The 115,343-nt window shown below is 53.2% G+C and carries 102 protein-coding genes and 1 pseudogene (1 of these 103 running past the window's edge); 41 read left to right on the top strand and 62 right to left on the bottom strand.

The features are described from left to right. Positions 1 to 67 precede the first annotated feature (67 nt). On the bottom strand, positions 68 to 634 hold the full coding sequence (gmhB, locus tag QNN86_RS12620) for a D-glycero-beta-D-manno-heptose 1,7-bisphosphate 7-phosphatase (RefSeq protein ID WP_115259377.1): 567 nt from the start codon (positions 632 to 634) through the stop codon (positions 68 to 70). Positions 635 to 823: 189 nt separating this feature from the next. Between gmhB and metN the strand changes: the two genes are divergently transcribed. The 6 genes from metN (at position 824) to proS (ending at position 6,415) form a co-directional block, all read left to right on the top strand. Continuing rightward, positions 824 to 1,855 carry a methionine ABC transporter ATP-binding protein MetN gene (gene metN / locus QNN86_RS12625; RefSeq protein WP_182270408.1) on the top strand — a complete coding sequence of 344 codons (1,032 nt, stop codon included), beginning with the start codon at positions 824 to 826 and terminating at the stop codon, positions 1,853 to 1,855. Further along, complete coding sequence (locus tag QNN86_RS12630; protein WP_003018471.1) at positions 1,848 to 2,501, top strand: methionine ABC transporter permease MetI; 654 nt, start codon at positions 1,848 to 1,850, stop codon at positions 2,499 to 2,501. Before metN ends, QNN86_RS12630 begins: the two co-directional genes overlap by 8 nt. A 45-nt stretch (positions 2,502 to 2,546) precedes the next feature. Then, complete coding sequence (gene metQ / locus QNN86_RS12635) at positions 2,547 to 3,362, top strand: methionine ABC transporter substrate-binding lipoprotein MetQ (RefSeq protein WP_096758215.1); 816 nt, start codon at positions 2,547 to 2,549, stop codon at positions 3,360 to 3,362. 116 nt (positions 3,363 to 3,478) lie between these two features. After that, positions 3,479 to 3,883, top strand: coding sequence for an Rcs stress response system protein RcsF (rcsF, locus tag QNN86_RS12640; RefSeq protein WP_096758216.1), 405 nt, complete (start codon positions 3,479 to 3,481; stop codon positions 3,881 to 3,883). Continuing rightward, on the top strand, positions 3,880 to 4,587 hold the full coding sequence (gene tsaA / locus QNN86_RS12645; RefSeq protein WP_181618693.1) for a tRNA (N6-threonylcarbamoyladenosine(37)-N6)-methyltransferase TrmO: 708 nt from the start codon (positions 3,880 to 3,882) through the stop codon (positions 4,585 to 4,587). Before rcsF ends, tsaA begins: the two co-directional genes overlap by 4 nt. Positions 4,588 to 4,696: 109 nt before the next feature. Beyond that, the gene (gene proS / locus QNN86_RS12650) at positions 4,697 to 6,415 is read left to right on the top strand and encodes a proline--tRNA ligase (protein ID WP_137399687.1); all 1,719 of its coding nucleotides are present in this window, start codon (positions 4,697 to 4,699) and stop codon (positions 6,413 to 6,415) included. 42 nt (positions 6,416 to 6,457) lie between these two features. Here proS and nlpE read toward each other — a convergent pair whose 3' ends face one another. The 3 genes from nlpE to QNN86_RS12665 are packed head-to-tail and all read right to left on the bottom strand — an operon-like array spanning position 6,458 to position 8,152. After that, entirely contained in the window at positions 6,458 to 7,156 is a 699-nt protein-coding gene (gene nlpE, locus QNN86_RS12655) for an envelope stress response activation lipoprotein NlpE (protein WP_115259383.1), read from the bottom strand. Between the two features lie 31 nt (positions 7,157 to 7,187). Further along, a complete protein-coding gene (gene arfB, locus QNN86_RS12660; RefSeq protein ID WP_182270411.1) occupies positions 7,188 to 7,610 on the bottom strand; it encodes an alternative ribosome rescue aminoacyl-tRNA hydrolase ArfB in 423 nt (140 codons plus the stop codon). After that, complete coding sequence (locus tag QNN86_RS12665; protein WP_115259385.1) at positions 7,610 to 8,152, bottom strand: YaeQ family protein; 543 nt, start codon at positions 8,150 to 8,152, stop codon at positions 7,610 to 7,612. Before QNN86_RS12665 ends, arfB begins: the two co-directional genes overlap by 1 nt. Before the next feature lie 188 nt (positions 8,153 to 8,340). On the opposite strand from QNN86_RS12665, the gene QNN86_RS12670 reads away from it, so the two are divergent. Then, on the top strand, positions 8,341 to 8,541 hold the full coding sequence (locus QNN86_RS12670; RefSeq protein WP_096758222.1) for a YaeP family protein: 201 nt from the start codon (positions 8,341 to 8,343) through the stop codon (positions 8,539 to 8,541). After that, a complete protein-coding gene (gene rof / locus QNN86_RS12675) occupies positions 8,528 to 8,788 on the top strand; it encodes a Rho-binding antiterminator (RefSeq protein ID WP_096758223.1) in 261 nt (86 codons plus the stop codon). The genes QNN86_RS12670 and rof overlap by 14 nt, the downstream gene beginning before the upstream one ends. A gap of 83 nt (positions 8,789 to 8,871) precedes the next feature. On the opposite strand, the gene tilS is transcribed toward rof, so the two are convergent. The 20 genes from tilS to rpsB all read right to left on the bottom strand — a co-directional run bounded on the left by tilS (position 8,872) and on the right by rpsB (position 32,350). Further along, entirely contained in the window at positions 8,872 to 10,164 is a 1,293-nt protein-coding gene (gene tilS, locus QNN86_RS12680) for a tRNA lysidine(34) synthetase TilS (protein WP_414211208.1), read from the bottom strand. Positions 10,165 to 10,225: 61 nt separating this feature from the next. Then, positions 10,226 to 10,615 (bottom strand): VOC family protein, encoded by a 390-nt coding sequence (locus QNN86_RS12685; protein ID WP_182270412.1) that lies wholly within the window; start codon positions 10,613 to 10,615, stop codon positions 10,226 to 10,228. 53 nt (positions 10,616 to 10,668) lie between these two features. After that, positions 10,669 to 12,819 (bottom strand): lysine decarboxylase LdcC, encoded by a 2,151-nt coding sequence (ldcC, locus tag QNN86_RS12690; RefSeq protein ID WP_137361973.1) that lies wholly within the window; start codon positions 12,817 to 12,819, stop codon positions 10,669 to 10,671. 99 nt (positions 12,820 to 12,918) lie between these two features. Further along, on the bottom strand, positions 12,919 to 13,878 hold the full coding sequence (accA, locus tag QNN86_RS12695) for an acetyl-CoA carboxylase carboxyl transferase subunit alpha (protein WP_096758227.1): 960 nt from the start codon (positions 13,876 to 13,878) through the stop codon (positions 12,919 to 12,921). 12 nt (positions 13,879 to 13,890) lie between these two features. After that, positions 13,891 to 17,373, bottom strand: a complete 3,483-nt coding sequence (dnaE, locus tag QNN86_RS12700) for a DNA polymerase III subunit alpha (RefSeq protein WP_096758228.1) — start codon at positions 17,371 to 17,373, stop codon at positions 13,891 to 13,893. Between the two features lie 36 nt (positions 17,374 to 17,409). After that, entirely contained in the window at positions 17,410 to 18,006 is a 597-nt protein-coding gene (gene rnhB / locus QNN86_RS12705) for a ribonuclease HII (protein WP_115259391.1), read from the bottom strand. After that, entirely contained in the window at positions 18,003 to 19,151 is a 1,149-nt protein-coding gene (gene lpxB / locus QNN86_RS12710; RefSeq protein WP_096758230.1) for a lipid-A-disaccharide synthase, read from the bottom strand. The genes rnhB and lpxB overlap by 4 nt, the downstream gene beginning before the upstream one ends. Next, positions 19,151 to 19,939 (bottom strand): acyl-ACP--UDP-N-acetylglucosamine O-acyltransferase, encoded by a 789-nt coding sequence (lpxA, locus tag QNN86_RS12715; protein ID WP_181618690.1) that lies wholly within the window; start codon positions 19,937 to 19,939, stop codon positions 19,151 to 19,153. Before lpxA ends, lpxB begins: the two co-directional genes overlap by 1 nt. Before the next feature lie 3 nt (positions 19,940 to 19,942). Beyond that, positions 19,943 to 20,398, bottom strand: a complete 456-nt coding sequence (gene fabZ, locus QNN86_RS12720) for a 3-hydroxyacyl-ACP dehydratase FabZ (protein WP_000210739.1) — start codon at positions 20,396 to 20,398, stop codon at positions 19,943 to 19,945. 102 nt (positions 20,399 to 20,500) lie between these two features. Continuing rightward, entirely contained in the window at positions 20,501 to 21,526 is a 1,026-nt protein-coding gene (gene lpxD, locus QNN86_RS12725) for a UDP-3-O-(3-hydroxymyristoyl)glucosamine N-acyltransferase (RefSeq protein WP_115259393.1), read from the bottom strand. 3 nt (positions 21,527 to 21,529) lie between these two features. Further along, complete coding sequence (gene skp, locus QNN86_RS12730) at positions 21,530 to 22,015, bottom strand: molecular chaperone Skp (protein WP_115259395.1); 486 nt, start codon at positions 22,013 to 22,015, stop codon at positions 21,530 to 21,532. Between the two features lie 122 nt (positions 22,016 to 22,137). After that, a complete protein-coding gene (gene bamA / locus QNN86_RS12735) occupies positions 22,138 to 24,552 on the bottom strand; it encodes an outer membrane protein assembly factor BamA (protein ID WP_181618689.1) in 2,415 nt (804 codons plus the stop codon). 29 nt (positions 24,553 to 24,581) lie between these two features. Next, the gene (gene rseP, locus QNN86_RS12740) at positions 24,582 to 25,934 is read right to left on the bottom strand and encodes a sigma E protease regulator RseP (RefSeq protein WP_096758235.1); all 1,353 of its coding nucleotides are present in this window, start codon (positions 25,932 to 25,934) and stop codon (positions 24,582 to 24,584) included. Between the two features lie 11 nt (positions 25,935 to 25,945). Next, positions 25,946 to 26,803: a phosphatidate cytidylyltransferase gene (gene cdsA / locus QNN86_RS12745; protein ID WP_096758236.1), complete on the bottom strand. Its 858-nt coding sequence runs from the start codon at positions 26,801 to 26,803 to the stop codon at positions 25,946 to 25,948. Positions 26,804 to 26,815: 12 nt separating this feature from the next. Beyond that, positions 26,816 to 27,574 (bottom strand): (2E,6E)-farnesyl-diphosphate-specific ditrans,polycis-undecaprenyl-diphosphate synthase, encoded by a 759-nt coding sequence (ispU, locus tag QNN86_RS12750; protein ID WP_096758237.1) that lies wholly within the window; start codon positions 27,572 to 27,574, stop codon positions 26,816 to 26,818. A gap of 185 nt (positions 27,575 to 27,759) precedes the next feature. Then, complete coding sequence (gene ispC / locus QNN86_RS12755; protein WP_096758238.1) at positions 27,760 to 28,959, bottom strand: 1-deoxy-D-xylulose-5-phosphate reductoisomerase; 1,200 nt, start codon at positions 28,957 to 28,959, stop codon at positions 27,760 to 27,762. A 108-nt stretch (positions 28,960 to 29,067) separates the two neighbouring features. Then, the gene (frr, locus tag QNN86_RS12760) at positions 29,068 to 29,625 is read right to left on the bottom strand and encodes a ribosome recycling factor (RefSeq protein WP_181618688.1); all 558 of its coding nucleotides are present in this window, start codon (positions 29,623 to 29,625) and stop codon (positions 29,068 to 29,070) included. Positions 29,626 to 29,764: 139 nt separating this feature from the next. Next, positions 29,765 to 30,490 carry a UMP kinase gene (pyrH, locus tag QNN86_RS12765; protein WP_135323084.1) on the bottom strand — a complete coding sequence of 242 codons (726 nt, stop codon included), beginning with the start codon at positions 30,488 to 30,490 and terminating at the stop codon, positions 29,765 to 29,767. Between the two features lie 146 nt (positions 30,491 to 30,636). After that, complete coding sequence (tsf, locus tag QNN86_RS12770) at positions 30,637 to 31,488, bottom strand: translation elongation factor Ts (protein WP_096758241.1); 852 nt, start codon at positions 31,486 to 31,488, stop codon at positions 30,637 to 30,639. A 136-nt stretch (positions 31,489 to 31,624) separates the two neighbouring features. Beyond that, complete coding sequence (gene rpsB, locus QNN86_RS12775) at positions 31,625 to 32,350, bottom strand: 30S ribosomal protein S2 (protein WP_016151758.1); 726 nt, start codon at positions 32,348 to 32,350, stop codon at positions 31,625 to 31,627. 324 nt (positions 32,351 to 32,674) lie between these two features. Here rpsB and map point away from each other — a divergent pair, with 324 nt between their 5' ends. The 4 genes from map (at position 32,675) to QNN86_RS12795 (ending at position 37,597) form a co-directional block, all read left to right on the top strand. After that, positions 32,675 to 33,469, top strand: a complete 795-nt coding sequence (gene map / locus QNN86_RS12780) for a type I methionyl aminopeptidase (RefSeq protein ID WP_181618687.1) — start codon at positions 32,675 to 32,677, stop codon at positions 33,467 to 33,469. A 103-nt stretch (positions 33,470 to 33,572) separates the two neighbouring features. After that, positions 33,573 to 36,245 (top strand): bifunctional uridylyltransferase/uridylyl-removing protein GlnD, encoded by a 2,673-nt coding sequence (glnD, locus tag QNN86_RS12785; RefSeq protein ID WP_414211211.1) that lies wholly within the window; start codon positions 33,573 to 33,575, stop codon positions 36,243 to 36,245. 31 nt (positions 36,246 to 36,276) lie between these two features. After that, on the top strand, positions 36,277 to 37,101 hold the full coding sequence (gene dapD / locus QNN86_RS12790; protein ID WP_181618685.1) for a 2,3,4,5-tetrahydropyridine-2,6-dicarboxylate N-succinyltransferase: 825 nt from the start codon (positions 36,277 to 36,279) through the stop codon (positions 37,099 to 37,101). A gap of 109 nt (positions 37,102 to 37,210) precedes the next feature. Further along, positions 37,211 to 37,597, top strand: coding sequence for a DUF3461 family protein (locus QNN86_RS12795; protein WP_096758245.1), 387 nt, complete (start codon positions 37,211 to 37,213; stop codon positions 37,595 to 37,597). An 83-nt stretch (positions 37,598 to 37,680) separates the two neighbouring features. Here QNN86_RS12795 and cdaR read toward each other — a convergent pair whose 3' ends face one another. The 3 genes from cdaR to dgt all read right to left on the bottom strand — a co-directional run bounded on the left by cdaR (position 37,681) and on the right by dgt (position 42,069). Next, entirely contained in the window at positions 37,681 to 38,838 is a 1,158-nt protein-coding gene (cdaR, locus tag QNN86_RS12800; RefSeq protein ID WP_414211212.1) for a DNA-binding transcriptional regulator CdaR, read from the bottom strand. A gap of 150 nt (positions 38,839 to 38,988) precedes the next feature. Continuing rightward, the gene (degP, locus tag QNN86_RS12805; protein WP_181618684.1) at positions 38,989 to 40,422 is read right to left on the bottom strand and encodes a serine endoprotease DegP; all 1,434 of its coding nucleotides are present in this window, start codon (positions 40,420 to 40,422) and stop codon (positions 38,989 to 38,991) included. Between the two features lie 129 nt (positions 40,423 to 40,551). After that, positions 40,552 to 42,069: a dGTPase gene (gene dgt / locus QNN86_RS12810; RefSeq protein WP_414211213.1), complete on the bottom strand. Its 1,518-nt coding sequence runs from the start codon at positions 42,067 to 42,069 to the stop codon at positions 40,552 to 40,554. Positions 42,070 to 42,152: 83 nt separating this feature from the next. On the opposite strand from dgt, the gene mtnN reads away from it, so the two are divergent. The 3 genes from mtnN to QNN86_RS12825 are packed head-to-tail and all read left to right on the top strand — an operon-like array spanning position 42,153 to position 44,305. Continuing rightward, positions 42,153 to 42,851: a 5'-methylthioadenosine/S-adenosylhomocysteine nucleosidase gene (mtnN, locus tag QNN86_RS12815; RefSeq protein ID WP_181618682.1), complete on the top strand. Its 699-nt coding sequence runs from the start codon at positions 42,153 to 42,155 to the stop codon at positions 42,849 to 42,851. Further along, positions 42,844 to 43,644, top strand: coding sequence for a vitamin B12 ABC transporter substrate-binding protein BtuF (gene btuF, locus QNN86_RS12820; RefSeq protein WP_414211214.1), 801 nt, complete (start codon positions 42,844 to 42,846; stop codon positions 43,642 to 43,644). Before mtnN ends, btuF begins: the two co-directional genes overlap by 8 nt. Before the next feature lie 37 nt (positions 43,645 to 43,681). After that, positions 43,682 to 44,305 (top strand): TRIC cation channel family protein, encoded by a 624-nt coding sequence (locus QNN86_RS12825; protein ID WP_135912565.1) that lies wholly within the window; start codon positions 43,682 to 43,684, stop codon positions 44,303 to 44,305. 67 nt (positions 44,306 to 44,372) lie between these two features. Here the strand turns inward: QNN86_RS12825 and erpA are convergent, their stop codons facing one another. The 3 genes and pseudogenes from erpA to clcA form a co-directional block, all read right to left on the bottom strand. Further along, the gene (erpA, locus tag QNN86_RS12830; protein ID WP_003018581.1) at positions 44,373 to 44,717 is read right to left on the bottom strand and encodes an iron-sulfur cluster insertion protein ErpA; all 345 of its coding nucleotides are present in this window, start codon (positions 44,715 to 44,717) and stop codon (positions 44,373 to 44,375) included. After that, positions 44,710 to 44,775 (bottom strand): annotated as a pseudogene (yadW, locus tag QNN86_RS12835) (small protein YadW). The gene erpA and the pseudogene yadW overlap by 8 nt, the downstream one beginning before the upstream one ends. Positions 44,776 to 44,798: 23 nt before the next feature. Further along, positions 44,799 to 46,220 (bottom strand): H(+)/Cl(-) exchange transporter ClcA, encoded by a 1,422-nt coding sequence (clcA, locus tag QNN86_RS12840; protein WP_414211216.1) that lies wholly within the window; start codon positions 46,218 to 46,220, stop codon positions 44,799 to 44,801. A gap of 168 nt (positions 46,221 to 46,388) precedes the next feature. On the opposite strand from clcA, the gene hemL reads away from it, so the two are divergent. After that, on the top strand, positions 46,389 to 47,669 hold the full coding sequence (gene hemL, locus QNN86_RS12845) for a glutamate-1-semialdehyde 2,1-aminomutase (RefSeq protein WP_182270418.1): 1,281 nt from the start codon (positions 46,389 to 46,391) through the stop codon (positions 47,667 to 47,669). Positions 47,670 to 47,805: 136 nt separating this feature from the next. On the opposite strand, the gene fhuB is transcribed toward hemL, so the two are convergent. From fhuB to hrpB, 6 genes are all read right to left on the bottom strand, one after another. After that, positions 47,806 to 49,845 (bottom strand): Fe(3+)-hydroxamate ABC transporter permease FhuB, encoded by a 2,040-nt coding sequence (gene fhuB / locus QNN86_RS12850; RefSeq protein ID WP_181619447.1) that lies wholly within the window; start codon positions 49,843 to 49,845, stop codon positions 47,806 to 47,808. Positions 49,846 to 49,859: 14 nt separating this feature from the next. Next, positions 49,860 to 50,750: a Fe(3+)-hydroxamate ABC transporter substrate-binding protein FhuD gene (gene fhuD, locus QNN86_RS12855; protein WP_414211217.1), complete on the bottom strand. Its 891-nt coding sequence runs from the start codon at positions 50,748 to 50,750 to the stop codon at positions 49,860 to 49,862. Further along, the gene (gene fhuC / locus QNN86_RS12860) at positions 50,750 to 51,547 is read right to left on the bottom strand and encodes a Fe3+-hydroxamate ABC transporter ATP-binding protein FhuC (RefSeq protein WP_096758256.1); all 798 of its coding nucleotides are present in this window, start codon (positions 51,545 to 51,547) and stop codon (positions 50,750 to 50,752) included. Before fhuC ends, fhuD begins: the two co-directional genes overlap by 1 nt. A 47-nt stretch (positions 51,548 to 51,594) precedes the next feature. Beyond that, positions 51,595 to 53,784, bottom strand: coding sequence for a ferrichrome porin FhuA (fhuA, locus tag QNN86_RS12865; protein ID WP_279277248.1), 2,190 nt, complete (start codon positions 53,782 to 53,784; stop codon positions 51,595 to 51,597). A gap of 232 nt (positions 53,785 to 54,016) precedes the next feature. Continuing rightward, positions 54,017 to 56,569 carry a bifunctional glycosyl transferase/transpeptidase gene (mrcB, locus tag QNN86_RS12870; RefSeq protein ID WP_181618675.1) on the bottom strand — a complete coding sequence of 851 codons (2,553 nt, stop codon included), beginning with the start codon at positions 56,567 to 56,569 and terminating at the stop codon, positions 54,017 to 54,019. A gap of 125 nt (positions 56,570 to 56,694) precedes the next feature. Beyond that, positions 56,695 to 59,124 carry an ATP-dependent helicase HrpB gene (hrpB, locus tag QNN86_RS12875; protein ID WP_414211218.1) on the bottom strand — a complete coding sequence of 810 codons (2,430 nt, stop codon included), beginning with the start codon at positions 59,122 to 59,124 and terminating at the stop codon, positions 56,695 to 56,697. A 73-nt stretch (positions 59,125 to 59,197) separates the two neighbouring features. Between hrpB and thpR the strand changes: the two genes are divergently transcribed. The 9 genes from thpR to panD all read left to right on the top strand — a co-directional run bounded on the left by thpR (position 59,198) and on the right by panD (position 66,315). Next, a complete protein-coding gene (gene thpR, locus QNN86_RS12880) occupies positions 59,198 to 59,731 on the top strand; it encodes an RNA 2',3'-cyclic phosphodiesterase (protein WP_279277251.1) in 534 nt (177 codons plus the stop codon). Between the two features lie 10 nt (positions 59,732 to 59,741). Continuing rightward, positions 59,742 to 60,446: a DNA/RNA nuclease SfsA gene (sfsA, locus tag QNN86_RS12885; protein WP_181618673.1), complete on the top strand. Its 705-nt coding sequence runs from the start codon at positions 59,742 to 59,744 to the stop codon at positions 60,444 to 60,446. A gap of 178 nt (positions 60,447 to 60,624) precedes the next feature. Beyond that, a complete protein-coding gene (gene dksA / locus QNN86_RS12890) occupies positions 60,625 to 61,080 on the top strand; it encodes an RNA polymerase-binding protein DksA (protein WP_003829221.1) in 456 nt (151 codons plus the stop codon). Between the two features lie 72 nt (positions 61,081 to 61,152). Continuing rightward, the gene (gene gluQRS, locus QNN86_RS12895; protein ID WP_181618672.1) at positions 61,153 to 62,049 is read left to right on the top strand and encodes a tRNA glutamyl-Q(34) synthetase GluQRS; all 897 of its coding nucleotides are present in this window, start codon (positions 61,153 to 61,155) and stop codon (positions 62,047 to 62,049) included. 71 nt (positions 62,050 to 62,120) lie between these two features. After that, entirely contained in the window at positions 62,121 to 63,518 is a 1,398-nt protein-coding gene (gene pcnB / locus QNN86_RS12900; protein ID WP_212734308.1) for a polynucleotide adenylyltransferase PcnB, read from the top strand. A gap of 51 nt (positions 63,519 to 63,569) precedes the next feature. After that, positions 63,570 to 64,061 (top strand): 2-amino-4-hydroxy-6-hydroxymethyldihydropteridine diphosphokinase, encoded by a 492-nt coding sequence (gene folK / locus QNN86_RS12905; RefSeq protein ID WP_414211219.1) that lies wholly within the window; start codon positions 63,570 to 63,572, stop codon positions 64,059 to 64,061. 120 nt (positions 64,062 to 64,181) lie between these two features. Continuing rightward, positions 64,182 to 64,973, top strand: coding sequence for a 3-methyl-2-oxobutanoate hydroxymethyltransferase (gene panB, locus QNN86_RS12910; protein WP_117342296.1), 792 nt, complete (start codon positions 64,182 to 64,184; stop codon positions 64,971 to 64,973). Positions 64,974 to 64,984: 11 nt separating this feature from the next. Beyond that, positions 64,985 to 65,839, top strand: a complete 855-nt coding sequence (gene panC, locus QNN86_RS12915) for a pantoate--beta-alanine ligase (RefSeq protein ID WP_414211220.1) — start codon at positions 64,985 to 64,987, stop codon at positions 65,837 to 65,839. A gap of 95 nt (positions 65,840 to 65,934) precedes the next feature. Continuing rightward, a complete protein-coding gene (panD, locus tag QNN86_RS12920) occupies positions 65,935 to 66,315 on the top strand; it encodes an aspartate 1-decarboxylase (RefSeq protein ID WP_023178331.1) in 381 nt (126 codons plus the stop codon). Between the two features lie 6 nt (positions 66,316 to 66,321). Here the strand turns inward: panD and QNN86_RS12925 are convergent, their stop codons facing one another. From QNN86_RS12925 to QNN86_RS12940, 4 genes are all read right to left on the bottom strand, one after another. Continuing rightward, positions 66,322 to 67,551 carry a polysaccharide deacetylase family protein gene (locus QNN86_RS12925; protein ID WP_414211221.1) on the bottom strand — a complete coding sequence of 410 codons (1,230 nt, stop codon included), beginning with the start codon at positions 67,549 to 67,551 and terminating at the stop codon, positions 66,322 to 66,324. A 61-nt stretch (positions 67,552 to 67,612) separates the two neighbouring features. Further along, positions 67,613 to 68,053 (bottom strand): PTS sugar transporter subunit IIA, encoded by a 441-nt coding sequence (locus QNN86_RS12930; protein WP_096758267.1) that lies wholly within the window; start codon positions 68,051 to 68,053, stop codon positions 67,613 to 67,615. Positions 68,054 to 68,156: 103 nt separating this feature from the next. Beyond that, positions 68,157 to 68,927 (bottom strand): ABC transporter permease, encoded by a 771-nt coding sequence (locus QNN86_RS12935; RefSeq protein ID WP_096758268.1) that lies wholly within the window; start codon positions 68,925 to 68,927, stop codon positions 68,157 to 68,159. Then, positions 68,924 to 69,850 (bottom strand): ABC transporter ATP-binding protein, encoded by a 927-nt coding sequence (locus tag QNN86_RS12940; RefSeq protein WP_096758269.1) that lies wholly within the window; start codon positions 69,848 to 69,850, stop codon positions 68,924 to 68,926. Before QNN86_RS12940 ends, QNN86_RS12935 begins: the two co-directional genes overlap by 4 nt. A 101-nt stretch (positions 69,851 to 69,951) precedes the next feature. On the opposite strand from QNN86_RS12940, the gene can reads away from it, so the two are divergent. Further along, entirely contained in the window at positions 69,952 to 70,614 is a 663-nt protein-coding gene (can, locus tag QNN86_RS12945; RefSeq protein ID WP_096758270.1) for a carbonate dehydratase, read from the top strand. A 72-nt stretch (positions 70,615 to 70,686) separates the two neighbouring features. Here can and hpt read toward each other — a convergent pair whose 3' ends face one another. From hpt to cueO, 3 genes are all read right to left on the bottom strand, one after another. After that, positions 70,687 to 71,223 (bottom strand): hypoxanthine phosphoribosyltransferase, encoded by a 537-nt coding sequence (gene hpt, locus QNN86_RS12950; protein ID WP_003018658.1) that lies wholly within the window; start codon positions 71,221 to 71,223, stop codon positions 70,687 to 70,689. A gap of 247 nt (positions 71,224 to 71,470) precedes the next feature. Further along, positions 71,471 to 71,995 (bottom strand): hypothetical protein, encoded by a 525-nt coding sequence (locus QNN86_RS12955; RefSeq protein ID WP_414211222.1) that lies wholly within the window; start codon positions 71,993 to 71,995, stop codon positions 71,471 to 71,473. Between the two features lie 125 nt (positions 71,996 to 72,120). Then, entirely contained in the window at positions 72,121 to 73,731 is a 1,611-nt protein-coding gene (gene cueO, locus QNN86_RS12960; RefSeq protein WP_414211223.1) for a multicopper oxidase CueO, read from the bottom strand. Between the two features lie 153 nt (positions 73,732 to 73,884). On the opposite strand from cueO, the gene QNN86_RS12965 reads away from it, so the two are divergent. Continuing rightward, positions 73,885 to 74,232: a YacC family pilotin-like protein gene (locus QNN86_RS12965; protein WP_096758273.1), complete on the top strand. Its 348-nt coding sequence runs from the start codon at positions 73,885 to 73,887 to the stop codon at positions 74,230 to 74,232. On the opposite strand, the gene QNN86_RS12970 is transcribed toward QNN86_RS12965, so the two are convergent. Next, the gene (locus QNN86_RS12970; RefSeq protein ID WP_181540035.1) at positions 74,225 to 75,238 is read right to left on the bottom strand and encodes a LacI family DNA-binding transcriptional regulator; all 1,014 of its coding nucleotides are present in this window, start codon (positions 75,236 to 75,238) and stop codon (positions 74,225 to 74,227) included. The two genes, QNN86_RS12965 and QNN86_RS12970, sit on opposite strands and share 8 nt — an antisense overlap. Positions 75,239 to 75,592: 354 nt before the next feature. Between QNN86_RS12970 and QNN86_RS12975 the strand changes: the two genes are divergently transcribed. Together QNN86_RS12975 and QNN86_RS12980 are read left to right on the top strand one after the other, a co-directional pair. Continuing rightward, positions 75,593 to 76,996 carry a sugar porter family MFS transporter gene (locus tag QNN86_RS12975; protein WP_414211224.1) on the top strand — a complete coding sequence of 468 codons (1,404 nt, stop codon included), beginning with the start codon at positions 75,593 to 75,595 and terminating at the stop codon, positions 76,994 to 76,996. An 18-nt stretch (positions 76,997 to 77,014) separates the two neighbouring features. Continuing rightward, positions 77,015 to 79,066 (top strand): glycoside hydrolase family 36 protein, encoded by a 2,052-nt coding sequence (locus QNN86_RS12980; RefSeq protein WP_414211225.1) that lies wholly within the window; start codon positions 77,015 to 77,017, stop codon positions 79,064 to 79,066. A 32-nt stretch (positions 79,067 to 79,098) separates the two neighbouring features. On the opposite strand, the gene yacL is transcribed toward QNN86_RS12980, so the two are convergent. Continuing rightward, positions 79,099 to 79,461 (bottom strand): protein YacL, encoded by a 363-nt coding sequence (gene yacL / locus QNN86_RS12985; RefSeq protein ID WP_096758276.1) that lies wholly within the window; start codon positions 79,459 to 79,461, stop codon positions 79,099 to 79,101. 174 nt (positions 79,462 to 79,635) lie between these two features. Further along, on the bottom strand, positions 79,636 to 82,233 hold the full coding sequence (acnB, locus tag QNN86_RS12990; protein ID WP_414211226.1) for a bifunctional aconitate hydratase 2/2-methylisocitrate dehydratase: 2,598 nt from the start codon (positions 82,231 to 82,233) through the stop codon (positions 79,636 to 79,638). 433 nt (positions 82,234 to 82,666) lie between these two features. On the opposite strand from acnB, the gene QNN86_RS12995 reads away from it, so the two are divergent. Next, positions 82,667 to 84,271, top strand: coding sequence for a DUF3300 domain-containing protein (locus tag QNN86_RS12995; protein WP_414211227.1), 1,605 nt, complete (start codon positions 82,667 to 82,669; stop codon positions 84,269 to 84,271). A 10-nt stretch (positions 84,272 to 84,281) separates the two neighbouring features. Beyond that, positions 84,282 to 85,076: a DUF2950 family protein gene (locus QNN86_RS13000; protein ID WP_096758279.1), complete on the top strand. Its 795-nt coding sequence runs from the start codon at positions 84,282 to 84,284 to the stop codon at positions 85,074 to 85,076. 120 nt (positions 85,077 to 85,196) lie between these two features. Here the strand turns inward: QNN86_RS13000 and lpdA are convergent, their stop codons facing one another. From lpdA to pdhR, 4 genes are all read right to left on the bottom strand, one after another. Then, positions 85,197 to 86,621 (bottom strand): dihydrolipoyl dehydrogenase, encoded by a 1,425-nt coding sequence (gene lpdA, locus QNN86_RS13005; RefSeq protein WP_096758280.1) that lies wholly within the window; start codon positions 86,619 to 86,621, stop codon positions 85,197 to 85,199. A gap of 175 nt (positions 86,622 to 86,796) precedes the next feature. After that, positions 86,797 to 88,686, bottom strand: a complete 1,890-nt coding sequence (gene aceF, locus QNN86_RS13010) for a pyruvate dehydrogenase complex dihydrolipoyllysine-residue acetyltransferase (protein ID WP_414211228.1) — start codon at positions 88,684 to 88,686, stop codon at positions 86,797 to 86,799. A gap of 14 nt (positions 88,687 to 88,700) precedes the next feature. Then, complete coding sequence (gene aceE / locus QNN86_RS13015; protein ID WP_414211229.1) at positions 88,701 to 91,364, bottom strand: pyruvate dehydrogenase (acetyl-transferring), homodimeric type; 2,664 nt, start codon at positions 91,362 to 91,364, stop codon at positions 88,701 to 88,703. 162 nt (positions 91,365 to 91,526) lie between these two features. Further along, positions 91,527 to 92,291, bottom strand: coding sequence for a pyruvate dehydrogenase complex transcriptional repressor PdhR (gene pdhR, locus QNN86_RS13020; protein ID WP_096758283.1), 765 nt, complete (start codon positions 92,289 to 92,291; stop codon positions 91,527 to 91,529). A gap of 564 nt (positions 92,292 to 92,855) precedes the next feature. On the opposite strand from pdhR, the gene aroP reads away from it, so the two are divergent. The 3 genes from aroP to QNN86_RS13035 all read left to right on the top strand — a co-directional run bounded on the left by aroP (position 92,856) and on the right by QNN86_RS13035 (position 96,741). Beyond that, positions 92,856 to 94,229, top strand: a complete 1,374-nt coding sequence (gene aroP, locus QNN86_RS13025) for an aromatic amino acid transporter AroP (RefSeq protein ID WP_182270432.1) — start codon at positions 92,856 to 92,858, stop codon at positions 94,227 to 94,229. Positions 94,230 to 94,384: 155 nt separating this feature from the next. Beyond that, positions 94,385 to 95,791, top strand: coding sequence for a glycoside-pentoside-hexuronide (GPH):cation symporter (locus QNN86_RS13030; RefSeq protein WP_181618660.1), 1,407 nt, complete (start codon positions 94,385 to 94,387; stop codon positions 95,789 to 95,791). Further along, positions 95,791 to 96,741 carry a family 43 glycosylhydrolase gene (locus QNN86_RS13035; protein ID WP_182270434.1) on the top strand — a complete coding sequence of 317 codons (951 nt, stop codon included), beginning with the start codon at positions 95,791 to 95,793 and terminating at the stop codon, positions 96,739 to 96,741. Before QNN86_RS13030 ends, QNN86_RS13035 begins: the two co-directional genes overlap by 1 nt. An 84-nt stretch (positions 96,742 to 96,825) precedes the next feature. Here the strand turns inward: QNN86_RS13035 and ampE are convergent, their stop codons facing one another. Both ampE and ampD read right to left on the bottom strand, forming a co-directional pair. After that, on the bottom strand, positions 96,826 to 97,680 hold the full coding sequence (ampE, locus tag QNN86_RS13040; RefSeq protein ID WP_181618658.1) for a beta-lactamase regulator AmpE: 855 nt from the start codon (positions 97,678 to 97,680) through the stop codon (positions 96,826 to 96,828). After that, positions 97,677 to 98,240, bottom strand: coding sequence for a 1,6-anhydro-N-acetylmuramyl-L-alanine amidase AmpD (gene ampD / locus QNN86_RS13045; RefSeq protein ID WP_181618657.1), 564 nt, complete (start codon positions 98,238 to 98,240; stop codon positions 97,677 to 97,679). Before ampD ends, ampE begins: the two co-directional genes overlap by 4 nt. Before the next feature lie 87 nt (positions 98,241 to 98,327). Between ampD and nadC the strand changes: the two genes are divergently transcribed. From nadC to hofC, 4 genes are all read left to right on the top strand, one after another. Further along, the gene (gene nadC / locus QNN86_RS13050) at positions 98,328 to 99,221 is read left to right on the top strand and encodes a carboxylating nicotinate-nucleotide diphosphorylase (protein ID WP_115259996.1); all 894 of its coding nucleotides are present in this window, start codon (positions 98,328 to 98,330) and stop codon (positions 99,219 to 99,221) included. A gap of 230 nt (positions 99,222 to 99,451) precedes the next feature. Further along, the gene (ppdD, locus tag QNN86_RS13055; RefSeq protein WP_414211230.1) at positions 99,452 to 99,889 is read left to right on the top strand and encodes a prepilin peptidase-dependent pilin; all 438 of its coding nucleotides are present in this window, start codon (positions 99,452 to 99,454) and stop codon (positions 99,887 to 99,889) included. Between the two features lie 9 nt (positions 99,890 to 99,898). Beyond that, positions 99,899 to 101,284: a type II secretion system protein GspE gene (gspE, locus tag QNN86_RS13060; protein ID WP_414211231.1), complete on the top strand. Its 1,386-nt coding sequence runs from the start codon at positions 99,899 to 99,901 to the stop codon at positions 101,282 to 101,284. Further along, entirely contained in the window at positions 101,274 to 102,476 is a 1,203-nt protein-coding gene (gene hofC, locus QNN86_RS13065) for a protein transport protein HofC (RefSeq protein ID WP_414211232.1), read from the top strand. Before gspE ends, hofC begins: the two co-directional genes overlap by 11 nt. A gap of 109 nt (positions 102,477 to 102,585) precedes the next feature. Here the strand turns inward: hofC and QNN86_RS13070 are convergent, their stop codons facing one another. Beyond that, complete coding sequence (locus QNN86_RS13070) at positions 102,586 to 103,629, bottom strand: GMP reductase (RefSeq protein ID WP_181618652.1); 1,044 nt, start codon at positions 103,627 to 103,629, stop codon at positions 102,586 to 102,588. A 225-nt stretch (positions 103,630 to 103,854) separates the two neighbouring features. Here QNN86_RS13070 and coaE point away from each other — a divergent pair, with 225 nt between their 5' ends. The 3 genes from coaE to yacG are packed head-to-tail and all read left to right on the top strand — an operon-like array spanning position 103,855 to position 105,422. After that, a complete protein-coding gene (coaE, locus tag QNN86_RS13075; RefSeq protein WP_181618651.1) occupies positions 103,855 to 104,475 on the top strand; it encodes a dephospho-CoA kinase in 621 nt (206 codons plus the stop codon). Further along, positions 104,475 to 105,218, top strand: a complete 744-nt coding sequence (gene zapD, locus QNN86_RS13080) for a cell division protein ZapD (protein ID WP_096758294.1) — start codon at positions 104,475 to 104,477, stop codon at positions 105,216 to 105,218. Before coaE ends, zapD begins: the two co-directional genes overlap by 1 nt. A gap of 9 nt (positions 105,219 to 105,227) precedes the next feature. Then, on the top strand, positions 105,228 to 105,422 hold the full coding sequence (gene yacG, locus QNN86_RS13085; protein WP_115259452.1) for a DNA gyrase inhibitor YacG: 195 nt from the start codon (positions 105,228 to 105,230) through the stop codon (positions 105,420 to 105,422). Positions 105,423 to 105,523: 101 nt separating this feature from the next. Here yacG and mutT read toward each other — a convergent pair whose 3' ends face one another. The 9 genes from mutT to murC form a co-directional block, all read right to left on the bottom strand. Continuing rightward, a complete protein-coding gene (gene mutT / locus QNN86_RS13090) occupies positions 105,524 to 105,913 on the bottom strand; it encodes an 8-oxo-dGTP diphosphatase MutT (RefSeq protein ID WP_181618650.1) in 390 nt (129 codons plus the stop codon). A gap of 56 nt (positions 105,914 to 105,969) precedes the next feature. After that, positions 105,970 to 108,675, bottom strand: a complete 2,706-nt coding sequence (secA, locus tag QNN86_RS13095; protein ID WP_181618649.1) for a preprotein translocase subunit SecA — start codon at positions 108,673 to 108,675, stop codon at positions 105,970 to 105,972. Between the two features lie 59 nt (positions 108,676 to 108,734). Beyond that, on the bottom strand, positions 108,735 to 109,241 hold the full coding sequence (gene secM, locus QNN86_RS13100; protein ID WP_115259455.1) for a secA translation cis-regulator SecM: 507 nt from the start codon (positions 109,239 to 109,241) through the stop codon (positions 108,735 to 108,737). A gap of 281 nt (positions 109,242 to 109,522) precedes the next feature. Further along, positions 109,523 to 110,440, bottom strand: coding sequence for a UDP-3-O-acyl-N-acetylglucosamine deacetylase (gene lpxC / locus QNN86_RS13105; RefSeq protein ID WP_045439825.1), 918 nt, complete (start codon positions 110,438 to 110,440; stop codon positions 109,523 to 109,525). Between the two features lie 100 nt (positions 110,441 to 110,540). After that, entirely contained in the window at positions 110,541 to 111,692 is a 1,152-nt protein-coding gene (gene ftsZ, locus QNN86_RS13110) for a cell division protein FtsZ (protein ID WP_003018753.1), read from the bottom strand. Positions 111,693 to 111,876: 184 nt separating this feature from the next. Then, complete coding sequence (ftsA, locus tag QNN86_RS13115) at positions 111,877 to 113,139, bottom strand: cell division protein FtsA (RefSeq protein WP_003018755.1); 1,263 nt, start codon at positions 113,137 to 113,139, stop codon at positions 111,877 to 111,879. Then, complete coding sequence (gene ftsQ, locus QNN86_RS13120; protein WP_181618648.1) at positions 113,136 to 113,972, bottom strand: cell division protein FtsQ; 837 nt, start codon at positions 113,970 to 113,972, stop codon at positions 113,136 to 113,138. Before ftsQ ends, ftsA begins: the two co-directional genes overlap by 4 nt. Before the next feature lies 1 nt (position 113,973). After that, positions 113,974 to 114,894, bottom strand: a complete 921-nt coding sequence (locus tag QNN86_RS13125) for a D-alanine--D-alanine ligase (protein WP_117342314.1) — start codon at positions 114,892 to 114,894, stop codon at positions 113,974 to 113,976. Then, on the bottom strand, positions 114,887 to 115,343 hold the end of the coding sequence (gene murC / locus QNN86_RS13130) for a UDP-N-acetylmuramate--L-alanine ligase (protein ID WP_115259457.1). It continues 1,019 nt past the right edge of the window; 457 of the gene's 1,476 nt are visible here — the last part of the coding sequence; the start codon falls outside the window, past its right edge; its stop codon occupies positions 114,887 to 114,889. The genes QNN86_RS13125 and murC overlap by 8 nt, the downstream gene beginning before the upstream one ends.

Below are 115,343 nucleotides of genomic sequence, written 5' to 3' on the forward strand. Positions count from 1 at the left end.
GTCGACTCAGGAAGACAAGCGGAAAAATGCATTTTTGTTTCAACCGCTCACCTTTTATCCATAACGCTTACTTTTGCTGCTTTTTTATCGCCAATGGCAGGTCAGCCAGGCTATTTATCACTAAATCAGCCGCATTTTCTGCTTCTGGCGTGACAGGCTTACCCGTGCGCACCAATACTTTGGTCCCAACGTTAGCGGCTGCTGCCGCCTGCATATCTTCTATTTTGTCGCCCACCATATAGGAAGCCGCCATATCGATGTGCAGGAACTCTTGCGCAGAGAGAAGCATTCCTGGATGCGGTTTACGACAGTCGCAAACCTGGCGGTACTCTTCTACTGTTCCCTGCGGGTGGTGAGGACAATAGTAGATGCCATCCAGATCAACATCACGATCGGCCAGCGACCAGTCCATCCACTCCGTCAGCGTTTCAAACTGCGCTTCAGTAAATTTACCGCGGGCAATACCCGACTGGTTAGTCACGACGATAAGTGCATAGCCCATCTGTTTAAGTTCACGCATGGCATCAATAACGCCGTCGATAAACTCGAACTCGTCGATCTCATGTACGTAACCGTGGTCCACATTAATGGTGCCGTCACGGTCGAGAAAAATTGCAGGTACAGACTTTGCCACCTTTTATAGCTCCTGAATAAGGCATGTTGCTCTAGTATCGCATGTTTCGGCAGGCAAGAAAGTGCTCATCGTGCAAAGCCAGATTGATTTAGACGTCTGGATGCCTTAACATCCATCTTATTAACGACGTCGACCGTACCAGACAGACGAAAATGCCACGGCTAACTTAATTACGATAATAAATAACCCATGATTAAACTTTCGAATATCACCAAAGTGTTCCAGCAGGGGACGCGCACCATTCAGGCACTGAACAATGTCAGCCTGCATGTTCCTGCCGGACAGATTTATGGCGTTATTGGCGCCTCAGGTGCCGGTAAAAGTACGCTCATCCGCTGCGTTAACTTACTTGAACGCCCAACGGAGGGCAGTGTACAGGTCGGCGGTCAGGAGCTCACTACGCTTTCTGAATCCGAGCTGACCAAAGCTCGCCGTCAAATCGGCATGATTTTCCAGCACTTTAACCTGCTGTCTTCCCGCACGGTATTTGGTAACGTCGCGCTTCCACTGGAGCTGGACAACACCCCAAAAGAAGAGATCAAACGTCGCGTTACCGAGCTGCTGGATTTAGTGGGCCTTGGCGATAAGCACGACAGCTATGCCGCCAACCTTTCAGGCGGCCAGAAACAGCGTGTCGCAATTGCCCGTGCTCTGGCAAGCCAACCGAAGGTATTGCTGTGCGATGAGGCCACCAGCGCACTCGATCCGGCAACGACCCGTTCGATTCTGGAATTACTGAAAGACATTAACCGCCGTCTTGGGTTAACCATCCTGCTGATTACCCATGAGATGGACGTCGTAAAACGTATTTGTGACTGCGTGGCGGTTATCAGTAACGGTGAATTGATCGAGCAGGACACGGTGAGCGAAGTGTTTTCACATCCGAAAACGCCGCTGGCGCAGAAATTTATTCAATCCACACTGCATCTGGATATTCCGGAAGATTATCTGCAGCGTTTAAAAGCAGAACCAGAAGCCGATAGCGTCCCGATGCTGCGTATGGAGTTTACCGGCCACTCTGTCGATGCCCCACTGCTTTCCGAAATTGCTCGCCGCTTTAATGTGAACAACAACATTATCAGTGCGCAGATGGATTACGCCGGTGGCGTCAAGTTCGGCATCATGCTGACTGAAATGCACGGCGCACAAGAAGATACACAAGCGGCCATCAACTGGCTGCAGGAACACCATGTAAAAGTAGAGGTACTGGGTTATGTCTGAGCCAATGATGTGGCTGCTAGTTCGCGGCGTATGGGAAACGCTGGCAATGACCTTTGTGTCCGGTTTTTTTGGCTTTGTGATTGGCCTGCCCGTAGGCGTACTACTGTACGTCACGCGTCCGGGGCAAATCATCGAGAACGCGAAGCTCTATCGTACGCTGTCAGCGCTGGTCAATATTTTCCGCTCCATCCCATTCATTATACTGCTGGTATGGATGATTCCATTTACCCGCATGATAGTCGGCACCTCGATCGGTTTACAGGCCGCTATCGTCCCGCTGACCGTGGGTGCCGCACCGTTTATTGCCCGAATGGTAGAAAACGCCCTGCTGGAAATCCCGACCGGGCTGATTGAAGCCTCAAGAGCGATGGGCGCTACGCCGTTACAGATCGTGCGTAAAGTGTTACTACCAGAAGCGTTGCCAGGCCTGGTGAATGCGGCAACGATCACGCTGATTACCTTGGTCGGTTACTCAGCAATGGGCGGGGCCGTCGGTGCGGGCGGTCTTGGGCAGATTGGCTATCAATACGGTTACATTGGATACAACGCTACCGTGATGAATACAGTACTGGTATTACTTGTCGTTCTGGTTTATTTAATTCAGTTATCCGGCGATCGCATCGTCCGGGCGGTCACGCACAAGTAACGTTACACACAACACAGAAAAACTCATTAAGAAAAGGAAATAAGCATGGCGTTCAAATTCAAAACCTTTGCGGCAGTTGGAGCCCTGATCGGTTCTCTGGCACTTGTGGGTTGCGGTCAGGATGAAAAAGATCCAAACCACATCAAAGTGGGCGTTATTGTTGGCGCAGAGCAGCAGGTTGCCGAAGTCGCACAGAAAGTGGCGAAAGAAAAATACGGTCTGGACGTTGAACTGGTCACGTTCAACGATTACGTCCTGCCTAACGAAGCGCTGAGCAAAGGCGATATCGATGCCAATGCCTTCCAGCACAAACCATACCTGGATCAGCAGATCAAAGATCGCGGTTACAAACTGGTTGCTGCAGGCAATACGTTCGTCTACCCAATTGCTGGCTATTCCAAAAAAATCAAATCACTGGATGAACTGCAGGACGGTTCTCAGGTAGCGATTCCAAACGACCCGACTAACCTCGGTCGTTCCCTGCTGCTGCTGCAGAAAGTGGGCCTGATCAAACTGAAAGACGGCGTTGGCCTGCTGCCAACCGCGCTGGATGTGGTTGAAAACCCGAAAAACCTGAAGCTGGTAGAGCTGGAAGCACCACAGCTGCCGCGTTCACTGGACGACGCACAGATCGCGCTGGCGGTTATCAATACCACCTACGCCAGCCAGATCGGCCTGACCCCGGCAAAAGACGGTATCTTTGTTGAAGATAAAGACTCCCCGTACGTAAACCTGATCGTAACTCGCGAAGACAATAAAGATGCTGAGAACGTGAAGAAATTCGTTGAAGCGTATCAGTCCGACGAAGTTTACGAAGCGGCAAACAAAGTCTTCAATGGCGGCGCTGTTAAGGGCTGGTAATTTTAGGCTGTTTCCAGAATCTGTAATATCATCAGGACGGGCGCTTGCCCGTCTTGTCATTTATGCAAGCACCTGATTCAATATCTGACGTTTAGATCATTCATTGAGGAAATATTATGCGTGCTTTACCGATCTGTTTAGTAGCACTCATGTTGAGCGGCTGTTCTATGTTAAGCAGATCCCCTGTTGAACCCGTTCAAAGCACTACGACCCCGCCGAAAGTGGAGCCAGAAAAACCAAAAGCACCGCGTGCCACACCGGTAAGAATTATCACCAACGCTGAAGATCTGGTCGGTAAACCATTCCGCGATCTGGGTGAAGTCAGCGGTGAATCCTGCCAGGCATCAAACCAGGATTCTCCTCCAAGTATTCCAACCGCACGCAAACGCATGCAGATAAATGCCTCTAAAATGAAAGCGAATGCGGTATTGCTGCACAGCTGCGAAGTGACCAGCGGAACACCGGGTTGCTACCGTCAGGCGGTTTGCATTGGTTCTGCACTGAATATTTCGACGAAATGAGCCACTTTCAGTTCGAGCAAATAGGCGTTATCCGCTCTCCCTATAAAGAAAAATTCGCCGTTCCACGCCAGCCTGGTCTGGTGAAAAGTGCCAACGGCGAACTGCATTTGCTCGCACCGTATAACCAGGCCGATGCCGTTCGCGGCCTGGAAGCGTTTAGCCATTTGTGGGTGATATTTGTTTTTCACCAGACAATGGAAGGTGGATGGCGGCCAACCGTACGCCCGCCCCGACTTGGCGGCAACGCCAGAATGGGCGTATTTGCCACACGTTCGACCTTTCGCCCTAACCCTGTCGGCATGTCGCTGGTCGAACTAAAAGGCATTGTCTGCCAGAAAGATAACGTTGTCCTACAACTGGGCAGTCTGGATCTGGTCGACGGAACTCCGGTGGTCGATATCAAGCCCTACCTGCCGTTTGCTGAAGCATTACCCGATGCCACCGCCAGCTATGCACAGCATGCGCCAGTCGCGGAAATGGCGGTCGGTTTCACCCCTGAGGTTGAGCAACAACTTCTGATGCTGGAAAAACGTTATCCGCTGCTAAAAACATTTATTGGTGAAGTGCTGGCACAGGACCCGCGTCCTGCGTATCGTAAGGGTGAAGAGACAGGCAAAACGTACGCCGTCTGGCTACACGATTTCAACGTGCGCTGGCGCGTGACGGCACAGGGTTTCGAAGTCTTTGCGCTCGAACCCCGGTAATTTCGCGGCCTTCTCTTTTGACATCCCTTTCTCGCTGGTAAACTAAACCACTTTTTTTGTGTCAGGCTCGCGTGAGCCTGTTCGATCGTTCAACTGGAACCGTAACAACATGCGTACTAGCCAATATCTGCTCTCCACTCTGAAGGAGACACCTGCCGACGCCGAGGTTATCAGCCACCAGCTGATGCTGCGCGCCGGGATGATTCGCAAGCTGGCCTCCGGGTTATACACCTGGCTGCCGACCGGCGTGCGCGTCCTGAAAAAAGTCGAAAACATCGTGCGTGAAGAGATGAACAACGCCGGTGCTATCGAGGTGTTAATGCCGGTAGTTCAGCCTTCTGAACTGTGGGAAGAGAGCGGCCGTTGGGAACAGTACGGCCCGGAACTGCTGCGTATTGCTGACCGCGGCGATCGTCCATTCGTACTCGGCCCAACGCATGAAGAAGTGATCACCGACCTGATCCGTAACGAGCTCAGCTCCTACAAACAGCTGCCGCTGAACTTCTACCAGATCCAGACTAAATTCCGTGACGAAGTGCGTCCGCGTTTCGGCGTCATGCGCTCCCGTGAATTCCTGATGAAAGATGCGTACTCTTTCCATACGACTCAGGAATCACTGCAGGAAACCTACGACGCGATGTATGCCGCGTACAGCAAGATCTTCAGCCGTATGGGTCTGGATTTCCGTGCGGTACAGGCTGACACCGGTTCTATCGGCGGTAGCGCTTCTCACGAATTCCAGGTTCTGGCGCAGAGCGGCGAAGATGACGTGGTGTTCTCTGACAGCTCCGACTTTGCTGCCAACATCGAATTTGCAGAAGCCGTAGCACCAAAAGAACCGCGCGGCGCCGCCACGCAGGAAATGACGCTGGTCGATACGCCAAACGCGAAAACCATCGCTGAGCTGGTTGAGCAGTTCAATCTGCCGATCGAAAAAACCGTTAAAACGCTGCTAGTGAAAGCGGTCGAAGGCAGCAGCTACCCGCTGGTTGCGCTGCTGGTTCGTGGCGATCACGAACTGAACGAAGTCAAAGCAGAAAAACTGCCGCAGGTTGCCAGCCCACTGACCTTCGCCACCGAAGAAGAAATTCGTGCCGTAGTCAAAGCCGGTCCGGGTTCGCTCGGTCCAGTGAACATGCCGATCCCGGTAGTTATCGATCGTACCGTTGCGGTCATGAGCGACTTCGCAGCAGGTGCTAACATCGACGGTAAACACTATTTCGGTATTAACTGGGATCGTGATGTCGCCACGCCAGAAGTGGCTGACATCCGTAACGTGGTCGCTGGCGACCCAAGCCCGGACGGTAAAGGCACCTTGCTGATTAAACGTGGTATCGAAGTCGGCCACATTTTCCAGCTGGGCACCAAGTACTCTGAAGCGATGAAAGCATCCGTACAGGGTGAAGATGGTCGCAACCAGATTCTGACCATGGGCTGCTACGGTATCGGGGTCACTCGCGTTGTTGCTGCGGCGATTGAACAGAACTTTGACGATCGTGGCATTGTATGGCCAGACGCTATCGCCCCGTTCCAAGTAGCGATTCTGCCAATGAACATGCACAAATCCTACCGCGTGCAGGAACTGGCTGAGAAGCTTTACGCTGAGCTGCGTGCGCAGGGTATCGAAGTGCTGATGGACGATCGTAAAGAGCGTCCAGGCGTGATGTTTGCCGATATGGAACTGATCGGTATTCCGCATACCATCGTGCTGGGTGACCGTAACCTCGACAACGATGATATCGAATACAAATACCGTCGTCACGGCGAGAAACAGCTGATTAAAACCGGCGACATCGTCGACTATCTGATTAAAGCCATTAAAGGCTGATACAGCAAAAGGCCCTGATCATCAGGGCCTTTTTTTCAGAGATTAATTACACCCTTTACCGGGTATAAACTTCGCGTCTTTATCCGCCATCAGCGTTTTCACCTTCTCGCCCGTATCCGGGTTCGCCTCCTGCGTGAAATGCCCTTCAAGGGTCAACAAGACCGATTGGCCAGTTTCCGTGCGAGCAGCTAAATAGCCGCGTTCAAGCTGGGCATTATTTGCTACCGGCATGCGCTTGCCCGTCGCACAGTCGGTAAAGACAGCCGCATCCGCCATGTAGAAATACATCCCACGCATCGGCATTGGCGTGACGGGCAAACTGGCTGACACCGGCTCAAGGGTATAGTTGAACTGCGATTCGATCGGATTACCTTCACGATCGAGCATTTCCAGCGCCTCGCCTTTTGCCCGGTAGTAAGACTTCTCACCTTTGCTGTCGGTCAACACCAGCTTATCCGCCGTGCGTGCCCAGGTGCCATAGGAGGCAAAGGAAGACGGTTCATCCCGTACGCCCTGATACCGTTCGTTCATCACCCAGGTCCCGTCTTTTTCCAGGAACAGCGAGGTTTCAATCCCTTCGCAGTCGGCGCAGGGCAAGATGCCACGCCAACTTTGCTGCATCGGTTTTAATTCTGCCGCCCGCGTCGACTGCAATGCTTCGACGTCAGTACGATTATTACAGCCGATCAAGGAAAAGAGCGTGCATACAGCGACCACTGACAATATTGCTGTTTTCACTATAAAATCCTTATGATTTTTTTATTCCTGTTCGTCAGTCCTGCGAACGACGAACTTTCCCGCGCAGCGCCTTCACGGTGGATTTTTGCGCCTTCGATGACAACCGGCGCTCTTTCGAGGCGCGCGTAGGACGCGTTGCCTGGCGGCTTTTTTGCACTGCGGTTAATTCTTTAATCAACGCCAACAGCCTGGCCAGAGCCGCTTCCCGGTTGAGTTCCTGACTGCGATATTCCTGCGCCTTAATGATGATGACGCCATCGGCAGTGATCAGATGATGACTGGCCGCCAGCAAGCGTTCCTTGTAATACTCTGGCAGGCCAGAGGCCCGAATGTCAAAGCGCAAATGGATGGCCGTCGAGGTCTTATTAACGTGCTGCCCACCCGCACCCTGTGCCCGGATAGCCGTGATTTCCAGCTCATTATCAGGGATAGAGACGTTTCGGGAGAGAACGATCATCAACGCTGCTGCCACGCGGTCAGATGAATTTCCAGATTGTTCTGAGAGTCTGACAACCAGATAGCCCCATCCTGGATGGTCGCCTGCAACGTCATAGTACGCCCGGCAAAGTCGCTCAGCTGCGCCAGCTGTTCGTCATCCAGATACCAGACAGTCAAATTTTTAAACTGTGCGCACTTATTCTGGTTTTGCTGCCACCAGATTTGCGCCGCCCGACTGTTATAGGTAAACAGAGCAACTTCCCCAGACTGAGTACAGGCCTTCTTAATCCGACGCTCATCCGGCAGGCCGAGTTCAATCCATAAATCAATGCCCAGATGATCGTTACGCAGCCATGCTTCTGGCTCATCTTCTGCACTCAAGCCCCGCGTAAACTGTAACCGCTCATTGGCATATTTAATCCATGCTAACAGGCGCAACATCATGCGCTCCTGGGTTTCAGAAGGGTGACGCGCCAGCGTCAATGCCGCGTCAAGAAACTGGTTGCGGTCAAGATCCGCCACGTTGACAACGGCTTTATAAATTGTCGCTTTAAGCGCCATGAGAGAACTCCTTTCGAATCAGGCGCACATTGTAGCGAAAACTACGCCAAAAGGCTGCTAGCAGCTCTTCTATCAAGGCGCTGATATTGCTTGAATGAGTATGGTATAGTCACCTTGCTAAACAGAGTTTATCTTCGTAGGCTTAGACTTGCATCCACGGTTAAGTCAGAGTACTGACAGGAGGGCATGTGGAAAAATATTGTGAGTTAATACGCAAGCGGTACGCGGAAATCGCCAGCGGAGACTTAGGGTATGTCCCGGATGCGCTGGGTTGCGTATTGAAAGTGCTGAATGAAGTGGCGGAAGACAGCGCCCTTTCAGAGTCGGTCAGAGAAAAAGCGGCCTATGCTGCCGCGAACTTACTGGTGAGCGATTATGTCAATGAATGAAACGTATCAACCCATTAACTGTGATGATTACGACAATCTTGAGCTCGCCTGCCAGCACCATTTATTACTGACGCTGGCGCTGAAAGATGGCGAAGTGCTGCAGGCGAAAGCCAATGACCTGGTTTCACGCAAAAATGTGGAATATCTGGTTGCAGACGTCTCTGGAGAATCACGTGAGCTTCGTCTCGACAAGATTGCCAGCTTCAGCCACCCGGAAATCGGTACCGTGGTGGTTAGCGAATCCTGATTATTTTGTTGCCGGATGGCGGTGCAAGCACCTTATCCGGCCTACTTTCCATGCGATACGTAGGCCTGATAAGCGCAGCGCCATCAGGCATGCCATACCAGATTCACGCCTTCTTCCCCTTCCGCCAGTCCTTCCCGCGTAACAAAGACACCGGCTGCCGCAATCAGCGTTTCGCCGTAAAACAGTAACGGCGTGGTATCGCGTCGCCAGGGCGGAATTCCCTGCTCCTGCCATATTTTTTTGAGCTTACGCCCACCGTTACGCCCGACAATGTGTAATAACCCGGGCGCTTTAAAGCGAATACTGACCGGTTCACCCACGTGCGGCATACGTAATTTTCCCGTTGGGAGTAACTGTACGTCTCCCAGCCCGGCAGGCAGCGTCAGCGGTGTTTGCCAGCATGACCACGGGATGACAGTTTCACTTTGCCCGGTAACGGATTTCACCCACCACAGCTGTGACTGATAGCGGCGGATTTCATATTCGCCTACGCACAAGCACGGCGCAGCATCTTCCCGCGCCAGCACCACTTCCTGCCAGATTCGCGCCAGCGCATCCCGGGATGGCATCGGTGCATTCAGCCCTGCCAGCCAGCGACGAAGCAGCGCTGCACGTCGTACATCACTCATCGTCATTAATGGCTCAACTAAAAGGGTGTCCTGCTCGGTGACACACTCCGCTAAATCATTGGCAAGTAACTCATCCAACAAACGTTCCTGCTCGGCACACAGCACCGCACTGCGGGCCGCCGCGTCAGCAAAGTGCGGCCAGCGCTGTTGCAGTTGCGGGATTATACGTAGCCGCAGAAAATTGCGATCGTAGGCATCATCCTGATTACTTTCATCTTCAATCCAGCGTAGTCCATGCTCCAACGCCCAGCGTTCAAGCGCGTCACGCGTTTGCGCCAATAGCGGGCGAATAAGCTGGGTCCCAGCAAACGGTGAACTTTCCCCCATTGCAGAAAGCCCGGCCGGGCCGCTGCCGCGTTTGAGCGCCAGCAAAAAGGTTTCACACTGGTCATCAAGATGCTGGGCGGTCATCAGCACTTCACCCGGCAGCAGCGTCCGGGCAAAAGCCTGATAGCGCGCCCGCCGGGCCTGCGCCTCTATCCCCAGCCCGTCATCCTGAAGATGCACCCGTTCAACCACCAGCGGCACCTGCCATTGTTCACAAACCGATTCGCAGTGCGTCACCCATTCGTCTGCGTGCGGACTCAATCCATGGTGGATGTGGATAGCGCGTAGCACTACGTCGGGGTGTTGTTTTCGCCACAGCACCAACTGGTGCAACAGCACGGTCGAGTCGAGGCCACCGCTAAAGGCCACCAGAATATGGGGGGATGTCAGAAGTGAAGTGTTAAGTGTGAGTGTCGTCATGATGAATACTTACCAGGGTATTGCCCGGCACGTTACCGGGCTACCGTTACAATAACAAGCCTTACTGCTCGTATAATTCAAGCGGCAATCCATCCGGATCGTTGAAAAAAGTAAAGCGTTTGCCGGTAAAGGGGTCGACACGTACTGCCTCACATTTCACATGATGATTTTCCAGATGGGCTATCGCCTTTTCCACATCATCCACGCTGAACGCCAGATGGCGTAACCCGCAGGCTTCCGGTCGGCTGGGACGGCAAGGTGGAAATGGAAAAGAAAAAAGCTCAATCACGTACTGCCCGTTCAGCGCCAGATCGCCTTTCCAGGAGTCACGCTCTTCCCGGTAGACCTCGCTCATCAGCGTAAAGCCCAGCACGTCGCAGTAAAATGCCTTACTCACCGCGTAGTCCGTCGCAATAATGGCAATATGGTGAACCTGTTTTAATCCCAGCATAGCGTCTTAGCCTCTTTAGTTTTCTTTTCGCACGTTACTCGTCCGCGGTCGGTTCAGGCAAGCTGCGATGCCATTTTTAGGACTCTCACACGGTACACGCCGTCCTCACCCAGTTTAGCGCCATGAATATCCGTGTCGAATCCGGGATAATGATGGCCGACAGAACACAGCATCAACAGGAAATCGAGCACCGCCCGGCTGTCTTCGGTGATCATTTCCCCCGGCATCAGCAACGGTACGCCGGGAGGATAAGGCAGGATCATATTTGCAGAAATGCGCCCCACCAGTTGGTCAAGCGTCACCGTCTCCACCTCGCCTTTGATCTGCCGCTGCCAGGCCTGATGTGGCGTCATTTTCATTTCCGGTAGGGTGTCAAATGCCCGTAGCATTAGCCCGGAGAGATCGTGTTGGCGGATCAGATTATGGATCCCCTGTGCCAGATCCTGAATACGCATATTGCGATAGAAATCCGGATCTTCAGCATACAAATCTGGCAGCATATTCTTCACACGCAAATTCAGATCGTACGATCGTTTGAACTCTGTCAGCCCGCGCAGCAACCCCATCGCCCGGGTTTTATCAATGCCAATGCTGAACAAAAATAACAGATTATACGGACCCGTTTTCTCCACCACGACACCGCGTTCGTCGAGGAATTTCGCCACCAGCGCCGCCGGGATCCCTTCGTCACTCATGTTTCCCTGTTCATCCATCCCCGGTGTCAGAATAGTCACTTTCACCGGGTCGAGGAACATGTGGTCGGCGTCGGCATCGGTAAACCCATGCCAGTCTTCACCCGGCGCTACGGGCCAGCATTCCGCTTCATCCACCTTTTCCGGCTGCCAGATATCAAAGAACCAGCCGTCCGATTCTTCCCGCAGTCGCTGTACTTCTTTGCGAAAATGCAGCGCACGCTCAACGGAGCGATTGATTAAGCGCTTGCCTGAGTTGCCGCGCAGCATTGCCGCCGCCGTTTCTATTGACGCGACAATCGGGTAGCTCGGCGACGTCGAGGTATGCATCATAAAGGCTTCATTAAAGGTCTCTTCATCGTAGTCACCTTTAATGTGGATCAGAGAGGCCTGCGACAGCGCCGCCAGCATCTTGTGGGTCGACTGGGTTTCAAAGATAACCTTACCAGGTACTCGTTCGCCGCTCATGCCGCTTTTCCCCTGATAGATCGGGTGAAAATGAGTGTATGGCACCCAGGCCGAGTCAAAATGAATAGACGGCACGTCCAACGTCTGTTTGATCCAGTTGGTGTTATACAGCAGACCGTCGTAGGTAGAGTTGGTGATCACCGCATGTACTGGCCACTGGGCCTGGGCGGTCTCTCCGACTTTGCGCTCAATACTCTCACGGGTAAATTCACGCTTAGGGATACCGCCAAGAATACCCAGCGCATTACGCGTGGGCTTCAGCCAGATGGGTACCACGTCGCTCATCATCAGCAAATGCGCCAGTGATTTATGACAGTTACGATCGATCAGTAGCGTACTTCCGGTCGGGGCTGCATACATACCGACAATTTTATTCGACGTCGAGGTGCCATTCGTCACCATATAGCTCTGCTCTGCCCCAAAGGTGCGGGCGATATATTCTTCGGCCTCCAGGTGCGGGCCAGTATGGTCCAGCAGCGACCCCAGTTCGGTCACGGAAATGGAGACGTCGGCCTTGAGCGTATTGCCGCCAAAAAAGTCATAGAACAGGCAGCCCACTGGACTCTTTTGGTATGCCGTCCCCGCCATGTGCCCCGGCGTACAGAAGGTATACTTCCCTTCTTTCACGTAGGTGAACAACGCCTTGGTAAACGGCGGAGTGATGTTATCGAGGTATTCATTGGTGTACTGGCGAATACGGGTGGCAATATCGTCAGACTGGCCTAGAGCATACTCGAAAAACCACAGCGCCATGCGCAGGTCGTGTGCGCTGACATCCATCGTCGAATGGGTATTGATAAAGGCGTAAAGCGGCAGATATTCGTTAAGCTGGTTGATATCGCTACACAGCTCCAGGCTGTACTCATCCCAGTCAAAAATGACGCCGCAAATTCGCGGGTTGTGCTCAATAAATTTCAGCAGGTCGACGCTATTCTGCGGCCAGATAATCTGGAATCCCTGCTGCAGTAGTGCACGTTCAAGTTCCTTGATGGGCTCATCTTTATAAAAGACGCCATGCGGTCCCATGATGGCAATGATATTCATGCGTTCCTCCTGGAAAAACCTTAGTTAATCATAGCCTGGTCAAACCGCAGGTAAAAAAAAGGGCCACAGCGTTGTGGCCCTTTTCAGAATATATGCAGTTTACGCGTAACCGTAGCTCATCAGTCGCTGGTAACGGCGATTTTTCAGCTCTTCCGTACTTAACACATCGAGATCGGCCAGATCGGCTAGCAGCTGTGCTTTCAGCGACGCAGCCATGACTTCTGGATTACGATGCGCCCCGCCCAGCGGTTCCGGTACGATAGAATCGATCAGCTTCAGCTCTTTCAGACGCGGGGCAATAATGCCCATCGCTTCCGCCGCCAGCGGCGCTTTGTCTGCGCTTTTCCACAGAATGGATGCACAGCCTTCCGGGGAGATAACGGAATAGGTGCTGTATTGCAGCATATTCACTTTATCGCCCACGCCGATAGCCAGCGCGCCACCGGAGCCACCTTCACCGATAACGGTGCAGATAACCGGTACGCTCAGACGAGACATTTCACGCAGGTTGCGTGCAATCGCTTCAGACTGGCCACGTTCTTCCGCGCCGACGCCCGGGTAAGCCCCAGGGGTGTCGATGAAGGTAATGATCGGCATCTTGAAACGTTCGGCCATTTCCATCAGGCGCAGCGCTTTGCGATAGCCTTCCGGTGCTGGCATGCCAAAGTTACGACGAATTTTTTCTTTGGTCTCGCGGCCTTTCTGATGACCAATGATCATCACTGGACGACCATCAAGACGCGCGATGCCGCCGACGATAGCTTTATCATCCGCATAGGCACGATCGCCCGCCAGCTCATCAAATTCATCAAACGCCAGGCGGACGTAATCCAGGGTGTACGGACGCTGTGGATGACGAGCCAGCTGGGCTACCTGCCATGCGCCAAGATCGGCAAAGATTTTGCGCGTCAGTTCTACGCTTTTTTCACGCAGGCGATGCACTTCTTCATCGATGTTAATATCCAGTTTCTCATCCTGACGGCTCACCGCAGTCAGAGAATCGATTTTTGCTTCCAGCTCTGCAATCGGCTGTTCAAAATCAAGGAAATTCAGACTCATAGTATTCCTGTATTAGTCAAACTCCAGTTCCACCTGCTCCGAACCAATAAGGCCACGGAGATCGTTCAGTAAACGATCGCTCGGAGAGACACGCCACGTTGCGCCAAAACGCAACCGTGCACGTGCATCCGCCCTCTGATAGTAGAGATGTACTGGAATTGTCCCCGAGCGGTGGGGTTCCAGAGACTGACGGAGTCGGTTTAAAAGCTGGTCATCAATTTGCCTGTCCGTCAGCGAGATAGCAAGCCCGCGAGCGTATTTTTCCCGGGCTTCGTCAATATCCATGACTTCACGGGCCATCATTTTAAGCCCACCGCTGAAGTCATCAAAGCTGACCTGTCCGCTGACGATAAGTATGCGGTCTTTTTCCAGCAAATGCTGGTATTTATCCAGGGCATCGGTAAATAACATCACTTCCAGACGCCCGGAACGGTCATCCAGCGTGCAGATGCCGATACGATTGCCGCGCTTGGTGACCATTACCCGCGCAGCAATGACGAGCCCCGCAGCCGTGGTAACTTTACCACGTTCTGTCGGATGCATGTCTTTCAGCCTGTGGCCTCCGACATAGCGCTCAATTTCTTTTAAATACTGGTTGATGGGGTGTCCCGTCAGGTAAAGCCCTAACGTTTCACGCTCACCATCTAATACCACCTGCTCCGGCCACGGCGTGCAGTTGGCATAGGATTGTTCAATTTGTTCCGGCTCTTCGGCCAGAACGCCAAACATATCGGCCTGACCGATGGCTTCGGCTTTTGCGTGCTGATCGGCGGCTTTAAGCGCGTCGTTCAGCGAATTCATCAGTGCGGCGCGATGCGGGCCAAGGCGGTCAAACGCCCCGGACATGATCAGTTTTTCCAGCACCCGGCGGTTTAGCTTTTTGATATCCGTACGGGCACAGAGATCGAACAGCTCGCGGAAATAGCCACCTTTGTTACGCGCTTCAATAATAGCTTCAATGGGGCCTTCACCCACGCCTTTTATCGCGCCGATGCCATACACAATCTCGCCATCATCATTTACGTGGAAATGATACAGCCCGGAGTTGATATCCGGCGGCAGGATTTTCAGTCCCATACGCCAGCATTCATCCACCAGCCCGACCACTTTCTCAGTGTTATCCATATCGGCGGTCATTACCGCGGCCATAAACTCGGCGGGGTAATGCGTTTTCAACCATAGCGTCTGGTAAGACACCAGCGCATAGGCTGCGGAGTGCGATTTGTTAAACCCGTACCCGGCGAATTTCTCCACCAGGTCAAAGATTTTGATCGCCAGCTCACCGTCTACGCCGCGCTTTCTCGCCCCTTCTTCAAAGGTGCCGCGCTGCTTGGCCATTTCTTCCGGCTTTTTCTTACCCATCGCACGGCGCAGCATATCCGCGCCGCCAAGAGTATAACCAGACAGCTCCTGGGCAATCTGCATGACCTGTTCCTGATACAGGATAATGCCGTAGGTCGGCTCCAGAACAGGTTTCAGGCACTCATGCTGCCATTGTACATCCGGGTAGGATATTTCTTCTCGCCCGTGCTTACGGTCGATAAAGTTATCTACCATTCCCGACTGCAGTGGGCCTGGGCGGAACAACGCCACCAGGGCTATCATATCTTCGAAGCAGTCAGGCTGCAGGCGTTTGATCAGATCCTTCATGCCGCGAGATTCAAGCTGGAAGACGGCGGTTGTCTCCGAGCGCTGCAGCATATCAAAACATTTTTTATCGTCGAGCGGGATGGCGGCGATGTCAATCGGCTCCAGTCCCTGCTTTGCCCGACGCGGGTTGATCATTTTCAGCGCCCAGTCAATGATCGTCAGCGTACGCAGACCCAGGAAGTCAAACTTAACCAACCCGGCGTATTCCACGTCGTTTTTATCAAACTGAGTGACCGGATGAAGACCTTCTTCATCACAATAGAGCGGAGCAAAGTCGGTAATTTTAGTGGGAGCAATAACCACGCCGCCCGCATGCTTACCGGCATTACGCGTGACGCCTTCCAGCTTACGCGCCATGTCGATCAGCGCCCTGACCTCTTCGTCCGCCTCGTAGATTTCTGGCAGTTGCGGCTCTGCCTCAAAGGCTTTTGCCAGCGTCATCCCCGGATCGGGTGGCACCAGTTTAGAAATCCTGTCGACAAACCCGTACGGATGCCCCAGTACGCGGCCCACGTCGCGGATAACCGCTTTTGCGGCCATCGTACCAAAGGTAATAATCTGTGATACCGCGTCACGACCATACATTTCCGCCACATGTTCAATCACCTGGTCGCGTTTCTCCATACAGAAGTCAACGTCGAAGTCAGGCATCGAGACACGTTCCGGGTTAAGGAAACGTTCGAACAGCAGGTCAAATTCCAGCGGATCGAGATCGGTAATTTTTAGCGCATAGGCCACCAGTGAGCCGGCACCGGAACCACGGCCAGGTCCGACCGGCACGCCGTTGTCTTTCGACCACTGGATAAACTCCATGACGATCAGGAAGTAGCCCGGGAACCCCATCTGGTTGATAACCTGAAGTTCAATGTCCAGGCGTTCGTCGTAAGGTGGGCGCTTCTCTTTGCGTTCGGCTTCATCCGGGAACAAAAACGCCAGACGCTCTTCCAGACCTTCTTTCGATTTTTTAACCAGATAGTCTTCGGTGGTCATATCTCCGGTCGGGAACTGCGGCAGGAAGTATTCACCCAGACGCACCGTCACGTTACAGCGCTTGGCTATCTCGACGGTATTTTGCAGCGCTTCCGGAATGTCGGAAAACAGCTCGCACATCTCTTCTTCGCTGCGCATATACTGCTGCGGCGAATAGTTGCGCGGACGTTTCGGATCATCGAGTGTGAAACCATCATGGATCGCCACGCGGATCTCATGCGCGTCAAAATCTCCGGTTTCAAGGAAGCGAACATCGTTGGTCGCCACCACCGGCAGACCCCGCGTTTCGGCCAGCGCCACTGCGGCATGCAAATAATTCTCTTCGTCCTGCCTGCCGGTACGGATCAGTTCCAGAAAATAACAATCGGGGAAATGTTCTTCATAAAACGTGACGCACTCATCAACCAGCGCGCTGTTACCGCGTAGCAAGCTCCGTCCGACGTCGCCCATGCGACCACCGGAAAGTAAAATTAAGCCTTCTTTTAAATCAAGCAACCAGTCTCTGTCGATGACCGGTCCTTCGGATCCATAGCCACGTTGATAGGCTTTTGATATCAACAACGTCAGATTCTGATAGCCCGTATTATTAGCCGCCAGCACCGTTAGTTGCGTCAACTCGTCGCCAAACTGCTCGCTACGGACATGAAAATCAGCACCAACAATCGGTTTAATGCCCGCACCGTGACCCGCTCCGTAAAACTTCACCAGACCACACAAGTTGGTAAAATCGGTGATCGCCAGTGCAGGCATGCCCAACGCGGCCGCCTTTTTCACCAGCGGCCCCGTTTTTGCCAACCCATCAATCATGGAGTAGTCGCTGTGCACCCGCAGGTGGACGAAACGTGGTTCAGACATCTTCAGATTCCGGTTTACTTATTCTTGCCACAAGAATCAGGACGTGAGTCCCAGTGCGCGTTTAACAGGGCCAAAGCTGCGACGGTGGTGTTCTGTCGCGCCATGCTCTATAAGCGCCGCCAGATGAAAAGCAGTTGGGTAGCCTTTGTGCTGCGCAAAGCCGTACTGCGGGAAAACCGTATCCAGCGTCGCCATCTCCGCATCGCGGGTGACTTTCGCCAAAATAGACGCTGCGCTGATTTCCGCCACGCGACTGTCCCCTTTCACCACCGCCATCGACGGCATCGGCAATACCGGGCAACGATTACCGTCAATCAGCACGTATTCAGGCGTAATGTGCAAACCGGCCACCGCGCGCTGCATGGCCAGCATGGTGGCATGTAGAATATTCAGCTCGTCGATTTCATGCGGTTCCGCCCGTCCCAGGCTCCAGCTTAACGCTTTTTCTTTGATTTCATCGTAAAGCGCCAGACGACGCTTTTCAGAGAGTTTTTTGGAGTCGTTCAGACCGACTATCGGACGCGCTGGATCAAGAATAACAGCAGCTGTCACCACAGCACCGACCAAAGGGCCTCGTCCTACTTCATCCACACCCGCCACTAAATGCGTATGTGGATAAACAAATTCAATCATTGTGCTAACTCCAGGACTGCATCCGCCGCCTGCTCATCGGCATTACAACGGATCTGCTGGTGCAGGTCGCGGAACGTATCGTGCATCGCATGGCTGGTTTTGCCATTCGCCAGCAACGGCTGCAGCGCTTTCGCCAACGCCTGCGGTTCGCATTCATCCTGCAACAGCTCTTTGACTAATTCTCTTCCCGCCAGCAGGTTCGGCAACGAAACATAATCGGTTTTCACCAGACGTTTCGCCAGCCAGAAAGTGAAGGGTTTCATACGGTAGCCGACAACCATCGGGCACTTCGCCAACATACACTCCAGCGCTGCCGTGCCTGAAGCCAGCAGCGCTGCATCGCTGGCAACCATCGCTTCGCGTCCCATCCCATCAAGCAGATGTACGGAAAGTTCCGGTGCTACCTCAGCTTTAATGCGCTCAAACTGTTCTCGTCGTTTGGCATTCACCAGCGGCACGACCACTTCGAGATCGGGATACTGCTGGCGTAACAACTGTGCTGTTTTCAGAAAATCAGCGCTAAGCATCTCCACTTCAGCGCCCCGGCTTCCTGGCAATAGTGCCAGGCAGTGCGCATCATGGGGAATACCCAGCACGTCGCGAGCCGCGTTTTTATCCGGATCCAACGGCATGGCGTCCGCCATGGTGTGGCCGATAAAGCGGCACGGGACATTAAATTTGTCATAAAACGCTTTTTCGAAAGGCAGAAAGGCCAGCACCATATTGGTGGATCTGCCTATTTTGAAAACACGTTTCTGTCGCCATGCCCACACGGAAGGGCTGACGTAATGAATGGTTTTAATGCCCTGTTTTTTCAAGTTCCCTTCAAGGGTAATATTAAAATCAGGTGCATCAATGCCAACGAAAACGTCCGGCTTGAGATCGGTAAAACGACGAGTCAGATCGGCGCGAATATGCAGCAAACGGCGCAGGCGTCCGAGCACTTCAACAATACCCATCACCGCCAACTCTTCCATTTCGTACCAGGCTTCACAGCCTTCGGCCTGCATCAGCGGACCTGCCACGCCAACAAAACGGGCATTGGGTACACGCGCCTTGAGTGCGCGAATTAATCCTGCACCAAGAATATCGCCGGAGGTTTCTCCGGCGACGAGGGCAATCGTTAATGGACGCTGCTCAGTCATTAACGAATCAGGCCACGCGTTGAGCGTTCAAAGAAATCACTGAAAGCCTGAACATCCGGGTACTGCTTCGCCAGCTCGGCGATTTCCGGCTTCGCTTCTTCCAGCGTTTTTCCGTTGCGGTACAACGCTTTATAGGCGTTACGGATCGCGGTAATCGCTTCACGGGTGAACCCGCGACGCTTCAGACCTTCGATGTTGACGCCAAACGGCGTGGCATGATTGCCTTGGGCGATAACGTACGGCGGAACGTCCTGAGCAACACCAGAACAACCACCAACCATCACATGTGCGCCGATGATGCAGAACTGATGCACCGCCGTCATCCCGCCGATGATAACGAAATCATCCAACGAAACGTGTCCGGCAAGCGTGGCGTTATTTGCCAGAATACAGCGGTTACCAATCGTACAATCATGCGCAACGTGCGCGTTGATCATCAGTAAGTTATCGCTGCCCACCTTCGTCAACCCACCGCCTTGCACTGTGCCACGATGAATGGTGACGCTTTCGCGGATGCGGTTGCGATCGCCAATTTCCACGCGGGTCGGTTCGCCAGCATACTTCAGATCCTGGTTTACTTCGCCGATGGAGGCAAACTGATAGATCTCGTTATCGCGACCAATTTTAGTATGGCCATTCACGACAACGTGAGACTTCAGTACGGTACCCTCACCAATTTCAACATGGGGTCCAACAATACAAAAAGGTCCAATGTGGGCATTGGCACCAATACTGGCGCCCTCTTCCACAATGGCGGTCGGGTGAATAAAGGCGGATTTATCAATCACGTATTAGGCCTCCCGGCTACGGGCACACATCATCGTTGCTTCGCACACAACTTTACCGTCAACCAGTGCAACCCCTTTAAAACGGGTCAGGCCACGGCGCGTTTTCTCGAAAGTGACTTCCATGATCATCTGATCGCCAGGTACGACAGGACGCTTGAAGCGTGCTTCATCGATACCAGCGAAATAATACAGCTCGCCTGGCTCCAGTTTTCCGACGCTTTTAAACGCCAGAATACCCGTTGCCTGGGCCATTGCTTCCAGAATCAGCACGCCAGGGAAAATCGGTTTACCCGGGAAGTGGCCCTGGAAGAAAGGCTCGTTAACGGATACATTTTTCACTGCGCGCAGAAAACGACCTTCTTCAAAATCCAGCACACGATCAACCAGTAAAAACGGAAAACGGTGCGGCAGAAGTTCTAAAATCTCTTCAATTTGCAGAGTATGAGTGTTAGTAGTCAAAATACTCTTCCTGTCAAAATATGCTAAAAGGCAATAATAACACGGCCTGTCGCAATCGTATGAATGGGACAGGCCGAAAAGTCAGACGTGCAAAAAAGTGCTTTAGTCTTGTTGATTAACCTTGCGCTCAATCGCTTTGAGGCGCTTGCTCATATCATCAATATTCATCACCAGTGCAGCTGTTTTACGCCATACCTTGTTGGGTTGTAGCGGAATACCTGAGGAATAGACTCCTGGTTCGGTGATAGGACGCATCACCATACCCATACCAGTGACCGTGACTTTGTCGCATATTTCCATATGCCCATTGATCACACTGGCGCCGCCAATCATGCAGTAACGGCCAATCTTCAGGCTGCCCGCCATAATGACACCACCGGCTACCGCCGTATTGTCGCCAATCACAACGTTATGCGCAATCTGGCACTGGTTATCAATGATAACACCATTGCCGATCACGGTATCGTCCAGAGCGCCACGATCGATGGTCGTGCAAGCGCCGATCTCAACACGATCGCCAATAATTACGCGACCAAGCTGTGGGATCTTCACCCAATTACCACGATCGTTCGCATAGCCAAAGCCGTCAGATCCGACAACGGTACTGGACTGGATCAGGCAATGTTCACCGATCTGGATATCGTGATAAATCGTCACATTCGCCCACAAGCGTGAACCTGCGCCGATTTTTGTGTTTTTTCCGACGAAACAGCCTGCGCCGATAACCACGTTATCGCCCAGTTCTACGCCAGACTCGATGACCGCATTTGCGCCAACAGAGACATTGCTACCCAGCTTTGCCGTCGCATCAATCACTGCACTGGGTGCAATGTTCTGTGCCGGCTGAGGCGTGGTATCTAAAATTTGCGCCATTCGTGCATAAGTCAGGTAGGGGTTCTTCACTACCAGCGCTGCACTCTTAGCAAAAGGAAGATCGTCCTGCGTCATCACAACGGCAGAAGCCTGGCACAGGCTTAAATGCTCACGGTACTTAGGATTCACCATGAACGTAATATTGCCAGTTTGCGCAGATTGCATGGACGCTACGCCGGTGATGACGATATCGCCATCACCGTGTAATTCTGCATCCAACTGCTCTGCTAAATCAGCCAGTCGAATTGAAGGCATTACTTATTTAACCTGTTTCAGTACGTCAGCGGTGATGTCTTTAACATCGCTGCTGTTGTAAGCAACGGTGTTTGCGTCAACGACCAGATCAATGCTCTGGCTGCTAGCGACAGATTTCACGGCTGTCTGGATACGCGTAACCAGTTTGCCACGTTCTTCGTTGGAACGACGTGCACGATCCTGCTCAAAAGCTTGCGCTTTCTGAGAGAAAGTCTGGCGCTGAGCCATAACGTCTTTTTCCAGCTTAGTACGATCGCTACCTGCTTTCATGGATTGCAGACGCTGCATTTTAGATTGCAGATCGGATTCCATGCGCTGCAGTTCGCTGGCGCGGCCTTTGAACTCGTTTTCCAGTGTATTAGAAACACCAGTCTTCTGTGCAACCTGTTGGAACAGGCTACCCATATTGACGATTGCAATTTTGTCAGCAGCCTGTGCGGACGTTGCCATCGCTAAGCCAAGACCTGCAGCTAATAACCACTTTTTCACAATAAACTCCTTACCATCCCATTTGCACCCGAAGGTACAGTTCTTTGCGTGGCCAGGCGACCCCATTCAGGATCGCCTAAAGTCATCGCTACACTACCACTACATTCCTTTGCGCAGAACAATTACCAGGTTTTACCAATGTTAAACTGGAACTGCTCTGCTTTGTCTCCATCGTACTTTTTGAACGGCTGGGCGTAGGAGAAGACCAACGGCCCCAATGGGGACATCCATTGTAATGCGATACCCGCAGACATACGGATATTGCTCGGATCGCTGTAGTCTGGATAGCCAGAATACTTCGCAGAATCCCAATTGGTATCCCAGACGGTACCCATATCCCAGAAGAAAGAGGTACGGACCGAGTTAGCATACTTGTCGCTAATAAACGGCGTTGGGGTAATAAACTCCAGGCTAGCGACAGCCATGGCGTTACCGCCCACTGCATCGTCCGATTTACACGGTGACGTATTGGTGGTGTCACATTCGTTGTCATAATCGTCATCATCATTATAACGATTTGCCGGTAAATAGACGGCCTTTGGACCAATGGTGTTGGACTGGAAGCCACGCACGGTGCTGGAACCACCGGCATAGAAGTTCTCATAGAACGGCATTTCTTTGCCGCTTAATCCATCACCATAGCCCCACTTGGTACGACCCAGAACAACCCACTTATGGTCGTCATCGATCGGTACGTAGGTCGCGGTATCCAACGTTGCTTTGTAGTATTCGTTATCAGAACCCGGAACGGTGACTTTTCCGTTCAGGTTGACACGCGTACCTTCCGTTGGGAAATAGCCCCGGTCCAGCTTGTTATACGTCCAACCGTAGTTGAAGGTGAAATCGTCTGATTTGAAGCTATCCGCATCAGGATCCTCACCCATGGAAACCAGATAACGTTGCATTGCAACTTGTGGATCCATGTTAGACAAGGAGTTATGCACGTAACCCAAGCCCGCACGCAACGTGTTGTATTCGTTGATCGGGAAGCCCAGCGTGACGTCTGTACCATAACTTTTGTTGGTGTAGTCAGACAGGTCTGCATCATCCGCTTCAAAGTCGTTATAGAAGACGCGGCCGCCAAGGCTCACACCATCCACGGTGAAGTACGGGTTGGTTACAGACAATTCAGTATAGGTCTGGTAATCGTTTTTGGTGCCGTTAATGCCGACAGAATACCCGGTACCTAACCAGTTATCCTGTTGAACGCCCGCCTGGAAGCTTACGCCGCTCTCGGTACCGTACCCGACGCCGAAGTTAAAGCTGCCGGTGTTACGCTCTTTCACCTTGTAGACCACATCAACCTGATCAGGACTGCCCGGAATACGCTGAGTATCTGTGTCGACGGTTTCGAAATAGCCCAGACGGTTCAGACGCTCTTTACCCTGATCGACCAGATCGCTACCCAACCAGGCACCTTCCATCTGGCGCATTTCACGACGCAGGACGGAATCTTTAGAGGTATCGTTACCTTCAAAGCGGATCTTACGCACGTAGAAACGGTTACCCGCATCCACGTTTACACGCAATTTAACCGTCTTGTCAGCATCGTTGATTTCAGGCTGCGACTGTACGCGCGGGTAGGCATAACCATAGCGCCCCAGAAGCTTCTTGATATCATCTTCCATTTTGGTCACTTTGGTGCCGTTATAGAGTTCACCCGGTTCTATTTTCGTCAGGGTCTCAATTTCGGCAGAGTGTCCGGCCAGGTTACCACTCACCTGTACCCCAGAAAGCTTGTACTGCTCGCCTTCTGTGATGTTGACGGTGATATAGATACCTTTCTTATCCGGCGTCAGGCTGACCTGCGTAGAGTCGATATTGAAACGAGCATAGCCGCGATCCAGATAGTAACTACGCAGGGTTTCAAGGTCGCCCGCCAGTTTCTGTTTCTGGTATTTACGATCGCCCACCACGTTCCACCACGGCACTTCGTCGCGAAGTTGGAAGTGAGAGATCAACTCGTCGGTTGTAAATGCATGGTTACCAACGATATTGATCTGTTGGATCTTCGCCGAGACACCTTCCTGGAACACCAGTTTGAGGTCAACGCGGTTACGCGGCAACGGCGTCACCACCGCTTTCACACTGGCGCTGTACTTACCTACGCTATAGTAGAAATCTTCCAGGCCTTTTTCGATATCGGCAATCGTGGTGCGATCGAGAGACTCGCCAACACGCACGCCAGACGCCTCGAGGTTTTGCTTCAGCATGTCATCTTTTACCGATTTGTTACCGGAGAAAGTGATGCTGGCAATCGTCGGACGTTCTTTTACCTGAACCAGAAGGGTATCACCATCGCGCAGGACGCGGACATCCTCAAAGTTACCGGTGGCGAACAGAGCACGAATGGTATTACTGATATCTTCATCATTAACCGTGTCGCCTGTGCGCACCGGCATACTGAGGAGAGCCGCACCAACGGCGACTCGCTGTAGGCCTTCGAAATGAATGTCCTTCACGACGAACCCTTCAGCACCGTATACGGTGGCGCTGCTAAACAGCAGCGACGCTATGAGCAACTTTTTCATCGCCATCGTTATTATGCGTTCTTCCTAACACTCTCTTACAACCGAGAGAAATCATTGAAAAGTGCAAGCCCCATTAACAACACTAGCAAAATCGAGCCAATGCGATAACTAAAGTCTTGAACCCGCTCGGATACCGGACCGCCCTTCAGCTTTTCAATCGCCAGGAACAGCAGATGCCCCCCGTCAAGAACGGGCAACGGAAACAGGTTAATTATCCCTAAGTTCACGCTGATAAGCGCAAGGAACATCAGGTAATAAATCCCCCCGAACTCCGCTGACATCCCAGCCCCCTGGGCGATAGAAATCGGCCCACTGAGGTTGTTCAGTTTCACATCACCGGTAATCAATTTTCCCAGCATACTGACCGTCAACTTCATCAACTGCCACGTTTTATCCGAGGCTTCGAGGATGGCGCCGAATGGTCCATACTGGCGTACAGTCTTATACTCATCAGGCAGAGGAATAATTTTAGGCACGACACCCGCAAATCCCTCTTCCTGACCGTTACCCGGTTTTGAGTCCGGAGTTAACGTCAAAGACAAGGAACTCCCCTGCCTTTCAATTTCTAGCGCTAACGGCTTATTCGGATTATCACGCACCAGCGTCACGAACGTCATCCATTGCGTGAGCGGCTGACCATTGACTTTAACGATCCTGTCGCCAGCTTGCAAACCCGCCTTACTTGCTGCGGAGTTAACCTGTACTTCTGACAGCACCGGTTCAATCTGCGGACCGCGTGGGCGAATCCCTAAACTCGTAACGGGATCCTGTTTGTCTGGCTCAAATGCCCATTGGCGCAAATCCAGCGTTTTGTCCTGTCGCTGGTTGCTGCCAAACGGCGCCACGCTAAGAATGGTCTGCTCATCGCCAATTTTAGCGACCAGCTGCAATCTCACGGTATCCCAATCAGGGGTTTCGATACCATCAACCGCTTTTAGTTCCGTACCTGGCTGAATTTGCGCCTGTGCGGCAATCGAGTTGGGTGTTATTTCACCCACAACCGGACGAACACCAGGGACGCCGATGATAAACACCAGCCAGTAAGCAAAAATAGCGAAAAGGAAGTTTGCAATCGGACCTGCGGCAATAATGGCCGCACGCTGCCCAACCGTTTTGTTGTTGAACGCGTGGTGGCGCAGTTCCGGTACCACCGGTTCTGCACGCTCATCCAGCATTTTGACGTAGCCGCCGAGGGGGATCAGGGCGATGACGTATTCGGTGCCCAGTCTATCAGTGCGCCGCCACAGCGCCTTTCCAAAACCAATGGAAAAACGCTCAACGCGAACACCACAGCGCCGGGCAACCCAGAAATGACCAAATTCATGCACGGTGATAAGCACACCGAGTGCGACGATGAATGCAGCCAGATTCCAGAGAATACTCAGCATAAGACCATCCGTTAAAGCGTCCTGAAAACCAGTAACAGCAAGCAAGCAAAGACCGGTACCGCAGCCGTCAGACTATCAATACGATCCAGAATGCCGCCGTGCCCTGGGATTAAGTGACCACTGTCCTTAATGCCTGCTTCACGCTTAAACATACTCTCAGTCAAGTCACCCAGCACCGAGGCCAGGACCGCAACTATAGAGCAAATGAGCAAGGTGACAGGCGCAACATCAAGATTCGCCCACATACCATAACCCCATGAGATCACAGCCGCAGTGGCGAGCCCGCCAATAAAACCTTGCCAGGTTTTACCCGGAGAAACCTTCGGCGCCAGTTTATGTTTACCAAATAACTTGCCAAACATATACGCACCGGAATCCGCTCCCCAGACGAGGATCATGACATACAGCAGCCATACTGCGCCACTATAATGATTCTCATCATAATGCCAGGCACGTAGTGCCAGCATTCCCCAAAAGAAAGGGACAATGGTTAAGATGCCGAAAATGATGCGTAATATCTTTGAATTACGCCAGACAGTCGCCGAACCTGGGTAAAATAACACCAGCAATAATGCAACGCCCCACCAGCCCAACGACGCCCAAAGCGACACTTCGACCAACGGCTGATGAATATTATGATGATATTCAGGCAGTAAAAACAGCATCAGTGCCAGCAAAAGCCCGCACAGAACCGCCAGCCAGACTCGCTGCGTGCGAGTGGTGAAACCGCTAAACTGTCCCCATTCCCACGCGGCTAACATACACACAACCAGCGTAACAATGGCGAACCCCACCGGCGGCAATAAAAACAGCGCCGCGATGACAACGGGTATTAAAACAAAAGCAGAAATCAGGCGATACTTCAGCAAAAGCGACCCCCATCAGGCTTTTTCATCACCGGGTTCGGTTCCGCCGAAACGGCGCTCTCGATTAGCAAAGGCATGCAGCGCACCTTCAAAGTCTTGTTCATCGAAATCAGGCCAGAGAACATCCGTAAAGTAAAGTTCAGCATAGGCAATTTGCCACAGCAAAAAATTACTGATGCGATGCTCTCCCCCAGTCCTTATCACTAAATCCACAGGAGCCAGCTCATGCATACAAACTTGCTGACCAAGCATTTCTTCGTCAATTTGCTCAGGGCGCAGCAGACCGTCTTGCACCTGTTGCGCCAGTTGCCTGACTCCCTGGACAATGTCCCAGCGTCCGCCGTAATTCGCAGCAATATTCAGCGTTAACCCCGTATTCTGGGCGGTAAGCGCTTCCGACTTGCGGATCCGTTCTTGCAAACGTGAGTTAAATCGACTGATATCCCCGATAATACGCAGACGAACGTTATGGCGATGCAGGTTTTTCACTTCACTATCAAGCGCCCACACGAATAATTCCATTAACGCGCTCACTTCCTGCGCAGGTCGGTTCCAGTTCTCACTGCTAAAGGCATACAGCGTTAACGCATCAATACCGTTATTGGCAGCAAAAGAGACAGCCCGGCGGACGGATTTTGCTCCGGCCTTATGCCCAAAGGCACGAATCTTCCCTTGCTTTTTCGCCCAGCGGCCATTGCCATCCATAATAATGGCTACATGGCGACAGCCATGTGCTGGCAAATTTTCGCTTAATGGTTGAGTTGCAGACAACATAACGCGTTTTTAGTCCCTGAAAGGATTTAACGGTACTCAGGAATACTGAAGCCTCTACACAAAAAAGCCGTGTCAAACCACGGCTTACTCGATCGAAAAAATGCCAATACCTGCGATCGGGTGGCGCAGACTATATCACTGAAGCCCAACGCTAACAAATAGCACGATCCCCTGTAGAGGGATTATCATCGGCTTGAGAGTCGCATCACTTGTTTTCTGGCGACGTCCCGTGCAACAGCATCAACCCTCAACACGTCATCAACGTTCTGGGGTTCCTGCAAATCCATCTTATCCAGTACGGATAAATTGAGCTCGGCAATATCGGTAAATCGAATGTGTTGCGCCAGAAATGCGGCAACGGTAATTTCATTCGCGGCGTTCAGCGCGGTAGTCGCCGCTTGCCCTTGCTCAAACGCATCCATCGCCAGTTTCAGGCACGGATAGCGTTGGTAATCCGGTGCGGAAAACGTCAACGCACTCAGTTTGCAAAAGTCGACAGGTTTCACGCCAGATGTGACACGTTCCGGCCATGCCATAGTATGGGCAATAGGCGTGCGCATATCAGGCTCACCCAGCTGTGCCAGAACGCTACCATCCTGATAACGAACCATCGAATGAATCACCGACTGCGGATGAATCAGCACTTCCATCTGGCTTGCACTGGCATTGAACAACCAGCGCGCTTCAATGTATTCCAGACCTTTATTCATCATAGTGGCAGAATCGACGGAGATTTTTCGTCCCATCGACCAGTTCGGATGACGGCATGCTTGATCGGGGGTCATTGACACCAGATCGTGCAATGGCGTTTCACGGAAAGGGCCACCAGACCCGGTAAGCAGAATGGACATGACGCCATTTTGCTCAAGGTCAGCGTATCCCAGATTGTGCTGAATAGGTTGGGGTAAACTCTGAAAAATCGCGTTATGTTCGCTATCTACCGGCAAAAGCTGCGCTTTGTGGCGCTGCACGTCATCCATAAACAAACGACCGCAGGTCACCAGCGACTCTTTATTCGCCAGTAAAATGCTTTTGCCTGCACGGATTGCTGAAAGCGTTGGCAGCAGCCCCGCCGCGCCGACAATCGCGGCCATCACCTGATCGACATCATCCAGCGCAGCCATCTCACAGGCCGCCTGTTGTCCGCTCATCACCTCGGTACGACTGCCCTGCTCCAGCAGAGCCGCTTTCACCTGCGCAGCGCTTGTTTCATCATCCATCACCGCATAGCGGGGAGAGAACTCAAGACACTGCTCGACCATACGGGCAACATTTTTACCCGCGACCAGCGCAGTAACACGAAACGTTTCCGGGTTATGGCGTACGACATCCAGCGTACTACAACCAATAGAGCCGGTTGAGCCGAGAATGGTTAATTGCTTCATCAGACATCCAGAAGAATTTTACCCTTTAGGGAATAGACAGAAAAAAGCAAAACGCCGCCATCCAGCCTTTGCAGACCTTCTGAGCGGCGTTTTAAGCGTACAGGCGAATCAGAACTGCATCAGTTCCGCTTCTTTCTCTGCCAGCGCCGCATCCACTTTCTTGATAGCAGCGTCAGTCAGTTTCTGCACGTCGTCCTGAGAACGGCGATCGTCATCTTCGCTGATCTCTTTATCTTTCAACAACGCTTTCACTTTGTCGTTAGCATCACGACGAACGTTACGCACGGCAACGCGCGCACCTTCTGCTTCACCTCGTACGATCTTGGTCAGATCCTTACGACGTTCTTCAGTCAGCGGCGGCAGCGGAACGCGGATGTCAGTACCCGCAGAACTTGGGTTCAGACCAAGGTCAGAAGCCATAATCGCTTTCTCAATGGCCGGGCCCATAGAACGGTCAAATACGTTGATTTTCAGAGTACGGGAATCTTCAACCGTTACGCTTGCTAGCTGACGCAGCGGCGTTGGCGTGCCGTAATATTCCACGATAATGCCATCCAGCAGGCTAGGAGAAGCACGACCCGTGCGAATTTTGCTGATTTGATTTTTGAATGCTTCGACGCATTTGTCCATGCGTACTTCAGCATCTTTTCTGATTTCGTTGATCACGTTACGAATCCTTGAAAGCTTGTTTCAGTCAGACCATATCCACCACGCAAGATGCGACAAGTATAGTCTTGATTAATTTTGAGGGACGTATCCCGCGACATTAAAGCAGAATATTACCTGCATTTAGCCGCAACGGGAATTATTCCGTGATTAACGTCCCTTCTTTTTCACCCATCACCACACGGCGCAGCGCGCCCGGTTTGTTCATGTTGAAGACACGAATAGGCAATTTGTGGTCACGAGCCAGCGTGAACGCCGCCAGATCCATCACTTTCAGTTCTTTATCCAGAACTTCAGTATAGGTCAGTTGTTCGTACATGGTCGCGGTTGGATCTTTCGCCGGATCTGCGGTAAATACGCCGTCAACTTTGGTGGCTTTCAGCACTACATCAGCTTCAATTTCAATACCGCGCAGGCAGGCTGCAGAGTCTGTCGTAAAGAACGGGTTGCCGGTACCGGCCGCCAGGATAACAACACGGTTGTTGCGCAGCAGGCTGATAGCCTCCGCCCAGCTGTAGTTATCGCACACACCGTTCAGAGGAATTGCGGACATCAGGCGAGCGTTCACATAGGCGCGGTGTAGCGCATCGCGCATCGCCAGACCGTTCATTACGGTGGCTAACATGCCCATGTGGTCGCCCACAACGCGGTTCATTCCCGCTTTCGCCAGACCAGCACCACGGAACAGGTTACCGCCACCAATCACTACGCCAACCTGAATACCCAGCTCAACCAGTTCTTTGATTTCCTGAGCCATACGGTCAAGTATGCTTGCATCAATACCGAAGCCTTCTGAACCTTGCAGCGCTTCGCCACTTAACTTAAGCAGAATACGTTTGTAGACGGGTTTTGCATTGGTAGCCATGTTTCTTTCCTGAGACTGTCAACGAATGAGATGAGTTAATACCAGCGACATTGTATGTCGCTTTTCAACGTAGCCACTATAGCGGTTAGCTGAATTTACAAGCCAGACACAAAAAGAAGCCGCCCTCAGGCGGCTCCTTTAAAAAATTAAGACTGCTTGGACATCGCAGCAACTTCTGCTGCAAAGTCAGTCTCAACTTTCTCGATGCCTTCACCCACTTCAAAGCGGATGAAGCCTGTTACGTCAGCGTTGTGCTCTTTCAGCAGCTGAGCAACAGATTTGCTCGGATCCATAACGAAAGGCTGACCCGTCAGAGAAACTTCGCCGGTGAATTTCTTCATGCGGCCTTCAACCATTTTCTCTGCGATTTCTTTCGGCTTACCAGACTGCATCGCGATATCCAGCTGAACCTGGTATTCTTTCTCTACCACTTCAGCAGATACGTCTTCTGGCTTAACGAATTCAGGCTTGCTTGCAGCAATGTGCATTGCCAGTTGTTTAACCAGCTCTTCGTCTGCGCCTTTAGCCGCAACCAGAACACCGATACGCGCACCGTGCTGGTATGAACCCAGTACGTCGCCTTCGATGGAAGCAACACGACGGATGTTGATGTTCTCACCGATTTTAGCAACCAGCGCAACACGTTCTTCTTCGAACTGTGCTTTCAGAACGTCAACGTCAGTGATTTTGCCCGCGATTGCAGCATCCAGAACTTTGTCGGCAAATGCCTGGAAACCACCATCTTTAGCAACGAAGTCAGTCTGGCAGTTAACTTCCAGAATGATGCCGTAGTTGCCGTCGATTTTGGTTTTGATCACGCCATCAGCAGCAACGTTGCCTGCTTTTTTCGCCGCTTTGATCGCACCAGATTTACGCATGTTTTCGATTGCCAGCTCGATGTCGCCATTAGCTTCAGTCAGTGCTTTTTTGCAATCCATCATGCCTGCGCCGGTACGCTCACGCAGCTCTTTTACCAGGGATGCGGTAATTTCAGCCATTCTAAAATCCTCGGAAGATTTGATCTGCCCGGCGTCAAACCGCACAGATTTAAAAGTGAAAAAGGGGGCCATATACAGGCCCCCTAACCAAACGTGATACTACCTGGTCTATAAGGGCTCTAACGAGCGTGCCTTATTATTCAGCTTCTACGAAGCTTTCTTCCGCCTGGGAAGCCAGATCCTGAGAACGGCCTTCACGAACGGTAGTAGCTACAGCGCCCAGGTACAGGGTCACAGCACGGATTGCGTCGTCGTTACCCGGGATAACGAAGTCAACACCGTCCGGATCAGAGTTGGTATCAACGATTGCAAATACCGGGATACCCAGGTTGTTTGCTTCTTTGATAGCAATGTGCTCGTGGTCAGCATCGATTACGAACAGAGCGTCCGGCAGACCGCCCATGTCTTTGATACCGCCCAGGCTGTTTTCCAGTTTCTCAAGCTCACGGGTGCGCATCAGCGCTTCTTTCTTGGTCAGCTTTTCGAAAGTACCGTCCTGAGACTGAGTTTCCAGATCTTTCAGACGTTTGATGGACTGACGAACGGTTTTCCAGTTAGTCAGCATGCCGCCCAACCAGCGATGGTTCACGAAGAACTGGTCGCAGTTGTTAGCAGCTTCTTTCACCGCTTCGCTTGCAGCGCGTTTAGTACCAACGAAAAGGATTTTACCTTTACGAGCAGAGATCTTGTTCAGTTCAGCCAGAGCTTCGTTGAACATCGGTACAGTTTTCTCAAGGTTGATGATGTGAACTTTGTTACGCGCACCGAAGATGAAAGGCTTCATTTTCGGGTTCCAGTAACGGGTCTGGTGACCGAAGTGAACACCAGCCTTGAGCATGTCGCGCATGGAAACAGTTGCCATGATTAAAACCTCTATATATAAAAGTTGGGGTTAAGCCTCCACGCATCCCATATTACCGACCCCAAAGGGCACCCCGGAATATGTGTCGATACGTGTGTGTTGTTACACAAAGTGAGATTTGTCGCTCCCGTCCATCGTGTGTAGTCTTCGAATGGATCGGAAGTCCGGCGCGCTTTATACCACAAATACGCCATAGACACCAATAATAGTTGGCGGTCTGTGCTGTTAATGATTCTCAATTTGGCAGCATGTATGCGGGACTGATACCATTGGCAGCACTTACACAATTATTGTCGAAATCATCGACACTGATGGACAGAATTTATGGCTATCTCAATCAAGACCCCTGAAGAAATCGAAAAAATGCGCGTCGCTGGTCGTCTGGCCGCCGAAGTGCTGGAAATGATCGAACCGTTTATCAAACCGGGCGTCAGCACCGGCGAACTGGATCGCATCTGCAATGACTACATCGTGAACGAGCAGCAGGCGATCTCCGCGTGCCTGGGTTATCACGGTTATCCGAAATCCGTCTGCATCTCCATCAATGAAGTGGTATGCCACGGGATCCCGGACGACGCCAAGCACCTGAAAGACGGCGACATCGTCAACATCGACGTCACCGTGATTAAAGACGAGTTCCACGGTGACACCTCCAAAATGTTTATCGTCGGTAAGCCGACGATTCTGGGCGAGCGTCTGTGCCGCGTCACGCAGGAAAGCCTGTATTTGGCGCTGCGGATGATAAAACCGGGTATTCGTCTGCGCACGCTAGGCGCGGCCATTCAGAAATACGCGGAAGGCGAAGGCTTCTCTGTGGTACGCGAATACTGCGGCCACGGCATCGGTCGCGGCTTCCATGAAGAGCCTCAGGTTCTGCACTACGATGCAGACGATGGCGGCGTAGTACTGCAACCGGGCATGACCTTCACCGTTGAACCGATGCTCAACGCCGGTGATTATCGTATCCGCACCATGAAAGACGGCTGGACGGTAAAAACCAAAGACCGTAGCTTGTCTGCACAGTACGAGCATACTATTGTGGTGACGGAAAACGGTTGTGAAATTCTGACGTTACGCAAGGATGACACCATCCCGGCGATCATTACTCACGACGAATAATGTTTTGCCTGATGGCGCTGTCGCTTATCAGGCCTACAAATGGCACTCTCCCGTAGGCCGGATAAGCGTAAGCGTCATCCGGCTTTTTTATGGGTGGCGCACAATGAATACTCTTCCTGAACAACACGCAAATACTGCCCTCCCCACCCTGCCGGGCCAACCGCAAAACCCGGGAACCTGGCCTCAGCACGATCTCAACTGTACCGGCATAAAAGCGCATATCGATTCGTTCCAGAGCTGGCTAGGTGAAGCCTTTGACAACGGTATTTCCGCAGAACAGCTGATAGAAGTCCGCACCGAGTTTATTGACCAACTGCTGCAACGTCTGTGGATTGAAGCCGGTTTCGGTCAAATTGCCGATCTGGCGCTGGTTGCCGTCGGTGGCTACGGGCGCGGCGAGCTGCATCCGCTCTCCGATATCGACCTGCTGATCCTGAGTCGTAAAAAACTGCCTGACGCGCAGGCTGAGAAAGTCGGCGAGTTGCTCACACTGCTGTGGGACGTGAGGCTGGAGGTGGGGCACAGCGTGCGTACGCTGGAAGAGTGTCTGCTGGAAGGTCTTTCTGATTTAACCGTCGCTACCAACCTGATCGAAACCCGCCTGCTGATTGGCGACGTGGCGCTGTTTCTTGAGCTACAAAAACATATTTTCAGCGAAGGTTTCTGGCCCTCCGATAAGTTTTACGCCGCCAAAGTGGAAGAGCAAAACCTGCGCCACCAGCGCTATCACGGCACCAGCTACAATCTGGAGCCGGATATCAAAAGCAGCCCCGGCGGCCTGCGCGATATTCACACCCTCCAGTGGGTGGCCCGCCGCCACTTTGGCGCCACGTCGCTGGATGAGATGGTCGGCTTCGGTTTCCTGACGCTGGCGGAACGTGCCGAACTGAATGAGTGTCTGCATATCCTCTGGCGCATTCGCTTCGCGCTGCATCTGGAGGTCACGCGTTACGATAACCGTCTGCTGTTTGACCGTCAGCTTAGCGTGGCCCAACGGCTGCACTACGGCGGTGAAGGCAACGAGCCAATCGAACGGATGATGAAAGACTATTTTCGCGTCACCCGTAGGGTCAGTGAGCTGAACCACATGCTGCTACAGCTGTTTGACGAGGCGATCCTCGCCCTGCCCGCTGATGAAAAGCCACGCCCGATCGATGACGACTTTCAGCTACGCGGCACGTTAATTGATTTACGTAACGACGATCTGTTTATCCGCGAACCGGAAGCCATTCTGCGGATGTTTTACATCATGGTGCGTAATAGCGCGATCACCGGGATTTACTCCACTACGCTGCGCCATTTGCGCCATGCCCGTCGCCATCTGACGCAACCACTGTGCTACATCCCGGAAGCGCGTTCGCTGTTCCTCAGCATGCTACGCCACCCGGGGGCAGTGAGCCGCGGTCTGCTGCCGATGCATCGCCACAGCGTGCTATGGGCCTATATGCCACAGTGGTCGCACATTGTCGGCCAAATGCAGTTTGACCTGTTTCATGCCTATACGGTGGATGAGCACACGATTCGCGTGATGCTGAAGCTGGAAAGCTTCGCCAAAGAAGAGACCCGCCAACGCCACCCGCTGTGTGTTGATCTCTGGCCGCGCCTGCGCCAGCCGGAGCTGATTCTGATTGCCGCGCTATTCCACGATATCGCTAAAGGTCGCGGCGGCGACCACTCGGTTCTCGGTGCCCAGGACGTCCTCAAGTTCGCCGAGCTCCACGGGCTGAATTCCCGCGAAACAAATCTGGTCGCCTGGCTGGTGCGCCAGCACCTGTTGATGTCGGTCACGGCTCAGCGCCGCGATATTCAGGACCCCGAAGTCATTAAGCAGTTCGCCGAAGAAGTACAAACAGAACACCGCCTGCGTTTCCTGGTCTGCCTGACGGTAGCAGACATTTGCGCCACCAACGAAACGCTGTGGAACAGCTGGAAACAAAGCCTGTTGCGTGAGCTGTACTTCGCTACCGAAAAACAGCTGCGTCGGGGCATGCAAAACACGCCGGATATGCGCGAACGTGTGCGCCATCACCAGCTGCAGGCGCTGGCGCTACTACGCATGGATAACATCGATGAAGAAGCGCTGCACCATATCTGGTCGCGCTGTCGCGCCAACTATTTCGTGCGCCACAGCCCAAACCAGCTGGCCTGGCATGCACGTCATCTGCTGCAGCACGACATGAGCAAGCCGCTGATCTTACTCAGCCCGCAGGCCACGCGCGGCGGAACGGAGATTTTTATCTGGAGCCCGGACCGCCCGTATCTGTTTGCCGCGGTTTGCGCCGAACTGGACCGGCGTAACCTTAGCGTCCACGATGCGCAGATTTTTACCACCCGCGACAACATGGCAATGGATACGTTTATCGTGCTGGAGCCGGACGGTAGCCCGCTGTCATCAGACCGCCACGAAGCAATCCGCTCCGGGCTGGAGCAGGCGATCACCCAACGCAGTTGGCAGCCGCCGCAACCACGTCGCCAGCCGGCAAAATTACGTCATTTTACCGTCGAGACCGAGGTCACTTTTCTACCGACCCATACTGACCGAAAATCATTCCTCGAACTTATCGCGCTCGACCAGCCCGGCCTGCTGGCGCGGGTCGGGCAGATTTTTGCCGATCTGGGAATTTCGCTGCATGGCGCCCGAATTACAACCATTGGCGAGCGAGTAGAAGATTTATTCATAATCGCCACGGCCGACCGGCGTGCCCTTAATAATGCGCTGCAGCAGGAAGTGCATCAACGGTTGACAGAGGCCCTCAATCCAAACGATAAAGGGTGATGTGTTTATTTATTATGGAAAGAGTTTAACAATGCAGCAGTTACAGAACGTTATTGAGTCCGCTTTCGAGCGCCGCGCCGAAATTACTCCGGCAAATGTAGATACCGTAACCCGTGAAGCGGTTAATCAGGTTATTTCTCTGCTGGATTCCGGTGCGCTGCGCGTTGCAGAAAAGATTGAGGGTCAGTGGGTCACGCATCAGTGGCTGAAGAAAGCGGTACTGCTCTCTTTTCGTATTAACGATAACCAGGTTATTGACGGCGCAGAAAGCCGCTACTTCGATAAAGTCCCGATGAAATTCGCTGACTATGACGAAGCGCGCTTCCAGAAAGAAGGCTTCCGCGTGGTCCCCCCTGCGGCCGTGCGCCAGGGTGCCTACATCGCCCGTAATACCGTCCTGATGCCGTCTTACGTCAACATCGGCGCTTACGTTGATGAAGGTTCCATGGTGGATACCTGGGCGACCGTCGGCTCATGCGCGCAGATCGGTAAAAACGTTCACCTGTCCGGCGGCGTCGGCATCGGTGGCGTGCTGGAACCGTTACAGGCGAACCCAACCATCATCGAAGATAACTGCTTCATCGGCGCACGTTCTGAAGTGGTAGAAGGCGTGATCGTCGAAGAAGGCTCCGTTATCTCCATGGGCGTATACCTGGGTCAAAGCACCAAAATCTACGACCGCGAAACCGGCGAAGTTTTCTATGGCCGCGTTCCGGCAGGTTCGGTTGTGGTATCGGGCAATCTGCCGTCAAAAGACGGTAAGTACAGCCTGTACTGCGCGGTAATCGTCAAGAAAGTCGACGCCAAAACGCGTGGCAAAGTCGGGATTAACGAGCTGTTGCGTACTATCGACTAACGGCAATTTGAAAAAGCGGGCTTAGCCCGCTTTTTTTACATCTGCGAGTGGCATAAACAGGGCTTTTCGTTAATTATTCAATGGTTATAGTGAGCTTAAGGGTACCGCTATGTATGACAATCTGAAAAGTCTGGGCATTACCAATCCTGAAGAGATCGATCGTTACAGCCTGCGGCAAGAAGCCAACAACGATATCCTGAAAATCTATTTCCAGAAGGATAAAGGCGAGTTTTTTGCCAAGAGCGTTAAGTTTAAGTATCCCCGTCAGCGTAAAACCGTGGTTGCCGATGGCATCGGCCAGGGTTACAAAGAGGTGCAGGAGATCAGTCCAAACCTGCGCTATGTGATTGATGAGCTGGATCAGATCTGCCAGCGCGATCGCAGTGAAGTCGATCTTAAACGCAAGATCCTTGATGACTTACGTCATCTGGAAAGCGTCGTCACCAACAAGATCAGCGAAATTGAATCCGATCTGGAAAAACTGACGCGGAAATAACCGTGAGTGGATGTATTCGTAGGCCGGGTAAGGCGAAGCAGCCACCCGGCACTTTGCCTGATAAGCGTAGCGTCATCAGGCAATTAATGCTGTTCATCCAGCTGTAACGCCACATACAGCAATAGCCTGTCGTCGAAATTTCCCAAATCCAACCCGGTCAGTTCAGATATGCGATTCAAACGATATTCCAGCGTATTCCGGTGAATAAACAACGCTTTTGAGGTCGCCAGCGGCTGCACGTTATGGCGAAACCATGCCGCTAGCGTCCGGCGCAGCAACCCATTGTTATCCATCGCTTTCAACCGCACCAGCGGACGCGCCAGCTCGTTAGCCTGCCAGCCACCGCGCAGACTGTCCAGTAACACCGGCAACATCAAGTCCTGATAGAAATAGCTGCGGCTTTCTGGCATGCGCTGCTTACCGACCATCATTGTCGTACGCGCAGTGCGATACGAACGGGCAATGCTGCCTGGTCCGGTAAAGAAGTTACCCAGCGACACGCGAAAACGCAGCTGTCCGTTCTCTTTCATGCGGGCGATAAGCTGTTCCACGCGTTTGCGGTGATCTTCCGCATCCCAGCGGCCAAACTGATTAAGCGCCGGTTTCAGCACCACCATCTCGGTCAGTGACACAATCGCAATCAGGTTGTTACGTTCGGGCGTAGTCAACGCATTCTGTAGCTGCTGCAGCTCAGCCATCGCGCTGTCAACACCCAGTTGGCCGCTATCGACTTCCAGCACTGCGACCACGCGAGGCTGGTTCAAATCAATACCTAAACGCTGCGCCCATTCCATCAGCGCGGGGATATTTTCCTCCGCCTGAATCAGGTTCATGACCAGCTCTTCGCGCAGACGGCTGTCCTGCGCCAGCAGGTGCATCAGCCGCGACTGCTCCAGCATCATTTCGGCGGTCATACACACCAGCTCACCGTATTTGCGCAGATGCTCCGGCTCGCCGGTTAAGCCAATGACGCCAACAATTTCACCCTCGAGCCGTAGCGGCAGGTTTATCCCCTGTCGTACGCCGTGCAAATGCTTCGCGACCGCATCATCAATATCAACTACCCGGCCTTGTGAAAGCACCAGCAGCGCACCTTCGTGCAATTCACCAATACGTTCACGATCGCCGCTGCCAATGATCCGCCCACGGGCATCCATTACGTTGATATTGGTATCGATGATGCGCATCGTGCGCGCCACGATATCCTGCGCCATTTTAGTATCAAGATGCCAGCCAGCCATAAAACCCTCCTGTGAGCAGCGCTCAGCATAAGGAAGATAATCAGCGGCGGCATTGTGCAGATGCACAAACTGAAGGAGAGAAGTGTGGAGTTGTGGGAGGGTTCACAAAAAGAAACCCCTCCCCGCTAACGGGAAGGGGTTTAGAGAGGCTTACTGCATCAACAGATAGATAGAGCTGTCACCACGCTGAATATTCAGCGCCAGAACAGCCGGTTTGCTGTCGAGGATTTTGCGCAGTTCGGCAATGTTTTTCACCGGCTGCTGGTTCGCGCCGATAATCACATCCCCTTTCTTCAGTCCAATCATTGCTGCCGGCGTATTTGGCTTCACATCGCTGACCACGACACCTTTGTCCTGGCCTTTGTTGCTCATATCCGCCCCTTCAATGCCTTTGAAGATGGAGCTGGAATCAACCTGAGTCTGGCTGCTCTGCTGCAGTTCCAGATTCACCGTCACAGGTTTACCATCACGCAGCAGGCCAAGGCTAATTTTGCTGCCTACCGGCATGGTACCCACCTGCGCACGCAGCGCGGCGAAGCTGCTGATCGGCTTACCGTTCAGCGAGGTAATTACGTCACCGGCTTTAATACCCGCTTTCGCTGCAGAGGAGTTCGGCATCACCTGGCTGACGAATGCCCCACGCTGGGCATCTACTTTCATCGCCTTCGCCAGCTCAGAGCTCAGCTCAGTCCCCATAATCCCCAGCTCACCGCGTTTCACCTGACCGAACTCCACCATCTGAGAGGTCAGGTTTTTCACCATGTTACTTGGGATAGCAAAACCGATACCGATGTTGCCACCGTCCGGCGCGAGGATCGCGGTGTTAATACCGATCAGCTCACCGTTCAGGTTGACCAGTGCGCCACCGGAGTTACCGCGGTTGATCGCCGCATCCGTCTGGATAAAGTTTTCATAGTTTTCTGCGTTCAGGCCGCTACGACCCAGTGCAGAAACAATACCGGAGGTCACCGTTTCACCGAGGCCAAACGGGTTACCAATCGCCACGGTATAATCACCCACGCGCAGCGCATCAGAGTCTGCCAACTTGATTGCCGTCAGGTTCTTCGGATCCTGAATCTGAATCAGCGCGATGTCAGAACGCGGGTCTTTACCAACCATCTTCGCATCAAATTTACGCCCATCGCTCAATTGAACTTTAATCACTGTGGCGTTATCCACCACGTGGTTGTTGGTCACAACATAGCCTTTTGCAGCATCGATAATCACGCCAGAACCCAGCGCCATAAATTTCTGCTGCTGACCGCCTCCATTACCCGCGCCCGGAGCGCCTTCCTGACAGAATGGGGAACTCTGGAATGGAGAACCGTCCTGACAGAACGGGGAGTTATCCCCAAAGAACTGCTGGAAATTACGCGGCATACGCGGCGTATTCACCGTCGTGCTCCCCTCGACGTTAATACTCACCACCGATGGCATCACTTTTTCGAGCATCGGGGCCAGACTTGGCATCTGTTGAGCCGTGGTTGCTGAAGACGCAGTCTCAGCCGCCGTTGCAGACAGAGGGGACAACGCCAAACCTAAACTCAGAGCCAGTGCACTCATTGCTAATGTGGTTTTTTTCATGTGTTTCATTCTCGATTAACTGATAACGCAAAATTGCTGTATACGTCAGAGTCGTTTTATCGCGCTAAGTTCCAGAATAAACTTTAAGGAAAAAGTAAAATTTTATTGTCCGTCTTTACAAATGGATATTTATTGTTCTACCGCCATCAACCGTCGATATTCATCCCAGGCATACAAATCGGTCATCCCGCTGATATAATCCTGGATCAGGCGGCAGCGATAATAATATTCCAGTACCGGGTACTCGGCAGACGTCGGAGATATTTTACTGACCACTTCGACATAAGCAAGTCGATGGCGCGTAGAGAGCTTTTGAAATAAGCGTGACTCAATGGGGAACTGTTTTAATCTTTCATTTTGAACAAGTGTAGAAAAATCGGCAAGCGCCATCTTTAATAACGGCTGATAGATCTCCAGCAGGCCACTGATCACCCGATAGCCCTGTAATTCCAGTTGCTCGACATCAGGATGGCTAAACACATGTTTCATTGCCACATTTTTATAGACTCCCAGCAATTGGCTGAAGCTGCTGGCGTCTTCTAACAGGGCGTGATTAAAGCTGCCCTCAAAAATCTGTGGCAAATTATCAATAAAACGCTGCGCGGCGTAGGGCACCAGTTTATTTAGCGTGTTGACCCGCAAATACATAAAGAACTGATCTTCTGTACTACGACTTAATGTATTTGAGCGCGATTTTTCCCACGCGTTCTCCACGACCTGATTAAACAGGGAGCCTTTTTCATGTTGCCCCCAGGCCTCATACAGATGATGATACAGTTGCTCGACGCTGAAGATTCTTTTCTCCACGGCATCTTCAAGATCGGCCACGCAATAAGAGATGTCGTCAGCGGCTTCCATAATCCAGGTTAATGGAAAACGACTGTAAGGTGCTAATGATAACTCTTTACGTAACCGTTCAATATACGGTTCCTCGGAAAGGTAATAGCCCGGTTTCTTCATTAAATAGTTATGCGTTGCGGGCGTCTTTCCACGCCACCACGCCGGACGAGTATATTTTAAAATACCGCCGACCTGCGCCCACGTCAGATTCATGCGCATCAACGTATGCACCAGACGAATACCCTGCGCATTCCCTTCAAAATGGCACAGATCCTGACGCACCTTGCGGCGAATGTCATTGAGCGACTCTTCGCCTTCGCGCAAACGTAGCGCCGCGATCAGGCAGCGATCGTCGCTGAGAGGCTGGCTTTCCGCATCGGCGGGGAAAAGCCGCTGGCGAAACCAGTCGTTAATCGCCGCTTCACCAAAGTGACCAAACGGCGGATTGCCAATGTCATGCATCAGACAAGACATTTCGACAACGCTTTCAAACGGACCGGTTAATTCATCCAGGCCATACTGCTCTAACAGTTTTAGCTCTTTCAGTCGGCTGAGGATCTCTTTGGCGATGTAGCGCCCGACCTGCTGTACTTCCATTGAGTGCGTCAGACGCGTACGCACTGCGGCGTTACGCTCCAGCGGAAAGACCTGGGTTTTTTGCTGCAGTCGGCGGATTGCCGGAGAATTGATAATACGTCCACGATCGCTTTCAAAAATGCGCAGGATCTCATGTTCAGACTTTACGCCCTGCGGCGAACGGTAACGACGATGCCAGTTTATTTTTTTTCGAAAATCGATCTGTGCCATGTCCTCTCCCGCCTGAGAAATGCGCTACCCCTTAAGCGCATGATAGACTATGCCCTCAAATCTGGCTTATCGCGAGTAAATCTATGAAAATCGGCATCATTGGTGCAATGGAAGAAGAAGTTACGCTACTGCGTGACAAAATCGAAAACCGTCAGACAATCACTCTCGGCGGTTGTGAAATTTATACCGGCCAACTGAACGGGACTGAGGTTGCGCTACTGAAATCGGGCATCGGTAAAGTGGCTGCGGCGCTGGGCGCCACGCTGCTGCTGGAACGTTGCAAGCCTGATGCCATCATTAATACAGGTTCTGCGGGCGGTCTGGCTTCTACGCTGAAAGTCGGCGATATTGTGGTCTCTGACGAAGCGCGTTATCACGACGCTGACGTCACCGCGTTTGGCTATGAATTCGGTCAGTTACCGGGCTGCCCGGCAGGTTTTAAAGCCGACCCTGCGCTTATCGCCGCGGCAGAATCCTGCATTGCAGAACTGAACCTGAACGCCGTTCGTGGTCTGATCGTGAGCGGCGATGCCTTCATCAACGGCTCTGTCGGCCTGGCAAAAATTCAGCATAACTTTCCGCAGGCCATCGCTGTAGAAATGGAAGCCACGGCAATTGCGCACGTGTGCCACAACTTTAGCGTTCCGTTCGTGGTGGTTCGCGCCATCTCTGACGTTGCCGATCAGCAGTCCCACCTGAGCTTTGACGAATTCCTGGTGGTTGCCGCGAAGCAGTCAAGCCTGATGGTCGAAGCGCTGGTACAGAAACTGGCGCATGGCTAAATTCATCTCCAGGGCGCTGGTCGCCCTGCTTTTTACGCTTCCGGCGTGGCTTTATGCCGCTCCGCGTGTAGTTTCCCTCTCCCCTGCTAACACCGAACTTGCCTTTGCCGCCGGCATTACGCCCGTTGGCGTCAGCAGCTACTCAAATTATCCGCCCGAGGCCAAAAAGATTGAAGAGGTCTCCACCTGGCAAGGCATGAATCTGGAACGCATCGTGGCGCTCAAACCGGATCTGGTCATCGCCTGGCGCGGAGGCAATGCCGAGCGGCAGGTGAATCAGCTAACCGCACTGGGGATTAAGGTTATCTGGGTGGATGCCGTCACCATCGAGCAGGTTGCCGACGCACTGCGCCAGTTGGCACCGTGGAGCCCCAAGCCTGAGCAAGCAAAACAGGCCGCGCAAACATTGCTTGATGAGTATGCTTTACTAAAATCTCAGTATGCCAATAAACCGAAAAAACGGGTGTTTCTCCAGTTTGGTGCAAATCCTCTGTTTACCAGTGGAAAAGGCTCCCTTCAACACCAGGTTCTTGAGGTATGCGGGGGAGAAAACATCTTTGCTGGCAGCCGGGTTCCCTGGCCACAGGTCAGCCGTGAACAAGTACTGGCCAGAGCCCCCCAGGCAATCGTCGCCACCGGCGGTTCGGGCGAAACGATTAAAATTGAGCAATACTGGGGAGAACAGTTAAAAATCCCGGTTATTACCCTTAATAGTGACTGGTTTGAACGCGCGAGCCCGCGTATTATCCTCGCCGCAAAACAACTCTGTAATGCGCTTTCACAGATAAATTAGCGTCGGCCCCCACCAGGTGTGCTGTGAGGATTTAACCATGCTCGTCTATTGGCTGGATATTGTCGGTACCGCGGTATTTGCTATCTCTGGCGTATTACTGGCCGGGAAATTGCGCATGGATCCGTTTGGCGTGCTGGTCCTCGGCGTGGTTACCGCCGTCGGCGGCGGCACGATCCGCGATATGGCACTGGATCACGGACCGGTATTCTGGGTTAAAGATCCTACCGATCTGGTGGTTGCGATGATCACCAGCATGCTGACGATCGTGCTGGTGCGCCAGCCCAGACGTTTGCCTAAATGGATCCTTCCGGTGCTGGACGCCGTGGGTCTGGCAGTGTTCGTCGGCATTGGCGTCAATAAGGCGTTTCTCGCCGGAACCGGTCCGCTGGTGGCGATTTGTATGGGGGTCATTACCGGCGTCGGCGGCGGGATCATACGTGACGTGTTAGCCCGTGAAGTGCCGATGATACTGCGTACAGAAATCTACGCCACGGCCTGCATTATCGGCGGCATTGTTCACGCAACCGCGTTTTATACCTTCGCAATACCACTGGAAAACGCCAGTATGATGGGGATGGTTGTCACGCTGGTGATTCGACTGGCCGCTATTCGCTGGCACTTAAAGCTACCGACGTTTGCGCTGGATGATAACGGACGTTGATGGGGCAAAGCAGAATTCGTAGGCCGGACAAGGCGTTTACGCCGCCATCCGGCACTACGGGCAACAATCAGATGCTGAAAGAAGAACCACACCCGCAGGTGCTTTTGGCGTTAGGGTTAGTCACCACGAAGCGGGAACCTTCCAGACCTTCGGTATAGTCAACCGCGCCGCCTACCAGATACTGCAGGCTCATCGGGTCAACCACCAGGCCAACGCCCTGTTTCTCAATGGTCATATCGCCATCATTCACCTGATCATCAAAGGTGAAACCATACTGGAAACCGCTGCAACCACCGCCGGTGATATACACGCGCAATTTCAGATTCGGGTTATCTTCGTCAGCGATCAGGCTTTTTACTTTATTGGCTGCTGCTTCAGTAAATTGCAGTGGCAGCGCTACATCATCACTCATATATTGCTCCAAACGACATTGGCAATTGGGCAAATTATAACCCAATGGTTAAGGCCATTATCTAATACCCTGGTATTTCGTTCAAGTATTCTCGCCAGCGGCAGTACCCTGGCTTTTCGCCGCCTGCTCCGCTTCCTGTTTTGCCAGCGTACGGGCAAGGATAGTCGAGTATAGCGGCTTTCCGCCCATAAATTGGGCTAATAGTGTTGCGCCAAGACAGGTAATAATCATTGGCAAAATGAGCTGATAGTTATCTGTCATTTCCAGCACCAGCACGATGCCAGTCAGCGGCGCACGTACCGACGCCGCCAGCAACGCCCCCATTCCGGCAATGGCAAACGTCCCGGCCTCCAGATGGTACTGCGGGAAAGAGGCCGCGGCCGCCATGCCGAACGCGGTACCGAGCAGTGTCCCCAGCGCCAGCATCGGAGCAAAAATCCCGCCCGGCGCACCGGATGAGAAGCACAGTAGCGTGGTGATAACCCGGGCAACAAAAATAAACAGCAAGATGCCGACACTAAAATTACCCGCGGCGGCGATCGGGATCAGGTTAAACCCACCGCCTGCGGCTTCAGGTTTAATTAAGCCCAGGATCCCACACAGGCCGCCGATCGCCCCACCCATCAGCACCCATTTTTTAATGTCACCGCCGTGGAACCGCTGAAACATATCCTGGGTACGTAGCACCAGGGTATTGAACCATGGCCCGACGCAGCCAAAAATAATCCCGAGGATCAGATACAGCCACAGGGTATTCACCGGCGCGTTGGAGAGCTTCCCAACTTCAATAATCGGGGCCTCGCCGTTGAAAATACGAAACACAATGCTCGACATGATAACGCCGGTAAACACGGCTTTGATCGACACAAGGTTGTAACGAAACTGCGGACGCATCTCTTCAAGAATGAACAAGATGCCCGCCAGCGGCGCATTAAACGCCGCGGAAAGACCGGCAGCCGCACCGGTCGCCAGCAGGGTATGCCGCGCTTCGGCGCTGCGCATGCGGAAGACATCCAGTACCATGCGACCGATATTACCGCCGATTTGCACCGTTGGCCCTTCGCGACCGAGCACCATACCGGCACCCAAGGTCCCCATGCCGCCGATAAACTTCACCGGCAATACGCGCCACCAGCGCACCGGACGCAGCTCTTCCAGCGCGCCTTCTATCTCAGGGATCCCCGAACCACCGGCCTCGGGTGCAAATTTACGCACCAGAAAATAGCCCACCATGGCCAGCAGCGCCGAGAGAATAAAGGCCAGCGGCCATACCAGAATGGCATGATCGGCAACCCGTGCCAGTGCGCCAATGCGCAGGTTCTGTACCCAGGTGACAGATTTCTCAAACGCCACGCCCACCAGCCCGGTTACGGTACCCACCACGGCCGCCATAAAGAGGATCGCCAGCGGTGTCTTGTCCCGATCAAGGAGTCGACGGATCTGATCCCTGCGCCGTAAACGCACAATTTGCTGTGCTTCAAAAGAGGGAGAGTCTGTTTTCATCAGATGATCATTAATTGGTAATACAAATACGGAGTCGGCATTCTACTCGCTCATTTTGTGAAAATCCCCTGCAAATCGTATTGTTTCCAATGCACAAAACTTTCATAACCTTCACTGAATAACTAGAATAGCCCGCATTCACTTTTTCTACGAACCAGGACCCCATCCATGAGTAAGTCTGAGAACCTCTACAGCGCAGCACGCGAACTGATCCCCGGCGGCGTTAACTCCCCTGTTCGCGCCTTTACCGGCGTGGGTGGTACTCCGCTGTTTATCGAAAAAGCAGATGGCGCGTATCTGTATGACGTCGATGGTAAAGCCTACATCGATTACGTCGGATCCTGGGGCCCGATGGTGCTGGGTCATAACCACCCGGCGATCCGCAATGCAGTGATCGAAGCCGCCGAGCGCGGTCTGAGCTTTGGTGCACCGACCGAGATGGAAGTCAAAATGGCGGCGCTGGTTACCGAGCTTGTGCCCACCATGGACATGGTGCGTATGGTCAACTCCGGTACCGAAGCAACGATGAGCGCCATCCGTCTGGCGCGTGGCTTCACCGGTCGCGATAAAATCATCAAATTTGAAGGCTGCTATCACGGTCATGCTGACTGCCTGCTGGTAAAAGCCGGTTCCGGTGCGCTGACGTTGGGCCAGCCGAACTCTCCGGGCGTTCCGGCCGATTTTGCCAAGCATACCCTGACCTGCACCTATAACGATCTGTCCTCGGTGCGGGCGGCATTCGAGCAGTATCCGCAGGACATTGCCTGCATCATCGTCGAGCCAGTCGCGGGCAACATGAACTGCATCCCGCCTCTGCCGGAATTCCTGCCAGGCCTGCGTGCGCTGTGCGACGAGTTCGGTGCGCTGTTGATCATCGATGAAGTGATGACCGGTTTCCGCGTCGCGCTGGCGGGCGCGCAGGATTACTACGGCGTGGTGCCGGACCTGACCTGTCTGGGCAAAATCATCGGTGGTGGCATGCCTGTTGGTGCATTCGGCGGTCGTCGTGATGTGATGGACGCACTGGCACCTACCGGCCCGGTTTACCAGGCGGGAACGCTGTCCGGTAACCCGATAGCCATGGCAGCAGGATTCGCCTGTCTGAACGAAGTTGCTCAGCCGGGAATTCATGAGACCTTAGATGACCTCACCACGCGTCTGGCAGAAGGTCTGCTGGAAGCCGCTCAGGAAGCCAATATTCCGCTGGTGGTGAACCATGTGGGCGGGATGTTCGGGATTTTCTTCACCGATGCCGAAACCGTGACCTGCTATCAGGACGTGATGGCATGTGACGTTGAGCGCTTCAAGCGCTTCTTCCACATGATGCTGGATGAAGGTGTTTATCTGGCACCGTCCGCGTTTGAAGCGGGCTTTATGTCCGTGGCGCACAGCATGGAAGATATCAATAACACTGTCGACGCCGCGCGCCGGGTGTTTGCGAAGCTGTAAAAGAGAACGTCCAGAAACAACGTAGGCCGGGTAAGGCGAAGCCGCCACCCGGCTTTTTTATTGCCGGATGGCGACGCAAAGCGTCTTATCCGGCCTACATGAAAGGGGTCCGTCCATAGGCCGCCATCCGGCAAACTCAGCGACTCTGCTTTCTCAACAAATAGATAAAGTACGGCGCACCAATAAACGTCGACAGTAATCCCGCCGGGATCTGATACGGAAACAGCACCATTCGCCCGCACCAGTCGGCAAACACCAGCAACACGCCTCCCGCCAGCGCCGAGATGACCATATGCGGCATCGTGCGCCGGAAACCTAACATCCGCGCAATGTGCGGCGCCATCAGCCCAACAAAGCTCAGCGGCCCGATGGTCATGGTGGCTGTCGCCGTCAGGCCCGCAGCCAACATCAGTAACGTCACGCGCGACGGCGTCAATGCGATACCCACCGCCCGCGCCGTCTCCCCGCCCAGCGGTAAAATCGTTAACCAGCGACGGCACAGCGGCGTAACCGCCAGCAGAATCACCATCACGATCCCGGTCCGTAGCACCTGTTCGCCAGTGGCGTTGTAGGTCGAGCCGGAGATCCAGGTCAGCACGCTTGCCATCCGCGGATCGCCGCTGGCCTGCAACATCATCAGCAGCATCGTGAACGCGGTGCTGAGCGCCATCCCCGCCAGCAGCATGCGTTGCGGCGAGAAGCCGCCGCGCCCGGCGGCAATCATAATAATCAGCAGCGTTACCGCCGCCCCGAGACTTCCGGCGGGCAGCAGCCAGCCAAACGCATCACCCGGTACGAGGAACAGCATCAACACCACGCCAAACGCGGCACCGGAGCTAATCCCAAGGACTTCCGGACTGGCCATCGGGTTACCGGTCAGGCGCTGAATAATACAGCCCGCCACTGCCAGCATCATCCCGGCAATCAGCGCCGCCAGAATACGCGGCCAGCGCCAGGGCATCAGCTCATCCAGCATCGCACCGCTGGCCCAGCTCCAGCCGTGGGCATCGCGACCAAACGACAGCGCCACAACGACGGTCAGCAGCAATATCGCCCCACCCGCCAGCGCGAACATCAGCACGTTCTGACGTTCTGCTGCCACGTGGTTATTGGCATTCATATCCGGCGCGCTCATGCTGCGCAGGCGCGGCAGCAGCCACAGCAGCAGCGGCGCACCAATCAACGCGGTCACCGAACCGGTGGAGACTTCCATCCACACGCGGGTCAACCACAGAATAATTTGATCGGAAAGCCAGAGGATCAGGGCCCCAATCAGCGGGGCCAGCATCAGGCGCGCCAGCAAACGCCGCGCGCCGAGCATTTTCGCCAGCAGCGGGGCAAACAGGCCGATAAAGCCGATAATCCCCACCGCGTTAACCAGCAAGGCACTGAGCACAATCGCCAGCGTTAACGCCGCCAGACGCGCCAGCGACAGCGCCAGCCCGAGATTACGCGCTACCCCGTCATCCAGCCCCATCAGCGTCATCGGACGCAGTAACAGCAGGGTCAGCATCACGCCGCCCAGCAGCTGTGGCCACAGACGCTGCACGCCGTTCCAGTCGGTTTGGGTGAGCGTTCCGCTGCTCCACATAAACATGCTTTGCAGCTGATCGTGGTGGAAGAGGACCATTAGCTGGTTAATCGCACCGCAGTACAGGCTGACCACCAGACCAGCGAGGATCAGCGTCACAGGTGACAAACGCTTGCCCCAGGCAACGCCAAACACCAGCGCCCCGACGATACACGCCCCGGCCAGCGCTGCGAATTGCGTGGTCAACGCGCCGGGAATGGCCCACAGCGTGGTGACCGTAATGCCCAGTTGCGCACCGGTTGCCACACCCAGCGTGGTCGGCTCCGCCAGCGGGTTACGTAACACCTGCTGAAACAGCACGCCAACCAGGCCCAATCCGGCACCGACCAGTAACGCAATCGCCAGTCGTGGCAGCAGGCTGTAATGGAAAACCATCTGTTCGATGGCGTCGATATTCGGTGACCAGATAGCCTGCTGCCACTGGTCACGCGGCAGGGCAATGGAGAAGTTAATCCAGGTCAGCCAGATCGCAACAATAAACAGTGCCACCAGCAGCAACGCCGGATGGCGGCTTCGCCTTATCCAGCCTACAACGCGCCCGAACCGTAGGCCGGATAAGGCGCTTTTAGCGTCGCCATCCGGCATTTCAAGTTTCCTGCTCACGCTTTGCCTCCCAGCGCAGTGTCCAGAATGCGGGCAAAATGCATCGCCGACAGCGTGCCGCCATAAAACCAGACCGCGGGTACCCGCTGAAAGCGCCCGGCGCGAACAAACGGCATCGCCTGCCACAGCGGCGTGGACATCAGCGCGTCCATTTCTTTATCGTTACCATGATCGAAGCACAGCACATCAACATCTTTATACGCGGCAAGCCGGTCAATCCCCACGGCAGTGCTGCCCCAGAAGTTGGTTTCTCCCTGCCAGGCGTTAGGGATCCCGTATTCGTCCAGCACCTCCTGGAACAAACTGTTCGGGCCAAATACCAGCATATGCCGCGAATCAAGCAGGGATGTCAGGAGCACGGGACGCGCGCCGCGGTGAATAAAGCGCGGTTTCAGGCTGGCAATCACGCTATCGTAGTGCGCCAGATGACCTTCAGCGGCAGTTTGCAGATTCAGCAGTTGCGCCATCTCCTGCAACGACTGGCGAGCGACTGCCAGCGGTTTTTTGCCGTCGCTGAAGCTAAATCCGCGACCCGGCGCAATACGCGCCAGTTTTTCTGGCGCGGGGCCATAGCCTGCCGACCAGACCATAAACGAGGGTTTCATTTCGGTCAGCAGTTCAAGATTGGGTTCTGTGCGTAACCCGACGTCAATCACCGAGTCCGGCAACGGGGGTTGATTGACCCACAGCCTGTAGTTAGGAACATCGGCTACGCCATAGGGCGTGATTCCCAGCGCCAGCAACAGTTCTACCGGCAACCATTCCAGCGCCACAATACGTTTTGGATCAACCGCCGCCGCCTGCGCCGAATTCATCTGCCAGAGCAGCGGTGACAGCGCCATCGCCGTTAATAAACGTCGACGGGTGATATGATGTAATCCGACCATTAATAGACAAAACTCACGGGTGCGGCACCGCCCGGATGCGGCAAAATGCCCATCGGGATGCCGTAAATCAGTTCCAGGGTTTCACTGCGCATCAGCTCTGCGGGCGTTCCCTGAGCAATCATTTCGCCACCGCGCAGCGCCACCAGATAATCGCAGTAGCGGGCCGCCATGTTGATATCATGCAGTACGGCGATCACCGTCAGTCCGCGCTGCTGGCTTAAGCGATGCACCAGCGCCAGCACATCAACCTGATGCGCGATATCCAGCGCCGACGTCGGTTCGTCAAGCAGCAGGCAGCGACTGTCCTGCGCCACCAGCATGGCGATCCACGCGCGCTGACGCTCGCCGCCTGACAGGCTATCAACCAGTCGATGCGCCAGCGGCTTTAACCCGACAAGCGTGATCGCCTCTTCCACTTTTTCTCTGTCAGCCACGCCAAAGCGTCCCAGCGCGCCGTGCCAGGGATAGCGACCAATCGCCACCAGTTCACGCACCGTCATCCCTTCCGCCTGCGGCAGCTGCTGCGGTAAATAGGCAACCTTACGGGCAAATGCTTTGCTGTTCCAGCTCTCCAGCGGCTGCTCGTCGAGCAGGATTTCGCCGTCTGACGGTGGCTGATGACGTCCGAGCATTTTCAATAAGGTTGATTTACCGGAGCCGTTATGACCGATAAGACCGGTCACTTTTCCCACGGGAAACGTTAACGAGAGGGGATGTAAAAGCGTGCGGCCAGGCACACGAAAGGAGACGTTACTTAACGCAAAAGTGGTGTCGGGATGGGATCTGTTTTCCTGCATAGCGGCCAACTTGTAAAACGGGCACGCAAAGCGTGCCCAAAGAGAAATTAGAAACGGAAGGTTGCAGTTGCAACGACCTGACGTTCCGCGCCCCAGAAGCAGCCATAGGTCTGGAAGCAGCTGGCGACATATTCACGGTCAAGCAAGTTGTTAACGTTAACCGCAATGCTAGAGCCAGCCATACCGAAACGTGCTAAATCGTATTTTACAACAGCATCCATAACTGCTGCGCTACCCACTTTAAAGGTGTTTGTTGGATCGCCGTAGCTGGAACCAATAAAGCGGCCGCCGGTGCCCAGCGTCAGGCCAGATAACGGACCTTCATAGAAGGTGTAATCGCCCCACAGAGAAGCCATTTGTTCTGGCACCTGCTCAGGCGTATTCCCCTTAAGCTTGGTATCTTTCGTGTATTCCGCATCAGTATAGGTGTAAGAAGCCGTCATATTGATATTTGCGGTAAGTGCCGCTTTGGCTTCCAGTTCAACTCCACGCGCGCGAATTTCACCTGCAGGAACCTGAGCTAGCGGATTATTAGGATCGGCAGTCAGGTTATTGGTTTTCGTGAGCTGATAAACCGCCCCGGTTACGACAATCGGCAGATCTTTCGGTACATACTTAATCCCGGCTTCATACTGCTCGCCTTTCGAAGGCTCGTAAGAAACGCGTGGAACGCTCCATAAGTCAAATGAACTCGGCTCAAACGACTGGCTGTAGCTGATATACGGCGTAATACCATTATCAAACAGATAGTTTACACCGCCGCGCCATGTGAACTGATGATCATTACGCTCAATGTATCCTTCTGTTGGCGTATAAGAGTTCTGACGTATCGTTGTGGCTTGCTGAGACCAGTCGTAGCGACCACCGAGGGTAAACACCCACTTATTCCACTCAGCCTGATCCTGAACGTAGATACCGGTCTGTTTGGTTTCATTCATCTGATACGGTTCGGTATCACCGAATGCAAAATACTCAGGGTCGTAGTTGCCGTTAAGATCAATCGGTGGCGCACTACCAAAAGCAGCATTGATATCATTACGCATGCGCATGAAATCAACACCGGTTAACAACGTGTGTTCAACAGCACCAGTTGCGAATTTGCTTTCCAGTTGTGTATCGACACTGAAGTTTTGCAGGCGCTCATCATCCACGACCGTCCCACGGTTCAATGTATGTCCATCGGAAGCAATCCCGGTACCGTACACACTCTGCTGCGACGTCTTCATTTCAGTAAAGCGCAGGTTCTGGCGAACGGTGAAGGTATCGTTAAAGCCATGCTCGAAGCTGTATCCCACCATTTTTTGATTGCGGGAATAGGTGTTGTTTGAAGCACCTTCATTGAAATCGGTCGGCAAACGCTTGCCATTTGGCAGCGGCTCAACGGTACCTTCTTTCGGTAACCAACCGTAGTAACCCGTCTCCGGTTCGTTCTGGAAATAGGACAGGAACGTAAAGTTGGTTTTGTCATCCGGACGCCAGGAGAAGGACGGAGCAATCGTGTAACGCTGCGATTCGGACCCTTTCTGCTGCTCATTTGTTGAGCGAGCCAGCCCGGTTAAACGGTAGGAAAACTCACCGTTGTCATCCAGCGCATCGCTAAAGTCAAAACCGGTCTGGAACAAATTGTCCGACCCCATTTTGAACTGAATTTCTTTTAGTGGCTCGGTGGTCGGGCGCTTGCTGACCATAGAGATAATGCCACCAGGGTTGCTCTTACCGTAGAGTACAGACGTTGGGCCACGCATCAGCTCAACACGCTCAAGCATGTAAGGATCGATAACCGCATCGTTGTAGAAGTTACCCTGCAATTTCAGCCCATCCAGATAGTTATTCTGGCTCAGACCGACGGAAGAGAAACCACGGATAATCACAAAATCATAGGTGTTAGATGCACCACGACTATTAACAGTAACACCTGGCGTATAGCCCAGTGCTTCTTTCACCGACTGGAATTGATGCATTTGCATCTCTTCGTTGGTCACGACCGAAACAGACTGCGGGGTCTTTTCGATCGGCGTATCGGTCTTGGTGGCTGTGGCAGAACGCTTGGCAGCGATGGTCGGAGCAGGTCCCCATGCGCTTTCCTGCGCGGCAGGTGCTGCGGTGACCGTGATGGTTTCTTCTTTTGGTTCAACCGCCGCCTGTGCATAGACAGACATGCCGCTAACCGCTGTGGCTACCAGCACTGCCATTTTACGCAGCGAGGAATTTGGCTGAGCAGTTTTATAACGCGCCATTGGTATATCTCTGATGAAAGTGAATGATAACGTAAACGAGAATTATTATTATAACGGCAGCATAATATTCGAAACGCTGGCGAGATAGCAAGCGATACACATCCCTACTAAAACTGAGGGGTCAAGAAATAACCAGATGAAAAGAAAGGGTTAATGAATTACGCTGAAATGTTGTTTGGTCGGGGACTGGGATGAGAAAAGAAAAACCCGCCGAAGCGGGTTTTGGGAGAGATTAGTTACTGCCGAACATATCTTTGATCCAGCCTGCGACACCGTCGCCATCTTTCTTCTCTTGCTGCGGCGGTTGTTGCTGTTGTTGCTGTTGCTGTTGCTGCTGTTGAGGCTGCTGCGACGGCGTTGACTGATCAAACGGATTGCCAGACTGCTGCAGCATCTCACCTTGCTGACACAGCGAATCCGGATCGCTGGTCCACACCGGGAGCGTACGCATCCCGCCGCTGCACACGAAGTTGCCGTCATAATCCACGCCCATGTCGACAATATCTTCCGGCGGCGTCAGCGTTAACGGCGTTGGCGTCTGGTTTGCCAGATAGCGCTGGTAAATCGACATCGCCCCGCTCGCACCGTACAACTTGGTAGGCTGGTTGTTATCGCGACCCACCCAGGTAATGGTCACCTGACTGCCGTCAATACCGGCGAACCAGGTATCAACGTTGTTGTTGGTGGTCCCGGTTTTCCCCGCCAGATGCAGCCCCGGATACTTCGCGCCAAGCTGACGGCCGGTACCGCGTTGCACCACCTGCTGCATGGTCCACAGCGTCATGTACGCGGCCTGTGCTGGCACAGCGCGTTCGGCCTGCGGGAAGCTTTGATACAACACCGTACCGTCTTCGGCAATTACCGAGCGCAACGCTGATAATGGCGCGCGGTTACCGCCGCTGGCGATGGTCTGGAACGCCTGCGCCACTTCGATTGGCGTCAGGTTCAATGCCCCCAACAGCATAGCTGGCACCGGATGCAGCTGATCTTTCGGTGCGCCCAGTTTTTCCCAAGTCTCGGTGACCGCTGGCAGCCCCAGCGCCATCCCCAGATTAACCGTTGGCACGTTCATGGAACGGGTTAACGCATCCACCAGCATCACTTTACCGCTTTCGCTGTAGCGACGGTCATCGTTCTGTGGGGACCACACCTGACCGTTTGGCTGACGCAGCGCAATCGGCGCATCGGCAATCCAGGTATTGAGGCGGTACAGCTTCGGCTGGCTCAGGGCGGTCAGATAGGTCGCGGGCTTCGCCAGAGAACCAATTGAACGACGCGCCTGCATAGCACGGTTGTAGCCTGCGAACTGCGGCTCCGACCCGCCGACCATGGCGCGAACCTCACCACTAAAGCGGTCCACTACCACAATCGCCGTTTCCAGATCGCTCAGCTTACGCTGTTTCTTCAGCACCGGAATGCCTTCCACCGCCGCTTTTTCTGCGGCGTCCTGCGCCACGGAATCAAAGGTGGTGAAAATCTTCACGCCGGAAAGGTCTTTAACTTTGTCGCCCAGCTTAGCCTGTAGCTCCTGACGCACCATCTGCATAAACGCGGGCTGTGGAGAGATCACCCCACCGCGCGGCTGCACGCCTAGCGGACGCGCGCTCAGCATTTCATACAGTTCCTGGTCGATAATCTGCTGCTGTTGCAGAAGACGCAGCACCAGGTTACGTCGCTCCAGCGCCAGTTTCGGGTTACGCCACGGGTTGTAGATTGACGCCCCTTTCACCATCCCCACCAACAGCGCCTGCTGATCGAGGCTCAACTCTTCAACCGGACGGCCAAAGTAATACAGGCTCGCCAGCGGGAAGCCGCGGATCTCGTTGTCGCCGCTCTGGCCGAGATAGACTTCGTTCATGTACAGCTCAAGGATCCTGTCCTTGCTGTAACGGGCATCCATCAACACGGCCATGTACGCTTCGTTGGCTTTACGCCAGTAAGAACGTTCGCTGGAGAGGAACAGGTTTTTCACCAGCTGCTGGGTCAGCGTACTGGCGCCCTGCACCGTGCGACCTGCAGTCAGGTTCGCCAGCACCGCACGACCAATGGAATACAAGCTAATGCCGTCATGCTCGTAGAAATGACGATCTTCGGTTGCCAGCAGCGTGTCCACCAGCAGATCCGGGAAACCGCTACGCGCCACGAACAGACGCTGCTCGCCATTTGCCGAAGAGAGCATGGTGATCAGGCGTGGATCGAGACGGAAGAAACCGAACTGACGGTTGTTATCCAGATTCTCGATGGTGTCCAGATGATCGCCGTCAAAGGTCAGACGCGCACGCACCTGCCCTTCTTTACTGTCCGGGAAGTCAAACGGACGACGGATCATCTCAATGCTGTTCGCCTGCACGGTAAACTCACCGGGCCGCGTCATCTTCGAGACCTGACGATACTGCGTAGCCTCCAGCAGCTTCACCATCTCTTTTTTGCCGATGGGCATTTCTGGCTCGAGGTTAACCATCCGGCCATACACGGCCGCAGGCAGCTGCCAGACTTTGCCATCAATACGGCTACGGATTTTTTGATCCAGATAGACGCCGTAAATGGCAATCAGCACCAAAAAGACAATCGACAGTTTTACCAGCAGCCAGAACCAGCCGCGTTTACCACGAGGCTTACGCCCTTTGCCTTTACCTTTACGCGGCATCGGTTCTTCATCCTCATAGTCATCATCATAATCGTCGTCATACTCATCATCTCTGAGCTGACGACGGCTCACCTTTTGTTTCGCCGGACGCGTCGGTTTCCCTTTACGTCCAATTGGCTCGCGGTCATTCCCCGCCATGCTTTTTCTCCGCAACATTCAGGCGCAAAGACCTGATTCTCTGTTCTTCCGTCAAGCGACAGAAGAAGAAATCTCTCAATTTTTTTGCCTGATGGCGCTTCGCTTATCAGGCCTACCACTACAACTCATGAATACTTTTTGGTGCGCCGCGTCGGCGCGGTATTCGCCGGATCGTCCGGCCAGACATGCTTGGGATAACGCCCTTTCATCTCTTTTTGCACCTCACGGTACGCCCCCTGCCAGAACGCGCTCAAATCACGGGTGATTTGCAGCGGTCGCTGCGCCGGGGAGAGCAGTTCCAGCACCAGCGGGACGCGCCCCTGTGCGAGGGTCGGCGTATTGGCCTCGCCAAACATTTCCTGCATCCTGACCGCCAGCGCCGGTGGGTTATCCTCGTGATAGCGAATGGCTATCCGGCTTCCCGTCGGCACAGTGTAATGTGTGGGCAATTCACTATCCAGACGTTGCAGCATTGACCAGTCCAGTAATCCGCGCAATGCCTGGCCCACATTTACTGCTTTAAGCGCGCGTAAAGCGTGCACACCGCTCATATGCGGCAGCAGCCAACTCTCCAGCGTCGCCAGCAACGACGCGTCGTCCATGGCTGGCCAGTCGTATTCCGGTAGCCATTTTGCCGCGCATTGCAGACGCAGTCGGAACTGCTCTGCTTCCGGCGTCCAGTTGAGCACACTTAGCCCTTTATCGCGAATACCATTCAGCATCGCCTGATGCAGTTCCTCTTCCGAGGGTTTGGCCAGCGGCTGCACTTTTAGCGTCAACTGACCTACCTGCGTGCGGCGCAATGCCTTTAGTGTCCCCTGATTTTCATCCCATTCGATAGTGTCGGACTGCTGCAGCAACTCAGGAGATGATTGTATCAGCGCATTGATATCCAGCGGCAGGGCCAGCAAAATACGCGCATCCGGCGAGGCGCTGCCTTGCAGCAATAAAGGCGCAATAATCCATTCATGACGCCCTGATGCGTCGTCGGCATCCAGCATCGCCCCCATCCCGTTAGCCAGCTGATACCGCCCCTCCTGACCACGACGTCGGGCAATGCGATCGGCGAAAGCCGAAGCCAGTAACGGGGCGATCAGCGCACTATCAGGCTGCCCACCCCGAATGTTCAGGCGCTTTCGCAATTGTTGGCTACGCTGCTGCCAGTTCGGCTGATTGCGTGAAAACACCACCGTCAGATCGGTACTGCCACCGCGCGGGGGCTCTTCGAGAATCGCCGCCAGTTTTGCTGCCGTTGCCGCTTCGTTGTCATCTGTGGCACGGACCAGCATCGCCGCCAGACGCGGATCGTTGCCGAGCGCCGCCATTTTCTGCCCCGCCGCACTGAGCCTGTCGCCCTCAAGTGCGCCCAGCATGTGCAGCAGCCGTTTTGCCGCCTGCAAATTGACCGTCGGCGGCCTATCCAGCCAGCTTAACTGCGCTGGGTCAGTGCATCCCCATTGCAGCAATTCCATTAGCAAGCCGGACAGGTCGCTTTGCAGCATCTCCGGCTCACCCTGCGCCGCCGCTCTTTCGGCCTGCTCTTTCGCCAGAAGATGCAGGCAAATACCGGGTTCCAGACGGCCTGCTCGCCCGGCTCGCTGGGTCATCGACGCCTGGCTAATACGCTGGGTAATCAGGCGCGTCAAACCGGTGCGCGGGTCGTAACGCGCCACGCGCTCCTGCGCACAGTCCACCACCAGCCGGATACCTTCGATAGTTAAACTGGTCTCGGCAATATTGGTGGCCAGCACCACTTTGCGCGAGCCTGGCGGTGCGGGCAAAATAGCCTGACGCTGTTCGGTAAGCGATAACGCACCGTACAGCGGGCAAAGCAGAACATCATTGCCCACGCGCGAGGTCAGCTGTTCCTGCACTCGCTGAATCTCCCCCACGCCCGGTAAAAAAAGCAGCAACGAGCCGCTTTCCTGGCGCAATAGCTCCGCCGTTGCCACCGCCACGGCTTCATCAAAGCGCTGATGCGCCGCCAGCGGCTGATAGCGTCGTTCTACGGGAAAGGCGCGGCCTTCAGAGACAATCGTCGGCGCATCGGGCAACAGCTGCTGTAAACGCCCGTTATCCAGCGTTGCCGACATGATCAGCAGTTTTAAATCATCCCGCAGCCCTTGCTGTACATCCAGCAATAGCGCCAGCGCCAGGTCAGCCTGCAAGCTGCGCTCATGAAATTCGTCGAGGATCACAAGGCTAACGCCGTTTAGCTCGGGATCGCGTTGGATCATGCGCGTGAGCACACCTTCTGTTACCACTTCGAGCCGGGTCTGTGGCCCCACGCAGTGTTGAGCACGCATGCGGTAGCCCACGGTCTCACCGGGCTTTTCTTTCAGCAACTCGGCCAGACGCTGCGCCACGTTGCGGGCCGCCAGACGACGCGGCTCCAGCAGAATAATCCGCCCCTGAATGCCATTGTGCGCAAGAAGCTGCAGCGGCAGCCAGGTCGATTTCCCGGCGCCGGTCGGTGCGGTCAGCAGAACCTGCGGAGAGGTTTCAAGGGCGGTAAGCAGTTCAGGCACTACGGCGGCAACGGGCAACGACGTCACAAATGGCTCCAGAGGGTTAACATTCTTCGCGCTGCATTGTAGCATCGCGTTAATTCATAACCGAGTATCCATCATGTCTGAGCCAAAAAGGCTGTTCTTTGCGATTGAATTGCCTGGCGAGATTCGGGAGCAATTAATCCACTGGAGGGCCGCGCAGTTCCCCTCTGAAGCGGGTCGCCCGGTCGCGGCTGACAATCTGCACCTGACGCTGGCCTTTTTAGGCGAGATCAGCGCTGAGAAGCAGCAGGCGCTGGCGCAGCTGGCCGGACGTATTCGCCAGCCGGGTTTTACGCTAACACTGGATGACGCCGGGCAGTGGCTGCGCTCACGCGTCGTCTGGCTGGGCATGCGCCAGCCGCCACGCGGACTGTTGCAATTGGCGAGTATGCTGCGGGCACAGGCCGCGCGTAGCGGGTGTTACCAAAGCCCACAGCCGTTTCATCCGCATATCACACTGTTGCGCGATGCCGGCCATGCGGTCACCATTCCGGCACCGGGCTTTTGCTGGTCTCTTCCGGTCACCGAGTTTGCACTGTACGCCTCTTCATTTGCTCGCGGGCGCACGCGCTACACGCCGCTACAACGCTGGACGCTTGACGATAAATAAAAGGATCTCCATGGAATTTTCTCCCCCTCTTCAGCGCGCGACCTTAATTCAGCGCTATAAGCGTTTTTTAGCGGATGTGATCACACCTGACGGCACGACGTTAACGCTACACTGCCCGAATACCGGCGCGATGACCGGATGCGCAACACCGGGTGATACAGTCTGGTATTCAACATCAGAAAATACGAAACGGAAATACCCGCATACCTGGGAATTAACGCAAACCCAATCCGGTGCATTTATTTGTGTTAACACTCTGTGGGCTAACAGATTAACGAAAGAAGCCATTCAGAATGCATTAATTTCAGAACTTTCGAACTACAGCATATTGAAAAGTGAAGTAAAATACGGCGCCGAAGGCAGCCGCATTGATTTTTTGTTACAGGCAGATTCTCGACCTGACTGCTATATTGAAGTGAAATCAGTCACGTTGGCGGAAAAAAATCAGGGTTATTTTCCCGATGCCATCACTGAACGAGGTCAGAAACATCTTCGGGAATTGATGAGCGTAGCGGCTGAAGGCAAGCGAGCGGTGATATTTTTCGCAGTGCTGCATTCAGCCATTACACAATTTTCACCCGCGCGCCATATCGATGCAAAATATGCGCAATTATTAGTCGAAGCACGGCTTAAGGGGGTAGAAATTCTGGCATATAAAGCGGAACTTTCTGCCCATGGTATGACTCTTAAAGAGCCATTAGCCATTACGTTGTAATGGCATATACAAACGGGTTAATTAGTATTCTGGCCGCGTGCGCAAATACGCTTTTCCTCACAGGGTTGTCAAGTGTAACGTTTAGATAATTGCTATCCGGAAAAGCATCTGCTATTTATAGCGACCTGATTTTTCCCCCGAACATGGGGATCGATAGTGCGTGTTAAGGAGAAGCAACATGCAAGAAGGGCAAAACCGTAAAACATCGTCCCTGAGTATTCTCGCCATCGCTGGGGTGGAGCCGTACCAGGAGAAACCGGGCGAAGAGTATATGAACGAAGCCCAGCTGTCGCACTTCAGGCGTATTCTTGAAGCATGGCGTAATCAACTCAGGGATGAAGTCGATCGCACTGTGACTCATATGCAGGATGAAGCAGCTAACTTCCCCGATCCGGTTGACCGTGCCGCACAGGAAGAAGAGTTCAGCCTTGAGCTGCGTAACCGTGACCGTGAGCGCAAACTGATCAAAAAGATCGAGAAGACGCTGAAGAAAGTAGAAGACGAAGATTTCGGCTACTGCGAATCATGCGGCGTAGAAATTGGTATTCGCCGTCTGGAAGCGCGTCCGACAGCCGATCTGTGCATCGACTGCAAAACGCTGGCTGAGATTCGCGAAAAACAGATGGCAGGTTAATCCCGTCATTTGTACCACGTTGACTACAGGCGGGAGTTTCTCCCGCCTTCTTCTTTTATGCTATCCACTGACATGACTGACAAACGCTATATTGGCCGTTTCGCCCCATCCCCTTCCGGTGAACTGCATTTTGGTTCATTGATTGCCGCTCTCGGGAGTTACCTGCAGGCGCGTGCGCAACACGGGATCTGGTGGGTGCGCATTGAAGATATCGATCCCCCTCGTGAAGTTCCCGGTGCTGCAGATACGATTCTGCGTCAGCTGGAACATTACGGACTGCACTGGGATGGCGAAGTACTGTGGCAATCTCAGCGCCATGACGCGTACCGTGCAGCGCTGGCCTGGTTACAAGAACAGGATATGAGCTATTACTGCACCTGCACCCGCGCCCGCATTCAGAGTATTGGCGGCATTTATGACGGTCACTGTCGCACATTACGCCACGGACCGGAGCACGCGGCGGTGCGTATCAAACAACACCACCCGGTCATGCAGTTTAACGATCGACTGCGCGGCGAGATTCAAGCCAACCCTCAGCTTGCGCGGGAAGATTTTGTCATCCACCGACGCGATGGGCTGTTTGCCTATAACCTGGCTGTGGTGGTTGATGACCACTTTCAGGGCGTGACGGAAATCGTCCGTGGTGCAGATCTTATCGAACCCACGGTGCGCCAAATTTCGCTGTATCAGCAGTTTGGCTGGCCGGTACCGGACTATATTCATCTCCCGCTGGCGCTCAATGAACACGGCGCTAAACTTTCAAAGCAGAATCATGCGCCTGCCCTGCCGCAAGGCGATCCGCGCCCGGTTCTTATCGACGCGTTGCGCTTCCTCGGACAGGACATAGCAATACCTTGGCAAGCGCTAAACGTGGAGGAATTACTGCAAACTGCGGTGCAAAATTGGACGCTTACGACAGTGCCGGGTTCAGTGAATGTAAATCCGGCATTCTCAAATGACTCATGCTGAGCTATGATTAGCCGCTATTTTTACACAGCAACACTTGTTCTGACTGAAGTTTGACACTACCGAGGTGTACTATTTTTACCCGAGTCGCTAATTTTTGCCGCAAGGTGCTAAGCCGCGAGGAGCGCGAGGCCGAGCTTGCCATCGCCCGTCCACATATGACGGTAATCCCGCGTGAGCAGCACTCTATCTCCCGCAAAGATATCAGTGAAAATGCCCTGAAGGTAATGTACAGGCTTAATAAGGCCGGATACGAGGCATGGCTGGTCGGCGGGGGCGTACGCGATCTTTTGCTGGGCAAAAAGCCGAAAGACTTTGATGTCACGACCAACGCGACCCCCGATCAGGTTCGGAAACTGTTCCGTAACTGCCGTCTGGTAGGTCGTCGTTTCCGTCTGGCCCATGTGATGTTTGGCCCGGAAATTATCGAAGTGGCAACCTTTCGCGGACACCATGAAGGCAGCGAAGCCGACCGTGCAACCTCACAGCGCGGACAAAACGGTATGCTGCTGCGTGACAACATCTTCGGTTCCATCGAAGAAGATGCGCAACGCCGCGATTTCACCATTAACAGCCTTTACTATAGCGTTGCGGATTTCACCGTTCGCGATTACGTCGGCGGGATGCAGGATCTGGAAGACGGCGTTATTCGCCTGATCGGTAATCCTGAAACTCGCTATCGTGAAGATCCCGTGCGTATGCTACGCGCCGTCCGCTTTGCAGCAAAACTCGACATGCGCATCAGCCCGGAAACTGCCGAGCCGATCCCGCGTCTGGCAACCTTGCTGAACGATATTCCGCCGGCACGCCTGTTTGAAGAAGCGCTCAAACTGTTACAGGCGGGCTACGGCTACGAAACTTACAAGAAACTGCGCGAGTACAGCCTGTTCCAGCCGCTGTTCCCGACCATTACCCGCTATTTCACCGAAGAAGGTGACAGCGCAATGGAACGCATTATTGCCCAGGTACTGAAGAACACCGATACCCGTATCCACAACGATATGCGCGTCAATCCGGCGTTCCTGTTTGCCGCCATGTTCTGGTACCCGCTGCTGGAAGCCGCGCAGAAAATTGCTCAGGAAAGCGGTCTGGCCTACTACGACGCTTTCGCGCTGGCGATGAACGACGTACTGGACGAAGCGTGCCGCTCGCTGGCGATTCCTAAACGCCTAACATCGCTCACCCGCGATATCTGGCAGCTTCAGTTACGCATGTCCCGTCGTCAGGGAAAACGCGCCTGGAAGCTCATGGAGCATCCGAAATTCCGCGCAGCCTACGATTTACTGGCACTGCGTGCCGAAGTGGAAAATAACGCCGAACTGCAGCGTCTGGCGCAGTGGTGGGGCGAATTCCAAGTTTCCGCGCCACCAGAACAAAAAGGCATGCTGAACGAGCTGGATGAAGAGCCAGACGCACGCCGTCGCCATCGTCGTCCGCGTAAACGTGCGCCGCGCCGTGAAGGTTCCGCGTGACCCATCACGTATACCCTACAAATTTCGAGTCGCATCAAGGCGGTGACACAGATGCAGCTTGAAAGACGACGGGTATATATCGCCATCGGCAGCAATTTAGCCTCTCCGCTGGAGCAGGTTAATGCTGCCGTACAGGCGCTGGGAGAAATCCCGGACAGCCGGATCGTCGCCGTATCCTCCTTCTACCGCACGCCACCATTGGGTCCTCAGGATCAACCTGATTACCTGAACGCTGCCGTGGCGCTGAAAACAACGCTCGCGCCTGAAGAGCTGCTCAACCACACGCAGCGTATCGAGTTGCAGCAAGGGCGAGTAAGGAAAGCCGAACGCTGGGGTCCGCGCACGCTGGATCTCGACATCATGTTGTTTGGCAACGAAGTGATTAATACCGACCGCCTGACCGTTCCGCATTACGATATGAAAAACCGGGGCTTTATGCTGTGGCCGCTGTTTGAAATCGCGCCGGAACTGACTTTCCCGGACGGTACCCGCCTGCATCAGCACCTCACCCACCTTGGCGCAGCAAAACCTGCCCACTGGTAAATTTCCTCCTCCCCTTTAGCGTTTACTGCTTTCGCGCCAAACGGTTGCTTAAAACCATTGCCCCCCTGAATGTGACTGCTAGAATGCCGTTAAATATGACTTTCACACTCAGGAAATGTTATGAAACCGACGACCATTTCCTTGCTGCAAAAATGCAAGCAAGAGAAAAAGCGCTTCGCGACGATTACGGCCTACGACTACAGCTTCGCTAAACTCTTTGCCGACGAAGGTATCAATGTGATGCTGGTAGGCGATTCACTGGGAATGACAATACAAGGGCATGATTCCACCCTGCCGGTCACCGTTGAGGACATCGCTTATCACACCCGGGCAGTACGTCACGGTGCGCCAAACTGCCTGCTACTTGCCGATCTACCGTTCATGGCCTACGCCACGCCGGAGCAAGCCTTTGCTAACGCGGCAGTAGTGATGCGCGCTGGTGCAAACATGGTCAAGATTGAAGGCGGCGCGTGGCTGGTTGATACGGTGAAAATGCTGACCGAACGTGCGGTCCCGGTGTGCGGTCATCTGGGCTTAACACCCCAGTCGGTGAATATCTTTGGCGGTTATAAAGTGCAGGGCCGTGGCGATGCTGGCCAAACGCTGCTCGACGATGCCCTGGCATTAGAAGCCGCAGGTGCGCAGCTGCTGGTGCTGGAGTGTGTTCCGGTTGAGCTGGCAAAACGCGTGACCGAAGCGCTGTCCATCCCGGTCATCGGCATCGGCGCAGGCAATGTCACCGACGGTCAGATCCTGGTGATGCATGATGCGTTTGGTATTACCGGCGGTCATATTCCGAAATTTGCCAAAAATTTCCTCAATGAAGCGGGCGACATGCGCGCCGCGGTGCGGCAGTATATTACCGAGGTTGAATCCGGCGTTTACCCGGGTGAAGAACACAGTTTCCATTAAGGAGTCAAGGTGTGCTAATTATTGAAACCCTACCGCTGCTGCGCCAGCACGTTCGTCGTCTGCGTCAGGAAGGTAAGCGCGTCGCGTTAGTTCCCACCATGGGCAACCTGCACGATGGTCATATGAAGCTGGTCGATGAAGCTCGGGCTCGAGCGGATGTAGTGATCGCCAGCATTTTCGTTAACCCGATGCAGTTTGACCGCCCGGACGATCTGGTGCGCTACCCGCGTACGCTGCAAGAAGATTGCGAAAAGCTGAACAAACGTAAAGTCGATTACGTCTTTGCTCCAGCCGTAGAAGAAATCTACCCTCAGGGTCTGGAAGACCACACTTTCGTTGATGTTCCCGGCCTCTCCACCATGCTGGAAGGTGCAAGTCGTCCAGGTCACTTCCGCGGTGTTGCCACCATCGTCAGCAAGCTGTTCAACCTGATCCAGCCTGATATCGCCTGCTTTGGCGAGAAAGACTTTCAGCAGTTGGCGCTAATTCGCAAAATGGTGGCCGATCTGGGTTACGACATTGAGATCGTCGGTGTGCCGATTATTCGCGCCAAAGACGGTTTGGCCCTCAGCTCACGCAACGGCTACCTGACGGCTGAGCAGCGTAAAATCGCCCTAGGCTTGTACAAAGTGATGAACCGCATTGGGGAGAAATTACAGGCCGGTGAGCGCGATCAGGAAGAGATCATTGCCATTGCCGAGCAGGAGCTAAACGAAAAAGGCTTCCGTGCCGATGATATTCAGATTCGCGATGCCGATACTTTGCTGGCGCTAAGCGAAACCAGTAAACGTGCAGTAATTCTGGTCGCTGCATGGCTGGGCCAGGCGCGTCTCATCGACAATCAAAGCGTTACATTAGCCCAGTAGACAGGGGCTAAAAATCGGGCAATACTGCCTGAAAATTTCTCAAAGCAGGTCGTTTGTGCCTGCTTTGCCAAGGTAAACGACAGGGTATAGACGTTATGATTCGCACCATGCTGCAAGGCAAGCTTCACCGCGTGAAGGTCACTCAGGCGGACCTGCATTACGAAGGCTCCTGCGCTATTGACCAGGACTTCCTCGATGCTTCCGGTATTCTGGAAAACGAAGCGATTGATATCTGGAACGTGACCAACGGTAAACGTTTCTCTACGTATGCCATTGCGGCTGAACGCGGCTCGAAGATTATCTCCGTGAACGGTGCAGCGGCACATTGCGCTGAAGTTGGCGACATCGTGATTATCGCCAGCTTCGTGACGATGTCTGATGAAGAAGCACGAACCTGGCGCCCGAAAGTTGCCTACTTCGAAGGCGATAACGAAATGAAACGTACTGCGAAAGCGATTCCAGTACAGGTTGCCTGACACGTGTTACCCCTGCGGCTGGTTGCTGACCAGCCGCGACATGGTTTCCAGCGAATCCGTTCTTAAAATATAAAGCCGCTTTAACAACATCGGATTATCCCCCGGCTTCACCTTCCCCTTTACCGTCGTCACCGCCATGTGAAACCCCGCCTCCCCTGCTGCCTGCACCGCTGTGGCGTTATAACTGCCAAAGGGATAAGAGAGATACAGCACATGCGGATTAAACTGCGCCAGCGCGCGCCGCGAACGGGCAAAATCAAACAGGATATTATGGTGGTTACGACTCAGCAGGATCGGCCGACGGTAACCATCTACCCGATGTAAAAAATGGGTATGTGACTGAAAGTCAAACACATCCCTGATGCCATTCAATTCAGAGACGCTCATAAACTGCAGCGATTTTGGATCCCACTTTTGCGGATGCCGCTTAATACGCGATGAGATAATAAACGCCGTTGCTTTCATGCCGTATTGTTTCAACACCGGATACGCATAGCGGCTGACCGACTTCAGGCCATCGTCAAAGGTTACCACCACCGCGCGCGCGGGCAGATTAGCACGGTTACGCACGTAGTCTTCTAACTGGTACATCGTCAGCGTGGTGTAGCCCATATCACGCAGCCAGGTCATCTGATTGTTGAAGGCTCGCACGGAAGTGGTCGTCGAGGTATGGCGAAAACGGGTGTTCTCTTCATCACGCAGAATGTGATGGTAAGTCAGCACCGGGATCCCATTATCGGTCTGAGCATCTAAGGCGCTGATATAAGCCAGCCGGTCACCAATACGGATTTGAAACCACGTCTGGTTCAGCCTGTCTTTCAGCTTGTTTATTATGGGATAGCGCAGATTGTCCGCCAACACGCCAAACGGTGCACTCCCGGCGCCGGGGGCGTTATAAACCGGCGTATCTTTCCAGGTGATCAGGTTCTGATTACTCAGGGGCTTATTGAGATCGCCCAATCCATCTTCAACCTTCTGCCGCCCCTGAACGCGCTCCAGATGGCCTTTATCGATAAACCCCTTACCAAAGCCAAAATTGAACGCGTAATACTCTTCGCCACCGGGAATGACCGAGAGGATCTGGCCCGCACGAATATTCCCTACCGTCACCATTTTATTGCCAACCTGTGCCCAGACAGCAGCATCTTCAGTGGTTTGCATATAGCGCGCAGGCAACGCCGCGACCGAAAAACCCGAAAACAGGAACATCAGAATAAGCAGAGCACGCATAACCATATGGGATAACCGAGGCGAAGAACCTCGGCTATTGTAGCAAAAGCATCATCAATACCAATGCTTAATACTCATACAAATCATGCTTCAACACAAAGGGGGGATTTTTCTGTTGCTGATGCCACAGGCTGGTGACATCAGGACCGCCGAGGGAAACAATTTGATTGCGAAACGCCGCGCTGCTCATCGATTCTCGCGACAAAAGCATTCGCTCAAGCAATGGATACGTCACGCCTGAGATCACTTCACACTGGGAATGTTTATGGCTCATCAGCGCCGCGACGCGATAGGGTGCAGAACCCGAAATATCGCTCAGAAATATCACGCCTTCGCCAGAGTCGGTGTTGTGAAGCGCATCACACATCATCCGGCTTAACATATTTGCGCTGAGCCCGCGCCAAAAACTCACCGCCCGGCATTGCGCCTGCGGGCCGAACTTTTTTTCCAGGCGATGCAGCATATCCTGTGCCGTATCGTCATGACAGGTAATCACCCAACCTAACATTGCCTACCTCCTTAGCAGACAAGTAGTTTATCAGGGTGATAAATACATAACGGTGATAAACATCAAAAATCTTCCTCTCCCGGTCCCGGAGAGGAAGAAAGAATCAGCTACGTAACCCACGTCCGCGTTGAATCAGATACCAGCAGAGTAAATAAAAGGCGGCAATAAACACCACCAGCACGCCAAACGTCGTAACCAGCGGAACATCATGAATGCCGAGGAAACCGTAGCGGAAGCCGCTGATCATGTAGACGATCGGGTTCAGGTGCGACAGACCCTGCCAGAACGGCGGCAGCAGCGTTAACGAGTAGAACACGCCCCCCAGGTAGGTCAGCGGTGTCAGCACAAAGGTTGGGATCAAGCTGATGTCGTCAAAGGTTTTGGCAAAAACCGCATTCAGCAATCCGGCCAGCGAGAACAGGACCGCCGTCAGCACCAGCGTAAGCGCCACAAAGACCCACGAATGTACCTGAAACGGCACAAAGAACAGGGAGATAGCGGTTACCAGAATGCCGACACACAGCCCGCGCGCCACGCCACCACCGACAAAACCAGTAATAATGACGTGCGTCGGTACCGGCGCGACCAGCAGTTCTTCAATGTTGCGTTGAAACTTGGCGCTGAAAAATGACGACGCGACGTTGGCGTACGAATTGGTAATGACCGCCATCATAATCAGCCCCGGTACGATGAACTGCATGTAGCTAAAGCCGTGCATTTCGCCGATGCGTGAGCCAATCAAATTACCGAAGATAATAAAATACAGCGTCATGGTAATGACCGGTGGGACCAGCGTCTGGATCCAGATCCGCATAAAGCGGTGGATCTCTTTCGCCCAAATGCTTTTCAGCGCCACCCAGTAAAGCTGCATCATGTGCGATCTCCTTGTTTGTCATGCACCAGAGAAACAAACAGCTCCTCCAGTCGGTTCGCCTTGTTACGCATACTCAATACCTGAACGCCCTGGGCGCTCAGCTGGGAAAACACGCTGTTTACCCCCTGCTCTCTCAGCACTTCGACTTCCAGCGTGGAAGTATCAACCAGACGGTATTGATAGCCTTCCAGTTTGGGCAACGGGCTTTTCGCTGCTAAATCGAGAATAAAGGTCTCGGATTTCAGTTTGGAAAGCAGGTTTTTCATCGACGTATTCTCCACCAGCTCACCATGCTGGATAATGCCGATATTACGGCACAGCATTTCCGCTTCTTCGAGGTAGTGGGTGGTCAGAATAATCGTCGTGCCTTTGTCGTTTAAATCTTTTAAAAATCCCCACATTGAACGACGCAGTTCGATATCAACGCCCGCCGTCGGTTCATCGAGGATCAGCAGCTTCGGCTCATGCATCAAGGCACGGGCAATCATCAAACGTCGCTTCATACCGCCGGACAGCATACGCGCCCGTTCGTTACGCTTTTCCCACAGATCGAGCTGTTTTAGATAAATTTCACTGCGTTTTACCGCCTCTTTATACTCAACGCCGTAATAGCCCGCCTGGTTCACCACGATCTGCTGCACGGTTTCAAACGGGTTAAAGTTAAACTCCTGCGGCACGAGCCCAAGCTGGCGTTTAGCGTTAACCGTATCTTTTTCAAGATCGTAGCCAAAGACGCTCACCCGCCCTGAGGATTTATTCACCAGCGAACTGATAATCCCGATGGTGGTGGATTTCCCTGCGCCGTTAGGACCTAAAAGCGCATAAAAATCACCCGCTTCGACTTGTAAATCTATGCCGCGTAGCGCCTGAACGCCACCGGGATAAGTCTTTTTAAGTTGTTGAAGTTCCAGAGCAATGGTCATGGTTTTTTACTTACCTTACATTCTAATGCTTGATATTTGGTTTTAATAAATCAGGAGTTACCCTATATTAGCGCAACGCAATTTACTGGGTTACAGCCTCCATGAAAGACATAGATACACTTATCAGCAACAATGCACTATGGTCAAAGATGCTGATAGAAGAGGACCCCGGATTTTTTGAAACGCTGACGCATGCGCAGAATCCGCGCTTTCTATGGATTGGATGCTCCGATAGCCGCGTTCCCGCGGAACGTTTAACCGGTCTTGAACCGGGCGAATTATTTGTTCACCGTAATGTTGCCAATCTGGTAATTCATACCGATCTGAACTGCCTCTCAGTGGTTCAGTATGCGGTTGATGTGCTGGAAGTGGAACACATTATTATTTGTGGGCACTACGGTTGCGGTGGCGTACAGGCCGCCATTGAAAATACAGAATTGGGACTGATTGATAACTGGTTGCTGCATATCCGCGATATCTGGTTTAAACACAGCTCACTGCTCGGGGAAATGCCGCCGGAGCGTCGTATTGATACACTGTGCGAGCTGAATGTCATGGAGCAGGTCTACAACCTGGGCCACTCCACCATCATGCGTTCAGCCTGGAAGCGTGGTCAGAAGGTCACTATTCACGGATGGGCCTACGGTATTCATGATGGCCTACTTCGCGATCTGGACGTGACCGCCACCAGCCGTGAATCCCTGGAACAGCGCTACCGACAGGGGCTGTCGAACCTCAGCCAAAAGCACAGTAACCATAAGTAACGCAACATTGCCGGGGGGCGGCTACGCCTTACCCGGCCTACAAAACGCTCACCATCAGGCACGTTCGCAGTTTTACTCGTCCAGCAGTACCACTTTGCCAACATACGGCAGATGGCGATAACGCTGGGCGTAGTCAATGCCATAACCGACAACAAACTCATCCGGAATGGAAAAGCCGATAAATTCGACTGGAACATTCACTTCACGACGGGAGGGTTTGTCCAGCAGCGTACAAATAGCCAGAGATTTCGGCTCGCGCAGGCTGAGGATTTCACGCACTTTTGACAGCGTGTTACCGGAGTCGATGATATCTTCGACAATCAGTACATCTTTACCACGAATGTCTTCATCCAGGTCTTTGAGGATTTTAACATCACGGGTAGTCGACATGCCGCTGCCGTAGCTTGAGGCAGTCATGAAGTCGACTTCGTGGGAGACATGCACTTCACGGCACAGGTCTGCCATAAACATAAATGAGCCGCGTAACAGACCAACCAGCACCATGTCACTGCCGCTGTCCTTGTAACGTTCGTTAATCTGACGCCCGAGTTCAGCAATGCGCGCTTTGATCTCCGCTTCCGGGATCATGACTTCTACAGTATGTTTCATATCTCTAACCATATGATTTAAAAACAAATCACTCAATGCTCACTCTTAATAAGACAGCATCTAAGCGCAAGGTACGAAGTATACCAGTAAAAGCCTTTATTCGCGGCATCTGTTGTCCTATGACGGTATCTTTACCCCACATCAGAACAGAGAACATGGGTCTTCCCTGGCCGCCCTGGGCAAGACTCAATAAAAATACCCGCTATTTACTGCGGGTATTTTATTGCTCTCAGATTTTTGACAACAATCACTTATCAAATTTAAGCGACATTAACGATGCTTTCGCCACATCCTGATATTGTTCAACCAAATCTTTGGTCATATTAAAAGCGACCTGCACGGCTTTATCTTTTTCCGACGTTACCAGCATCATATTCAGGATTTCGGTATCCGGCGCCTGGGAGCGGAAGGTAATCAGCCAGGCTTTATGCCCATCCACGGTCACGGCTTCCGCCTGCGGTTTGAAGTTAGTCAGCATTTTTAGCATCGCATCTTTCGCTTGATCCAACTGTGATGCGGGCAACGCGCTGCGCCCGGCGGTCATCCCTAAAGAGGCCTTGCCACGCTCGTCGCCATAAATAACCTGCGGACGATTTTCCGAAGGGTACTTAATTTTCGCCATTTCGTCGGACATTGGCGTCAGCGCTTGCGGAATTTCGATACTCAAATTGAGCTGCGGGATATTCTGGCGTTGCATTTTCATTTCGGCATGCGCTGAAATCGCCACCATCATGACAAAAGATGCGGTGAGTACCTTGCGGAAAAGATCCATTCTAACCTCATGATTTATTATTAATCATATCAGTATATCCGCCGCGCTAATGAATGAAACGGTAAATGCCCATTTTAAGAACATCCTGTTTTACCGGATGGCAAAAATGCCATCCGGTCATTTTGTTACACGGTAAAGCCGAGCATCATGCCGGTGTCTTCATGCTCTAACAGATGGCAGTGCGCCATATAGGCATGCTCTTTCGGTGCATCGTGATCAAACTTCACTAATACTTCGCTGACGCCGCCTTCAACACGAACAGTATCCTTCCAGCCCGCACGATGCGCGGCCGGTGCTTTACCGTTCTCAGACAGAATGCGGAATTGGGTGCCGTGAATATGGAACGGATGCAGCATCATGTCGCCCTGCCCGGAAATCACCCAGCGTTCGTGCTGACCTTTCGTCGCGGCAAACATCGGTTTATTCATATCAAATGCCTGGCCATTAATGCGGTTGGCATTATGGAAATCGAACGTCCCGCCGTGGTCCATGCTGCCCATATTGCCGTGATTCATATTACCGTGATTCATGTTGCCATGATTCATTTTACCGTGGCCCATCTCGCCATTATTCATATGCCCCATCATCTGCCCATGCCCCATGCCTGCCATGGCCTGGTCGCCATATTTCTGCATCAGTATTTGCATGCCCATCATGTCGAGCATCGGGTCCATAGACAGCTGCAGCCTGCGCACCGTCAGTCCTTCCAGTGAAGGCAAGGCTGGCAGGGTGGTCAACGTGTCCGGCAGCGTACCGGAAGCGGTGATACGCAATGGCTGGATGCGCATCACCGGATGCGGCTTATCAAAGGGCGCAATCGCCATCCCCATCTGACTCACCGGCAGCGTGACCAGATCAAAAGCTTTGCCATCGCTGATATCCACCAGCACTTCAAACCGTTCGCCCATCAGCATGGGCAGCTCGGAGACTTTCACCGGCTCTGCCAACAGTCCGCCGTCGCTGGCAATGACGTACAGTGGACGGTTGTCGCTGGCCGCCACGTTAAGTGAGCGGGCGTTACAGCCATTCAGCAAACGCAGACGCAGCCAACCGCGCGGCGCGGCATGCTGCGGATACATCGCCCCGTTAGTCAGCAGCGTATCGCCAAACCACCCGACGGCGGCGGTCATCATATCCAGCTGATAGTTAATTTGTCCGTCTGCGGAGAACTGTTTGTCCTGAATAATCACCGGAACATCATCAATGCCCCACTGTTTCGGCAACAGCAGTTTGTGGATGTCCTCATCTTCAATCAGCACCAGTCCGGCCAGCCCCATCGCCACCTGACGACCGGTTTTGCCGTGCTGATGTGGGTGGAACCAGCAGGTCGCTGCCCGTTGTTCGGGCGTGAAGGTCACAGAACGTTTCCCGCCCGCCTGAATAACCCCTTGCGGTCCGCCATCGACGTCACCGGGAATTTCCAGGCCGTGCCAGTGCAGCGTCGTCTCTTCGGCCAGCTGATTATGGATATCAACGGTGACCGCTTTACCTTTCTGCAGTTTCAGCGCCGGTCCCAGTAAATTACCGTTATATCCCCAGGTGGTCGCGGTTTTACCTGCAAAGGTCGACTGCCCGGCTTGAACGATCAACTGTATACGATCGGCAGCATCTGTCGTTAACAGGTCAGGGATAGGTAACGCAGGACGCTCAGCAGCGAAAACCGAACGGCTCCAGAGAGGTAACGCTGACGCGACGCCCAGCGCTACGGAGTACTTTAAAAAGTCACGACGTTGCATAATCACTTCCTTATATTCAGCAGCTTAAGCAGGCTATCTTTTAAGCATAAGCCTTCCCCTTACGGGAAGGTCAAGTGAACCGCTGATAATAAAGGTCGTCGCTTCGCTCGCAGTGTGCTAACGTTTAAATTCCGTGATGCAGTGGTAGAAGCAATGAAGACGTTTTTCAGAACAATTTTGTTCGGCAGCCTGATGGCCGTATGCGCAAATAGCTACGCGCTCAGCGAGTCCGAAGCCGAAGATATGGCCGATTTAACGGCAGTGTTTGTCTTTCTGAAAAATGACTGTGGATACCAGAATTTGCCCAATGGGCAGATCCGTCGCGCACTGGTCTTTTTTGCCCAGCAGAACCAGTGGGACCTCAGTAATTACGACACCTTCGACATGAAATCACTCGGTGAAGACAGCTATCGCGATTTAAGCGGTATCGGGATCCCGGTTGCCAAAAAGTGCAAAGCGCTGGCGCGTGACTCCCTGAGCCTGTTGGCCTACGTTAAATAATGTGATGCCGGATGGCGTTGACCGGCAGCGTCAGCAAAACCGACTTCACCGCGTTATCCCCCTGTGTCACCCGTAGTACCGCTTCGCCCAACTGTCGCCCGACCTCTTCGTGATCGACGGTAAACAGGCAGGCGGACGACATCACCCGTGACGAAAAGTCGCTGCTCGCCGTGGCGCACAGCATCGACTTTTCATCCAGACCGCAATCAGGCAATCCAGCCAGATAATGGCAGGCGCCCATCAGCAGAAAGTCGTTAATAAAAATAATAAAGTCAGGCTTTGCATTTTGCTGCATAAACTTCTGCATGGCCTCCTCACCAGATGACTCAGCAACGGCACCAAAGAAAATCAGCCCGTCGTTCGGCGTTTGTCCACTTTCACGCATTTCCTCCAGACAGCCGTCAAGAAACTGCAGCCCATGCATGCTGTCAGCACCTAGCGTCGCAACAGCAATACGCTTTGCCCCCTGACGCAGCGCAAAACGCACGCACTGCCGCCCCATCTCTTCATGGTGGAAATCGACCCAGTTAAAATGCCCTTTCAGCACCCGACTTTGTCCCATCGTGACGAAAGGAAACCGTCGATCGTTCAGCAATAAAATCCGCTCATCATCAATACGCGTATCCGTCAGGATGACCGCATCCGCACGGTTTTGCTCAATGATTTTTTGCAACAGTTGCTGCTCCCCCTGCCGATCTGTGGTGATGTGGATGACAGGATCGATACCGCTGGCTTTCAAGCTGGACTGTAGCCCTCTGGCAATACGCACAAAAAATGATGCGGTATGAACGTTGCCGCCGTCTGCGGCAGGCAGCAGCAGCGCCACGGCCCCCACCTTACCGCTGCGCAGATGCCGGGCGGAAGCATTCGGCCGATAGCCCAGTTTTTCCGCCGCCTCCAGCACTTTTTTCCGCGTATGGTTACTGATATCGCTTTTGTTATTCAACGCCTTCGAGACCGTCGCCGTAGAAAGATTCAGAAACTCAGCAAGTTCTTTAATATTCATTTTTCCGCATGGACTAAATTGCTTCAGACAAGGATATTTCTGCAATCTAAACCATTAATTTCCCGATGACAATAAAAAATCATTTTAACACAACATGATTATGTTGAAGAGATCACAATTACGTAGGAAAAGCCATTGCTATCGTTATTTTTCAGATCTAGCATAAATAATACGAAATCGATTAAGTATTTTAGACATCTCTATAGCCTAAATAATTCGAGTTGCATCGCTACGGCAACTAAGTGCATCCCTGGGTACATACAAATAGTACGTAACCGGGGTAAGCGCAGGCAGCCAACAAAGATGTGGCTTGAAGTATGTCGGGTATAAACAAAACTAACAAAGGTAATCCTTATGCAATTAGATAGTCCGTTTCCTGTTGCAGCATCCGTCAATAAAACACGGCCACAGGTGATTTGGATTTGTCTGTTAGCGGCTCTCGCCGGTTTGTTATTCGGTCTGGATATTGGCGTCATCTCCGGCGCGCTCCCGCTTATCGCCAAAGAATATCATCTACTTGATAACCAACAAGAATGGATCGTCAGTTCAATGATGGTCGGTGCCGCAGCTGCGACCCTGTGCAGCGGCTTTCTGGCATATCGATTAGGCCGTAAATATGCCTTGCTCATTGCCGCTGGCTCATTCTGTATCGGTGCCATTATCTGTACCTGTGCCGTCAGCGCGGATATGTTGATCGCCGGGCGCTTGATTCTCGGTGTTGGCCTCGGCGTCGCATCTTACGCAACGCCGCTTTATCTTTCTGAAATCACGCCAAAAAATATCCGCGGCGCGATGATTTCTGCTTATCAGTTAATGATTGCCCTCGGAATTTTAATCGTCTTTCTGACCAATACCGCCTTCAGCTACAGCGGCAACTGGCGTGGAATGCTGCTGGTTGTCGCTATCCCATCACTGATTTTCCTGTTTGGCGCGTTGTTCCTGCCTCGCAGCCCACGCTGGCTGATGATGCATGGCAGAGAGGAGGATGCCAGAGCCGTATTGCTGCGCCTGCGCAACAGCCGCGAAGAGGTTGAAAGCGAGCTGCAGGAAATTAAAGAACAGCTTAAAGTTAAACAACACGGCTGGCATTTATTTAAAGAAAATAAACACTTTCGCCGTAGCGTCGGATTAGGGATCGTCCTGCAAATCATGCAACAGTTCTCCGGCGTCAATGTGATGATGTACTACGCGCCACGCATCTTCCACGAAATTGGCTTTAGCTCCACGGCAGACCAAATGTGGGGAACGGTAATCGTTGGCCTGGTGATGACGGTGGCGACCTTTATCGCCGTCGGCTTCGTCGACCGTTGGGGACGTAAACCTATGCTGTATATTGGTTTTATCACCATGGGCATTGCGATGAGCGTGGTAGGCTCACTACTGGGTGGTGATGCGTTATCGGTGATGGAGAAAGGCGTCACCGTGGCGATGCTGCTGCTGTTTATCGTCGGTTTTTCTATGTCAGCAGGCCCGCTAATCTGGTTATTATGCTCCGAAATTCAGCCATTAAAAGGGCGTGAATTTGGCATTACCTGCTCCACATTTACCTGCCATATCGCCGGGATGATTGTCAGTGCGACCTTCCTGTCGCTACTCAATACATTAGGTAGCGCTCATACGTTCTACTTATATGCTTTATTAAACCTTACAGCCATTATCATTATTTATTTCTTTGTTCCTGAAACAAAAAACATTTCACTAGAAAAAATCGAACAGAATCTAATGGCAGGAAAAAAATTACGCAACATTGGCCGATGATAAAAGGGAGTATCGGACATGAGTTTTATAGAATTTACTGAAGATAATTTGCATATTTCTTTTTCGCTTAATGAAAAACAGCAAATTTATATTAGCCGGTTTTCAACAACCTCGGATTCTGCAGCGCACGGAGAGTTTCCGCTGGTACAGGTACATGCCAGCGGCTACAACCAAAACGATCACCATGCCCGGAAGCATACCGGTAGCGAGCCGGGTTCATCGTTACGCTACCAGTCCCATCGTTTTAGCGAAAATAAGCTGGGCAAGAAGCTTGAAATCAGCCTTAGCCGTGAAGCGATAACCGTAGGCTGGCACCTTCAGCATTTTCGCGACACGCGTACGGTACGAGTCTGGTGCGAGGTACGCAATGATTCCCCTGAGCACCTCGGACTGGAATATGTCAGCTCCTTAACGCTGTTTGCCATCAATAGCCAGCAATGGGAAAAAACAGCGCTTCTGCACTTGCCGCACAATAACTGGTACGGCGAGGCACAGTGGAAGAGTCGCTCACTGCCGGACCTCGGGCTGGATAAAGTGAACCATTTTTCACTCGATCGTCTCTCGGTTGAGAGTACCGGAACCTGGTCCAGCATCGGTTATTTGCCCTGCGCCGCTTTTGAGGATACCGCAGCTGGCACCACGCTACTGTGGCAGATTGAACACAGCGGCTCATGGCAGTGGGAAATCGGCGATTTCCGCGACCATCTCTATTTGCAAGTCAGCGGCCCCACCGAGAATGAAAGCCACTGGTGGAAAAATCTCGCACCGGGAGAAACCTTTACTTCCGTACCGGTCGCCGTAGCGCTGGTTCAGGGAGGGTTGCAAGACGCGCTACGGGAAATTACCCGTTATCGACGAAAAATAGTGCGCCCGTCGGAGGATAACCAGTGGCTCCCGGTGATATTCAATGACTATATGAACTGTCTTTCCGGCGATCCAACCACCGCGAAGCTGCTGCCACTCATTGACGCCGCCGCAAAGGCGGGATGTGAGTACTTTTGTATCGACTGCGGCTGGTACTCTGATGGTGAATGGTGGGACGGGGTCGGCGAATGGCTTCCCGCACCAACGCGCTTCCCTGGAGGGATCCGTGAACCGCTCGATTATATTACCGCCAAAGGCATGAAATCGGGGTTGTGGCTGGAACTGGAAGTGATGGGGATTGCCTGCCCGCTGGCGCAATCCTTACCTGATGAGTGTTTTTTCCTGCGCCACAGTAAACGGGTTATTGACCATCAGCGCTATCAGCTGGATTTTCGCCATCCTTTAGTGCTGGAGCATGCCGATCGGGTTATTTCCCGTCTGGTCGAGGAATATGGCATCAGCTATATCAAAATGGATTACAACATTAATGCGGGTATCGGGACAGAGTACGCAGCCGACAGCCCCGGCGACGGATTGCTACAGCACAATAGGGCTTATCTTAGCTGGCTGAAAAACATCATGGCTCGCTACCCGCAACTGGTGATTGAAAACTGCGGCAGTGGCGGCTTGCGCATGGACTATGCGCTTTTGCAGCAGCACAGCATTCAATCCGTTACCGATCAGACCGACTATCGCTTAATGGCCTCGATTGCCGCCGCTGCGGCCTCGGCGGTAACGCCTGAACAGGCCGCCATTTGGTCTTATCCCTTACGTGAAGGCGACCGTGAAGAAGTGGTGATGAACATGGTGAATAGCCTGCTGCTGCGGGTTCATCAAAGCGGGCATCTGGCGGAACTGAGTGAAGAGCGTTTCGAACTGGTTCAGGAAGGGATCGCACTGTATAAATCGTTTCGCCAGCAGATCCCTCACCTCGAGCCGTTCTGGCCTCTGGGCATGCCCTCTTTCGCGTCACCGTGGCTGGCATTTGGTCTGCGCAACGACAGTGAAGCCTGGCTGGCGGTCTGGCGTATGGAAAGTGAGCGGAGTTCAATCACGCTACCACTCGGTGGCGTCACGCAGGCAAGTTGCGTTTACCCGCACTTCGCCAAAGTGCTCTGTCAGCCAACGATCAACAAACATGAATTAATGATTTCACTACCGGAGAAACTGACCGCCAGATTGTTTCATCTCACTTTTGCCCACTAAATGAAAACCGCCTCCCGACAGGGAGGCAGTCATTATTTCTGCTGAACAAATTCGCGGTATGCCGCCACTACCTGAAGGAAGTCCTCGACGCCGCACAGAGACAAACTCTCTTCGTCGTAATAGTTCATCCCTTCTTCCATTTCGTCGCCCGTAAACTCCAGTTGATTGGCACGCACCATCACTTCTTCGCCATCCAGCCAGAGCGTGTACTCATGCCCTGCCCGCTGCCAGGAACGCTCACTGCCTTTTACCGCACGCGCTGCCTGTTCCACTTCATCCAGTAAGGCCAGGTTTTCTTTCACTTCTTCATTAAACCAGTGCCCTACCACTTCGTGGCCCATGGACATACGCACTTTTACCACTCCGGTAATATCGCGCAGAAATTCGTAATCCATAATGTGTTCCTCTGCTCCCGGCAATGCGCCAATACCGCACTGCACCTTGCTGTAATTATCGCAGCAGCGCGGCAGAAAAAAAGCGTAACGGGCATAAGGAATAGAAATAAAAATGCCCGAAGAAGTTGACCTCTCCGGGCATTGATGCGTTTTTGCGCAAAATCCGCTAGCGAGTTATACCGCCGTCTGGAAAATCACGCTGTCCGCTTTCTCAGTGTACTGAGAAAGCTGGTCAAAGTTCAGATAACGGTAGGTATCCACGGCGGTTTTATCCACCTGGGCAACATAGGTCTGATACTCTTCCGCCGTTGGCAGCTTGCCAATCAGCGCAGCCACTGCCGCCAGTTCCGCAGACGCCAGATAGACGTTCGCGCCGGTACCTAAACGGTTCGGGAAGTTACGCGTTGACGTTGACACCACGGTCGCACCGTCGGCCACACGCGCCTGGTTCCCCATGCACAGTGAACAGCCCGGGATCTCGATACGCGCCCCGCTCTTACCAAAGACGCTGTAATAGCCCTCTTCGGTCAGCTGTGCGGCATCCATACGGGTTGGCGGTGCCACCCACAGACGGGTCGGCAGCTGGCCTTTATGCGCATCCAGCAGCTTACCTGCGGCACGGAAGTGACCAATGTTGGTCATGCAGGAACCGATGAACACTTCGTCGATCTTCTCACCCTGCACGTCAGACAGCAGACGCGCGTCGTCAGGATCGTTCGGCGCACACAGGATTGGTTCTTTGATATCCGCCAGATCGATGTCGATCACTGCCGCATAGTCTGCGTCAGTGTCGGCTTCCAACAGCTGTGGATCCGCCAGCCATTTTTCCATGCCCTGGATACGACGCTCCAGCGTACGTCGATCGCCGTAACCTTCTGCGATCATCCACTTCAGCAGGACGATGTTAGATGTCAGGTACTCAACGATCGGCTCTTTGTTCAGCTTAATGGTACAGCCAGCAGCAGAACGCTCAGCGGACGCATCGGTCAGTTCAAATGCCTGCTCGACTTTCAGATCCGGCAGGCCTTCGATTTCCAGGATGCGGCCGGAGAAGATGTTTTTCTTACCTTTCTTCTCAACGGTCAGCAGGCCCTGCTTGATCGCGTACAATGGGATCGCATGGACCAGATCGCGCAGGGTGATACCCGGCTGCATTTTGCCTTTGAAGCGCACCAGCACTGACTCCGGCATATCCAGCGGCATCACGCCGGTTGCCGCAGCAAACGCTACCAGACCAGAACCCGCCGGGAAGGAAATACCGATCGGGAAACGGGTATGCGAGTCACCACCGGTACCGACGGTATCCGGCAGCAGCATGCGGTTCAGCCACGAGTGAATAACACCATCGCCCGGACGCAGCGAGACGCCGCCACGGTTCATGATGAAGTCAGGCAGCGTGTGGTGCGTGGTCACGTCAACCGGCTTCGGATAGGCGGCGGTATGACAGAATGACTGCATCACCAGGTCTGCGGAGAAGCCCAGGCACGCCAGGTCTTTCAGTTCATCACGGGTCATTGGACCGGTGGTGTCCTGAGAACCTACAGAGGTCATTTTCGGTTCACAGTAAGCACCCGGGCGAATACCGGTAACGCCGCAGGCACGACCGACCATTTTCTGTGCCAGCGAGTAGCCGCGGTTGCTTTCCGCCACGTCTTTCGCCTGACGGAATACGTCGCTGTGCGGCAGACCCAGCGCTTCACGCGCTTTGGTGGTCAGGCCGCGACCGATGATCAACGGAATACGGCCACCGGCGCGTACTTCGTCAATCAGCACATCGGTTTTCAGCTCAAAGGTCGCCAGCAGTTCATTGGTTTCATGGTTACGCACTTCACCTTTGAGTGGGTAAACGTCAATCACGTCGCCCATGTTCAGGTTGTTTACGTCCACTTCAATCGGCAGCGCGCCTGCATCTTCCATGGTGTTGAAGAAGATTGGCGCAATTTTACCACCGAGGCACAGACCACCGCCGCGCTTGTTCGGCACGTTCGGGATGTCATCGCCCATGAACCACAGTACGGAGTTGGTCGCAGATTTACGGGAAGAACCGGTGCCGACAACGTCGCCCACGTAGGCCAGTGGGTAGCCTTTCTTCTGCAGTTCTTCAATCTGTTTGATCGGACCAACGGCACCCGGTTGATCCGGCTCAATACCTTCACGGGCGTTTTTCAGCATCGCCAGCGCGTGCAGAGGGATATCCGGACGCGACCATGCATCCGGAGCCGGAGACAGGTCGTCGGTATTGGTTTCGCCGGTCACTTTGAACACGGTAACCGTCATTTTCTCAGCGAGTGCTGGACGGTTCAGGAACCATTCGGCATCGGCCCAGGACTGCATTACCTGCTTCGCGTAGGCGTTGCCCGCTTTGGCTTTTTCTTCTACGTCATAGAAGTTATCGAACATCAACAGCGTATGGGACAGTGCTTTAGCAGCAATCGGCGCCAGTTTCGCATCGTCCAGCGCGTCAATCAGCGGATGAATGTTGTATCCGCCTTGCATGGTGCCCAGCAGTTCAATGGCTTTCTCGGGTGTCACCAGCGGGGACATAGTGTCGCCTTTGGCGACGGCAGCAAGAAAACCCGCTTTAACATAAGCGGCTTCATCTACGCCAGGAGGAACGCGGTTGATCAACAGGTCTAACAGGAATTCTTCTTCGCCCACAGGCGGGGTCTTCAGCAGCTCGACAAGTGCGGCCATTTGGGTTGCGTCTAACGGTTTTGGCACAATCCCTAAGGCGGCACGCTCAGCTACGTGCTTACGGTATTCTTCTAGCACGACGGTATCTCCTCGCTCTCATTGTCATATGCGGTAGGCGATTCTCTTCACGCTCCTGTGAGACAGCAGTTTGTAGGGTAAATGCCCGGTACCGCATAAGGCACAATAACAGGATTTTCACTAAGTGTTAATCCGTTTACAAAAAAGCAACATAAAAAATTGGCTGAATCGTTAAGAATGGTATAGCAAGGAGGCGAGGCGAATTTCTGTCCCCTCCCACTCTCTTAAAGCGATTGATTTAAAACGGCGGCATCAGAATATTTCAACGCGTTTTCAGGCAGCAGATATAATTGTGTAATAAATGTTCACACTCTTTTTCCGGACATACCGGGCGGTTACCCAATAAAAGTCAAAACTGTAAAACACGGGTGAATAATACTCGCGGCAACAGAAACGCCTCACGGCACAGCGCTTGTCTCGTTGGAGTCATTTTATGAAGTTGCCCTTTAAGCCACATCTGCTCGTCTTTCTGTGCAGTGCCGGGCTGTTTGCCGCCTCTGGCGTGATGTTCGTCAAAAGTCGCACAACGGAACCCGTTGCACCGGCCCCTGTCGCACAACAACCTTCAGCACCTGCTCCAGCACCCGTAGCTGCACCTGCCGTGCAATCCGCGCCCGCTGTCGCACCAACATACACTGCCGCACAAATCGATCAGTGGGTTGCGCCAGTCGCGCTGTACCCGGATGCATTGCTGTCGCAAATTTTGATGGCGGCGACCTATCCGGCCAACGTTATCCAGGCCGCGCAGTGGTCTAAAGACAATCCTAAAATGCAGGGTGACGCCGCTATTCAGGCCGTTGCCGGGCAACCCTGGGACCCCAGCGTAAAATCGCTGGTCGCGTTTCCTCAGTTGATGTCGCTGTTAGGTGAAAATCCGCCGTGGGTACAAAGCCTGGGTGATGCTTTCCTCGCGCAACCACAGGACGTGATGGACTCCATTCAACGCCTGCGCGTACTGGCGCAGCAAACCGGGGCATTACAATCAACGCCGCAGCAGACGGTTACCACCGTAACAAAGCCTGCACCGACGAAAACCGACACCAGTCAGTCGACAACCCATACCACGACCACCACCACAACAAGCCCAACGGTTATTAAAATTGAATCCGCCGATCCACAGGTGGTTTACGTTCCGACCTATAACCCGAATACGGTGTACGGCACCTGGCCAAATACCGCCTACCCGCCCACCTATCTGCCGCCATCGCCCGGTGAGCAATTTGGCAGCAGCTTCGTTAACGGTTTAGGCTTCAGCCTGGGGGTAGCGACCACCTATGCCATCTTCAGCAACATCGACTGGGATGATGACGACGACTGGGACCACCACCATAATAATGATGACTGGGATAATCATGGCGGTTATAACCGCAACGGCGATAACAACATCAATATCAACGTTGATAACTTCAATAAAATAAGCGGACAACGTCTGACCGACGCCAACCGGACCTGGCAGCATAACCCGGCCTATCGTGAGGGTGTGCCCTATGCGAATAACCAGCTCAATAACCGTTTCCATTCCACGAATACGGCAACGGGGCTCAGTGCGACCCAGCAAACCCCGCAACGTTCGGCCAACCGCGATAGCCAGCGCCAGGCCGCTATGAGCCAGATGGAGAAATCAACGGGAAAAACGTTCCCTCAGACCGCGCGTCCGGGAACAAAAGATGCCCAACGTCAGGCATCGAGCCAGCAGTTAAAGCAAATTTCCCAGCGTAATAACTACCGTGGCTACGACACAAAACCACAAACCGCGAAGCGGACAAGCACGCAACAACGAGAGACTCGCCAGACGACCGCGCAGAGACAGGAGAAACGGGTTTCGCAACCTGCACAGCAACGCAATGTGCAACAACGCAATATCCAACAGCGAACCAGCCAGCCGCGCGCCAATGCGCTGAGCGGTAACGATAGTCGCTCAGGCAGCTGGCAAGCACAGCAGCAGCGAGGCGCTCAGAGCAGGGAAATATCCCGCAACCAACCATCGCGCCAGGCATCCGGCGGGCGCGCTGAACACCGTGAACTCCGCCATCGTTAAGGGAACCGACATGAAAATGAAATTACTCAGTGGAATGGTGTTGTTCATGGTTTCGGCCACCGCGATGGCACAGCAATCTTTCAGTACACCAGACCAGGCAACCGACGCACTGGCAAGCGCGATCGGTGAACAAAATGAAAGTGCGATGAACAACCTGCTTGGAGAAGACTGGCGCGATTTTCTGCCGCCAGAAGGTGTCGATCCTGATGCCGTTGATCGCTTCCTGCGTGACTGGAAGGTCCATCATAATACCGTCGTCGAGGGCAATACCGCGCACCTTGTTGTCGGGGACAGCGGCTGGCAGTTGCCAATCCCGGTTATCAAAACCACATCCGGCTGGCAATTTGATATGCAGCAAGCCGCCGAAGAGATCCAGACTCGCGAAATTGGCCGCAACGAACTCGCCGCCATCGAGGCATTACACGCCTATGTGGATGCTCAGCAGAGCTATTTTGCGATGAACCAGAAGTATGCGCAGAAGGTTGTCAGCACGGAAGGGAAAAAGGATGGTCTGTACTGGCCTGTCGCACCTGGCGAAGCGCCTAGTCCTCTGGGCCCAGCATTCAGCCCGCAAGAGCCTGGCACGGGTTATCACGGTTATCGTTTCCGCATCCTTCCCGACAAAACCAGCGGCTTTGCGATGGTGGCCTGGCCCGTCAGCTACGGTCATACGGGCGTGATGAGCTTTATGATTAACGGCGATGACACCGTCTACCAGGCAGATCTTGGTGAAGCATCACAAGAAAAAGCGCAGGCGTTGACCACCTACGCCCCGGATAAAAGCTGGCACCCCGTCGCGCAGTAAAACGGGGGAAAACCGAAGGCCGGGTCAGCACGAGTGCTACCCGGCAGATTATCTGAAATTACAGGTCGTTACAGGAAAAAAAAACGCCTCCGAAGAGGCGTTTCTTACAAAGTTAGAAGATTACTTCTTCTTCGCTTTCGGGTTCGGCAGGTCGGTAATGCTACCTTCAAATATTTCAGCTGCCAGGCCCACGGACTCGTGCAGAGTCGGGTGTGCGTGGATGGTCAGCGCGATGTCTTCCGCATCACAGCCCATTTCGATCGCCAGACCGATTTCGCCCAGCAGCTCGCCGCCGTTGGTACCGACAATCGCACCACCGATAACACGGTGAGATTCTTTGTCGAAAATCAGTTTAGTCATACCGTCTGCACAATCAGAAGCGATAGCACGGCCAGAAGCAGCCCACGGGAAGGTGGCGGTTTCGTAGCTGATGCCTTTTTCTTTCGCTTCTTTCTCAGTCAGACCGACCCAGGCAACTTCTGGTTCGGTGTAGGCAATGGACGGAATCACTTTCGGATCGAAGTAGTGTTTCTTACCAGCGATAACTTCAGCGGCAACGTGGCCTTCATGAACACCTTTGTGCGCCAGCATCGGCTGACCGACGATATCGCCGATAGCAAAGATGTGCGGTACGTTGGTACGCAGCTGTTTGTCTACGCGGATAAAGCCACGGTCGTCAACTTCAACGCCCGCTTTGCCTGCATCGAGGTTTTTACCGTTCGGTACACGACCAATAGCAACCAATACGGCGTCGTAACGCTGTGCTTCAGCAGGTGCTTTTTTGCCTTCCATGGAAACGTAAATACCGTCTTCTTTCGCTTCAACGGCAGTCACTTTTGTTTCCAGCATCAGGTTGAATTTCTTGCTGATACGTTTGGTGAAGACTTTTACCACGTCTTTATCGGCAGCAGGGATAACCTGGTCGAACATTTCAACCACGTCAATCTCTGAACCCAGCGCATGGTAAACGGTCCCCATTTCCAGACCGATGATACCGCCACCCATAACCAGCAGGCGTTTTGGTACGGTTTTCAGTTCCAGTGCGTCGGTGGAGTCCCACACACGCGGGTCTTCGTGCGGAATAAATGGCAGTTCAATCGGACGGGAACCCGCCGCGATGATAGCGTTGTCGAAGTTGATCACGGTTTTACCGTTTTCGCCTTCAACTTCCAGGGTGTTAGCCCCAGTAAATTTACCCAGACCGTTTACCACTTTCACTTTACGGCCTTTAGCCATACCAGCCAGACCGCCGGTCAGTTGGGTGATAACTTTTTCTTTCCAGGTACGAATCTTGTCGATATCGGTTTTCGGCTCACCGAAGACGATACCGTGATCGGCCAGTGCTTTCGCTTCTTCGATAACTTTTGCTACGTGCAACAGCGCTTTAGAAGGGATACAGCCGACGTTCAGACAAACACCACCAAGGGTGCTGTAACGTTCTACGATGACGGTCTCCAGACCTAAATCTGCGCAACGGAAGGCAGCAGAGTAACCTGCCGGGCCTGCCCCAAGTACCACGACTTGAGTTTTGATTTCAGTGCTCATCATGACCTCTTAATTTATACCCGTCGTCCACCGGGTCGTTCTATCCGCCGGTATTTTACAAAATTGTTAACAATTTTGAAACAACAAACGGCAACCGATTTGTCTTTCGCACAATAACCTCACTGACTTCATGAGATTACCAGAAAAAAGCCGGCCGTCGGGCCGGCTTTTTCGCTTACATCACCAGACGGCGAATGTCAGACAGCGTGTTGTTGATGATGGTAATGAAACGAGCACCATCAGCACCGTCAATCACGCGGTGGTCAAAGGAGAGAGAAATCGGCATCATCAGACGCGGAGTAAACTCTTTACCATTCCACACCGGTTCAATAGCCGACTTGGACACGCCAAGGATAGCCACTTCAGGCGCGTTCACAATCGGTGCGAAGTGGGTAGTCCCCAGGCCGCCGATGCTGGAGATAGTGAAGCAACCGCCCTGCATTTCGCCAGCCGTCAGCTTACCATCACGCGCTTTCTTAGAGATCACCGTCAGTTCACGAGACAGCTCGGTAATGCTCTTCTTGTTCACATCTTTAAAGACCGGAACAACCAGACCATTTGGCGTATCGACCGCAACACCGATGTTGATGTATTTCTTCAGCGTCAGCTTCTGGCCATCTTCGGACAGGGAGCTGTTGAAGCGTGGCATCTGCTCGAGAGCCGCTGCGACCGCTTTCATGATGAAGACTACTGGGGTGAATTTCACATCCAGTTTACGCTTCTCAGCTTCGGCGTTCTGCTGTTTACGGAACGCTTCCAGATCGGTGATATCGGTTTTATCGAAGTGGGTAACGTGCGGGATCATCACCCAGTTACGGCTCAGGTTAGCGCCAGAGATTTTCTGGATGCGACCCAGTTCCACTTCTTCGATTTCACCAAACTTGCTGAAGTCCACTTTCGGCCAAGGCAGCATGCCCGGGATACCGCCGCCTGCTGCTGCAGCCGGAGCTGCTTCAGCGCGTTTAACCGCGTCTTTCACGTAAGCCTGAACGTCTTCGCGCAGGATACGACCTTTACGGCCAGACCCTTTAACTTTCGCCAGGTTCACACCGAATTCGCGCGCCAGACGACGAATCAGCGGAGTAGCGTGGACGTAAGCGTCGTTTTCTGCGAAGTCAGATTTGCCTTCAGCTTTTGCTGCCGGAGCCGGAGCTGCGGCAGGTGCAGGTGCTGCGGCCTGAGCCGGAGCAGCCGCTTGCGCAGGGGCCGCAGCCGGTGCCGCGCCTTCAACTTCGAAGACCATAATCAGAGAACCGGTTTTCACTTTATCGCCGGTGCTGATTTTGATTTCTTTCACGGTACCTGCGAACGGTGCCGGCACTTCCATCGAGGCTTTGTCACCTTCAACGGTGATCAGTGACTGCTCAGCGGCAATTTTATCGCCCACTTTGACCATCACTTCAGTGACTTCAACTTCATCACCGCCGATGTCCGGTACGTTAACTTCTTTAGAGCCAGACGCTGCCGGAGCCGCTGCGGCTGCCGGTGCAGCAGCCTGAGCTGGTGCCGCGGCTGGCGCTGCGCCAGCGACTTCGAAGACCATAATCAGGGAGCCAGTAGACACTTTGTCGCCGGTGTTGATTTTGATCTCTTTCACGGTACCCGCGAACGGTGCCGGGACTTCCATCGAGGCTTTGTCGCCTTCTACGGTGATCAGAGACTGCTCAGCCGCAACGGTGTCGCCGACTTTGACCATAATCTCGGTGACTTCAACTTCGTCGCCGCCGATGTCCGGTACGTGTACGTCTTTCGCTGCTGCCGCAGCAGGTGCAGCTGCCGGAGCGGCTGCTTGCTTCTCTTCTGCCGGAGCAGGTGCAGCAGTTGCTGCACCGTCGGCGGAATCGAAAATCATGATCAGTTTGCCGGTCTCAGTTTTGTCGCCAACAGAGACTTTGATCTCTTTAACGATACCCGCCTGAGGGGACGGAACTTCCATAGAGGCTTTGTCGCCTTCTACGGTGATCAGCGACTGTTCAGCTTCAACTTTGTCGCCCACTTTGACCAGGATCTCGGTGATTTCAACTTCATCAGCCCCGATGTCCGGTACATTGATTTCGATAGCCATGTTTCTTTTACCTCTTACGCCAGACGCGGGTTAACTTTATCTGCATCGATGTTGAATTTGATGATTGCGTCTGCAACCACTTTCTTATCGATTTCGCCACGTTTAGCCAGTTCGCCCAGTGCCGCTACAACCACATAGGAAGCATCAACTTCGAAGTGGTGACGCAGGTTTTCACGGCTGTCAGAGCGACCGAAGCCGTCAGTACCCAGTACGCGATAATCATCAGCCGGTACATAAGTACGAACCTGTTCGGCAAACAGTTTCATATAGTCAGTAGATGCTACAGCCGGTGCGTCGTTCATCACCTGAGCGATGTACGGAACGCGCGGAGTTTCCAGCGGATGCAGCATGTTCCAGCGCTCACAATCCTGGCCATCACGCGCCAGTTCAGTGAAGGAAGTGACGCTATACACGTCAGAACCTACGCCGTAGTCGTTCGCCAGGATCTGCGCTGCTTCACGCACGTGACGCAGGATAGAACCGGAGCCCAGCAGCTGAACTTTACCTTTCTTACCTTCGAGGGTTTCGAGTTTGTAGATACCTTTACGGATACCTTCCTCGGCACCTGCTGGCATTGCCGGCATGTGGTAGTTTTCGTTCAGCGTGGTGATGTAGTAGTAAACGTTCTCTTGTTTCTCACCGTACATGCGCTCCAGACCATCGTGCATGATGACCGCAACTTCGTACGCGTAAGACGGATCGTAAGAGATACAGTTCGGGATAGTCAGAGACTGAATATGGCTGTGGCCATCTTCGTGCTGCAGACCTTCACCGTTCAGCGTCGTACGACCGGAAGTACCACCGATCAGGAAGCCGCGCGCCTGCTGGTCACCCGCCTGCCAGCACAGGTCACCGATACGCTGGAACCCGAACATGGAGTAGTAGATGTAGAACGGGATCATCGGCAGATCGTTGGTGCTGTAAGAGGTCGCAGCCGCCAGCCAGGATGCACCAGCACCCAGTTCGTTGATACCTTCCTGCAGGATCTGACCTTTTTCGTCTTCTTTGTAGTAAGCAACCTGCTCACGGTCCTGCGGGGTGTACTGCTGGCCGTTCGGGCTGTAGATACCAATCTGACGGAACAGACCTTCCATACCGAAAGTACGTGCTTCATCGGCGATGATCGGCACCAGACGATCTTTGATCGACTTGTTCTTCAGCATCACGTTCAGGGCACGAACGAAAGCGATAGTGGTGGAGATTTCTTTGTTCTGCTCTTCCAGCAGCGCACCGAAGTCTTCCAGCGCCGGCAGCTCCAGCTTCTCAGTGAAGTTAGGCTGACGAGCCGGCAGGTAGCCGTGCAGTTTCTGACGCTGAGCGTGCAGATAGGTATGCTCTTCAGAACCTTCCGGGAAGGTAATGTAAGACAGGTTTTCAACCTGCTCATCGGTAACTGGAACGTTGAAACGGTCGCGGATGTAACGCACGCCGTCCATGTTCATTTTCTTAACCTGGTGAGCGATGTTTTTACCTTCGGCGGTGTCACCCATGCCGTAACCTTTGATGGTATGGGCGAGGATTACAGTTGCTTTGTCTTTGGTTTCCTGCGCTTTTTTCAGTGCAGCGTAAACTTTCTTCGGATCGTGACCGCCACGGTTCAGCGCCCAAATCTGCTCGTCAGTCCAGTCAGCAACCAGGGCTGCAGTTTCCGGGTATTTACCGAAGAAGTGCTCACGAACATACGCGCCGTCTTTGGATTTGAAGGTCTGGTAGTCGCCGTCAACGGTTTCGTTCATCAGCTGGATCAGTTTACCGCTGGTGTCTTTACGCAGCAGCTCATCCCAACGACCGCCCCACATGACTTTGATAACGTTCCAGCCAGCACCTGCGAAGATGCCTTCCAGTTCGTTAACAATCTTGCCGTTACCGGTGACCGGGCCGTCAAGACGCTGCAGGTTACAGTTGATAACAAAGACCAGGTTGTCCAGTTTTTCACGGGTCGCGATGGTGATAGCGCCTTTAGATTCTGGCTCATCCATCTCGCCGTCGCCCAGGAAGGCATAAACGGTCTGCTTAGAGGTATCTTTCAGGCCACGGTGTTCCAGATACTTCAGGAATTTAGCCTGGTAGATAGCACCGATTGGACCCAGACCCATGGATACGGTCGGGAACTGCCAGAATTCCGGCATCAGTTTCGGGTGCGGATAGGAAGACAGGCCTTTGCCATGAACTTCCTGACGGAAGTTGTTCATCTGCTCTTCAGTCAGACGACCTTCCAGGAATGCACGAGCATAGATGCCCGGAGAGATGTGGCCCTGGAAGTAAATCAGGTCGCCGCCATCCTGCTCATTGCGTGCACGGAAGAAATGGTTGAAGCACACATCATAGACCGTTGCGGAGGACTGGAAGGATGCCATGTGGCCACCCAGCTCGAGGTCCTTTTTAGACGCACGCAGTACGGTCATGATGGCGTTCCAGCGGATAGCAGAACGAATACGACGTTCCAGCTCCAGATTGCCCGGGTATTCCGGCTCATCTTCAACGGCAATAGTGTTTACATAATTGCTGGCCCCTGTACCTGCCGCTACTTTCACGCCGCCTTTGCGGGCTTCTGAAAGCAGTTGGTCGATCAGATACTGAGCACGCTCAACACCTTCTTCACGGATGACCGATTCGATCGCCTGTAGCCAGTCGCGAGTTTCGATCGGATCCACGTCATTTGGGAAACGTTCTGACATGGGGGTATTCCTTATCTATCTAATACGTTGAGTTATCTGGAACCTGTCCCATTACGTTCTCGCCAGAGAGCGTAATAAGACAGGTTCTGCGTTTAGTTGCCGCGCTTTTGGTTCGCGCTTGATTTACAACATCTTCTGGTTAACTAGCTGCCAGAAAAATCACTAATTCTTTCGTTGCTCCAGGCGGCGTAAGGCGCGTTCACGACGGCTTTCCTCACGGCTTCGGTCCAGGAGAATTTCTTCGATAAACGCCAGGTGACGGTGGGACGCTTCGCGTGCCTCTTCCGGCTTCCCGGCGATAATCGCTTCAAAAATACGCGTACGGTGACTGCTTACCAACGGCAGCATATCCCGACGCGAATACAGCAATTCAAAGTTTTGACGAACGTTCTGGGCCAGCATCGGCTCCATACAGCGGAGTAAATGGAGCAGTACCACATTGTGCGCCGCTTCGGTGACAGCAATTTGATACTGGAGAACCGCATCAGATTCGCCGTCAAGATCGCCGGACTGTTGAGCAAGCTCGATCGCATGGTGGAGTTCACGGATACGCGTTTTATCTTCATCCGTGCTGCGTAGTGCGGCGTAATAAGCAGCAATACCTTCCAGCGCATGGCGCGTCTCAAGCAGGTCAAACTGGGATTCAGGATGGTCGGAGAGCAACTCTACCAGTGGGTCGCTAAAGCTCTGCCACAGGCTGCTCTGAACAAAAGTGCCACCGCCCTGACGACGAAGCAGCAAACCCTTCGCTTCGAGACGTTGGATCGCCTCGCGCAAGGAGGGACGGGAGACGTCGAACTGTTTTGCCAGTTCACGTTCCGGTGGGAGTTTTTCTCCGGGGCGAAGTGTCCCCTCAAGAATTAAAAACTCCAGCTGCTGCTCAATCACATCGGAGAGTTTTGGTTGGCGGATTTTGCTGTAGGCCATGATTTCCTGTCTTAAGCCATTTGCCCGGAGTCAATTGGTCTTACCAATTTCATGTTCTTGACGCTAAAGTAACAAAGTATTCACCTTCTGTCCATACAGGTTTTGATTGAAATCAGTAAAGGAGGCATATTTTAACAACATTACAGAAATAACGTTTCAAACATGTAACTATGCACAAATGTTAAATTTACCCATCACGAGGTAGTTTTAACGTAATTGAAACGAAAAATTATCCCATCTGAACCGATTCACCTGCTTAAATATCGATTTATCAAGCAAAATTAACGAATAAAAATTCAAAATGGAAATTTTGTGGTAGATAAACTCGCGCTTACAAATGGTTTCTTTTTATTCAACTCGTCATCCTCCCTTCATAAAGCAGGTGCATTCGCGCTCACATAACATTATTCTGATCAAGACAAAAGTATTTAGGCAACATTTTACTAAGCGCCACCGTAAACAAATTAATACAACAAACGGAATTGCAAACTTACACACGCGTCACTGCGTGGTTCAAAATATAAGTACTCGAAAGATGAAGAGTAAAACCACACACGAGGTTTCATGATGGAAAGTCAACAGCATGGCGATCAGCTAAAGCGTGGCCTGAAAAACCGCCATATACAGCTTATCGCGCTGGGTGGCGCGATAGGCACCGGGTTATTCCTCGGTAGCGCATCCGTTATCCAGTCTGCAGGGCCGGGGATTATCCTGGGTTATGCTATCGCCGGTTTTATCGCCTTTTTAATTATGCGCCAGCTAGGTGAAATGGTGGTTGAAGAGCCGGTAGCCGGTTCCTTCAGCCACTTTGCCTATAAGTATTGGGGTGGTTTCGCCGGGTTCTCCTCCGGCTGGAACTACTGGGTGCTGTACGTTCTGGTTGCCATGGCTGAGCTGACTGCCGTCGGGAAATACATCCAGTTCTGGTATCCGGAAATCCCTACCTGGGTCTCTGCCGCCGTCTTTTTCGTGGCCATCAACGCCATCAACCTGACCAACGTAAAAGTGTTCGGTGAGATGGAATTCTGGTTTGCCATTATTAAGGTTATTGCGGTTGTGGCGATGATCCTGTTCGGCGGCTGGTTGCTGTTCAGCGGCAACGGTGGCCCGCAGGCCAGCGTCAGCAACCTGTGGGATCAAGGTGGCTTCCTGCCGCATGGCTTCACCGGTCTGGTGATGATGATGGCGATTATCATGTTCTCCTTCGGCGGGCTGGAACTGGTCGGTATTACCGCGGCAGAAGCGGATAACCCGGAGCAGAGCATCCCGAAAGCGACCAACCAGGTTATTTACCGTATCCTGATTTTCTATGTAGGTTCGCTGGCCGTCCTGCTCTCCCTGATGCCATGGACACGCGTAACGGCAGATACCAGCCCATTTGTCCTTATCTTCCACGAACTGGGCGACACGTTTGTGGCCAACGCACTGAACGTTGTGGTGCTGACCGCCGCCCTGTCTGTCTATAACAGCTGCGTGTATTGCAACAGCCGTATGCTGTTCGGTCTGGCTCAACAGGGCAATGCGCCAAAAGCACTGATGAGCGTGGACAAACGCGGCGTTCCGGTGAACACCATTCTGGTCTCCGCACTGGTCACCGCGCTGTGCGTATTAATCAACTATCTGGCGCCGGAGTCTGCATTTGGCTTGTTAATGGCTCTGGTGGTCTCCGCACTGGTGATCAACTGGGCGATGATCAGCCTTGCGCACATCAAGTTCCGCAAAGCGAAACAGCAGCAGGGCGTCGCCAGCCGCTTCCCGGCGCTTTTCTACCCGCTGGGTAACTGGATCTGCCTGATTTTCATGGCGGCAGTACTGGTAATTATGTTGATGACGCCGGGCATGGCGATCTCCGTTTACCTGATCCCGGTGTGGATTGCCATTCTTGGCGTCGGTTATCTGTGTAAGCAGAAAACAGCCAGAGCGGTTAAAGCGCATTAATTTTCTCCCCCTGCCTGCAAAGGCAGGGGGTGTTATCTGCCTCACACTTTCCCATAGACGACTATTTCATCCATATCAGCGGCGCTATCCTGCAACGCAAAAACACCTTCAGCAGACAATAATTCTCTCCATATCTTATTTATGGAGCGCAGTTGATGGAAACCAGTAAACTGTCGGTGAGAGAAAAGATCGGTTATGGCATGGGCGACGCCGGATGCAACATCATATTTGGCGCTATCATGCTGTTTGTTAACTATTTTTATACAGATATATTTGGCCTGGCCCCTGCACTGGTCGGCGTTTTATTACTCTCAGTTCGCGTTATTGATGCCATAACGGACCCAATAATGGGCGCAATGGCCGATCGCACACGCAGTAAATATGGCCGATTTCGTCCATGGCTTTTATGGATGGCTTTCCCCTACGCATTATTCAGCGTGCTGATGTTTACCACCCCTGAGTGGACGTACAACAGCAAAGTTATCTATGCGTTTGTCACCTACTTCTTGCTGTCTATCACCTACACGGCGATCAACATTCCCTACTGCTCGCTCGGCAGCGTCATTACCAACGACCCGAAAGAACGTGTCGCCTGCCAATCTTATCGCTTTGTACTGGTGGGCATTGCTACCCTACTACTTTCTCTCACCCTGCTGCCGATGGCTGACTGGTTCGGTGGAGAAGACAAAGCGAAGGGCTATCAGATGGCGATGGCCGTGCTGGCCTTTATTGGTATGTGCATGTTCCTGTTTTGCTTCGCGACGGTACGTGAGCGCGTACGCCCTGCTGTACAGACAAATGACGATTTAAAAGCTGACCTAAAAGATGTCTGGAAGAACGATCAGTGGGTTAAAATCCTGTTGTTGACCCTGTGCAACGTCTGCCCGGGCTTTATTCGCATGGCCGCCACCATGTACTACGTCACCTGGGTTATGCAGCAAAGCACACACTTCGCCACCTTGTTTATCAGTCTCGGCGTTGTCGGTATGATGATCGGCAGTGTCCTGGCGAAGGTGTTAACCGATCGCTGGTGTAAACTGAAAGTGTTCTTCTGGACCAATATCGTACTGGCGATTTTCTCCGGCGCGTTTTACTTCTTCGATCCGAAAGCCACCATGATGATTATGGTGCTCTACTTCCTGCTCAACATTCTGCATCAGATCCCTTCTCCGCTGCACTGGTCGCTGATGGCCGATGTGGATGATTACGGCGAGTGGAAAACCGGGAAACGCATCACCGGGATCAGCTTCTCCGGCAACCTGTTCTTCCTGAAACTGGGCCTGGCGATTGCCGGAGCGATGGTTGGCTTCCTGCTCTCCTGGTACGGTTACGACGCAGGCGCTAAAGCGCAAAGCGAATCTGCTATTAACGGTATTATGCTGCTGTTCACTATTATTCCGGGCGTCGGTTATCTGATTACCGCAGGCGTAGTTCGCCTGCTGAAAGTTGACCGCGAATTTATGCAGCAAATCCAGTCAGACCTGGAAAAACGTCGTGCCAACTACCGTGAACTGAATGAGTACCATGACGTTAAATCGACTGAACACGTAAGGAAAGCCTGATGAATCAGTGGCCTAACCCCTTTATCGAACAGCGCGCCGATCCGTTTATTCTCCGTGACGGCAGCCACTATTATTTCATTGCTTCGGTGCCGGAATACGATCGTCTGGAGATCCGTCGGGCTGGCTCCCTGGAAGGGCTACGCACCGCCGATCCGGTGGTTGTCTGGCGCAAACCAGACAGCGGCCCGATGAGCGAATTGATCTGGGCACCGGAGATCCATCATATTGCCGGCAAGTGGTACATCTATTTTGCTGCCACATACACGCAGGCGCTCGACAAACTGGGAATGTTCCAGCACCGCATGTTCGCCCTCGAGTGTGCAGATGCCGACCCATTGACCGGCTCGTGGGCAGAAAAAGGCCAGATTAAAACGCAGTTTGATACTTTCTCGCTGGATGCCACGACCTTTCACCACCAGGGAAAGCAGTGGTATCTGTGGGCGCAAAAATCACCCGATATCGCCGGGAACTCCAATATTTATCTCGCGGAACTGGAAAATCCGTGGACGATTAAAGGCGAGCCGGTGATGCTCAGCCATCCAGAATATGACTGGGAGTGTCGCGGCTTTTGGGTCAACGAAGGCCCTGCCGTGATGGTGCACGACGACAAACTGTTCGTCAGCTATTCCGCCAGCGCGACCGACGAAAACTACTGCATGGGGTTACTGTGGATTGATCTCAGTGCTGACCCGCTAAACCCGGAAAACTGGCACAAATCTCCGCGTCCAGTCTTTACCACCAGCTATGAAAATCGCCAGTTCGGACCGGGGCACAATAGTTTTACGCAAACGCCGGAAGGGGAAGATGTGCTGGTGTACCATGCAAGGAATTACACCGAAATTGAGGGCGACCCGCTGTACGATCCCAACCGTCATACGCGTTTAAAGCTTGTGCGCTGGGACGAAAACGGCATGCCGGATTTTGGCATCCCGCCTGCCGATACGCTTTAAAATGTTTGCCCGGTGGCGCTGCTGCGCTTACCGGGCTTACATATGGTGTAGGCCGGATACGCGTTAGCACCATCCGGCATAACGCTATACTAATGTTCCATAAATGGTCAGTAACGCAATAATCACCACCACCACAAACGACGTTTTTTTTGCCAGCGCCACGGCTGCTTTCGGCGTGTCAACTTTATCGGTGTGCGGTTCGCGCGCCAGCGAGAACTGCGCCAGGCGCGTTAACACCTGATACTGCGAGGTATGCAGATCCGCAAGCGAAGCAAACCACGCGGGCAGCGCCTTCTCACCGTGTCCTAACAGTGCATAGACCACGCCCGCCAGACGCACCGGGATCCAGTCCAGCACATGCAGGATCGCATCAATTCCCGACTGCAAACGCTGATGAGGTGTCTGATAGCGTGCCAGCCAGGACTGCCATGCACGTAAAAAAGCATAGCCAACCAGCGTCACCGGTCCCCACGCGCCACCGACAATCAGCCAGAATAGCGGTGCCAGATAAAAGCGAAAGTTATTCCATAACAGCGCATTTTGCAGCTCGCGCAAATACTCCCGCTCATTGCACTCCGGCGGGACGCCATGGATAAGCGTTAACTCGCTGGCCATCGCCTCACGAGCGTGGGCATCATTACGCGACGCCGCATTCAGGTACGCATGATAATGCAGGCGTATCTTGCCCGCGCCAATGCACAGCACGCCAATTAAGATCCACACCACCAGCAGCGGGACGTTAAACAGCAGTCCATGCAGCGCGCGCAGCAGCAGGAATGTCACCCCCATCGCTATCATCGTCATGCCGAGAGTGCGGGCCATAGAAAAATGCTTAATCCGGCGAAAAAGGACTTCCGTTCGGTGATCGAGCTGCCAGTGTTCACCCAGCTTAAACAGGCGCTCGACAATCAGCACCAGTAATGTTGTAAACAGCGTCATGTCATCTCCTTGCGTGACGAGGGGGTGACCAGAGCACGAAACTTTTCCCAGTCAAAAGACGCGCCAGGATCGGTCTTGCGCTCGGGCGCAATATTGCAATGCCCGGTTATGTTATTGGCAATCGCCGGATAACGCTGAATCAGGACATGTGTTACGGCCGCCAACTGCTGGTACTGCGCATCGGTATAGGCCAGCGTATCCGTCCCTTCCAGCTCAATACCGATCGAAAAATCATTACAACGCTCACGTCCCTGATAGTTCGACACGCCCGCATGCCAGGCACGTTTATCAAAAGGGACATACTGGACGATTTCACCATCGCGCCGAATCAGACAATGGGCCGAAACGCGCAAATGGGCGATTTCAGCAAAAAAAGGATGGGCGTTAGGATCAATTGTTCCCGTGAATAACGCGTCGATCCACGGACCACCAAATTCACCGGGTGGCAGGCTGATATTATGCACCACCAGCAAAGAAGGGTTTTCGTCATCCGGGCGGCAATCATAATGGGGAGAAGGAACGCGTCGCGCCTCAGTCAGCCAACCCTTGTCTAACAACATGCATAATCTCCTTATTGGTGGTGCTCATATCGGGTTCAGGGTAGCATGTTTCTCTCTTATGATTCGTTAGCTATTTGGAGTTTTATCATGCCGCCTCGCCGCTATAACCCTGACTCCCGACGTGACGCGCTGTTGGAACGCATCAACCTGGATATCCCTGCCGCTGTCGCTCAGGCGCTGCGTGAAGATTTAGGCGGCGACGTTGATGCCAGGAACGATATCACTGCACAACTTTTGCCAGAGGATATGCGCTCCCACGCCACCGTGATTACCCGCGAAGAGGGCGTTTTTTGTGGAAAACGTTGGGTGGAAGAGGTCTTTATTCAACTTGCTGGCGATGATGTAAAAATCAGCTGGCACGTTGAAGATGGCGACAGCATTAAAGCGAATCAGCCATTGTTTGAACTGGACGGTCCCTCCCGCGTATTGCTGACCGGCGAACGCACCGCCCTTAACTTTGTGCAGACGTTGTCCGGCGTCGCCAGTGAAGTACGCCGCTACGTCGACCTGCTGACAGGGACAAAGACGCAGCTGCTGGATACGCGTAAAACTCTGCCGGGGCTACGTACCGCGCTAAAATATGCCGTGCTGTGCGGCGGTGGCGCGAATCACCGTCTGGGACTTTCTGACGCTTTCCTGATTAAAGAAAATCACATTATTGCCTCTGGCTCGGTGCGTCAGGCCGTAGAGAAAGCCTTCTGGCTGCATCCGGACGTTCCTGTTGAAGTGGAAGTGGAAAGTCTGGATGAACTGGACGACGCGCTGAAAGCCGGGGCGGACATCATCATGCTCGACAATTTCGAGACCGACCAAATGCGCGAAGCGGTAAAACGGACCAACGGCCAGGCGCGTCTGGAGGTTTCAGGAAACGTCACCTATGAAACGCTGCGTGAATTTGCCGAAACCGGCGTGGATTTCATCTCCGTTGGTGCTCTGACCAAGCATGTGCGCGCGCTCGATCTCTCCATGCGTTTTCGTTAATTGCTCATGGTAATGCCCGATGGCGCTTCGCTTATCGGGCCTACAACCCCAGCCGGATAAAGCATCTACGCCGCCATTCGGCCGTTTCTTCGCGCTCCCTCGCAAATACGTTGTCTGATTCTGTAATTCCGTAAAAACGCTCTGAACCTACCTTCCCGTTCTATTTTTTCTCTCTCGCCGTGACCCCAAGCGTTTGCCACAGTAGCGCCAGCTAACTCAAGGAGCGAACGATGGACAAGCAACGAGGCTTCACGCTTATCGAACTGATGGTGGTCATTGGCATCATTGCCATTCTCAGTGCCATCGGTATTCCGGCTTATCAGAACTATCTACGTAAGGCGGCACTGATCGACATGCTGCAAACCTTTGTCCCCTATCGCACGGCTGTCGAGCTCTGCGCGCTGGAGCATGGTGGTACGGATACCTGTGATGCCGGGGCCAATGGTATTCCCTCTCCTGCCACCACGCGCTATGTCTCCGGCATGAGCGTCGAAAAAGGCGTCGTCAGCCTCACCGGGCAGGAAAGCCTCAACGGCCTGAGCGTGACCCTGGCGCCCAACTGGGACAATGCCAACGGTATTACCGGCTGGAGCCGGAGCTGCAATATCCAAAATGACAGTGCTTTGCAGCAGGCCTGTGAAGACGTTTTCCGCTTTGATGCCAACTAAGGAACAGAGATGAATACCACGCAACTGACGGCACTGTGCCAACGCTATCAAGGAATATTACTGGATGCAGACAATGACGTGGTTCACATCGCCGTCGTAGATGCGCCTTCCCACGAATTGCTGGATGCTCTGCATTTTGCCACTACCCGACGCATCGACATCGTGTGTTGGACGCGCCAGCAAATGGAAGGACATGCGCACAAACCGCGGCAAATGCTGCCAGCGGTCATCCCTGAAAGCAGCGCGACCGCAGCAGAATTACTCACACAGACGCTACAATCCGCGCTGGCAAAACGGGCATCTGATATTCACATTGAGCCCGCACAACATCGCTATCGGATACGGCTACGCATAGACGGCGTACTGCACACCTTACCTGAGGTGCAAACGGAGATGGGTATCGCGCTTACCGCAAGGTTAAAAGTGCTGGCCAGTCTGGACATAGCCGAGCACCGACTGCCGCAGGATGGGCAGTTTACCGTTGAGATTTCAGGTGCCCCAATCTCATTTCGCATTGCGACACTCCCCTGTCGCTACGGCGAAAAAGTGGTGTTGCGCCTGCTGCATCAGGTTGAGCAGGCGCTGGAAATTAACGCGCTGGGTATGCAGGACGTGCAGCTGGCCGCCTTTGCGCAAGCCTTACAGCAGCCTCAAGGGCTGATCCTGGTCACCGGTCCTACTGGAAGCGGCAAAACGGTCACGCTTTATAGTGCGCTACAAACTCGAAATACCCCCGAGGTGAATCTGTGTAGCGTGGAAGATCCGGTAGAGATCCCGATTGAAGGGGTAAATCAAACGCAAATTCACCCGCGCGCAGGCCTGACGTTTCAGGGCGTGTTACGCGCACTGCTGCGCCAGGATCCAGACGTTATCATGGTGGGTGAAATCCGCGACGGCGAGACGGCAGAGATCGCCCTTAAAGCCGCGCAAACCGGCCATCTGGTTCTTTCAACGCTGCATACCAACTCCACCAGTGAAACACTGATACGCCTGCAGCAAATGGGCGTCGCCCGCTGGATGGTCGCCTCCGCGCTGACGCTGGTTATTGCCCAGCGATTAGTCAGAAAGCTGTGCCCTCATTGTCGGCGACGTCTTGATGTCCCGGTCACGCTGCCAGCATCGTTCTGGCCCACGCCGCTTCCGCGCTGGCAGGCTCCAGGCTGCGAACACTGCTATCGGGGATTTTATGGCCGCACGGCGCTGTTTGAAGTTCTGCCCGTCACGCCCACAGTACGCCAGCTTATCGCTAACGGTACCACTGCTGACGGAGTGGAGTCCGATGCCCGGCAGGCGGGAATGAATTCGCTTTTCGAAAACGGATGTCAGGCTGTTGAACAAGGGTTGACGACGTTTGAAGAGCTCATTCGCGTACTGGGCATGCCCCATGCCCGCTAAGCAACTCTGGCAATGGCAGGGCATAAATGCTCAGGGTCAGCCAGCAGAAGGTGCACTATGGTCGGACGATCGCCCCTCGCTGGTCTTTGCACTGCAACAACTGCACATTACGCCAATTCGAATCAAGAGCCTGCGAGTTAAAACCTCGCACTGGCGTCGAGAACGAAGCACGGAAGTCATACACCAGCTAGCTACATTGCTGAAAGCAGGGTTGACGCTGTCCGACGGATTAACCCTGCTTGCCGAACAGCAGCCCAGCAGCCAGTGGCAGGCGCTGCTGCGCTCGCTGGCTTACGACATGGAACAAGGTATTTCACTCTCCACCTCGCTGTCGCGTTGGCAACACGTTTTTCCGCCTCTTTACCAGGCGATGATCCGCACCGGAGAGCTTACCGGCAAACTGGACGTCTGCTGTTTCGAACTGGCCCGACAGCAGAAACAACAGCAGCAGCTGACCGATAAAGTTAAAAAAGCACTGCGTTATCCAGTGATTATTCTCACCATGGCTGTAATGGTCGTCTTCGCAATGCTGCATTTTATACTGCCTGAATTTGCCGCCATCTATCGTACGTTCAACACCCCGTTACCGGCATTAACGCAGGGGATTATGACCCTCGCCCATTACAGCAGTCGATGGGGATGGATGATCGGGCTATTCGGCCTGACACTGGGTGTGACATATAGCCTGATACAGAAAAAACCATCCTGGCTTATTCTACGTCAGCGTTTATTGCTGCGTTGTCCTGTTCTGGGACCGCTGGTCAGGGGCCAAAGGCTCACGCAGATCTTCACCGTCCTGGCGTTGACGCAAAACGCGGGCATTCCCTTTCTACAAGGTCTGGAGAGCGTAGCGGAAACCCTCGCCTGCCCTTTCTGGTCGCAACGATTAGCGCAGGTACACCAGGACATCAGTGCCGGAAAGCCAGTCTGGCTGGCGCTGCAAAATGCCGGAGAATTTAGTCCATTGTGCTTGCAACTGGTGAGAACCGGTGAGGCCTCCGGCTCGCTGGATGCAATGCTGCATAATTTGGCCCGGCATCATAGCGAAAACACGATGTCTCAGGCTGAGAATCTGGCTGCGCTGCTTGAGCCTGCATTACTTGTGATTACGGGATTAATTATTGGCACACTGGTAGTGGCGATGTATTTACCGATTTTTCATCTGGGAGATGCAATGAGCGGAATGGGATAAATTCAGATGCCGGATGGCGGCGTAAACGCCTTATCCGGCCTACGAAAATCATGAGCGTAGGCCTGATAAGCTGAGCGCCATCAGGCATTTTACAGCGTGCTACCGGTTCTTACAGGCTATTGAAAATACGGTTTTCTTGTTCTTGTACACGAATAAAGGTTGTACGCTTGGTCAACTCTTTCAGACGAGACGCGCCTACGTAAGTGCAGGCAGAACGCAGACCGCCGAGGATATCACGGGCGGTATTCTCAACCGGACCGCGCAGCGGTAGCTTAACGGTTTTACCTTCTGCAGCACGGTATTGGGCAACCCCGCCCACGTGACGCGTCATGGCAGATTCAGAGCTCATACCGTAGAACAGCATGAATTTCTCACCGTTCTCTTCCACCACTTTACCGCCGCTTTCTTCGTGACCGGCCAGCATACCGCCCAGCATCACGAAGTCAGCACCGCCGCCAAACGCTTTTGCCACATCACCCGGCATCGTGCAGCCACCATCGCTGACAATCATACCGCCCAGACCGTGTGCAGCATCTGCACATTCGATAACCGCAGACAGCTGTGGATAGCCCACGCCAGTTTTTACGCGAGTGGTACAAACAGAGCCCGGACCAATGCCGACTTTGACGATATCCGCACCAGAAAGTACCAGTTCTTCACACATCTCACCGGTCACCACGTTACCGGCACAGATTGTTTTCGTCGGCCACGCAACACGTGCTTTCGACACAAACTGAACGAAATGCTCTGAGTAGCCATTTGCCACATCAATGCAAATGAAGTTCAGCGCAGGATTCTGCGCCAGAATTTGTTTGGTTTTTTCGAAATCGGTGTCAGACGTACCGGTCGAAACCATCACGTGTTTGATGACATCAGCAGATGAATTCGCAACGAAAGCAGACCAGTCTTCTACGGAATAGTGTTTATGTACAGCAGTCAAAATGTCGAAAGAGGCAAGCGCGGTTGCCATGGCAAACGTCCCGACAGTGTCCATATTTGCGGCGATGATTGGCACGCCGGACCATGTCTGACCTGAATGTTTAAAGGTAAATTGACGTTCCAGCTCAACATCGGAACGGCTTTTGAGAGTAGAACGCTTAGGGCGGATAAGAACGTCTTTGAAACCTAACTTCAGATCTTCTTCGATACGCATGTGCGGATTCCTGGGGTTAATGGCGAAAAATCGAAACTCACAACTCCAGTGACGCTATCATACGCACTAATCAATACCGCGCAAGACTGCGAAATTCTCTTTTTTTACGCTACAATCCCATAAATTTACCTGGCGCAGAGTAGGTTAATCCTGCAGCAGCCTCGTCTTCGCATGCTTAACTTTTAACTGTTTGATAATCAAACTTAAACTCCAGGATCCGGATCTATGAGGTATACGGTAGCCTTAACGGGCGGTATTGGCAGTGGTAAAAGTACCGTTGCCAATGCGTTCGCAGACCTCGGAATAAACGTGATTGATGCCGATATTATTGCGCGTCAGGTCGTTGAGCCCGGTACGCCTGCCCTTAACGCGATTGCTGAACATTTTGGCAGTGAACTCATCGCCGCAGATGGCACGTTGCAACGGCGAATTTTACGCGAACGTATTTTTTCTCATCCTGATGAAAAATCCTGGCTGAACGCCCTGCTCCATCCGCTGATTCAACAGGAAACTCAGCGCCAGTTTCAGCAAGCGACCTCCCCTTATGTGTTATGGGTTGTCCCCCTACTGGTGGAAAACGCGCTGTACAAAAAGGCGAATCGCGTACTCGTGGTCGATGTTACTCCCGAGACCCAGCTCAGACGAACCATGCAGCGTGATGATGTCACGCGCGAGCATGTTGAACAGATTTTGGCAGCCCAGGCAACGCGTGAAGCGCGTCTTGCCGTGGCTGACGATGTTATTGATAATAATGGCGCACCGGATGCCATCGCCTCGGATGTCGCCCGCCTGCACGCGCGCTATTTGCACTGCGCGTCGCAGTTTGTCTCACAGGAAAAACCGTAATGCACACCCAGGTCCTTTTTGAACACCCTCTCAATGAGAAGATGCGTACATGGCTGCGCATTGAGTTTCTGACCCAGCAACTCTCCGTTAACTTACCCATTGCCGATTATGCAGGCGCACTGCATTTTTTTAGAAATATTGGGGATTTACTGGATGTATTTGAACGCGGCGAAGTCCGTACCGAACTCCTCAAGGAACTGGAACGACAACAGCGTAAACTTCAGGCCTGGGTTGAAGTTCCCGGCGTCGATCAAAGCAGAATAGATGCCCTGCGCCAGCAGTTAAAAAGCGCAGGTAGCGTTTTGATTTCGGCCCCGCGTATTGGACAAACGCTACGTGAAGATCGCCTGATTGGTCTTGTACGCCAGCGTTTAAGTATTCCTGGTGGATGCTGCAGTTTTGATTTGCCAACTCTGCATATCTGGCTGCATCTGCCTCAGTCGCAGCGAGATGCGCAGGTTGAAAACTGGCTTGCCAGCCTGAATCCACTGACTCAGGCGCTGACGTTGGTTCTGGATTTAATCCGTAATTCGGCACCGTTCCGTAAGCAAACTAGCCTAAACGGTTTTTACCAGGATAACGGTGACGATGCGGATTTGCTACGTTTGCATCTGCCGCTTGATTCACAACTCTACCCGCAGATATCCGGTCATAAGAGCCGTTTTGCCATTCGTTTTATGCCGCTGGATAGCGAAAATGGCCAGGTACCAGAACGCCTCGATTTTGACCTGGCGTGCTGTTAAGGAGTAAACATGTCTGAACAAACCATCGTCAACTGCCCAACCTGTGGTAAACCCGTCGTCTGGGGAGACGTGAGTCCGTTTCGCCCATTTTGCTGTAAACGCTGTCAGTTAATCGATTTGGGCGAATGGGCCGCAGAAGAGAAGCGTATTCCCAGCTCCGGCGACTTATCAGAAAGCGATGACTGGAGTGAAGAGCAGAAGTAATTCTGCTAAAGCGTAGGCCGGATAAGGCAACGCCGCATCCGGCATTTTTATGCCATACTGCCTGATGACGCTGCGCTTATCAGGCCTACGAATACCGTTCATTATCCCGCAATCAGCTTGTTAATCACCGGTTCATTGGCCGGCGGAAAATCCTCTACATTCAGTGCTGACTGCGCAATCCACTGCGCCGGTTGCCCCTCTTTACCCCATGGATCACCTTCCCAGCTGTCGACCAGCCAGAACCACAGCGTGATGTGTCGGTCCGGGAACGCGTACTCCAGCTTTTCGAACAGCGTACTATGAACGGGTGTAATCCCGACTTCTTCCTGTAGCTCTCGAATCAGCGCCTGCTCAGGGGTTTCGCCAGCTTCAATTTTGCCACCGGGGAATTCCAGCTTATTCGCCATGTGGGCATCCGCAGCCCGCTGAGTAATAAAAATCTCATTCTGCTGATTACGAATAATCCCAACGGCAATTTGCAGTATTTTCATTTTGTTTATCCATAAAAAAGGCGCAGAATTCTGCGCCTTTTCAGTGAGTTACTTTCTTAGCTCAGTCGACCATGGCACTGCTTGAATTTTTTACCGGAACCGCAAGGGCACGGATCGTTACGACCGACTTTACGATCGCCGGTCTGTGCTGCCAGCTCCTCTGCTACAGCAGATTCATCATCTTTGTGGCTCAGTTGCTGCATCTGCGCTAAACGCTCAGCATCTTCGCGACGCTGCTGCTCCATTGCTTCGACTTCTTCAGGCATACGCACCTGAACTTTGCTCAGAGTACTGATCACTTCATATTTCAGCGACTCCAGCATCGATGCAAACATAGAGAAGGATTCACGCTTGTATTCCTGCTTCGGATCTTTCTGCGCATAACCACGCAGGTGAATACCCTGACGCAGGTAGTCCATTGCTGCCAGGTGCTCTTTCCACAGGGAATCGAGAGTTTGCAGCATCACGCCTTTTTCGAAGTGACGCATCATCTCCGCGCCCACAACCTCTTCTTTACGCTGATACACTTCAATAGCGTTGGCCAGAATACGTTCACGCAGCGTCTCTTCGTGCAGTTCAGGCTCTTTATCCAGCCACTCTGAAATTGGCATTTCGAGGTCGAAGTCGTTTTTCAAACGTTCCTGCAGACCCGGAATATCCCACATCTCTTCCAGCGACTGAGGCGGAATATAGGCATCAATAGTAGCTTTGAAGACGTCTTCACGGATGCTGTTGATAGTTTCGCTAACGTCAGTCACATCCAGCAGTTCGTTACGCTGGGTGTAGATGGCGCGACGCTGATCGTTGGCAACGTCATCGTATTCCAGCAGCTGTTTACGAATATCGAAGTTGCGGCTTTCTACTTTACGCTGCGCGTTGGCGATGGCTTTGGTTACCCACGGGTGCTCGATCGCTTCGCCCGGCTTCATGCCCAGTTTACGCATCATTCCTGACACACGGTCAGAGGCAAAAATACGCATCAACGCATCTTCCATCGACAGGTAGAAACGAGAAGAACCCGCATCCCCCTGACGGCCAGAACGGCCGCGCAGCTGGTTATCGATACGACGAGATTCGTGACGTTCGGTACCAATGATGTGTAAACCACCGGAGGCTAATACCGCATCGTGACGCACCTGCCAGTCGGCTTTAATCTGCGCGATTTGCTCTTCGGTCGGGTTCTCCAGCTCGGCAACTTCTGCCTGCCAGCTCCCGCCCAGCACGATATCCGTACCACGACCCGCCATGTTGGTGGCGATGGTCACGGCTGACGGATAACCCGCCTGTGCAACGATCGCCGCTTCGTTGGCGTGGAACTTGGCATTCAGCACGTTGTGCTTAATACCGGCTTTGGTTAGCTCGTTAGAAACCACTTCAGATTTTTCGATGGAGATAGTCCCCACCAGCACCGGCTGACCGTTAGCGGTACGCTCTTTAATATCTTCAATAATAGCCTGAATTTTTTCCGCTTCAGTCATGTACACCAGATCCGGTAAATCCTTACGGATCATCGGACGGTTGGTCGGCACGACAACGGTATCCAGTTTGTAGATAGAGCTGAACTCAAACGCTTCGGTATCCGCTGTACCGGTCATACCGGCCAGTTTTTCGTACAAACGGAAGTAGTTCTGGAAGGTGATGGATGCCAGCGTCTGGTTTTCATTCTGGATATCCACGCCTTCTTTCGCTTCAACAGCCTGGTGCAGACCATCAGACCAGCGACGCCCCTGCATGGTACGTCCGGTGTGTTCGTCGACGATGATAACTTCGCCGTCTTTCACAATGTAGTCAACGTCGCGGGTGAACAGTACGTGCGCGCGCAGCGCGGCGGTTACGTGATGCATCAGCATAATGTTGCCCGGAGAGTACAGTGACTCGCCTTCATCCATGATGCCTTCATTCACCAGCAGTTCTTCGATCAGTACCAGACCTCGTTCGGTCAGGTTCACCTGACGCGCCTTCTCATCGACAGAGAAGTGGCCTTCGCCCTGGAAGGAGTCAGAATCGTCTTTCTCCTGACGCACCAGATGCGGGATAATTTTGTTCACTTTTTTATACATTTCCGAGCTGTCTTCAGCCGGGCCGGAAATGATCAGCGGCGTACGCGCTTCATCGATCAGGATGGAGTCAACTTCATCCACCAGCGCATAGTGCAGTTTACGTTGAACGCGCTCTTCCGGGCTAAACGCCATGTTGTCGCGCAGGTAGTCAAAACCGTATTCGTTGTTGGTACCGTAGGTGATATCGGCGGCATAGGCTTCACGCTTAGCAGGCGCGGGCAGGCCAGACATGTTGATCCCTACGGTCATACCGAGGAATTCGAACAGTGGGCGGTTATTCTCGGCATCACGCTGTGCCAGATAGTCGTTGACGGTCACAACGTGTACGCCTTTACCGCTTAACGCGTTCAGGTATGCCGGCAGCGTCGCGGTCAGCGTTTTACCTTCACCGGTACGCATCTCAGCGATGCAGCGCTCGTTGAGCACCATACCGCCCAGCAGCTGCACGTCGAAGTGACGCATGCCAAATACGCGTTTACTCGCTTCACGTACCACCGCGAATGCTTCAGGGATCAGGCTCTCAACGGTCGCGCCTTTTTCCAGACGCGCGCGGAATTCAGCGGTCTTCGCTTTCAGTTCATCATCGGAGAGTTTTTCCATCTCCGGTTCCATGGCATTGATGACGTTGACCACTTTGCGCATACGACGCAGTGTACGTTCGTTACGACTACCGAATACTTTCGTTAATAATTTGATTAGCATAATAAAATCTCAAACGCCCCGCAGCGCGGAGTCAAAAATTATAGTTGGAAGGTTCTTTTTTAGCTGAGGCGTTGAGGACCGGCGCGGATCCCCTGCAGCTGGCTTATCCAGACAGGAACGCTAAACGCGGCTTGAGAAGTAAAATGGGCATACGTCACGCGACTTACGGTCGCCGGCGGGTTGCCTTCCTGCGTCAGCATCGCGCTGAGCGTATTCAGTAAAGCAAGATGATGTGCCTGATTCGGCAATGGATCTTCGGCAACGGGTAACGCCTGAGGCGCCATGGCAAAAGAAAGGTGGCGGATAACCGTACGAATAGCATGCTGATGCCAGTAATCGACGGTAAAATTCGGGCGACGATTGCTCGCCTCCAGCAACGCCAATTGGCTAAAGTTGACCTTAGCTGATTGATCGTGATTACGGGTGGTCGCCTTGGCGGGGGTATTCGGTTCAGCGGCATTACCGATCGCGGGCAGGCCAAAACTCGCCGCGACCATCCCCAATAAGAGATGCGGCCAGAAGTACCGTCTGCCTAACTGTCGCCAGCGCGTCAGTATTCCACTCACGTTTTTGCCACCTGATATACCCTGCATTTGGGGTTATAAATTCAAAACGATTTTTGCGCACGGATCTTATCATTAAAGCGACCGCTCCACAGCAGTAATGACAACCCGCCATGGGAAAATATGCTCAACAAAGCAGCGATCGCACACTATTTTAACGTTACGGCAGGGAAAAGTTTGCGTTGAGAAAGGCTGCGTTAGTGAGTATATAAAAAAAACGACTGGCTTACCTGGCCGGAGAGAGTACCAGATTTACCAGTCGAATTTTGCGACAACGGGTGTCGTTATGCCAGTACGGTCGAAGGTGCTTTGAACGCCAGCGGCAGTTCTGCATCGTCCTGGAAGGTCACAAATTCCCAAGCTTCCTGTTTTGCCAGGACAGCCTGCAACAATTTATTATTCAATGCATGACCGGATTTATACGCGGTGAATGCACCAATAATGTTGTGACCACACATGAACAAGTCACCAATCGCGTCGAGCATTTTGTGACGAACGAATTCATCTTCAAAACGCAGGCCGTCTTCGTTCAATACGCGATAATCGTCAACAACGATGGCACAATCGAAGCTACCGCCCAGGCACAGGCCACGGGACTGCAGATATTCGATATCACGCATGAAGCCGAAAGTACGCGCACGGCTAATCTGGCGCATAAACGCATCCGCAGAGAAGTTCATCGCATAGCGCTGGGTGCTGGAATCAATCGCCGGATGGTTAAAGTCGATGGTAAAGTCCAACGAGAAACCATTGTACGGTTTGAATTCAGCCCACTTGTCGCCATCTTCGACACGAACGGTCTCTTTGATGCGTACAAATTTTTTGGCGCAGTTCAGTTCTTCAATACCTGCGTCAAGCAGCAGGTAAACGAACGGAGCAGCACTGCCATCCATGATCGGGATTTCCGGGGCATTAACCTCAATAACAATGTTATCAATGCCTAAGCCCGCCAGAGCAGCGTTGAGGTGCTCAACGGTTGAAATCCGTACATCATGCTCATTGACCAGACACGTACAGAGCATGGTATCACGCACAGATTTGGCATCGGCCGGGAAATCTACCGGAGGATTCAAGTCGGTGCGACGATAGATGACCCCGGTGTTGGCCGGCGCAGGGCGTAATGTCAGGGTGACTTTTTTGCCGGTATGCAAACCGACGCCAGTCGCCTGAACGATACGTTTAAGAGTCCTTTGTTTGATCATCGTATAATCTCGCCAAATTACCTATCCAACCGAAGTGTACTATACATTCGGTGGGCCAGTTTAGCACAAAGAGGCACAATTCCCAAATTCCAGCTAATTCTTAATCAGCTTGCTTACGCAGGAATGCGGGGATATCCAGATAATCCGGCTCTTTGGTGGTCTGCGGCGTATTGTCGTTGACCACTTTTGCTACCGGTTTCTGCTCTTGCGTCAACGGCGCCATACCGTGCTGCTGGTAACGATCCATTACCGGCTGCTGTACCTGCTTGTTGGTCACCAGAGTGATTTCCGGACGCTTGTCCATACCAATTCCAGTGGCAACAACGGTGACGCGCAGCTCGTCGTTCATATCCGGGTCCAGAGAGGTACCGATAACCACGGTCGCGTTATCCGAAGCAAATGCACGGATGGTGTTGCCTACGGTTTCGAACTCATCCAGACGCAGGTCGAAGCCCGCGGTGATGTTGACCAGCACGCCGCGTGCACCGGACAGATCGATGTCTTCCAGCAGCGGAGAAGAGATCGCCATTTCAGCCGCTTCTTCTGCACGGTCTTCACCGCTCGCCACGCCAGAACCCATCATCGCGTAACCCATTTCGGACATCACGGTGCGCACGTCTGCAAAGTCAACGTTCATCAGACCCGGACGGGTGATCAGCTCAGCGATACCCTGAACCGCGCCTTTCAGCACGTCGTTCGCTGCGCCAAACGCGTCCAGCAGGGAAATTCCGCGACCCAATACTTTCAGCAGTTTGTCGTTCGGGATAGTGATCAGAGAGTCCACATGTTTGGACAGCTCGGTGATACCCTGCTCCGCGAATGCCATACGCTTCTTGCCTTCAAAGTTGAAAGGCTTAGTCACGACAGCAACGGTCAGAATACCTAAATCTTTTGCTACTTCAGCAACCACTGGCGCTGCACCGGTACCGGTACCGCCGCCCATGCCTGCTGCGATAAACACCATGTCTGCGCCGTCAAGCGCTGCACGCAGAGCTTCACGATCTTCATCAGCCGCATTGCGACCGACTTCCGGGTTTGCACCCGCGCCCAGACCTTTGGTAATACCGCTACCAATCTGAATGGTCTGTCCAACCGCAGTCTTACGCAACGCCTGAGCGTCGGTATTCACCGCGAAGAATTCAACACCTTCGATGCGCTCGCGCACCATGTGTTCAACGGCATTACCGCCGCCGCCACCGACGCCGATGACTTTAATCACCGCGTCGTTGGTTAGTTCCATAGGTTCAAACATAGTTTCTCTCTCCGTTTTACACTTCATCCTTCAAGCCGCCTCTTTGTTAGCTGCCTTCACTCACTCCCGTCACATAGTAAACTATGCTCCTGGAGATTCGCTCAGTTGCCGCCGCGATGCAACTTGAATGACGTCATGTAGTGCCTGTCGCCTGAGACCGTAATTGTTGCCGGTCTCATAAAAATTAAAACTCTTTTCGCAGCCAGCTGTTAAGTCGTTTTATCCACGATCCAACCGATGCTGTTACACGTTTTTCAACTTCAGCCTCACCACTCAAATGGGATTCTTTCCCGTAGTGAAGCAACCCCACCGCCGTTGAATAATACGGCTCCTGGGCATAATCTGTCAGACCGGTAATGTTCAGCGGCGCACCAATTCGCACCTGCGTGTGGAACACGCGCTGAGCGCAGGCCGCAAGGCCTTCAATTTGTGCCGCACCACCGGTTAATACAATCCCCGCCGCCAGATGATGTTTCACACCCTGCTGGCGAAGCTGTTCCTGTAATTGCAAAATCTCTTCGTTGACCAGGTTGAGTAGCTCGGTATAACGCGGCTCAATGACCTCTGCCAAAGTCTGACGTTGCAGACTGCGCGGCGGACGACCACCCACGCTGGGTACCTCAACGCTTTCATCTTTACCGACGATAGATCCCAGCGCGCAGCCATGACGCACTTTGATGGCCTCGGCATCGCTCGGCGGCGTACCAAAGGCATACGCGATATCGCTGGTCACCACATTCCCTGCGTAAGGGATAACTTTGGTATGGCGTAACGCGCCGCCAGTATAAACGGCGATATCCATTGTACCACCACCAATATCGACTACGCAGACGCCCAGCTCACGTTCGTCTTCCGTTAAGACTGAATAACTGGCCGCCAACCCGGCAAATATGAGTTGGTCAACTTTCAGACCACAACGTTCAACGGCTTTAACAATATTCTTCGCCATGTCGTTGTGGCAGGTAATCAGATGCACTTTGGCCTGCATGCGTACGCCGGAAAGCCCTACCGGATTTTTAATGCCTTCTTGGTAGTCAATGGCGTATTCCTGTGGAATGACATGCAGAACACGATGCTCATCGCGCACGCGGACGGATTTCGCCGTATGCACCACGTTCTCTACGTCTTCCTGCGTCACTTCCTCTTCGGAAATGGGCACCATACCAATTTCATTCTGACAGCTAATATGCTTACCGGAAAGCGCCAGATACACCGAGGAGATCTGGCAATCTGCCATCAGTTCAGCTTGGTCAATGGCGCGCTGTACGCACTTCACCACTGACTCAAGATCATTCACCCCGCCTTTATCCATACCTCGCGATGGGCAACTGCCCACGCCAATGATATTGACCATACCGTCGGGCAGAACTTCCCCTACTAAAGCGGCTACCTTCGCGGTGCCAATCTCCAGTCCAACTACCAGTTTTCTGTCCGTCGCCTTGATCATTGTTGTTCTGCCTGTGCCTGATTCTGTTGCTGATTAGATTCCTCAGGAGGCAAGGGAACCCAGCCTACTGCCGCTCCTGAGTCATAACGCAAATCAACGTAGCTAATCCTTTTGCCATCGGTTTGCGCCTGCTGCTGTAAAACCGGGTAGAGTTCCACAAAGCGAGCCAAACGTTTTATCGTGTCGCCCCTGCCCAGATTCAGCTTAATATCGTTATTCAGCGTCAACTGCCAGGAACGACGCGCGGTCATCGCCGCTTCCTTCAGGGTGAATCTGTCCTTAGCCAGCACCTGCCCCATATCGCGGAACCCTTGCAGCACTTCACTTGCGCTGCCTTCCGGGCCATACAACATCGGTAATACCTGCTTGTTGGCTCGCCCCGTCGGTATGCTAAACGTATTTCCGTCTGCATCGACCATATGCTGATCATTCCAACGCGCTATTGGCACATATTCAACCAGATGAATCTTCAATTCATCAGGCCATTGCTTCCTGACGCTTGCCTGTTTAATCCATGGCAGGCGTTCAATCTGGCTCTGGATGATGTTGACATCCTGAGTCATAAAGGTTCCTGGTGCGCCCAGCGCCAGGATGGACTGACGAATATCATCGTTGCGCGTGTAGTGACGCTCGCCGGTCAAAACCAGTTTTGACAACGGCAAACGCTGCGCATCTTCCATCCATCCCAACACTACCCAGCCGCTGACAAACACGGTGCACAGCACTGTCAGCAGAAAAATGATTCCTGCAAGACGCGTTCCATTGTTGCGGCGTGAGGAGAGAACATCTTCTTCATCATCACCGTTTCGCGTGTTCAGCGCAGCCTGCGACATATCAGTCCGCCAACTCCAAAATTCGTACCACCAACTGCGAGAAGCTCAGGCCCGCCTGACGTGCCGCCATTGGCACCAGGCTATGGCTGGTCATACCCGGAGAGGTATTCGCTTCCAGCAGATAAAACTGGTCATCACTGTCCAGCATGACGTCAATGCGACCCCACCCCTTACAGCCCAGCGCGGTCCATGCTTTCAGGACTAACGCCTGTAAAGCAGCCTCTTGTTCAACTTCCAGACCAGCAGGACAGAAATATTGTGTCTCATCAGACAGATACTTCGCCTCATAATCATAGAAGGTTCCGGCCGGTTGGATACGTATTGACGGTAAAATTTCTTCGCCAAGTATTGCAACGGTAAATTCCGGGCCACTCAGCCATTTTTCAATCAGTACTTCTTCATCATGCTGAAAAGCCAATGCTAATGCAGCCTGCAAAGCATTTTCTTCTTCAACTTTTGACATCCCAACGCTGGAGCCTTCGCGGCTTGGCTTCACAATCAGCGGCAAGCCTAACGCAGAAATCTGCGTAACCACTTCATCGCTAAGCCCTTTTTCAAACTCAGCGCGGGTCAACGCCACCCATGGTGCAACGGGTAACCCTGCCCCCTGCCACAGCAGCTTGCTGCGCAGTTTATCCATTGAGATAGCAGAAGCCATCACACCACTACCGGTATAGGGCAAGCCTATCAACTCCAGCATGCCCTGCAAGGTACCATCTTCCCCACCACGGCCGTGCAGCGCAATAAACACCTTCTGAAAACCCATTGATTTCAGAAGCGTGACATCGACCTCTTTCGGGTCAACCGGGTGCGCATCCACGCCGCCTTCGCGTAAACCGGCCAGCACCGCTGCGCCTGAATTCAACGACACTTCTCGTTCTGCAGAGGTTCCGCCCAACAGGACCGCGATTTTATCAGCCATGTTGCTCTTCCTCCGGGTTTTGCGGCTTCAGTTTGATTTCAGCTAAGGAACGCGCGATTTTGCCGATATTTCCAGCGCCCTGCACCAAAATCAGATCGTTGCCCGTTAACACCGATGCCAGCATTTCAGCCACCTGGGCCGGATCGGACACCAGGATCGGATCAACCTTGCCGCGGCCACGAATGGTACGGCACAGCGAACGGCTGTCAGCCCCCGGGATCGGCGTTTCACCTGCGGCATACACGTCCAGCATCAACAGCGCGTCAACCTGTGTCAGGACGTTAGCAAAGTCATCGTACAGATCGCGGGTACGCGTATAGCGGTGCGGCTGGAACAGCATCACCAGATTTTTGTCCGGCCAGCCCGCACGTGCGGCTTTGATCGTGGCATCCACTTCCGTCGGGTGATGCCCGTAGTCATCCACCAACATTGCGCTACCGGCTTTACCG

It is taken from the genome of Citrobacter sp. C348, from assembly GCF_047467975.1.
Taxonomy (GTDB): domain Bacteria; phylum Pseudomonadota; class Gammaproteobacteria; order Enterobacterales; family Enterobacteriaceae; genus Citrobacter; species Citrobacter gillenii.

Coding starts and splice junctions, on each gene's coding strand:
- metN (WP_182270408.1), top strand. CDS start 824: ATGATTAAACTTTCGAATATCACCAAAGTGTTCCAGCAGGGGACGCGC.
- QNN86_RS12630 (WP_003018471.1), top strand. CDS start 1,848: ATGTCTGAGCCAATGATGTGGCTGCTAGTTCGCGGCGTATGGGAAACG.
- metQ (WP_096758215.1), top strand. CDS start 2,547: ATGGCGTTCAAATTCAAAACCTTTGCGGCAGTTGGAGCCCTGATCGGT.
- rcsF (WP_096758216.1), top strand. CDS start 3,479: ATGCGTGCTTTACCGATCTGTTTAGTAGCACTCATGTTGAGCGGCTGT.
- tsaA (WP_181618693.1), top strand. CDS start 3,880: ATGAGCCACTTTCAGTTCGAGCAAATAGGCGTTATCCGCTCTCCCTAT.
- proS (WP_137399687.1), top strand. CDS start 4,697: ATGCGTACTAGCCAATATCTGCTCTCCACTCTGAAGGAGACACCTGCC.
- arfB (WP_182270411.1), bottom strand. CDS start 7,610: ATGATCGTTCTCTCCCGAAACGTCTCTATCCCTGATAATGAGCTGGAA.
- QNN86_RS12665 (WP_115259385.1), bottom strand. CDS start 8,152: ATGGCGCTTAAAGCGACAATTTATAAAGCCGTTGTCAACGTGGCGGAT.
- rof (WP_096758223.1), top strand. CDS start 8,528: ATGTCAATGAATGAAACGTATCAACCCATTAACTGTGATGATTACGAC.
- tilS (WP_414211208.1), bottom strand. CDS start 10,164: ATGACGACACTCACACTTAACACTTCACTTCTGACATCCCCCCATATT.
- QNN86_RS12685 (WP_182270412.1), bottom strand. CDS start 10,615: ATGCTGGGATTAAAACAGGTTCACCATATTGCCATTATTGCGACGGAC.
- ldcC (WP_137361973.1), bottom strand. CDS start 12,819: ATGAATATCATTGCCATCATGGGACCGCATGGCGTCTTTTATAAAGAT.
- accA (WP_096758227.1), bottom strand. CDS start 13,878: ATGAGTCTGAATTTCCTTGATTTTGAACAGCCGATTGCAGAGCTGGAA.
- dnaE (WP_096758228.1), bottom strand. CDS start 17,373: ATGTCTGAACCACGTTTCGTCCACCTGCGGGTGCACAGCGACTACTCC.
- rnhB (WP_115259391.1), bottom strand. CDS start 18,006: ATGATTGAATTTGTTTATCCACATACGCATTTAGTGGCGGGTGTGGAT.
- lpxB (WP_096758230.1), bottom strand. CDS start 19,151: ATGACTGAGCAGCGTCCATTAACGATTGCCCTCGTCGCCGGAGAAACC.
- lpxD (WP_115259393.1), bottom strand. CDS start 21,526: ATGCCTTCAATTCGACTGGCTGATTTAGCAGAGCAGTTGGATGCAGAA.
- bamA (WP_181618689.1), bottom strand. CDS start 24,552: ATGGCGATGAAAAAGTTGCTCATAGCGTCGCTGCTGTTTAGCAGCGCC.
- rseP (WP_096758235.1), bottom strand. CDS start 25,934: ATGCTGAGTATTCTCTGGAATCTGGCTGCATTCATCGTCGCACTCGGT.
- ispU (WP_096758237.1), bottom strand. CDS start 27,574: ATGTTGTCTGCAACTCAACCATTAAGCGAAAATTTGCCAGCACATGGC.
- ispC (WP_096758238.1), bottom strand. CDS start 28,959: ATGAAGCAATTAACCATTCTCGGCTCAACCGGCTCTATTGGTTGTAGT.
- pyrH (WP_135323084.1), bottom strand. CDS start 30,490: ATGGCTACCAATGCAAAACCCGTCTACAAACGTATTCTGCTTAAGTTA.
- tsf (WP_096758241.1), bottom strand. CDS start 31,488: ATGGCTGAAATTACCGCATCCCTGGTAAAAGAGCTGCGTGAGCGTACC.
- rpsB (WP_016151758.1), bottom strand. CDS start 32,350: ATGGCAACTGTTTCCATGCGCGACATGCTCAAGGCTGGTGTTCACTTC.
- map (WP_181618687.1), top strand. CDS start 32,675: ATGGCTATCTCAATCAAGACCCCTGAAGAAATCGAAAAAATGCGCGTC.
- glnD (WP_414211211.1), top strand. CDS start 33,573: ATGAATACTCTTCCTGAACAACACGCAAATACTGCCCTCCCCACCCTG.
- dapD (WP_181618685.1), top strand. CDS start 36,277: ATGCAGCAGTTACAGAACGTTATTGAGTCCGCTTTCGAGCGCCGCGCC.
- QNN86_RS12795 (WP_096758245.1), top strand. CDS start 37,211: ATGTATGACAATCTGAAAAGTCTGGGCATTACCAATCCTGAAGAGATC.
- cdaR (WP_414211212.1), bottom strand. CDS start 38,838: ATGGCTGGCTGGCATCTTGATACTAAAATGGCGCAGGATATCGTGGCG.
- degP (WP_181618684.1), bottom strand. CDS start 40,422: ATGAAAAAAACCACATTAGCAATGAGTGCACTGGCTCTGAGTTTAGGT.
- dgt (WP_414211213.1), bottom strand. CDS start 42,069: ATGGCACAGATCGATTTTCGAAAAAAAATAAACTGGCATCGTCGTTAC.
- mtnN (WP_181618682.1), top strand. CDS start 42,153: ATGAAAATCGGCATCATTGGTGCAATGGAAGAAGAAGTTACGCTACTG.
- btuF (WP_414211214.1), top strand. CDS start 42,844: ATGGCTAAATTCATCTCCAGGGCGCTGGTCGCCCTGCTTTTTACGCTT.
- QNN86_RS12825 (WP_135912565.1), top strand. CDS start 43,682: ATGCTCGTCTATTGGCTGGATATTGTCGGTACCGCGGTATTTGCTATC.
- erpA (WP_003018581.1), bottom strand. CDS start 44,717: ATGAGTGATGATGTAGCGCTGCCACTGCAATTTACTGAAGCAGCAGCC.
- clcA (WP_414211216.1), bottom strand. CDS start 46,220: ATGAAAACAGACTCTCCCTCTTTTGAAGCACAGCAAATTGTGCGTTTA.
- hemL (WP_182270418.1), top strand. CDS start 46,389: ATGAGTAAGTCTGAGAACCTCTACAGCGCAGCACGCGAACTGATCCCC.
- fhuB (WP_181619447.1), bottom strand. CDS start 49,845: ATGCCGGATGGCGACGCTAAAAGCGCCTTATCCGGCCTACGGTTCGGG.
- fhuD (WP_414211217.1), bottom strand. CDS start 50,750: ATGGTCGGATTACATCATATCACCCGTCGACGTTTATTAACGGCGATG.
- fhuC (WP_096758256.1), bottom strand. CDS start 51,547: ATGCAGGAAAACAGATCCCATCCCGACACCACTTTTGCGTTAAGTAAC.
- fhuA (WP_279277248.1), bottom strand. CDS start 53,784: ATGGCGCGTTATAAAACTGCTCAGCCAAATTCCTCGCTGCGTAAAATG.
- mrcB (WP_181618675.1), bottom strand. CDS start 56,569: ATGGCGGGGAATGACCGCGAGCCAATTGGACGTAAAGGGAAACCGACG.
- thpR (WP_279277251.1), top strand. CDS start 59,198: ATGTCTGAGCCAAAAAGGCTGTTCTTTGCGATTGAATTGCCTGGCGAG.
- sfsA (WP_181618673.1), top strand. CDS start 59,742: ATGGAATTTTCTCCCCCTCTTCAGCGCGCGACCTTAATTCAGCGCTAT.
- dksA (WP_003829221.1), top strand. CDS start 60,625: ATGCAAGAAGGGCAAAACCGTAAAACATCGTCCCTGAGTATTCTCGCC.
- gluQRS (WP_181618672.1), top strand. CDS start 61,153: ATGACTGACAAACGCTATATTGGCCGTTTCGCCCCATCCCCTTCCGGT.
- folK (WP_414211219.1), top strand. CDS start 63,570: ATGCAGCTTGAAAGACGACGGGTATATATCGCCATCGGCAGCAATTTA.
- panB (WP_117342296.1), top strand. CDS start 64,182: ATGAAACCGACGACCATTTCCTTGCTGCAAAAATGCAAGCAAGAGAAA.
- panD (WP_023178331.1), top strand. CDS start 65,935: ATGATTCGCACCATGCTGCAAGGCAAGCTTCACCGCGTGAAGGTCACT.
- QNN86_RS12925 (WP_414211221.1), bottom strand. CDS start 67,551: ATGGTTATGCGTGCTCTGCTTATTCTGATGTTCCTGTTTTCGGGTTTT.
- QNN86_RS12930 (WP_096758267.1), bottom strand. CDS start 68,053: ATGTTAGGTTGGGTGATTACCTGTCATGACGATACGGCACAGGATATG.
- QNN86_RS12935 (WP_096758268.1), bottom strand. CDS start 68,927: ATGATGCAGCTTTACTGGGTGGCGCTGAAAAGCATTTGGGCGAAAGAG.
- QNN86_RS12940 (WP_096758269.1), bottom strand. CDS start 69,850: ATGACCATTGCTCTGGAACTTCAACAACTTAAAAAGACTTATCCCGGT.
- can (WP_096758270.1), top strand. CDS start 69,952: ATGAAAGACATAGATACACTTATCAGCAACAATGCACTATGGTCAAAG.
- hpt (WP_003018658.1), bottom strand. CDS start 71,223: ATGAAACATACTGTAGAAGTCATGATCCCGGAAGCGGAGATCAAAGCG.
- QNN86_RS12955 (WP_414211222.1), bottom strand. CDS start 71,995: ATGGATCTTTTCCGCAAGGTACTCACCGCATCTTTTGTCATGATGGTG.
- cueO (WP_414211223.1), bottom strand. CDS start 73,731: ATGCAACGTCGTGACTTTTTAAAGTACTCCGTAGCGCTGGGCGTCGCG.
- QNN86_RS12965 (WP_096758273.1), top strand. CDS start 73,885: ATGAAGACGTTTTTCAGAACAATTTTGTTCGGCAGCCTGATGGCCGTA.
- QNN86_RS12970 (WP_181540035.1), bottom strand. CDS start 75,238: ATGAATATTAAAGAACTTGCTGAGTTTCTGAATCTTTCTACGGCGACG.
- QNN86_RS12975 (WP_414211224.1), top strand. CDS start 75,593: ATGCAATTAGATAGTCCGTTTCCTGTTGCAGCATCCGTCAATAAAACA.
- QNN86_RS12980 (WP_414211225.1), top strand. CDS start 77,015: ATGAGTTTTATAGAATTTACTGAAGATAATTTGCATATTTCTTTTTCG.
- yacL (WP_096758276.1), bottom strand. CDS start 79,461: ATGGATTACGAATTTCTGCGCGATATTACCGGAGTGGTAAAAGTGCGT.
- QNN86_RS12995 (WP_414211227.1), top strand. CDS start 82,667: ATGAAGTTGCCCTTTAAGCCACATCTGCTCGTCTTTCTGTGCAGTGCC.
- QNN86_RS13000 (WP_096758279.1), top strand. CDS start 84,282: ATGAAAATGAAATTACTCAGTGGAATGGTGTTGTTCATGGTTTCGGCC.
- lpdA (WP_096758280.1), bottom strand. CDS start 86,621: ATGAGCACTGAAATCAAAACTCAAGTCGTGGTACTTGGGGCAGGCCCG.
- aceF (WP_414211228.1), bottom strand. CDS start 88,686: ATGGCTATCGAAATCAATGTACCGGACATCGGGGCTGATGAAGTTGAA.
- aceE (WP_414211229.1), bottom strand. CDS start 91,364: ATGTCAGAACGTTTCCCAAATGACGTGGATCCGATCGAAACTCGCGAC.
- pdhR (WP_096758283.1), bottom strand. CDS start 92,291: ATGGCCTACAGCAAAATCCGCCAACCAAAACTCTCCGATGTGATTGAG.
- aroP (WP_182270432.1), top strand. CDS start 92,856: ATGATGGAAAGTCAACAGCATGGCGATCAGCTAAAGCGTGGCCTGAAA.
- QNN86_RS13030 (WP_181618660.1), top strand. CDS start 94,385: ATGGAAACCAGTAAACTGTCGGTGAGAGAAAAGATCGGTTATGGCATG.
- QNN86_RS13035 (WP_182270434.1), top strand. CDS start 95,791: ATGAATCAGTGGCCTAACCCCTTTATCGAACAGCGCGCCGATCCGTTT.
- ampE (WP_181618658.1), bottom strand. CDS start 97,680: ATGACGCTGTTTACAACATTACTGGTGCTGATTGTCGAGCGCCTGTTT.
- ampD (WP_181618657.1), bottom strand. CDS start 98,240: ATGTTGTTAGACAAGGGTTGGCTGACTGAGGCGCGACGCGTTCCTTCT.
- nadC (WP_115259996.1), top strand. CDS start 98,328: ATGCCGCCTCGCCGCTATAACCCTGACTCCCGACGTGACGCGCTGTTG.
- ppdD (WP_414211230.1), top strand. CDS start 99,452: ATGGACAAGCAACGAGGCTTCACGCTTATCGAACTGATGGTGGTCATT.
- gspE (WP_414211231.1), top strand. CDS start 99,899: ATGAATACCACGCAACTGACGGCACTGTGCCAACGCTATCAAGGAATA.
- hofC (WP_414211232.1), top strand. CDS start 101,274: ATGCCCGCTAAGCAACTCTGGCAATGGCAGGGCATAAATGCTCAGGGT.
- QNN86_RS13070 (WP_181618652.1), bottom strand. CDS start 103,629: ATGCGTATCGAAGAAGATCTGAAGTTAGGTTTCAAAGACGTTCTTATC.
- coaE (WP_181618651.1), top strand. CDS start 103,855: ATGAGGTATACGGTAGCCTTAACGGGCGGTATTGGCAGTGGTAAAAGT.
- zapD (WP_096758294.1), top strand. CDS start 104,475: ATGCACACCCAGGTCCTTTTTGAACACCCTCTCAATGAGAAGATGCGT.
- yacG (WP_115259452.1), top strand. CDS start 105,228: ATGTCTGAACAAACCATCGTCAACTGCCCAACCTGTGGTAAACCCGTC.
- mutT (WP_181618650.1), bottom strand. CDS start 105,913: ATGAAAATACTGCAAATTGCCGTTGGGATTATTCGTAATCAGCAGAAT.
- secA (WP_181618649.1), bottom strand. CDS start 108,675: ATGCTAATCAAATTATTAACGAAAGTATTCGGTAGTCGTAACGAACGT.
- lpxC (WP_045439825.1), bottom strand. CDS start 110,440: ATGATCAAACAAAGGACTCTTAAACGTATCGTTCAGGCGACTGGCGTC.
- ftsZ (WP_003018753.1), bottom strand. CDS start 111,692: ATGTTTGAACCTATGGAACTAACCAACGACGCGGTGATTAAAGTCATC.
- ftsA (WP_003018755.1), bottom strand. CDS start 113,139: ATGATCAAGGCGACGGACAGAAAACTGGTAGTTGGACTGGAGATTGGC.
- ftsQ (WP_181618648.1), bottom strand. CDS start 113,972: ATGTCGCAGGCTGCGCTGAACACGCGAAACGGTGATGATGAAGAAGAT.
- QNN86_RS13125 (WP_117342314.1), bottom strand. CDS start 114,894: ATGGCTGATAAAATCGCGGTCCTGTTGGGCGGAACCTCTGCAGAACGA.